Source organism: Streptomyces sp. WAC00040, from assembly GCF_056835925.1.
In genome coordinates this window covers 56,543-168,064 of record NZ_JAKQZE010000001.1, presented here as the reverse complement: position 1 = coordinate 168,064, position 111,522 = coordinate 56,543, and the positions used below count along the sequence as shown (strand labels likewise).

General features: G+C 71.5%; 106 protein-coding genes, 1 other RNA gene, 6 pseudogenes and 1 riboswitch (2 of these 114 only partly in view). Of the genes and pseudogenes, 49 read left to right on the top strand and 64 right to left on the bottom strand.

Annotation, left to right across the window (positions count from 1 at the left end; genetic code table 11):
• Positions 1-1,467 carry the 3' portion of a precorrin-2 C(20)-methyltransferase gene (locus MDN94_RS00810; protein ID WP_482726962.1) on the top strand. 66 nt of this gene lie to the left of the window's left edge, so the window shows 1,467 of its 1,533 coding nt (coding positions 67-1,533); its start codon lies off the left edge, out of view; its stop codon occupies positions 1,465-1,467.
• Here MDN94_RS00810 and MDN94_RS00805 read toward each other — a convergent pair.
• Positions 1,455-2,195 carry a cobalt-precorrin-6A reductase gene (locus MDN94_RS00805; protein WP_482724087.1) on the bottom strand — a complete coding sequence of 247 codons (741 nt, stop codon included), beginning with the start codon at positions 2,193-2,195 and terminating at the stop codon, positions 1,455-1,457. The genes MDN94_RS00810 and MDN94_RS00805 overlap by 13 nt on opposite strands.
• Before the next feature lie 12 nt (positions 2,196-2,207).
• Between MDN94_RS00805 and MDN94_RS00800 the strand changes: the two genes are divergently transcribed.
• Positions 2,208-3,317, top strand: coding sequence for a cobalt-precorrin-5B (C(1))-methyltransferase (locus tag MDN94_RS00800; RefSeq protein WP_482724086.1), 1,110 nt, complete (start codon positions 2,208-2,210; stop codon positions 3,315-3,317).
• 473 nt (positions 3,318-3,790) lie between these two features.
• On the opposite strand, the gene cobM is transcribed toward MDN94_RS00800, so the two are convergent.
• Both cobM and cbiE read right to left on the bottom strand, forming a co-directional pair.
• On the bottom strand, positions 3,791-4,540 hold the full coding sequence (gene cobM, locus MDN94_RS00795; RefSeq protein ID WP_364596653.1) for a precorrin-4 C(11)-methyltransferase: 750 nt from the start codon (positions 4,538-4,540) through the stop codon (positions 3,791-3,793).
• Positions 4,537-5,775 (bottom strand): precorrin-6y C5,15-methyltransferase (decarboxylating) subunit CbiE, encoded by a 1,239-nt coding sequence (gene cbiE / locus MDN94_RS00790; protein ID WP_482724085.1) that lies wholly within the window; start codon positions 5,773-5,775, stop codon positions 4,537-4,539. Before cbiE ends, cobM begins: the two co-directional genes overlap by 4 nt.
• A 149-nt stretch (positions 5,776-5,924) precedes the next feature.
• On the opposite strand from cbiE, the gene MDN94_RS00785 reads away from it, so the two are divergent.
• Complete coding sequence (locus MDN94_RS00785; RefSeq protein ID WP_453461810.1) at positions 5,925-6,182, top strand: DUF2277 domain-containing protein; 258 nt, start codon at positions 5,925-5,927, stop codon at positions 6,180-6,182.
• Here MDN94_RS00785 and MDN94_RS00780 read toward each other — a convergent pair.
• The 4 genes from MDN94_RS00780 to MDN94_RS00765 form a co-directional block, all read right to left on the bottom strand.
• Entirely contained in the window at positions 6,148-6,798 is a 651-nt protein-coding gene (locus tag MDN94_RS00780; protein ID WP_482724084.1) for a DedA family protein, read from the bottom strand. The two genes, MDN94_RS00785 and MDN94_RS00780, sit on opposite strands and share 35 nt — an antisense overlap.
• A 301-nt stretch (positions 6,799-7,099) precedes the next feature.
• Entirely contained in the window at positions 7,100-7,555 is a 456-nt protein-coding gene (locus tag MDN94_RS00775; protein WP_482726961.1) for a DoxX family protein, read from the bottom strand.
• A gap of 317 nt (positions 7,556-7,872) precedes the next feature.
• Positions 7,873-9,567: an alkaline phosphatase D family protein gene (locus MDN94_RS00770; protein ID WP_482724083.1), complete on the bottom strand. Its 1,695-nt coding sequence runs from the start codon at positions 9,565-9,567 to the stop codon at positions 7,873-7,875.
• 106 nt (positions 9,568-9,673) lie between these two features.
• Entirely contained in the window at positions 9,674-10,336 is a 663-nt protein-coding gene (locus tag MDN94_RS00765) for an HNH endonuclease family protein (RefSeq protein ID WP_482724082.1), read from the bottom strand.
• Between the two features lie 166 nt (positions 10,337-10,502).
• Between MDN94_RS00765 and MDN94_RS00760 the strand changes: the two genes are divergently transcribed.
• Both MDN94_RS00760 and MDN94_RS00755 read left to right on the top strand, forming a co-directional pair.
• Positions 10,503-11,264: an ABC transporter permease gene (locus MDN94_RS00760; protein ID WP_482724081.1), complete on the top strand. Its 762-nt coding sequence runs from the start codon at positions 10,503-10,505 to the stop codon at positions 11,262-11,264.
• Between the two features lie 306 nt (positions 11,265-11,570).
• The gene (locus MDN94_RS00755; protein ID WP_482724080.1) at positions 11,571-12,155 is read left to right on the top strand and encodes a TMEM165/GDT1 family protein; all 585 of its coding nucleotides are present in this window, start codon (positions 11,571-11,573) and stop codon (positions 12,153-12,155) included.
• Positions 12,156-12,164: 9 nt separating this feature from the next.
• Here the strand turns inward: MDN94_RS00755 and MDN94_RS00750 are convergent, their stop codons facing one another.
• Positions 12,165-12,818 carry an HAD-IA family hydrolase gene (locus MDN94_RS00750; RefSeq protein WP_482724079.1) on the bottom strand — a complete coding sequence of 218 codons (654 nt, stop codon included), beginning with the start codon at positions 12,816-12,818 and terminating at the stop codon, positions 12,165-12,167.
• 119 nt (positions 12,819-12,937) lie between these two features.
• A complete protein-coding gene (locus tag MDN94_RS00745) occupies positions 12,938-14,227 on the bottom strand; it encodes a peptidoglycan-binding domain-containing protein (protein ID WP_482724078.1) in 1,290 nt (429 codons plus the stop codon).
• Positions 14,228-14,383: 156 nt separating this feature from the next.
• Here MDN94_RS00745 and MDN94_RS00740 point away from each other — a divergent pair, with 156 nt between their 5' ends.
• Positions 14,384-16,450, top strand: a complete 2,067-nt coding sequence (locus tag MDN94_RS00740) for an MDR family MFS transporter (RefSeq protein ID WP_482724077.1) — start codon at positions 14,384-14,386, stop codon at positions 16,448-16,450.
• A gap of 113 nt (positions 16,451-16,563) precedes the next feature.
• Here MDN94_RS00740 and MDN94_RS00735 read toward each other — a convergent pair whose 3' ends face one another.
• Positions 16,564-17,043 carry a GNAT family N-acetyltransferase gene (locus tag MDN94_RS00735; protein WP_482724076.1) on the bottom strand — a complete coding sequence of 160 codons (480 nt, stop codon included), beginning with the start codon at positions 17,041-17,043 and terminating at the stop codon, positions 16,564-16,566.
• 117 nt (positions 17,044-17,160) lie between these two features.
• Between MDN94_RS00735 and MDN94_RS00730 the strand changes: the two genes are divergently transcribed.
• Entirely contained in the window at positions 17,161-17,802 is a 642-nt protein-coding gene (locus MDN94_RS00730; RefSeq protein ID WP_482724075.1) for a hypothetical protein, read from the top strand.
• A complete protein-coding gene (locus MDN94_RS00725) occupies positions 17,802-18,344 on the top strand; it encodes a hypothetical protein (RefSeq protein ID WP_482724074.1) in 543 nt (180 codons plus the stop codon). The genes MDN94_RS00730 and MDN94_RS00725 overlap by 1 nt, the downstream gene beginning before the upstream one ends.
• A 27-nt stretch (positions 18,345-18,371) precedes the next feature.
• On the opposite strand, the gene MDN94_RS00720 is transcribed toward MDN94_RS00725, so the two are convergent.
• The 3 genes from MDN94_RS00720 to MDN94_RS00710 form a co-directional block, all read right to left on the bottom strand.
• Positions 18,372-18,710, bottom strand: coding sequence for an antibiotic biosynthesis monooxygenase family protein (locus MDN94_RS00720; RefSeq protein ID WP_482724073.1), 339 nt, complete (start codon positions 18,708-18,710; stop codon positions 18,372-18,374).
• A 293-nt stretch (positions 18,711-19,003) separates the two neighbouring features.
• Positions 19,004-19,675: an O-methyltransferase gene (locus tag MDN94_RS00715; RefSeq protein ID WP_482724072.1), complete on the bottom strand. Its 672-nt coding sequence runs from the start codon at positions 19,673-19,675 to the stop codon at positions 19,004-19,006.
• Between the two features lie 16 nt (positions 19,676-19,691).
• Positions 19,692-20,807, bottom strand: coding sequence for a DUF2330 domain-containing protein (locus MDN94_RS00710; RefSeq protein WP_482724071.1), 1,116 nt, complete (start codon positions 20,805-20,807; stop codon positions 19,692-19,694).
• A 315-nt stretch (positions 20,808-21,122) separates the two neighbouring features.
• On the opposite strand from MDN94_RS00710, the gene MDN94_RS00705 reads away from it, so the two are divergent.
• Positions 21,123-23,147, top strand: a complete 2,025-nt coding sequence (locus MDN94_RS00705; RefSeq protein WP_482724070.1) for a bifunctional glycosyltransferase 87/phosphatase PAP2 family protein — start codon at positions 21,123-21,125, stop codon at positions 23,145-23,147.
• Between the two features lie 51 nt (positions 23,148-23,198).
• Here MDN94_RS00705 and MDN94_RS00700 read toward each other — a convergent pair whose 3' ends face one another.
• Entirely contained in the window at positions 23,199-23,618 is a 420-nt protein-coding gene (locus tag MDN94_RS00700; protein WP_482724069.1) for an ATP-binding protein, read from the bottom strand.
• Positions 23,619-23,707: 89 nt separating this feature from the next.
• On the opposite strand from MDN94_RS00700, the gene MDN94_RS00695 reads away from it, so the two are divergent.
• The 6 genes from MDN94_RS00695 to MDN94_RS00670 all read left to right on the top strand — a co-directional run bounded on the left by MDN94_RS00695 (position 23,708) and on the right by MDN94_RS00670 (position 28,399).
• Complete coding sequence (locus tag MDN94_RS00695; RefSeq protein WP_482724068.1) at positions 23,708-24,550, top strand: helix-turn-helix domain-containing protein; 843 nt, start codon at positions 23,708-23,710, stop codon at positions 24,548-24,550.
• Positions 24,525-24,794: a DUF397 domain-containing protein gene (locus MDN94_RS00690; protein WP_482724067.1), complete on the top strand. Its 270-nt coding sequence runs from the start codon at positions 24,525-24,527 to the stop codon at positions 24,792-24,794. The genes MDN94_RS00695 and MDN94_RS00690 overlap by 26 nt, the downstream gene beginning before the upstream one ends.
• Complete coding sequence (gene bla / locus MDN94_RS00685; protein ID WP_482724066.1) at positions 24,791-25,735, top strand: class A beta-lactamase; 945 nt, start codon at positions 24,791-24,793, stop codon at positions 25,733-25,735. The genes MDN94_RS00690 and bla overlap by 4 nt, the downstream gene beginning before the upstream one ends.
• 403 nt (positions 25,736-26,138) lie before the next feature.
• Entirely contained in the window at positions 26,139-26,666 is a 528-nt protein-coding gene (locus tag MDN94_RS00680) for a hypothetical protein (protein ID WP_482724065.1), read from the top strand.
• A 12-nt stretch (positions 26,667-26,678) separates the two neighbouring features.
• On the top strand, positions 26,679-27,704 hold the full coding sequence (locus MDN94_RS00675; protein ID WP_482724064.1) for a COG1470 family protein: 1,026 nt from the start codon (positions 26,679-26,681) through the stop codon (positions 27,702-27,704).
• 251 nt (positions 27,705-27,955) lie between these two features.
• The gene (locus tag MDN94_RS00670; RefSeq protein WP_482724063.1) at positions 27,956-28,399 is read left to right on the top strand and encodes a hypothetical protein; all 444 of its coding nucleotides are present in this window, start codon (positions 27,956-27,958) and stop codon (positions 28,397-28,399) included.
• Between the two features lie 134 nt (positions 28,400-28,533).
• Here MDN94_RS00670 and MDN94_RS00665 read toward each other — a convergent pair whose 3' ends face one another.
• From MDN94_RS00665 to MDN94_RS00655, 3 genes and pseudogenes are all read right to left on the bottom strand, one after another.
• Positions 28,534-29,682: an FG-GAP repeat domain-containing protein gene (locus MDN94_RS00665; RefSeq protein WP_482724062.1), complete on the bottom strand. Its 1,149-nt coding sequence runs from the start codon at positions 29,680-29,682 to the stop codon at positions 28,534-28,536.
• A gap of 749 nt (positions 29,683-30,431) precedes the next feature.
• Positions 30,432-30,704, bottom strand: a pseudogene (locus tag MDN94_RS00660) (steroid C27-monooxygenase); the annotation flags it as partial.
• Between the two features lie 188 nt (positions 30,705-30,892).
• Positions 30,893-33,271 (bottom strand): DNRLRE domain-containing protein, encoded by a 2,379-nt coding sequence (locus tag MDN94_RS00655; RefSeq protein WP_482724061.1) that lies wholly within the window; start codon positions 33,269-33,271, stop codon positions 30,893-30,895.
• 141 nt (positions 33,272-33,412) lie between these two features.
• Between MDN94_RS00655 and MDN94_RS00650 the strand changes: the two genes are divergently transcribed.
• Positions 33,413-33,898, top strand: coding sequence for an SMI1/KNR4 family protein (locus MDN94_RS00650; protein ID WP_482726960.1), 486 nt, complete (start codon positions 33,413-33,415; stop codon positions 33,896-33,898).
• 892 nt (positions 33,899-34,790) lie between these two features.
• On the opposite strand, the gene MDN94_RS00645 is transcribed toward MDN94_RS00650, so the two are convergent.
• Together MDN94_RS00645 and MDN94_RS00640 are read right to left on the bottom strand one after the other, a co-directional pair.
• Positions 34,791-35,036: a DUF7848 domain-containing protein gene (locus MDN94_RS00645; protein WP_482724060.1), complete on the bottom strand. Its 246-nt coding sequence runs from the start codon at positions 35,034-35,036 to the stop codon at positions 34,791-34,793.
• On the bottom strand, positions 35,024-35,275 hold the full coding sequence (locus MDN94_RS00640; RefSeq protein ID WP_482724059.1) for a hypothetical protein: 252 nt from the start codon (positions 35,273-35,275) through the stop codon (positions 35,024-35,026). The genes MDN94_RS00645 and MDN94_RS00640 overlap by 13 nt, the downstream gene beginning before the upstream one ends.
• Before the next feature lie 273 nt (positions 35,276-35,548).
• On the opposite strand from MDN94_RS00640, the gene MDN94_RS00635 reads away from it, so the two are divergent.
• The 3 genes from MDN94_RS00635 to MDN94_RS00625 all read left to right on the top strand — a co-directional run bounded on the left by MDN94_RS00635 (position 35,549) and on the right by MDN94_RS00625 (position 37,460).
• Positions 35,549-36,268 (top strand): XRE family transcriptional regulator, encoded by a 720-nt coding sequence (locus MDN94_RS00635; RefSeq protein ID WP_482726959.1) that lies wholly within the window; start codon positions 35,549-35,551, stop codon positions 36,266-36,268.
• A 2-nt stretch (positions 36,269-36,270) separates the two neighbouring features.
• Positions 36,271-36,741 carry an NUDIX domain-containing protein gene (locus tag MDN94_RS00630; RefSeq protein ID WP_482724058.1) on the top strand — a complete coding sequence of 157 codons (471 nt, stop codon included), beginning with the start codon at positions 36,271-36,273 and terminating at the stop codon, positions 36,739-36,741.
• A gap of 329 nt (positions 36,742-37,070) precedes the next feature.
• Positions 37,071-37,460 (top strand): hypothetical protein, encoded by a 390-nt coding sequence (locus MDN94_RS00625; protein WP_482724057.1) that lies wholly within the window; start codon positions 37,071-37,073, stop codon positions 37,458-37,460.
• 200 nt (positions 37,461-37,660) lie between these two features.
• Here the strand turns inward: MDN94_RS00625 and MDN94_RS00620 are convergent.
• The 3 genes and pseudogenes from MDN94_RS00620 to MDN94_RS00610 all read right to left on the bottom strand — a co-directional run.
• Positions 37,661-38,966, bottom strand: a pseudogene (locus tag MDN94_RS00620) (tyrosine-type recombinase/integrase).
• The gene (locus MDN94_RS00615; protein ID WP_482724056.1) at positions 38,966-39,190 is read right to left on the bottom strand and encodes a helix-turn-helix domain-containing protein; all 225 of its coding nucleotides are present in this window, start codon (positions 39,188-39,190) and stop codon (positions 38,966-38,968) included. The pseudogene MDN94_RS00620 and the gene MDN94_RS00615 overlap by 1 nt, the downstream one beginning before the upstream one ends.
• Positions 39,190-40,020 (bottom strand): annotated as a pseudogene (locus tag MDN94_RS00610) (replication initiator); the annotation flags it as partial. The gene MDN94_RS00615 and the pseudogene MDN94_RS00610, both read right to left, overlap by 1 nt.
• Positions 40,021-40,103: 83 nt before the next feature.
• Between MDN94_RS00610 and MDN94_RS00605 the strand changes: the two are divergent.
• Positions 40,104-40,319 (top strand): annotated as a pseudogene (locus MDN94_RS00605) (serine hydrolase); the annotation flags it as partial.
• A gap of 135 nt (positions 40,320-40,454) precedes the next feature.
• Here MDN94_RS00605 and MDN94_RS00600 read toward each other — a convergent pair.
• The 3 genes from MDN94_RS00600 to MDN94_RS00590 all read right to left on the bottom strand — a co-directional run bounded on the left by MDN94_RS00600 (position 40,455) and on the right by MDN94_RS00590 (position 45,549).
• The gene (locus tag MDN94_RS00600) at positions 40,455-43,679 is read right to left on the bottom strand and encodes an FG-GAP-like repeat-containing protein (protein ID WP_482724055.1); all 3,225 of its coding nucleotides are present in this window, start codon (positions 43,677-43,679) and stop codon (positions 40,455-40,457) included.
• Positions 43,680-43,883: 204 nt separating this feature from the next.
• Entirely contained in the window at positions 43,884-44,195 is a 312-nt protein-coding gene (locus tag MDN94_RS00595; protein ID WP_482724054.1) for a hypothetical protein, read from the bottom strand.
• Positions 44,196-44,286: 91 nt separating this feature from the next.
• On the bottom strand, positions 44,287-45,549 hold the full coding sequence (locus tag MDN94_RS00590) for a cytochrome P450 (RefSeq protein WP_482724053.1): 1,263 nt from the start codon (positions 45,547-45,549) through the stop codon (positions 44,287-44,289).
• Positions 45,550-45,878: 329 nt separating this feature from the next.
• Here MDN94_RS00590 and MDN94_RS00585 point away from each other — a divergent pair, with 329 nt between their 5' ends.
• A complete protein-coding gene (locus MDN94_RS00585) occupies positions 45,879-47,048 on the top strand; it encodes a steroid 3-ketoacyl-CoA thiolase (protein WP_482724052.1) in 1,170 nt (389 codons plus the stop codon).
• A gap of 103 nt (positions 47,049-47,151) precedes the next feature.
• Here MDN94_RS00585 and MDN94_RS00580 read toward each other — a convergent pair whose 3' ends face one another.
• From MDN94_RS00580 to MDN94_RS00555, 6 genes are all read right to left on the bottom strand, one after another.
• Positions 47,152-48,003, bottom strand: coding sequence for an ECF transporter S component (locus tag MDN94_RS00580; RefSeq protein ID WP_482724051.1), 852 nt, complete (start codon positions 48,001-48,003; stop codon positions 47,152-47,154).
• The gene (locus MDN94_RS00575) at positions 48,000-49,835 is read right to left on the bottom strand and encodes an ABC transporter ATP-binding protein (RefSeq protein ID WP_482724050.1); all 1,836 of its coding nucleotides are present in this window, start codon (positions 49,833-49,835) and stop codon (positions 48,000-48,002) included. Before MDN94_RS00575 ends, MDN94_RS00580 begins: the two co-directional genes overlap by 4 nt.
• A complete protein-coding gene (locus MDN94_RS00570; protein ID WP_482726958.1) occupies positions 49,832-50,956 on the bottom strand; it encodes an energy-coupling factor transporter transmembrane protein EcfT in 1,125 nt (374 codons plus the stop codon). The genes MDN94_RS00575 and MDN94_RS00570 overlap by 4 nt, the downstream gene beginning before the upstream one ends.
• 308 nt (positions 50,957-51,264) lie before the next feature.
• Entirely contained in the window at positions 51,265-51,927 is a 663-nt protein-coding gene (locus MDN94_RS00565) for an SCO2322 family protein (RefSeq protein WP_482724049.1), read from the bottom strand.
• Positions 51,927-53,162, bottom strand: coding sequence for an SCO2321 family membrane protein (locus MDN94_RS00560; protein ID WP_482724048.1), 1,236 nt, complete (start codon positions 53,160-53,162; stop codon positions 51,927-51,929). Before MDN94_RS00560 ends, MDN94_RS00565 begins: the two co-directional genes overlap by 1 nt.
• Positions 53,163-53,305: 143 nt before the next feature.
• A riboswitch (cobalamin riboswitch) is annotated at positions 53,306-53,378 on the bottom strand.
• 114 nt (positions 53,379-53,492) lie between these two features.
• Positions 53,493-54,554 (bottom strand): Strvi_7410 family MBL fold metallo-hydrolase, encoded by a 1,062-nt coding sequence (locus MDN94_RS00555; protein ID WP_482724047.1) that lies wholly within the window; start codon positions 54,552-54,554, stop codon positions 53,493-53,495.
• Between the two features lie 80 nt (positions 54,555-54,634).
• Here MDN94_RS00555 and MDN94_RS00550 point away from each other — a divergent pair, with 80 nt between their 5' ends.
• Together MDN94_RS00550 and MDN94_RS00545 are read left to right on the top strand one after the other, a co-directional pair.
• Positions 54,635-56,095, top strand: a complete 1,461-nt coding sequence (locus MDN94_RS00550) for an aldehyde dehydrogenase (RefSeq protein ID WP_482724046.1) — start codon at positions 54,635-54,637, stop codon at positions 56,093-56,095.
• Positions 56,095-56,328 carry a ferredoxin gene (locus MDN94_RS00545; protein WP_005318281.1) on the top strand — a complete coding sequence of 78 codons (234 nt, stop codon included), beginning with the start codon at positions 56,095-56,097 and terminating at the stop codon, positions 56,326-56,328. Before MDN94_RS00550 ends, MDN94_RS00545 begins: the two co-directional genes overlap by 1 nt.
• Before the next feature lie 27 nt (positions 56,329-56,355).
• Here the strand turns inward: MDN94_RS00545 and MDN94_RS00540 are convergent, their stop codons facing one another.
• Positions 56,356-57,012, bottom strand: a complete 657-nt coding sequence (locus tag MDN94_RS00540) for a TetR family transcriptional regulator (RefSeq protein ID WP_482724045.1) — start codon at positions 57,010-57,012, stop codon at positions 56,356-56,358.
• Between the two features lie 177 nt (positions 57,013-57,189).
• Here MDN94_RS00540 and MDN94_RS00535 point away from each other — a divergent pair, with 177 nt between their 5' ends.
• From MDN94_RS00535 to MDN94_RS00525, 3 genes are read left to right on the top strand one after another with little or no spacing between them, the layout of a single operon-like run.
• The gene (locus MDN94_RS00535) at positions 57,190-58,515 is read left to right on the top strand and encodes a glycosyltransferase family 4 protein (RefSeq protein ID WP_482724044.1); all 1,326 of its coding nucleotides are present in this window, start codon (positions 57,190-57,192) and stop codon (positions 58,513-58,515) included.
• Between the two features lie 52 nt (positions 58,516-58,567).
• Complete coding sequence (locus MDN94_RS00530) at positions 58,568-59,302, top strand: class I SAM-dependent methyltransferase (protein ID WP_482724043.1); 735 nt, start codon at positions 58,568-58,570, stop codon at positions 59,300-59,302.
• On the top strand, positions 59,299-60,378 hold the full coding sequence (locus tag MDN94_RS00525; protein ID WP_482724042.1) for a prenyltransferase/squalene oxidase repeat-containing protein: 1,080 nt from the start codon (positions 59,299-59,301) through the stop codon (positions 60,376-60,378). The genes MDN94_RS00530 and MDN94_RS00525 overlap by 4 nt, the downstream gene beginning before the upstream one ends.
• Positions 60,379-60,691: 313 nt before the next feature.
• On the opposite strand, the gene MDN94_RS00520 is transcribed toward MDN94_RS00525, so the two are convergent.
• The 5 genes from MDN94_RS00520 to MDN94_RS00500 all read right to left on the bottom strand — a co-directional run bounded on the left by MDN94_RS00520 (position 60,692) and on the right by MDN94_RS00500 (position 64,936).
• Complete coding sequence (locus tag MDN94_RS00520) at positions 60,692-60,982, bottom strand: hypothetical protein (RefSeq protein WP_482724041.1); 291 nt, start codon at positions 60,980-60,982, stop codon at positions 60,692-60,694.
• A gap of 141 nt (positions 60,983-61,123) precedes the next feature.
• Positions 61,124-62,134: an LLM class F420-dependent oxidoreductase gene (locus MDN94_RS00515; RefSeq protein WP_482724040.1), complete on the bottom strand. Its 1,011-nt coding sequence runs from the start codon at positions 62,132-62,134 to the stop codon at positions 61,124-61,126.
• 106 nt (positions 62,135-62,240) lie between these two features.
• Positions 62,241-63,071 (bottom strand): hypothetical protein, encoded by an 831-nt coding sequence (locus tag MDN94_RS00510; protein WP_482724039.1) that lies wholly within the window; start codon positions 63,069-63,071, stop codon positions 62,241-62,243.
• A gap of 151 nt (positions 63,072-63,222) precedes the next feature.
• The gene (locus MDN94_RS00505) at positions 63,223-64,179 is read right to left on the bottom strand and encodes an N-acetylmuramoyl-L-alanine amidase (protein ID WP_482724038.1); all 957 of its coding nucleotides are present in this window, start codon (positions 64,177-64,179) and stop codon (positions 63,223-63,225) included.
• A 103-nt stretch (positions 64,180-64,282) separates the two neighbouring features.
• Positions 64,283-64,936 carry a class I SAM-dependent methyltransferase gene (locus tag MDN94_RS00500; RefSeq protein WP_482724037.1) on the bottom strand — a complete coding sequence of 218 codons (654 nt, stop codon included), beginning with the start codon at positions 64,934-64,936 and terminating at the stop codon, positions 64,283-64,285.
• Positions 64,937-65,087: 151 nt separating this feature from the next.
• Here MDN94_RS00500 and MDN94_RS00495 point away from each other — a divergent pair.
• Positions 65,088-65,360 (top strand): annotated as a pseudogene (locus tag MDN94_RS00495) (helix-turn-helix domain-containing protein); the annotation flags it as partial.
• Positions 65,361-65,426: 66 nt separating this feature from the next.
• On the opposite strand, the gene MDN94_RS00490 reads toward MDN94_RS00495, so the two are convergent.
• Genes MDN94_RS00490 through MDN94_RS00470 form a run of 5 tightly spaced genes read right to left on the bottom strand, consistent with a single transcriptional unit; the run spans position 65,427 to position 72,620 of the window.
• The gene (locus MDN94_RS00490) at positions 65,427-68,345 is read right to left on the bottom strand and encodes a TIR-like protein FxsC (protein WP_482724036.1); all 2,919 of its coding nucleotides are present in this window, start codon (positions 68,343-68,345) and stop codon (positions 65,427-65,429) included.
• Positions 68,338-69,288: an AAA family ATPase gene (locus MDN94_RS00485; protein ID WP_482724035.1), complete on the bottom strand. Its 951-nt coding sequence runs from the start codon at positions 69,286-69,288 to the stop codon at positions 68,338-68,340. The genes MDN94_RS00490 and MDN94_RS00485 overlap by 8 nt, the downstream gene beginning before the upstream one ends.
• The gene (locus tag MDN94_RS00480) at positions 69,285-71,348 is read right to left on the bottom strand and encodes a vWA-MoxR associated conflict system protein (protein WP_482724034.1); all 2,064 of its coding nucleotides are present in this window, start codon (positions 71,346-71,348) and stop codon (positions 69,285-69,287) included. Before MDN94_RS00480 ends, MDN94_RS00485 begins: the two co-directional genes overlap by 4 nt.
• Positions 71,338-72,318: a lipase family protein gene (locus tag MDN94_RS00475; RefSeq protein WP_482724033.1), complete on the bottom strand. Its 981-nt coding sequence runs from the start codon at positions 72,316-72,318 to the stop codon at positions 71,338-71,340. Before MDN94_RS00475 ends, MDN94_RS00480 begins: the two co-directional genes overlap by 11 nt.
• 29 nt (positions 72,319-72,347) lie before the next feature.
• Complete coding sequence (locus tag MDN94_RS00470; protein ID WP_482724032.1) at positions 72,348-72,620, bottom strand: hypothetical protein; 273 nt, start codon at positions 72,618-72,620, stop codon at positions 72,348-72,350.
• A gap of 45 nt (positions 72,621-72,665) precedes the next feature.
• Between MDN94_RS00470 and MDN94_RS00465 the strand changes: the two genes are divergently transcribed.
• Positions 72,666-73,202, top strand: coding sequence for a VOC family protein (locus MDN94_RS00465; protein WP_482724031.1), 537 nt, complete (start codon positions 72,666-72,668; stop codon positions 73,200-73,202).
• Positions 73,195-73,998, top strand: a complete 804-nt coding sequence (locus MDN94_RS00460; protein WP_482724030.1) for a MerR family transcriptional regulator — start codon at positions 73,195-73,197, stop codon at positions 73,996-73,998. The genes MDN94_RS00465 and MDN94_RS00460 overlap by 8 nt, the downstream gene beginning before the upstream one ends.
• Before the next feature lie 116 nt (positions 73,999-74,114).
• Here MDN94_RS00460 and MDN94_RS00455 read toward each other — a convergent pair whose 3' ends face one another.
• Positions 74,115-74,567: a DUF6069 family protein gene (locus tag MDN94_RS00455; RefSeq protein ID WP_482724029.1), complete on the bottom strand. Its 453-nt coding sequence runs from the start codon at positions 74,565-74,567 to the stop codon at positions 74,115-74,117.
• Positions 74,568-74,874: 307 nt separating this feature from the next.
• Between MDN94_RS00455 and MDN94_RS00450 the strand changes: the two genes are divergently transcribed.
• The gene (locus tag MDN94_RS00450; protein ID WP_482724028.1) at positions 74,875-76,320 is read left to right on the top strand and encodes an MFS transporter; all 1,446 of its coding nucleotides are present in this window, start codon (positions 74,875-74,877) and stop codon (positions 76,318-76,320) included.
• Between the two features lie 28 nt (positions 76,321-76,348).
• Here MDN94_RS00450 and MDN94_RS00445 read toward each other — a convergent pair.
• Positions 76,349-76,625 (bottom strand): annotated as a pseudogene (locus MDN94_RS00445) (response regulator transcription factor); the annotation flags it as partial.
• A gap of 252 nt (positions 76,626-76,877) precedes the next feature.
• Here MDN94_RS00445 and MDN94_RS00440 point away from each other — a divergent pair.
• Genes MDN94_RS00440 through MDN94_RS00430 form a run of 3 tightly spaced genes read left to right on the top strand, consistent with a single transcriptional unit; the run spans position 76,878 to position 79,801 of the window.
• On the top strand, positions 76,878-77,732 hold the full coding sequence (locus tag MDN94_RS00440; RefSeq protein WP_482724027.1) for a MaoC/PaaZ C-terminal domain-containing protein: 855 nt from the start codon (positions 76,878-76,880) through the stop codon (positions 77,730-77,732).
• Positions 77,733-77,745: 13 nt separating this feature from the next.
• Entirely contained in the window at positions 77,746-78,822 is a 1,077-nt protein-coding gene (locus tag MDN94_RS00435; protein WP_482724026.1) for a Zn-dependent alcohol dehydrogenase, read from the top strand.
• Between the two features lie 13 nt (positions 78,823-78,835).
• Positions 78,836-79,801 carry a 3-oxoacyl-ACP reductase gene (locus tag MDN94_RS00430; RefSeq protein ID WP_482724025.1) on the top strand — a complete coding sequence of 322 codons (966 nt, stop codon included), beginning with the start codon at positions 78,836-78,838 and terminating at the stop codon, positions 79,799-79,801.
• A gap of 544 nt (positions 79,802-80,345) precedes the next feature.
• Here the strand turns inward: MDN94_RS00430 and MDN94_RS00425 are convergent.
• Positions 80,346-81,593, bottom strand: coding sequence for a hypothetical protein (locus tag MDN94_RS00425; RefSeq protein ID WP_482724024.1), 1,248 nt, complete (start codon positions 81,591-81,593; stop codon positions 80,346-80,348).
• A gap of 184 nt (positions 81,594-81,777) precedes the next feature.
• Between MDN94_RS00425 and MDN94_RS00420 the strand changes: the two genes are divergently transcribed.
• From MDN94_RS00420 to MDN94_RS00405, 4 genes are read left to right on the top strand one after another with little or no spacing between them, the layout of a single operon-like run.
• Positions 81,778-82,815 carry an ABC transporter substrate-binding protein gene (locus tag MDN94_RS00420; protein ID WP_482724023.1) on the top strand — a complete coding sequence of 346 codons (1,038 nt, stop codon included), beginning with the start codon at positions 81,778-81,780 and terminating at the stop codon, positions 82,813-82,815.
• 42 nt (positions 82,816-82,857) lie between these two features.
• Positions 82,858-83,697 carry a Nif3-like dinuclear metal center hexameric protein gene (locus MDN94_RS00415; RefSeq protein WP_482724022.1) on the top strand — a complete coding sequence of 280 codons (840 nt, stop codon included), beginning with the start codon at positions 82,858-82,860 and terminating at the stop codon, positions 83,695-83,697.
• Positions 83,694-84,437 (top strand): zinc ribbon domain-containing protein, encoded by a 744-nt coding sequence (locus MDN94_RS00410; protein ID WP_482726957.1) that lies wholly within the window; start codon positions 83,694-83,696, stop codon positions 84,435-84,437. The genes MDN94_RS00415 and MDN94_RS00410 overlap by 4 nt, the downstream gene beginning before the upstream one ends.
• A complete protein-coding gene (locus MDN94_RS00405; protein ID WP_482724021.1) occupies positions 84,437-85,708 on the top strand; it encodes a bifunctional RNase H/acid phosphatase in 1,272 nt (423 codons plus the stop codon). The genes MDN94_RS00410 and MDN94_RS00405 overlap by 1 nt, the downstream gene beginning before the upstream one ends.
• A 549-nt stretch (positions 85,709-86,257) precedes the next feature.
• On the opposite strand, the gene eda is transcribed toward MDN94_RS00405, so the two are convergent.
• Entirely contained in the window at positions 86,258-86,872 is a 615-nt protein-coding gene (eda, locus tag MDN94_RS00400) for a bifunctional 4-hydroxy-2-oxoglutarate aldolase/2-dehydro-3-deoxy-phosphogluconate aldolase (RefSeq protein ID WP_482724020.1), read from the bottom strand.
• Between the two features lie 60 nt (positions 86,873-86,932).
• Complete coding sequence (yaaA, locus tag MDN94_RS00395) at positions 86,933-87,739, bottom strand: peroxide stress protein YaaA (protein ID WP_482724019.1); 807 nt, start codon at positions 87,737-87,739, stop codon at positions 86,933-86,935.
• Between the two features lie 113 nt (positions 87,740-87,852).
• Between yaaA and MDN94_RS00390 the strand changes: the two genes are divergently transcribed.
• Entirely contained in the window at positions 87,853-89,292 is a 1,440-nt protein-coding gene (locus MDN94_RS00390) for an RNB domain-containing ribonuclease (protein WP_482724018.1), read from the top strand.
• On the opposite strand, the gene MDN94_RS00385 is transcribed toward MDN94_RS00390, so the two are convergent.
• Positions 89,279-90,109: a hypothetical protein gene (locus MDN94_RS00385; protein ID WP_482724017.1), complete on the bottom strand. Its 831-nt coding sequence runs from the start codon at positions 90,107-90,109 to the stop codon at positions 89,279-89,281. The two genes, MDN94_RS00390 and MDN94_RS00385, sit on opposite strands and share 14 nt — an antisense overlap.
• Positions 90,106-90,888 carry a MerR family transcriptional regulator gene (locus MDN94_RS00380; RefSeq protein ID WP_482724016.1) on the bottom strand — a complete coding sequence of 261 codons (783 nt, stop codon included), beginning with the start codon at positions 90,886-90,888 and terminating at the stop codon, positions 90,106-90,108. Before MDN94_RS00380 ends, MDN94_RS00385 begins: the two co-directional genes overlap by 4 nt.
• Positions 90,889-91,029: 141 nt before the next feature.
• Here MDN94_RS00380 and rnpB point away from each other — a divergent pair.
• An RNA gene (rnpB, locus tag MDN94_RS00375) (RNase P RNA component class A) lies at positions 91,030-91,432 on the top strand.
• Positions 91,433-91,691: 259 nt separating this feature from the next.
• Here the strand turns inward: rnpB and MDN94_RS00370 are convergent.
• The 8 genes from MDN94_RS00370 to MDN94_RS00335 all read right to left on the bottom strand — a co-directional run bounded on the left by MDN94_RS00370 (position 91,692) and on the right by MDN94_RS00335 (position 95,360).
• Positions 91,692-92,072, bottom strand: coding sequence for a Fic/DOC family protein (locus MDN94_RS00370; protein ID WP_482726956.1), 381 nt, complete (start codon positions 92,070-92,072; stop codon positions 91,692-91,694).
• Positions 92,039-92,260 (bottom strand): hypothetical protein, encoded by a 222-nt coding sequence (locus tag MDN94_RS00365; protein WP_482727114.1) that lies wholly within the window; start codon positions 92,258-92,260, stop codon positions 92,039-92,041. The genes MDN94_RS00370 and MDN94_RS00365 overlap by 34 nt, the downstream gene beginning before the upstream one ends.
• A complete protein-coding gene (locus tag MDN94_RS00360) occupies positions 92,257-92,607 on the bottom strand; it encodes an antitoxin VbhA family protein (RefSeq protein ID WP_307625421.1) in 351 nt (116 codons plus the stop codon). Before MDN94_RS00360 ends, MDN94_RS00365 begins: the two co-directional genes overlap by 4 nt.
• Positions 92,601-92,846, bottom strand: a complete 246-nt coding sequence (locus MDN94_RS00355) for a hypothetical protein (RefSeq protein ID WP_482724015.1) — start codon at positions 92,844-92,846, stop codon at positions 92,601-92,603. The genes MDN94_RS00360 and MDN94_RS00355 overlap by 7 nt, the downstream gene beginning before the upstream one ends.
• Before the next feature lie 182 nt (positions 92,847-93,028).
• The gene (locus tag MDN94_RS00350) at positions 93,029-93,445 is read right to left on the bottom strand and encodes a hypothetical protein (protein ID WP_482724014.1); all 417 of its coding nucleotides are present in this window, start codon (positions 93,443-93,445) and stop codon (positions 93,029-93,031) included.
• Positions 93,446-93,573: 128 nt separating this feature from the next.
• The gene (locus MDN94_RS00345; RefSeq protein WP_482724013.1) at positions 93,574-94,041 is read right to left on the bottom strand and encodes a DUF6083 domain-containing protein; all 468 of its coding nucleotides are present in this window, start codon (positions 94,039-94,041) and stop codon (positions 93,574-93,576) included.
• Between the two features lie 103 nt (positions 94,042-94,144).
• Positions 94,145-94,468 carry a MazG-like family protein gene (locus tag MDN94_RS00340; protein ID WP_482724012.1) on the bottom strand — a complete coding sequence of 108 codons (324 nt, stop codon included), beginning with the start codon at positions 94,466-94,468 and terminating at the stop codon, positions 94,145-94,147.
• 88 nt (positions 94,469-94,556) lie between these two features.
• Positions 94,557-95,360: an SDR family oxidoreductase gene (locus MDN94_RS00335; RefSeq protein WP_482724011.1), complete on the bottom strand. Its 804-nt coding sequence runs from the start codon at positions 95,358-95,360 to the stop codon at positions 94,557-94,559.
• Positions 95,361-95,493: 133 nt separating this feature from the next.
• Here MDN94_RS00335 and MDN94_RS00330 point away from each other — a divergent pair, with 133 nt between their 5' ends.
• Positions 95,494-97,122 (top strand): alkaline phosphatase D family protein, encoded by a 1,629-nt coding sequence (locus MDN94_RS00330; RefSeq protein WP_482724010.1) that lies wholly within the window; start codon positions 95,494-95,496, stop codon positions 97,120-97,122.
• Positions 97,123-97,235: 113 nt separating this feature from the next.
• On the opposite strand, the gene MDN94_RS00325 is transcribed toward MDN94_RS00330, so the two are convergent.
• The gene (locus tag MDN94_RS00325; protein ID WP_482724009.1) at positions 97,236-98,234 is read right to left on the bottom strand and encodes a Gfo/Idh/MocA family protein; all 999 of its coding nucleotides are present in this window, start codon (positions 98,232-98,234) and stop codon (positions 97,236-97,238) included.
• A 91-nt stretch (positions 98,235-98,325) separates the two neighbouring features.
• Between MDN94_RS00325 and MDN94_RS00320 the strand changes: the two genes are divergently transcribed.
• The 4 genes from MDN94_RS00320 (at position 98,326) to MDN94_RS00305 (ending at position 102,351) form a co-directional block, all read left to right on the top strand.
• Entirely contained in the window at positions 98,326-99,714 is a 1,389-nt protein-coding gene (locus MDN94_RS00320) for a Bcr/CflA family multidrug efflux MFS transporter (protein ID WP_482724008.1), read from the top strand.
• 87 nt (positions 99,715-99,801) lie between these two features.
• Complete coding sequence (locus MDN94_RS00315) at positions 99,802-100,812, top strand: small ribosomal subunit Rsm22 family protein (RefSeq protein ID WP_482724007.1); 1,011 nt, start codon at positions 99,802-99,804, stop codon at positions 100,810-100,812.
• Between the two features lie 39 nt (positions 100,813-100,851).
• Entirely contained in the window at positions 100,852-101,469 is a 618-nt protein-coding gene (locus MDN94_RS00310) for a TetR/AcrR family transcriptional regulator (RefSeq protein ID WP_482724006.1), read from the top strand.
• Between the two features lie 123 nt (positions 101,470-101,592).
• On the top strand, positions 101,593-102,351 hold the full coding sequence (locus MDN94_RS00305) for a bifunctional DNA primase/polymerase (protein ID WP_482724005.1): 759 nt from the start codon (positions 101,593-101,595) through the stop codon (positions 102,349-102,351).
• A gap of 273 nt (positions 102,352-102,624) precedes the next feature.
• Here MDN94_RS00305 and MDN94_RS00300 read toward each other — a convergent pair whose 3' ends face one another.
• On the bottom strand, positions 102,625-103,620 hold the full coding sequence (locus tag MDN94_RS00300) for an SCO2278 family lipoprotein (protein WP_482724004.1): 996 nt from the start codon (positions 103,618-103,620) through the stop codon (positions 102,625-102,627).
• A gap of 202 nt (positions 103,621-103,822) precedes the next feature.
• Here MDN94_RS00300 and MDN94_RS00295 point away from each other — a divergent pair, with 202 nt between their 5' ends.
• Positions 103,823-104,647, top strand: a complete 825-nt coding sequence (locus tag MDN94_RS00295) for a PhzF family phenazine biosynthesis protein (protein ID WP_482724003.1) — start codon at positions 103,823-103,825, stop codon at positions 104,645-104,647.
• Here MDN94_RS00295 and MDN94_RS00290 read toward each other — a convergent pair.
• Positions 104,637-105,299 carry a biliverdin-producing heme oxygenase gene (locus tag MDN94_RS00290; protein WP_482724002.1) on the bottom strand — a complete coding sequence of 221 codons (663 nt, stop codon included), beginning with the start codon at positions 105,297-105,299 and terminating at the stop codon, positions 104,637-104,639. The two genes, MDN94_RS00295 and MDN94_RS00290, sit on opposite strands and share 11 nt — an antisense overlap.
• A gap of 135 nt (positions 105,300-105,434) precedes the next feature.
• Entirely contained in the window at positions 105,435-106,292 is an 858-nt protein-coding gene (map, locus tag MDN94_RS00285; protein ID WP_482724001.1) for a type I methionyl aminopeptidase, read from the bottom strand.
• 58 nt (positions 106,293-106,350) lie between these two features.
• Between map and MDN94_RS00280 the strand changes: the two genes are divergently transcribed.
• Positions 106,351-106,578 carry a hypothetical protein gene (locus tag MDN94_RS00280; protein WP_482724000.1) on the top strand — a complete coding sequence of 76 codons (228 nt, stop codon included), beginning with the start codon at positions 106,351-106,353 and terminating at the stop codon, positions 106,576-106,578.
• Between the two features lie 163 nt (positions 106,579-106,741).
• Here the strand turns inward: MDN94_RS00280 and MDN94_RS00275 are convergent, their stop codons facing one another.
• On the bottom strand, positions 106,742-108,022 hold the full coding sequence (locus tag MDN94_RS00275) for an MFS transporter (protein WP_482723999.1): 1,281 nt from the start codon (positions 108,020-108,022) through the stop codon (positions 106,742-106,744).
• Between the two features lie 54 nt (positions 108,023-108,076).
• Complete coding sequence (locus MDN94_RS00270; RefSeq protein ID WP_482723998.1) at positions 108,077-108,697, bottom strand: hypothetical protein; 621 nt, start codon at positions 108,695-108,697, stop codon at positions 108,077-108,079.
• A gap of 94 nt (positions 108,698-108,791) precedes the next feature.
• Here MDN94_RS00270 and npdG point away from each other — a divergent pair, with 94 nt between their 5' ends.
• Entirely contained in the window at positions 108,792-109,511 is a 720-nt protein-coding gene (npdG, locus tag MDN94_RS00265) for an NADPH-dependent F420 reductase (RefSeq protein ID WP_482723997.1), read from the top strand.
• 125 nt (positions 109,512-109,636) lie between these two features.
• The gene (locus tag MDN94_RS00260; protein WP_453460289.1) at positions 109,637-109,825 is read left to right on the top strand and encodes a hypothetical protein; all 189 of its coding nucleotides are present in this window, start codon (positions 109,637-109,639) and stop codon (positions 109,823-109,825) included.
• Positions 109,826-109,829: 4 nt separating this feature from the next.
• On the opposite strand, the gene MDN94_RS00255 is transcribed toward MDN94_RS00260, so the two are convergent.
• Positions 109,830-110,630, bottom strand: coding sequence for a site-2 protease family protein (locus tag MDN94_RS00255; protein WP_441262699.1), 801 nt, complete (start codon positions 110,628-110,630; stop codon positions 109,830-109,832).
• A 350-nt stretch (positions 110,631-110,980) separates the two neighbouring features.
• Between MDN94_RS00255 and MDN94_RS00250 the strand changes: the two genes are divergently transcribed.
• Positions 110,981-111,522: the start of an ATP-binding protein gene (locus MDN94_RS00250; protein WP_482723996.1), read on the top strand. Its footprint extends 2,743 nt past the window's final position; 542 of the gene's 3,285 nt are visible here — the first part of the coding sequence; the start codon lies at positions 110,981-110,983; its stop codon lies beyond the right edge, outside the window.

Here is a 111,522-nt window from a genome sequence, read left to right as displayed (position 1 = left end):
GGCGTCGGGCTCGGCCCCGGCGACCCGGAGCTGATGACCCTTCGCGCCGCCCGCGTCATCGCGGAGGCCGACGTGATCGCGTACCACTGCGCCCGGCACGGGCGCTCCATCGCCCGGTCGATCGCGGCCCCGCATCTGCGCCCCGAGCACATCGAGGAGCGCCTGATGTACCCGATCACCGTCGAGACCACCGACCATCCAGGCGGTTACCGTGGCGCGCTCGACGACTTCTACGAGCAGGCCGCGGCCCGGCTCGCCGCGCATCTCGACGCCGGCCGCACGGTGGCCGTCCTCGCCGAGGGCGACCCGTTCTTCTACGGCTCGTACCAGCACATGCACAAGCGGCTCGCGCACCGCTATCCCACCGAGGTCATCCCCGGCGTCACCTCCATCAGCGCCGCGGCGGCCCGGTTGGGGACACCGTTGTGCGAGGCGGAGGAGGTGCTCACCGTCATCCCCGGCACGCTGCCGGAGGAGGAGCTGACCGCCCGGCTCGCGGCGACCGACTCGGCCGTCGTGATGAAACTCGGCCGGACCTTCCCCGCCGTGCGGAGCGCGATGGAGGCCTCCGGCCGGCTGGCGGAGGCCCGTTACGTCGAGCGGGCCACGATGAGCGGCGAACGCACCGGTCGACTGGCCGACATCGACCCCGAGTCGGTGCCCTACTTCTCCGTGGCCGTCGTGCCGAGCCGCATCGCGAACCCGCTCCCCGCGCCCGGCAGGGGCGAGGTCGTGGTCGTCGGCACCGGGCCGGCCGGGCCGCTGTGGCTCACACCCGAGACGAAGCGCGCCCTCGCCGACGCCGACGAACTCGTCGGCTACACCACCTACGTGGATCGGGTGCCGCGGCGGCCGGGGCAGATTCGGCACGGCTCCGACAACAAGGTCGAGTCGGAGCGCGCCGAGTTCGCGCTCGACCTGGCCCGGCGCGGGCGGCGGGTCGCCGTCGTCTCCGGCGGCGACCCCGGCGTCTTCGCCATGGCGACCGCCGTGCTGGAGGTGGCGTCCCAGGACGCGTACAAGGACGTCCCTGTACGGGTCCTCCCGGGCGTGACGGCCGCCAACGCCGCCGCCGCGAAGGCCGGAGCGCCGCTCGGCCACGACTATGCCGTGCTGTCCCTGTCCGACCGGCTCAAGCCGTGGGAGGTCATCGCGGAGCGCCTCGCCGCCGCGGCAGCCGCCGACCTGGTGCTCGCGCTGTACAACCCGGGGTCCCGCAGCCGCACCTGGCAGGTGGGCAAGGCGCGCGAGGTGCTCCTCGGGCACCGGGCGCCCGACACGCCCGTCGTGCTCGGCCGGGACATCGGCGGGCCGGAGGAGAGCGTACGGATCGTGCGGCTCGGTGAACTCGATCCGGCGCAGGTCGACATGCGCACGATCCTGCTGGTCGGGTCGTCGCAGACGCAGGTGGTCCGGCGCGGCGACGGCCACGAGATCGTGTGGACCCCGAGGCGCTATCCGGAGTAGGCCCGCAGCCAGTCGGCCGCCTCCTCGGGGTCGGCCGCGACCGGGACCCCCTCGGGGACGGGCGGGCGGCGCACGATCACCACGGGCACGCCCGCCTCCCGCGCGGCCGTCAGCTTCGGTGCCGTCGCCGCCCCGCCACTGTCCTTGGTGACGAGCACGTCGATGCGGTGGCGCCGCAGGAGTTCGCGTTCGCCGTCGAGGGTGAACGGCCCCCGGTCGAGCAGCACGTCCATCCGGGGCGGGCACGCTCCCTCGGGGGGATCGACGGACCGTACGAGGAACCACGCGTCGCGGATGTGCGCGAAGGAGGCAAGACCCATGCGGCCGGTCGTCAGGAACACCCGGCGGCCGAGCGCGGCGGCCCGGTCCGCGGCCTCGGCCAGGGAGTCGACAGGATGCCAGTCGTCGCCGTCGGCCGGGGCCCAGCCGGGGCGGCGCAGCGCCAGCAGGGGAACATGGGCCTCCGCGGCGGCCAGCGCCGCGTTGAAACTGATCGTTCCGGCGAAGGGATGGGTGGCGTCGATGACCGCGCCGACCTGGTGCTCGCGCAGCCACCGGGCCAGGCCCTCCGCCCCGCCGAAGCCGCCGACCCGGACCTCGCCGGGGGGCATCCTGGGAGTGGCGACCCGGCCGGCGAGGCTGCTGGTGACGCGGGCCGTGCCGTCGGCGTGCAGTCTCGTCGCGAGACGACGGCCCTCGGTCGTCCCACCGAGGATCAGTACATGCATCGGAGTCCATCCATGAGCGCGGCAACGGGCGGCGGGCGTGAGGCCCAACTCAAGCACACCGGTCTGCGGCCCGGCTGGACGACCGGGGCCTGTGCGACGGCCGCGACGACCGCCGCGTACACCGCGCTGCTGACGGGCGAGTTCCCCGACCCGGTGACGATCACGCTGCCCAAGGGGCAGACGCCGGCCTTCGCGCTGGCCGCGGAGTCCCTGTCCGGCGACCGTGCCATGGCGGGGATCGTCAAGGACGCCGGTGACGACCCGGACGTCACCCACGGCGCGCTGGTGAGGGCCACGGTGCGGCTGCTGCCGGCCGGGTCCGGGGTGGTCTTCCGCGCGGGCCCCGGCGTGGGGACGGTCACCCGTCCGGGGCTGCCGCTCGACGTCGGCGAGCCCGCGATCAATCCGGTGCCGCGGCAGATGATGCGCGAACACGTCGGCGTGGTCGCCGCGCGGCACGGCGGCGTCGGGGACGTGGAGATCACCGTTTCCGTCGACCACGGCGAGGAGATCGCCCGCTCCACGTGGAACCCCAGGCTCGGCATCCTGGGCGGTCTGTCGATCCTCGGCACGACCGGGATCGTGGTGCCGTACTCCTGTTCGGCGTGGATCGACTCCATCCGGCGCGGCGTGGACGTGGCACGGGCCGCGGGCCGCACCCATGTGGCCGGATGCACGGGCTCCACCTCGGAGAAGACCGTGGTGGAGCTGTACGGGCTGCCGGAGGAGGCGCTGCTCGACATGGGCGACTTCGCGGGAGCGGTACTGAAGTACGTGCGGCGTCATCCGGTCGATCGGCTCACTCTGTGCGGCGGGTTCGCCAAGCTCTCCAAGCTCGCGGCGGGCCATCTGGACCTGCACTCGGGCCGCTCCCAGGTCGACAAGGCGTTCCTGGCGGAGCTGGCTCGGCAGGGCGGCGCGGACGAGGCCCTGGCGGCGGAGGTCGCCGTGGCGAACACGGGCCTGGCGGCGCTCCAGATGTGCGCGGCGCAGGGCGTTCCGCTGGGCGACCTGGTGGCGGCGGCCGCGCGCGACCAGGCGCTCGGCGTGCTGCGGGGCGCGCCGGTCGCGGTGGACGTGGTGTGCATCGACCGCGCGGGCACGGTCGTGGGCCGCGCGTAGCCCTCGGGCAGGCGGCGCACCGGGCCACCCGGTCGGCACCGGGGTCGCCGACCGCGCCCCTTCCCGATTCCCGACCGGGTGGACCGCAGGCGGCTCCGGCCCGTCCCGGGGCCCCACGGTCGGCAGGCCGGAGGACGAGCTCGCGGCGCCCAGGAAGGCGGTACGGGCCCGGTGCGGTCGGGGCACCCGGCTCGTGCCCGGGCGTCGACCGAGCCCGGCTCCCGCCCGTCCGGGATTCCCCGGCCGGGACACCCCGAGAAGGCGGTACGGTCCGGCGCGGCCCGGGTCGGGAAGCGGGCCGCTGCCGCCGTCAGGCCGTCAAGGAGGCGAAACGCCCAGCGCAGCGGCACGCCACGTCACGCCCTCGCATCCGACCGGTCCACCACCCTCACCGCCTCGTTCGCGCGGCGCGCGTCCGGCCCAGGCCCGTGCCAGGGCCGCACCCCCGCTGGTGGCGTACCGCCGCGCCGGGGTCAGCAGACGTGGCGGTCGCGCTCGGCGGAGTACAGGTGGCTGTCGCGGAAGCCGGACGCGGCAAGGACACGGCCGACCAGGATCACCGCGGTGCGGGTCACGCCCGCCTCCTTCACCTGCGCGGCGATGTCCTCCAGCGTCCCGCGCAGCACCAGCTCGTCCGGGCGGCTCGCCATCGCCACCACGGCGGCAGGACAGTCGGCGCCGTAGTGGGGGAGGAGCTCGGAGACGATCCGGTCGACGTGGCGGGCGCCCAGGTGGAGGACGAGCAGCGCCCCGCTGCGGCCGAGGGTCGCCAGGTCCTCACCGTCCGGCATGGGGGTGGCCTGCTGGGCGACGCGGGTGAGGATCACCGTCTGGCCGACGGTCGGGACCGTCAGCTCCCGCTTCAGCGCAGCGGCCGCCGCGGCGAACGCGGGGACGCCCGGCACGACCTCGTACGGCACACCCGCCGCGTCCAGGCGCCGCATCTGCTCGGCGACCGCGCTGAAGACCGACGGGTCGCCCGAGTGGAGCCGGGCCACGTCGTGGCCCTCCTCGTGGGCGCGGACCAGCTCCGCGGTGATGGCGTCCAGGTCGAGCTGCGCCGTGTCGATCAGGCGGGCGTCCGGCGGGCAGTCGGCGAGGAGTTCACGCGGGACGAGCGAGCCGGCGTAGAGGCAGACACCGCACGACGCCAGGGTGCGCGCCCCGCGCACAGTGATCAGGTCGGCGGCGCCGGGGCCCGCACCGATGAAGTACACGGTCATGTCGGATCTCCTGCTTTGGTGACGGACCATTGGGTGACGGGCATGGCCTGGCGCCAGCCGGTGAAGCCGCCGACGGGCACGGCGTGGGAGACGGCGAGGCGGACGAGTTCGCCGCCGTGGCGCGCGTAGCGCTCGGCCAGCAGCGCCTCCGATTCGAGGGTGACCGTGTTGGCGACCAGTCGGCCGCCCCGCGGCAGCGCGTCCCAGCAGGCGTCCAGGAGGCCCGGTGCGGTGAGCCCGCCGCCGATGAACACCGCCGCGGGGACGGGGAGTCCGGCCAGCGCGTTTGGTGCGGCGCCGGTGACGACACGCAGGGCCGGCACGCCGAGGCTGTCCGCGTTACGGGCGATGCGCGCGGCCCGGACCGGGTCGCGTTCGACGGTGACGGCCCGGCAGGAGGGGTGCGTGCGCATCCACTCGATCGCGACGGAGCCGGAACCGCCGCCGATGTCCCACAGCAGTTCGCCCGGCGCGGGAGCGAGAGCGGCGACGGTCGCGGCGCGTACGTGACGTTTGGTGAGCTGCCCGTCGTGCTCGTACGCCTCGTCCGGCAGGCCCGGGGCGGCTGAGAGCCGCAACGCGCCCTCGTCGAGCCGGCATTCGAGGGCGATGACGTTCAGCGGGTCGCCGGGCGGCTCGGCCCAGTTCCCGGCGTGGCCGTCCACGCAGCGCTCGGCCGCAGCGCCGAGCTGTTCGAGGACCCGTATCCGGGTCCCGCCGAAGCCCCGGTCGCGCAGCAGCGCGGCCACCTCGGAGGGTGTGTCCGGTCCGGCGCTGAGCACCAGCAGCCGGCGGCCGTCGTGCAGCGCGGCGGACAACTGCCCGGCGGGACGGCCGACGAGGGTGACGACGGCGGTCTCCTCGACGGGCCAGCCCAGGCGGGCGCAGGCGTACGAGACGGACGAGGCGTGCGGGACGACGTGCAGCGCGTCCGGTCCGATCTCCTCGGCCAGCGCGCGGCCGATGCCGTAGAACATGGGGTCTCCGCTGGCCAGGACCGCGAGCCTGCGGCCCCGGTGGGCGGCGAGCAGCCCGGCGACGGCGGGCCGCAGGGGGCTCGGCCAGGTGACGCGCTCGGCCGTGCAGTCGGGGGGCAGCAGCTCCAACTGCCGTGCGCCGCCGATGACGACCTCCGCGTCCCGCAGCGCGTCCTGCGCCGTCCCGGGGAGTCCTGGCCAGCCGTCGGCGCCGATTCCGACGACGGTTACTGCTGGTGAGTGTGGAGCGGGGGTCACTGAGCGGTACCTCGTCGGTGGAACGGCAGGGGCGCAGCCGCACTCTACTGGCCGCGTGCGGCGGCGTCGGCGGGCCCCCGGGTTACCCGCGGTGTCACGGCGGGGGCGAAGGTCCGCACGCTGTCGGTGGTGCGCGGCACACTGGAGGCATGTGCCGCAGCATCAAGACACTCCGTCCGCCCGTCCTTCCGGAAGAGGCCACAGAGGAGGACATCCACGCCGCCGCCCTGCAGTACGTGCGCAAGGTCTCCGGCTTCCGGGCCCCGGCCGCGCACAACCGCGAGGTGTTCGACGAGGCCGTCGAGGAGATCGCGGAAGCGACCCGCAGACTTCTGGAGGGGCTCGAGATCCGCGGCTCCGGCGGTCATGCCGCTAAGCGGCAGGCTCAGGAGCCGGACGCCGCATGAAGTAGGCGGCGAGCGAGCCCGCGCCGAACAGGGCGAGCACGGACACCGCCGCGCCGATCCAGCTCGCGCCGAGCCACTGGCCGCCGAACCAGCCGAGCCCGACGGCGTAGCCGGCCCAGGCGATCCCGGCCAGGGCCGACCAGGGCAGGAACTCCTTCACCTCGCGGCGCGCCGCGCCGGCGCCCAGCGAGACCACGGAGCGGCCGGCCGGCGCGAAACGGGCGATGACGACGAGTGCGCCGCCGCCGTGTCCGAGCGCCACGCCGAGACGTTCCTGCGCTCTGGTCAGGCGGCGTGAGCGGGCGATGGCCCGGTCCAGCCGGTCCCCGCCGCGCCACGCGAGCCGGTAGGCGACCAGATCACCCAGTACGGACGCGGTCGCCGCGCACAGCACCAGGACCAGCAGCGAGGGGACCTCACGCGGTACCTGGCCCGCCGCGCCGGCGACGGCCGCGGCGCCGGGAGCGGCTGTGGAACCGGCAGCCGCGGCGGTGGCTGCCGTGATCACCAGCACTCCGCTGGGCAGCACGGGCAGGAACACGTCAAGAAGGACGGACAGGGCCACGACGGCGTAGATCCATGGGCTGCCGGTCAGCGACCCAATGCTCTCGAGCACCTTGACTCTCCCCGTTCCTGGCAGGGCCACGGTGTCGCGGGGGAGCGGCAGGCGGCCAGACAGCTGTACAGCGTACGCCTGGACTGCCGAGGACATCGACAAGGGGCGTTCCCCCGCCGGACACCGGGACGAAACCGTCCGTACGGGGCTCGTACGGGCCAGGGGCCTCCAGCAGGGGAACGGCCGCCGCCGGCAAGGTGCTTGAGGCGGTCTCACGGAACGAGGGGGCGAGGGCGCGGGGGTCAGGACGCCCGGCCCTTCCCGAAGGAAGGACCGGGCGATGCGTACACCTGCGGCAGGGTCAGGCGGCGGCGGTGGCCTGTTCCTCGCGGTGCTCCGCCGGGCGGGCGGCGCGTCGCGTCGCGAACAGCCGGTCCAGCGCCAGGGCGCCGGGGCCGGTGAAGACCAGCAGGAGGAACGCCCAGCAGAACATCGCCGACGCCTCACCGCCGTTCTGCAGCGGGAACAGTGACTCGGGCTGATGGACCTTGAAGTACGCGTACGCCATCGAGCCGGAGGCGATGAGGGCGGCGCTGCGGGTGCCGAGGCCGAGCAGGACCAGAGATCCGGCGACCAGCTGGATCACCGCCGCGTACCAGCCGGGCCAGGTGCCGACCGGGACGGTGCCGCCGCCCGCGGGCGCGCCGCCGAGGACGCCGAACAGTGAGGCGGCGCCGTGGCAGAGGAACAGCAGACCCACGACGGCACGGAACAGGCCGAGCGCATAGGGCTGCGCCTGTTCCAGGCGTGCGGGCAGGGGGGAGGTGCTCATGTGGGGGCTCCTTCGGTTTCGGGGACAGAACCGATGAGGGGGCCCCAGGTTAGGCAGCCCTAATCATTACTTGCAAGTTCAACATTATCTGGCAGGCTGCTTTTGGCCGAAGCTTCCCGTTCGGTGACGACCGCCGTCGGAGGACCCCAAGGGCGTGGGACCTGGCCTCCCTCGTGGCAGGCAGTGCCGTCCTCCGGTTTCGTGACACGGCAGGCTGAATACCGGGCGCTCGGCCGAGGGTGCCCTCGGCCGAGCCCGCGGTGGTTTGGCGGGAAAGCGGCGCTCCTCGAGCGGCGGGCCCGTCAGGAGCCGTCCGTCAGTGGGCGGTCGAGCACGGTCGCCAACCGCCCGCGGCCGTCGGCGCCCTCCGCATCCGCCCGGTCCAGCCGCAGCGACGCCCTCCGACCTCGCAGGGTCAGGGTCATCAGCTGATTGCCGAACCACGGCCCGCCCCTGCGCCCCCAGCGGACGGCAGGATCCCCGGTACGGCCGTGCCTGGTGAAGAGCCGGCCCAGCCGCCGTCCCGCTCGGCTCCAGCCGAACCGGAAGCCGATCCTCACCGCTTTGGGGACGGAGTTGTGCACGGGCGAACACGTCAGCTGGAGCACCCGCGCGTCCGGGGCGGCGACGGCGCCCGCGGCACCGGGACCGTCCGCCGGATCGCCGGGCCGTTCCGGCTCCGCCACGTACGCGTGATGGACGTCCCCCGAGAGCACGCACACGGTCGCCGGCGCGTCCGGGCCGCTGCCCACCTCGATGATCAGCCGGGTCAGCTCCTCGAACGATGAAGGGAACGCCGACCAGTGCTCCAGATCCGCGTGGCGGCGCACCCTCTCCCCGAAGCGCGCCCACCACGCCCCCCGCTCGCCGCGGCACAGTGCCGCGTTCCAGGTCTCCGCGTCGTGGATCAGGGGCGGAAGCAGCCAGGGCAGCGAGGTGCCGAGGAGGAGGTGGTCGTACGAGCCGCGTCCCTCCAGGGCCTGTTCGCGCAGCCAGGCGGCCTCGTCCGTGTCGAGCATGGACCTGCTCTGCTCGTCCAGGACGCGGGCGGCGCGGGTGTCGATCATCAGCAGCCGGGTCCGGCCGAAGTCCCGCCGGTAGCTCCAGCGCGCGACGGACGCGTCCCGGTCGGCCGCCTCCGCGAACTGCCGCAGCGCCTGTGTGCCGTCGGGCGCCGACCGCACCGCCTTGTAGAGCGGGTCGGCGGCCAGCTCGGCGGGGGAGAGATTGCCCAGGTGCTGGTACACCCAGTACGACATCAGCGCGCTGAGGATCCGCTCCCGCCACCACGGCGTCGCCCGCATCTCGGCCAGCCAGACCGTGCTGGTGTTCCAGTCGTCGATGACGTCGTGGTCGTCGAAGATCATGCAGCTGGGCACGGTGGAGAGCAGCCAGCGGACGTCGGGGTCACGCCACGATTCGTCGTACAGCCAGGTGTACTCCTCGTAGTCCGCCACTCCGGAGCCCGGCGGCACCTCGCGGTCGCGACCGGCCGACAGCCGCGCGCTGGTGGCCTCGGAGACCTCGTCCGCGTACACCTGGTCGCCGAGCAGCAGCAGGACGTCCGGGCGCTCCTCCTCGGCGGCGGAGGCCAGCTTGGCGGCGAGGGTGTCCAGGGCGTCGGGACCCACCGGGTCGCGGCCGCGGGCGGGGCGGGCGGCCCAGCGGCAGGAGCCGAAGGTGACCCGCACCGAGTCCGCGGGGACCTCCGGCGTGCGGATGGTGCTGGGCGGGTGGGAGGAGTCTGCGAGCGGCCAGACGCGTTCACCGTCGAGGAACACCTCGTAGGCGGTCGACGAGCCCGGTGTCAGGCCGGTCACGGTGACCAGGGCGTAGTGGTGCCCCGCGACCGTGAATGTGCGCGAAGTGCCGCCGCCGCCCTGCTCGCAGCGGACCTCCGCCGTGCAGGGGCGGCCGGTCTCGACCCAGACGGTCGCGGCGGTGCCCGTGTCCCAGTCGACGTGCCGCAGCAGCGGCCCAAGGCGAAGCCCGGTCATGTGATGCCCCTTCCGTCGCCCCGTACGGTACGGAACGACGGAGAGGGGCGGGCCGGTTCCGCGGACCCGTGGTGTGTCCTCGGCGCGGCCCTGTGCGGCGGCCGGGTCAGCAGCCGTTCAGGATGCTCTGCAGCGCGCTCTTCTCCGCAGAGTCGACCTTGAGGTTCCAGTAGTACTTCGTGTGCACCCACATCCGGGCGTACATGCAGCGGTACGAGGTGACCGGCGGCAGCCATTCGGCCGGGTCCTTGTCGCCCTTGGACTGGTTGACGTCGTCCGTGACGGCGATGAGCTGCGGGCGGGTCAGGTCGTTGGCGAACTGCTGGCGCTGGGACGTGGTCCAGCTGTTCGCGCCGGAACGCCACGCCTCCGCCAGCGGGACTATGTGGTCGATGTCGACGTCGGAGGCCGCGGACCAGGTGGCGCCGTCGTAGGGGGAGAACCAGCGGCCGCTCGTCGCCGCGCAGCTGGAGTCCTGCACCACGTTCGTGCCGTCCCGCTTGAGCACGACCTCGCGGGTGTTGCAGGTGCCCGACTGGGTGATCCAGTGCGGGAACAGATCACGGCTGTATCCGGTGGAGGAGCCCTCCGCGGACACGGTCAGCTGGCTGAGGTAGCTGCGGGCGGTGGTGGCGCTGACCGGGGTGGGCGGGGCGGCCTGCGCGGTGGGAGAGGTGGCCAGCAGGCCGGCCATGGCGAGGGCGGACGTGACGGCGAGCACGGCTGCGCGGCGGACGCCGCGGCTGCGACGCGCGTAGACACCTGACATGCGAACTCCTTCGAGGTGGGGGGAACTTGGCCGTTCGGGCGTGGCCATGTTCGCGGCGCCAGGTTTCTCGGGGGTGGGCGCCAGGTAACAGGGTGGCGACATGGGCACGTCACATCAAGGGTTCTGACGTGCCGACATGATCCTTGTGGCGTCGTAATGTTGCGGCGTGCTGCTGCCGGTCAACCTCACACTCGGGGCCGTACTGGCCGTCCTCCTGGTCGCCGCGGCGACCGTCGCGGCCGTCGCCCACCTCGGGCGTTCCCGCGACATCACCGTCGCGGGCGTGCGCGCGGCGGTCCAACTCGCCGTCGTCTCAATGGCGATCGGCTGGGTCGTCCGCTCCGTCCCGCTGCTGCTCGCCTTCCTCGTGGTGATGTACGCGGTCGCCGTCCGCACCGCCGGCCGGCGCATCACCGCCAACGGCACCTGGTGGTGGGCCGGTCTGCCGATCGCCGCGGGAGTGCTCCCCGTCGTGGCCGCGCTGCTCCTCACCGGACTGGTGCCGGTGAAGGGCATCACGCTGATCCCCGTGACCGGCATCCTCATCGGCGGCGCCCTGAGCGTGACGGCGGTCGCCGGCAGGCGGGCGCTGGACGAGCTCGAGCAGCGCCGCGGTGAGGTCGAGGCCGGACTCGCCCTCGGCCTGGCCGATCGCGACGCCCGCCTCGAGGTCGCCCGCGGGCCCGCGTCCGACGCGCTGCTCCCCGGCCTCGACCAGACCAGGACCGTGGGCCTCGTCACACTGCCCGGCGCCTTCGTCGGCATGCTGCTGGGTGGTGCCTCCCCCATGGAGGCGGGCGCGGTGCAGCTCTTCGTACTGGTCGCCCTGATGGCGGTCCAGGCGGTCGCGGTGGCCCTGGTGGTGGAACTGGTGGCGAGGGGACGCCTGCACCGCGACAGCGCACGGGGCCCGGACGCCCGGCCCTGACCCGGCACGGTCCCGGGCGCTTCCCGGAGCTGCCCGGCCGCGGCGGCGCTTCGCGTTCGTCCGGGGTCCTCGCGTACGCTGTTCAGCGCAGAAGGGGAGTAGCTCTTCGCCGGACCGTCGACATACTGCTGGGCCTCGTGCCCGGCCGGCGCCCGGAGGCGGCCCGTCATCGGCGGTCGCCAGCGAGACCTTCGGCCGCAGTGCCCATGTATCCATCCATGGCGCTGCCGTGCCGAAGCGACCCCTGAAACGCCTCAGGTCACTCTCGGCAGGGCCGCGCCGCGCCTACCGATTGAGGATTCATCCGTGATCAGCTTCACCGTCGTGGCGATCACGTTCGGCGTCGTCTTCCTCGCCGAACTGCCCGACAAGACCGCCCTGGCCGGTCTCGTGCTGGGCACCCGCTACCGCGCCTCGTACGTCTTCGCCGGTGTCGCGGCGGCCTTCGCCGTCCATGTCGCGCTCGCCATCGCCGCGGGCAGCGTGCTGACCCTGCTGCCGCACCGGCTGGTGCAGGCGGTGGTGGGTGTCCTCTTCCTCGCGGGTGCGCTGATGCTGCTGCTGAAGAAGGGCGACGACGAGGGGGAGACCGTCAAGGCACCCGCCGACCAGTCGTTCTGGAAGGTCTCGGGCGCGGGCTTCATGCTCATCCTCGTCGCCGAGTTCGGGGACCTCACCCAGATCATGACGGCCAACCTCGCCGCCCGTTACGACAACCCCGTCTCGGTCGGCATCGGCGCCGTGCTGGCGCTGTGGGCCGTCGCCGCCATCGGCATCCTGGGCGGCCGGACGCTGATGCGGTACGTGCCGCTGAAGCTGATCACCAAGGTCGCGGCGTGCCTGATGCTGGCCCTCGCCGGTTTCAGCCTCTTCGAGGCGATCACGGGATGAGCTGCCGGATCAGGCGGCGAGCAGCCCGATCGTGCCGTCGTCGTTCTTGGTGACCGTGAGGCGGGTGAGGTCCGGCACGTGGATGTCGGGCTTCATCGCCGCGGCGCGGGGACCCACACCGACGACCCGCATGCCCGCGGCGCGGGCCGCCGTGATGCCCGCCTCCGAGTCCTCGAACGCCACGCAGTCCTCAGGGGCGAAGCCCAGCTCGGCCGCGCCCTTCAGGAAGCCCTCCGGGTCCGGCTTGCTGGCGCCGACGCACTCGGCCGTCACACGGACCTGCGGCATCGGCAGCCCGGCCGCGTTCATCCGTGCCGTGGCCAGCGCGAGGTCGGCCGAGGTCACCAGCGCGTGCGGCAGGGCGGCGACGGCGGCCATGAAGGCCGGCGCGCCGGCGACCGGGACGACGCCGTCGGTGTCGGCGGTCTCCTGGGCGAGCAGCACGCGGTTGTCGGCGTGGTTCTGCTCCATGGGGCGGTCGGGCAGCAGGACGGCCATCGTGGCGTAGCCCTGGCGCCCGTGGACGGTCTTGAGCGCCTCCTCGGCGTCCAGCCCGTGCTCGATCGCCCAGGCCCGCCAGACCCGCTCCACCACCGCGTCCGAATTGACGATGGTGCCGTCCATGTCCAGCAGGAGGGCGCGGGCGGTCAGGACGGTCGTCATACGGACTCCAGAGCGCGGCGGAAGGAAAACAAGCGGCCTCGCCCGCCGGTCAGGGAATACGGGCGAAGCCACTTTGTTCCTTCACGATACAAAACCGGCCGGGGTAACGCCAATCCGTTTCAGGACGACCGCGTCTCGGCCTCCAGCGCCCGACGCGTGTGCGGGCCGTAGACGCCCAGGGGGTCGCCCTGGATGCCGCGGTCCCACTGGTAGACCTTCACGGCCTGCTCCACGTCCTCGTCGAAGCGGCCGTCCGCGTCGTCGTACGGATACAGCCACAGCTGCCTCAGCCGCTTCTGGAGGTCGACCACCGCCGCACCGCTGTCGCCGCGGCGCAGCGTCCCGCCGGCCGGCTTTCCTGACGGCTCCTCCGACACCGTGCCCGTCTCCTTGGCCGTCGAGGCCGGGGCGGACGGACTGGCCGGCCTGTCACCGGTGCTCGGGGTCGTGCGGGGCGCGGATCTCGACGGCGACGGCGACGGCGACGCCGACGCGGACGGTGAGGCCGAGGCCGACGGGGAGGAAGAGGCGGAGGCCGACGCGCTCGCTGAGACCGACTCCGAAGGTGCTTCCGACACCGCGCTGGCGGTCGGAGCGCTGGTGCTGGTGTCCGGCGGCAGCGCACGGTCCTGCTCCTCGCCGCCGGAGAACAGCCCTCCGGCGAACGCGGCCGTCCCCGCGACGGCGACGGCCGCCGCGCCCACGGCGAGCCCGGCGAACAGCCGCCGGCGCCGTGGCGGCCCGTCACCGCCCTGACCGTGACCGCTCCCTGCGGGGCCGCCGCCGACGGGCGCCAGTACGACGGTGTCGTCACTCCCACGGCGCGCGCCGCTGCCCCCGTCCGGCGAGAGCTCCTCCGGCGGCAGCGCCCCTCCGTACGCGGCGGCGCCGTGGTGCGTCACCGGCCGATGGTTGTCCCCGTCCGGACGGGCGGAGTTGTCCAGACCGTCCTGGTCCGGGACGTACTCCTGACCGCCGACGCCGGCAGTTGCCGCAGCCGGTTCCTGTATGGGCCTGGGCAGCGCCGTCGCCCCCTGCCCGGCCACGGCCCCGCCTTGGGCGAAGCCGTCGTGCGGGGGCGACGCATGGGCCTCCCCGCCGTGGGCGGAGCCCTCGTGCGTGACGTCTTCCTGCCCGCCCGGCGCGTGGCCCTCGTGCCCTGCCGGGGCCGGACGAACGGCGGTGTCGGGGTCGAGCGGGTCGGACGGGGCGAGGTGTGGCGTACCAAGGCCCTCCAGCGTCACGTACGGCCTGATGCGCAGCGGGTCGAAGTCCTCCGCCGCCGCGATGTCGGCCTCCCGTTCCGCGCGCAGAGCGGCCCCCGCCCGCTCGGCGCAGTCGCAGCCGGGTCCGGCGCTGTCGTCCGGGTTCCGCGGTCTGTCGCACTCCGGACATCTGTTTCCGGTCATTGCCGGTTCCCCTCCCCTTTGAATGCCGCCGATTATGCAACCGTCCCGTGCGACACCCAACGCCCCACCTGTCGCACCGCCCCCTCTCGGGAGGCCATAACCGGACAGACGCACCACGATGGGATGGAACAGCGCCACGGAACTGAGGAGATCGGTATGGCTCAGGAAGTGAGCAGCGCCCAAGTGGGGCCTGCCCCCGGCGAGGGGCACGACCGGCGAACCGTTCTGGTCGCCATCGGCGCGCTGCTCCTGGGCATGCTCCTGGCCGCCCTCGACCAGACGATCGTGGCCACCGCGCTGCCGACCATCGTCAGTGAACTGGGCGGCATGGACCACCTCTCCTGGGTGGTCACCGCCTACATGCTGGCCGCCACCGCCGCGACCCCCCTGTGGGGCAAGCTCGGTGACCAGTACGGGCGCAAGAAGCTCTTCCAGACCGCCATCGTCATCTTCCTCGTCGGCTCCGCCCTCTGCGGCATGTCCCAGAACATGCCGCAGCTCATCGCCTTCCGCGCGGTCCAGGGCCTCGGCGGCGGCGGGCTGATGGTGCTGTCGATGGCGATCGTCGGCGACCTCGTGTCACCCCGTGAACGGGGCAAGTACCAGGGCCTCTTCGGCGCGGTCTTCGGCGCGACGAGCGTCCTGGGGCCGCTGCTCGGCGGCTTCTTCACCGAACACCTCACCTGGCGCTGGGTCTTCTACATCAACCTGCCCATCGGCGTCGTCGCGCTGCTCGTCATCGCCGCCGTGCTGCACATCCCGGTGCGGCAGACCCGGCACACCATCGACTACCTGGGCACGTTCCTCATCGCCTCCGTCGCCACGTGTCTCGTCCTCGTCGCCTCCCTCGGCGGCACGACCTGGGCGTGGGGATCGGCGCGGATCATCGGCCTCGCCGTTCTCGGGGCAGTGCTCCTCGTCGTGTTCGTCGCCGTCGAACGCAAGGCGGCGGAACCCGTTCTGCCGCTGAGGCTGTTCCGGATCCGGACGTTCACCCTCGTCGCGGTCATCAGCTTCATCATCGGTTTCGCGATGTTCGGCGCGTTGACGTACCTGCCGACGTTACTCCAGGTCGTCCAGGGCATCTCACCGACCATGTCCGGTGTCCACATGCTGCCGATGGTGTTCGGCATGCTGATCACGTCCACGGCGTCGGGGCAGATCGTCAGCCGCACCGGCCGCTGGAAGGTCTTCCCGATCGTCGGCACCGCCGTGACGGCGCTGGGCCTCCTGCTCCTCCACCAGCTCGAGCAGACCAGCTCCACCTGGCGGATGAGTCTGTCCTTCTTCGTCTTCGGAGCCGGACTCGGCCTCGTCATGCAGGTCCTCGTCCTCGTCGTCCAGAACGCCGTGGGCTACGAGGACCTCGGTGTCGCGACGTCAGGTGCGACGTTCTTCCGTTCCATCGGCGCCTCGTTCGGCGTCGCGATCTTCGGCACGATCTTCACCAACCGGCTGGAGCACAAGCTCACCGAAGCCCTCGCGGGGCAGCAGGTGCCGCCGGGCGCCGGGCCCGCCGAGCTCGCCGCCGACCCCCGTGCCATCGCGGAACTCCCGGCCGACCTGCGCCCGTCGGTGCTCGGCGCGTACTCGACGGCCATCACGGACGTCTTCCTCTACGCCCTGCCGGTCGTCGCACTCGCCTTCCTCGTCGCCTGGTTCCTCAAAGAGGACAAGCTCCGCGCCTCGGTCACCGCTCCGGACCACAGCGAGACGCTGGCCTCCAACCCCGTCGAGCGGTCCTCGTACGACGAGGTCGCACGGGCCCTGTCGGTGCTCGGTTCCCGCGAAGGCAGGCGGCACATCTACGAGAAGATCACCGCACGGGCCGGTTACGACCTGCTGCCCGCCTCGAGCTGGCTCCTGCTGCGCATCAAGCGCCACGGCGTCGTCGAACCGGCCAGGCTCGCCGAGACCACCCCTGTCCCGCTGCGCGCGATCACGGAGGCGGCACGCGAGGTGGAGGGACGCGGCCTCGCCCGCCGGGAGGGCCTCGACCTGATGCTCACGGACAGCGGCGTGGAGGCCGCCGTACAACTGGCGCAGGCGCGCGAGGAGTCGCTCGCCGAGCTGCTCGGCGACTGGTGGGGACCCGAACGGCCGACCGACCTCGTCCAGCTGGTGCACGATCTGAACACGGAGCTGTGCGGCTCCGACGCCGAGCGGCCGCACAGCCCCGAGCAGCACCGCGACCACGAGTACCCGAGAAGCCACCCCGTCTGACGTCCCGTCGGGGCCGCACCGCCCGACCTCCCGCCGGTACCGCACTTCGTCCGTGTCCCTCCCGCGGGCCGCCGGTCAGAGGCCCTCGCCGCGCAACTCTCCACGGAGAGGCGTCAGAGGTCCTTGCCGTACCAGATCTCCATGTACGGACCGCTGCAGTACGCCGGTATCTCCGCGTAGCCGTGCCGCGTGTACAGCGCGCGGGCCTCCACCAGGTCGAGACGGGTGTTGAGGACCGTCCGACGGGCGCCGAGCGCGCGGGCCTCGTGCTCCAGCGACTCCATCAGCAGCGAAGCGCCTTTGCGGCCGCGGAAGTCGTGCCGCAGGAAGACCCGCGTGACTTCCGCCCGCTCCTGGTCGAGCATCAGCACCCCGCCGCAGGCCGCAGCCTCGCCGCCGTACCGGCCGACGAGGAACTGGCCCGTCGGCGGCGTCAGCAGCTCGACGCCGTCGCCGGTGAGCCCTTCGTCGACCTCTTCCACGGTGGCCGGCCGGCCCCAGTAACGGCTCGCCACATCGTGGTAGTACGCGCGCCGCAACGCGGTCGCGTCGGGGGAGTCGTACGGCTCCGGGGTCAGTGTCCACATGGTCATGGACGTTTCGTAGCCCGTTCGGTGGTTGTTTGGCCAATCAATTCCCGGTTACCCGGAGCCAGGAAAGCTCGCGAACAGCGAGCGTCCGCCCACGGGTCCCGACCCGGAAGGTGAGTCATGTCGACCCTGACCACAGTTCTGATCGTCGCCGCGGTGATCGTGGTCCTTCTGATCATCGCCGGCTCCCTCTACGCACGCCGCGGCGGGCACGCCGGCGGACGGCGGGCACTGCGAAGGCGGTTCGGCCCCGAGTACGAGAGGGTCGTCGCCCGCCACGACGGCGACACCAAGGCGGCCGACCGCGATCTGCACGACCGCGTCCAGCGTTACGGAGACCTCACGCCGCAGCCCCTCGCGCCCGGCGTGCGGGAGCAGTTCGACACCGCATGGGCCGCTGTGCAGGAACGCTTCGTCGATGACCCGCGCGGTGCCGTCGCGGACGCCGATCAGCTCCTGGGCCGGATCGCGGGCGACCGCGGCTTCCCGGCCTCCGGCCGCTACGAGGAGCAGCTCTCGGCGCTCTCCGTCCACCACCCGCGCCACGTAGAGGGCTACCGCAGGCTCCACCGCGCCGCCCGCAGCGGCACGGAGACGACTACGGAACAACTGCGCGAGGCGATGGTCGATGCCCGTGAGCTCTTCACCGACCTCATCGCCGATCGGGCCGTGGACCACGGCCGCCACCGGCCCGGCGCCCCCGACCGGTCTCACAGCCGCGGCCGCGGCCACATGCTGCGCCCGAAGGGGAGTGGCGTGTGATGCCGCACCCGAACCGTCAGGAATCCTCCAGGACTGCCGTCCCGCCCGGTACCGCCGGCGACGCGGGAGACATAGAAGCTTCCGCCGCGCCGGTCGGGCGGGACGGCAAGGACGACGTGCGCGCCACGGGCCTGCGGGCCGAGCGCGGCGCCGCCCACGGGTCCCGCCCCGGACCGGTGGACGAGCCGCTGAAACCGGTCCTCGACCCCGGCGGGGCCACCACCGGTGCCGGCACCCCGCTCACCGCGCCCGGGGCGGGCGACGCGGAGCCGCGCGCGGCCCGGCTCCTGCCCCAGGACGAATGCGAGCGGCTCGAGCACCGCTTGCACCAGGCGCTCACCGGCTTCGTCGACTCCCCGCGCCGCGCGGTCGAGGAGGCGGCAGACGTCCTCGAGGACGCCGGCGACCGGATCACCGCATCCCTGGCGGAGCACCGCCGGACACTGCGGCACTCCGCGGACGCCGGAGCGGACGACACGGAGCAACTGCGCCGTGCGCTCCAGGCGTACCGGGAGGTGACGGAACGGCTGTTGCGGATCTAGCGCGGCACGGATCCGGCAGGGCGTCGGCTAGGACTGCGTCTTGGGCGCGGCCTGCTGCACGACCTCGAACGACCACACGGTGGACCCGGTGGCGGCGGGCTTGGGACGCTCGCCGCCACCGCCTTGCGCGCCGCCGCCTTGGTGGGCGGCCTTCATCGGCCCCTCCATCCAGGCCTGGAACGAGGCCTCGTCACGCCAACGGGTGTACACCAGGTACTGGTCGGTCCCCTCGACGGGCCGCAGCAGCTCGAACCACTCGAACCCGTCGGAAGTCTCGACGGCGCCGGCACGGGAGGCGAACCGCTTCTCGAGGACGTCGCGCTGCTCGTCGGGGACGGTGAGGACGTTGATCTTCACGATGCTCATGCGGCCATCCTGCCGCACGGGGCGGTCTCCCCCACCCGCGCCTTCCCGCTGTACCGATGTGCGGCTCAGCCGCGTGGGGCTCCGCCCGGACCCGCCCCCGCGCTCCGCGCGACGTTTCCTGGGCTCGCCCCGGTCGGGAGGGGGCGGGGTGGGAAAGCCCCGCCCAGCGCGTCAAGCGCGCCCCGCCTCACGCAGCGGTCAAGCCCCGCGGCCCGCACGGGCGCAGCGGCATCACGCCCGTCCCGTGCCGGGCGGTCACGTCCGCCACGCCCGCGCAGCGCCGTCACGCGCCGTCACGCGACCACCCGCGCCACCAGCAGCCCGTCGTACCCCTTCACCCCCACCGTCTGCAGTGCCGTCGCGTCCAGCCTCGGCTCGCGGGCGACCAGGTCGAACATCTCGCGCGTGCCGAGGATCGACGGGTCCTCGCTCTTCGTGTCGATGACGCCGCCGCCACGCACCACGTTGTCCACGATGATCAGGCTGCCCGGGCGGGTCAGGCGCAGCGCCCACTCCACGTAGCGGGCGTTGTTGCGCTTGTCCGCGTCGATGAAGACCAGGTCGAAGGGGCCCGCGCCCGGTTCCGCCGCGATGCGCGGCAGGGTGTCGAGGGCCGCGCCCGTGCGGACCTCCGCGATCTTCGCCAGGCCGGCGCGGGCGATGTTCGCGCGGGCCACCTCCGCGTGGGCCGGGTCGTACTCGAGCGAGATCAGTCTGCCGTCCTCCGGCAGCGCCCGCGCCAGCCAGATCGTGCTGTAGCCGCCCAGCGTGCCGATCTCCAACGCTGTGCGCGCGCCCTGTGTCTGCGCCAGCAGATGGAGCAGTTTGCCTTGATTGGGGGCGACGTTGATCTCGGGGAGCCCCGCCGCCCCGCTCGCCGCGAGGGCCTCGGTGAGGGCCTCGTCCTCCGTCACGAGGAGATCACTGATGTAACCGTCCACGGCCTGCCATTGATCCTGAGTCATACCGTTCAACCTACTTTCACGCGGCCGTTCCCGGCGTCGGCGTGCGGCGGCTCGCCCGTACGCGCAGCAGCGACAGGGCCGCCACGGCGACGACTGCGGCCCCGCCGCCGACGGTCAGGAACCACACCGGCACACCGGCGACCGTCAGCAGGTCGTCGTCCCAGATCACCCGCCGAAAGGGTGTGTCCTGCGCGGTGGCCACGAGTTCGTGGTCGCCGTTGATCCGGCCGGGCTCGGGAAAGTGCTGGTCGAGTGCGGTGAGGAAGCGTTCCTTCCCGCCGGTGAGGCGGCCGACCGCGCCGCGCGGCTCGACCTTCCCGGCGAACGTCACCTCGGGTTCGGAGCCGCCGATGGTGCCGCGCGGTTCCATGCGGTGCGGCGCGAGTACGAACAGGCCGAGCGACTGGGCCGTCGTCGCGCGCCGGGACAGCCGCATCGGGTAGACGAGCTTCTCGCTGGCGAAGCTGAGCCGCAGCGGGTCGAGCGTGCCGTCGAGCGTCGTGCCCTTGGTGCTCGGCGCCAGCCGTACGGCCACGTACTCCCAGCCCGCGTCGACATACGGTTCGAGGTCCTTGTCGAGACCCTGGGGCAGTTCGAAGCCGTTGTCGGCGAGCCAGTCGCCGAGCGCGTCCGGGTCGGTCGCCGTCAGCCGGGCCACGTCGAAGTCACCGAGACGTTCCCGGCCGACGACGCCGACCCCTGGGGCGGCGGCGCCCGGCTGCGGTGCGCCGGCGCCCGCGCCGTCCGTTTCGTCGAAGGGCCAGTCCCCGCTCCGTGGCCAGAAGTAGTGGCGCGTACGGTGCACGGGCGCGGCGATCTCGACCAGTTCGTCGAAGAGGGCGCTGTCCGCGAGTTCGACGTCCGCCCGGCTCGGCACGGGCATGATCCACGCCGCTTCCGGCGCGTCCGAGTCGACCGTGAAGCGCATGACGATCTGCTCCGTACGGCCGTCCCAGTCGATCACCGACGACTCCCGGGCCACGGAGAACTCCGCGTTCCGGTCCACCACCATCGCGCCGCAGCCACAGGCGTAGGCCGGGCTGATCAGCGATCCGAGTTGCAGTGCGAGTACCGCCAGCAGCACCGTGACCAGGCGCGCGCGTACCCCGAATTCTTGTATGTTCCCCCGCATACCGTCTGTGACGGCACCATGAACATCATCGGTTCCGGCCCGGACGACTCTGTTCCGCAACGGTCCGGTGTGCCGGTCCACCAGCCCTGGTCCGGCGGAGGCCGGCGGCCCGGCGGCGATCGGGCGGCCGGCGTTATGGCCGAAAGGAATTCGGCCATAACGGGGCGACAGTCAGGCGAACAGACGGTTGCGTAGGTCTTCTCCAAGGGGTTGCGTAGGTCTTCTCCACGGGGCAGCGCGACGCTCTACGGACGCTCCGTGGACCCCGGAACAGCACACACCAGGCCGACAGAACGGTGGGAGGCTCGGCGCGACGTGGCGAACGCGGAACGCAGCGTGCGCGGTAGTGCGACGGCGGATTCGAAGGTCGGCGCGGCCCGGGCCGCGTTGTGGCTCTTCGCGGCCGTGCTCGCCGTACGGCAGACAGCGGCCGTCCTGACCAGCCCGCCCGGTGAGCGGCTCACCGACCTGGGGACGTGGATCGGCGAGAGCGGCGTACTGCGCCTCCCCGGCTCCCTCTACGACGAGGGCCGGTTCACCGGCACCCCGTTCGCCGGGCTGGTGCTCAAGCCGCTCGCCAGATCGGCGGAGCAGAGCCTCGGTGTCGCCTGGACGTTCGGCACGCTGCTGCTCGTGGTGCTCCTCGGCCTCGTCGCGGCGCGTGCCCTGCCGATCCCCGTCTCCCGCCGCAGCACCCTGCTGGCCGCGCCGGTCGCCATCAGCCTGCTGATGCTGTCGCTCCCTGTTCGCAACAGCTTCCACCTCGGCCAGACCAGCATCATCCCGGTGCTGCTCGTCCTTCTCGGCTGCCTCGCGGTGCACGGCGAGAGACCCGCGGGCCTTCTCATCGGCGTCGGCGCCGCCCTCCAGCCGACCGTCCTGCTCTTCCTACCCCTGCTGTGGTTCACCGGCCGCCGCCGGGCCGCGGTGGCCTCCGCCGGCACCTTCGCCGCCCTGTCCGCCCTCGCCTGGGCGGCGATGCCCGGCGACTCGTGGGCGTACTGGGTGCACCACGTCGCGGGCGCCGGTCTCGGCGAGAGCCCCGACAGCCTCGCCAACCAGTCCCTCCACGGTGCTCTGCTCCGCTTCGGCCTGGAGGGTCCGCTCGAGATCGCCGTGTATCTGCTCCTCGCGGCGGCGATCGTCCTCTTCGGTCTGCGGCGTGCCGTCCGCTACGCCGACGACGGCCAGTCGCTGCTCGCCGTCGCCCTCACCGGCTGCGTCGCCGTCGCCGTCTCGCCGACCGCCTGGCATCACCAGGTCCTGTGGGTGCTGCTCGCCGTCGTCGGCCGTGTCGGCCGGCGGGCCTGTGACCGGATGCTGTGGCCGGTCCTCGTCGTCCTCGCGGTCACCCTGCCCGGCGACATGCTGCTGCCCAACATCACGGTGCTCCACCCGGTACGGGACAACGCGCTCCTCGTCGCGGCGCTGGCCGCGGCGTGCGCCGTGCCGTTCCTGAGGCTCGACTCGCCGTACTTCCGCCGCCCCGTCCCGACCGAGTACGCCGCATCCGCCCCTGCCCGCTGGGCGCGCGTACCGCTGCTGCCGTTCTGGCGGCGGGTCCTCAGCCGCCCGAACCTCCTGCTGGAACTACTCGTCATCCGCGTCGGCTACTCGGTCTACTCGCACATCCGCGCCGCCGCGACCGGCAGCGTGCGCACGGCGGAGGAACACGCCCGGCAGATCCACGCCGCGGAGGGCGCGCTCGGCATCGACCTCGAGCACTGGGTCAACCGGGCCGTGGTGCGGACCGAGTGGCTCGAAGCCTTCTTCGACTTCTATTACACGTCGTTCCACTTCGCGGTCCCGCTCGCGATCCTCGGCGTCCTCTATGTCCGCCGGCCGTCCGACTACCGCTGGGCCCGCGCCTCGCTCGCCTTCGCGACGGTCCTCGCGCTCCTCGGCTTCTGGCTCTACCCGCTGGCCCCGCCGCGCCTCATGCCCGGCATGGGCTTCATCGACACCGTCCACGGCCCGCAGGACCTCGCCAATCCCGACTACGGTGCGATGACCGCCGTCACCAACCAGTACGCGGCGATGCCGTCGCTGCACTTCGGCTGGTCGCTGTGGTGCGGACTGGTCGTGCTGGTCCTCGCGCCGAGGCTGTGGATGAAGCTGCTGGCGCTGCTGCACCCGCTGTTCACGGTCTGCGCGATCGTCGCCACCGCCAACCACTGGGTGCTCGACGCAGCGGGCGGCGCGGCGGTGGTCGGAGCGGGCTTCGGCCTGACGTACGTACTCGCGGGTCGCAGGAAGCTGCTGGTCCCGGCGAGGTCCGTCCCGCCGGCGAGGTCGGCCGACGACGCCGACGACAAGGAGACGGCTGCCGCACGCGTGTGAACCCGGGGGCACGGGCCTCGGCCCCTGCCCCCGGGGTGTGGATCGCCGCGTTCAGTCATCGTCCGCCAGGTCGGCGGGTTCCGCCACTTGGGCGACCTCGAACCAGACCGTCTTGCCGGTTCCGCGCCGGTCGTCGACGCCCCACTTGTCGACGACGGCCTCCAGCAGCGCGAGCCCCCTGCCCGACTCGTCGTCGGCACCCGCCTGCTGCGGCACGGGCAACTGCATGCACCCGTCCGACACTTCGACCCGCACGCCCTGCGGCTGCCGCAGGATGAGCAACCCGCAGCGCCCGCCCGGCACATGGCGCACGACATTGGCCAACAGCTCGGTCACGGCCAGCTCGACGGCATCGGTCAGCTCCCGCAGCTTCCACAGGCTCAGACAGCAGCGGACGATCCGCCGGATGTGCCGGGCGGAGTGGGCGCCTGCGGTGAAGCGCATACCGTACTGAGGAATCTCTTCGTTCACGCTACGACCGTGGCCTGCGGTGACTACGCTCGGCCACCGAACGTACGCAACGTGCGGTGCAGTTGCCGCAGTTGAACGAGGGGTCCGCCATGCCCGACATCCGCCACCTCAACGCCCTCGACCCGGCCGCGTCACCGCTCGACTACTACGGCTACGAGCTGCGCAGACACCGCGAGACGGCGGGCCTGACGCAGAAGCAGCTCGGCGCGATCGTGAACTACACGGGCTCGCTGGTGGGGCAGGTGGAGACGGCGCGGAAGCTGCCGACGGCGGAGTTCAGCGAACGCGTCGACGCGGCGCTGGGCACCGGCGGGCTGCTGTCGCGGCTGCTGGGTCTGGTCCTGCGCAGTCAACTTCCGGCCTGGTTCCAGCAGGTGGCGGAGCTGGAGGCGCGGGCGACGGAGATCTGCACCTTCCACACGCACTTGGTGCACGGACTGTTGCAGACGCGGGGCTACGCTCGTGCGGTACTGGGGGCGATGGAGGTGGCCAACCTGGACGACCGCACGACGGTTCGTCTTGCGCGTCAGAGCATCTTTGAGAAGCAGGCGCCGCCTGTCCTGTGGGCAATCTTCGGCGAGGCCGCGCTTCGACAGGAGATCGGCGGCCGGGAGGTGATGCGGACTCAACTGCGGCACCTGTTGTCCTACACGGACGACCCGCGAGTGAACATCCAGGTGTTGCCGTTCAAGGCCGGTGTCCATGCCGGACTGCAAGGCTCATTCGACCTGTTCCGCTTCACGAGTGATCCGTCCATCCTTTACACCGAGGGTTACGCGGCCGGCCATCCGACGGCCAACCCGGAAACGGTCAAGGACTGTTCGCTCCGTTACGATCACCTGCAGGCCGCAGCCCTCTCCATCAAGGACTCGGCGCAGCTGATCCGGGACATCATGGAGGAGCGCTATGGGGAGCACGACGAAGTGGCGTAAGTCCACCTACAGCGGCGACCAGGGCGGCTCATGCGTCGAGTGCGCCCCCCTCGGCGGCGCCGCCTGGCGCAAGTCGAGCTACAGCAGCGACCAGGGCGGCGACTGCGTCGAGTGCGCCGACATCGCCCACGGTGTCGCCGTGCGGGATTCCAAGGACGTCCGCCGCCCCGCGCTCCACGTCTCCCGGGACGCCTTCGCCGCGTTCGTCGCGGCGGCGGCCAGGGGGGGCCTCCGGGCGTCATGACGTCCTCGGGACCGGCCGTCACACGCCGCGCCCTCCTCGGCGCGGCGGTGCTGTTACCCCTGGCCGGGTGCGCCAGGAGCAAGCCGGTCCCGGCTTCTTCGCCGCCGGCGGCCCCGTCCTCCTCCGCCTCCTCCTTTTCGCCTGCTCATCGGCACGACCGGCTGGTCGAGCTGGAGCGGACGTACGACGCCCGCCTCGGCATGTACGCCCTCGCCACCGGCAGCGGCGAGGTCATGGCCCACCGGGCCGACGAACGGTTCGCGTTCTGCTCCACGTTCAAGGGCCTCGCGGCAGCCGCGGTGCTGGACAGGAACCCGCTGTCCCACCTGGACACGCTCGTCAGGTACACCGAGGCGGACCTGCTGAAGAACGCGTCCATCACGCCGCGCCACGTCTCCACCGGTATGACGATCCGCCAGCTCTGCGACGCGGCCGTCCGCTACAGCGACGGCACCGCGGGCAACCTGCTGCTCCGCGACCTCGGCGGGCCGGCCGAGCTGACGGCGTACGCACGCGGCCTCGGCGGCGCGGTCACCCGCATGGACCGGATCGAGCCGCTGATCACGGAGGCCGCGCCGGGCGATCCCCGCGACACCACGTCCCCACGGGCGTTCGGCTCCGACTACCGCGAGATCGTGCTGGGCGACGCCCTGCCGCCCGCGAAACGCGCCTTCCTTCGCGACCTGCTGGAGCGCAACGCCACCGGTGCCGGCGCGGCGCGGGTCCGGGCGGGCGTGCCGAAGGGCTGGACCGTGGCCGACAAGACCGGGACGGGCTCCTACGGCACGCTCAACGACATCGCCGTCGTGTGGCCCCCGAAGTCGGCGCCGCTCGTCATCTCGATCATGTCCAGCAAGACCACGGAGGACGCCGCCTACGACCAGGCCCTCATCGCCGAGGCCGCAGCGTACGCGGTGGCAACGCTGGCTCCGCGGGGGTAGGCCGGACGCTCAGGGGTCTCCGGCAGAGCGGTTCTTCGGCGGAGACTCGCCGTCGCACTCCACCAAGTGGCGCTGTGCCGGGGAAGCCCTGTGGGCATCCACCCGTGACCCGCGACCGGAGTTCCGACCGGACAGTTGCGGGAAGCGGACGCTCCGACGTCCAGGCCACGTGCGCCGACCAGGAGCTCCCCGCCGTCAAGGGCGTCCCTGGCACCACGACCTGCAGGTCGGCGCCGGACCGCCGACCGGACCTGGGCCGGAGGTACCCGCCCGGGAGACGGCGGTGGGCTGTTCGGCCCCACTCCGTAGCACCATGGGGTGACTGCTGAAGCGCTTCTCGGGGATCGGAGGTGGTATGGCGGGGAAGAGTCCGACGAACCGATCACGCCAGCTCGGAGCAAATATGCGCTTTCGAAATGCCGCCGTTGCCGCTGTCGTGGCGTCCGGCGCTGTCATGCTGACGTCCGCGCCTGCGACGGCGGTCGACACTACTACCACGTTCACGGTGACGGCGACGACGGGCTTGACCGCCAGCGCGCCCGGCAGTAGCACTCTGTCCGACGCGGCTCCGGGTGGTCAGGCAACTGGGGCCCTGGGCACGGTGACGGTGAACGACCAGCGTTCCCAGCTGAGCACGACGTGGACTTCCACGGTGTCGCTGAGCACGCCCTTCACGACGGGTACCGGCACGGCCCCGGAGACGATTTCGGGTGCCAATGTGAACTATGCCCCCGGCGCAGCGACCGCCGAGACCAATCCGCCGCACACCGCCGGTACGGCGGGAAGTCTCGCCTCGGCCCGTACGGCGTTCTCCCGCACCAGCGGTGACGGCGCGAACTCAGTCAGCTGGAACCCGCAGCTGACCGTCACCGTGCCGGCGAGCAACGTGTCCGGTGCCTATTCCGGCGTCATCACCCACTCGGTGGCGTGAGCACCTGACGACGTGCAGAAACCATCGACGCTGTTCCGGATCCTGGGCGCGGCCCTGGCCGTGCTCATGGGCGCATCCCTTGTCTTGTCCGACTCGGCATCGGCCGCCCCCTCCGAGGATTCGGCCGATGCAGGGTTCATCGGCTTCCGTCTCCTCGAAGCTCCGGTGGTGCGACGGGACGATCCACGAGCGCTGCAGTACATCGTCGACCATCTGAAGCCGGGAACCACCATCCAACGGCGGTTCGAGGTGAGCAACGAGACCGGAGTCCCGCGTCGGGTGAGCCTGTATCCGGCTGGTGCCGAGATCGCCGAGAACAGGTTCACCTTCGCCGAGGGCCGGGCACCCAACGAACTGAGCGAATGGACCCGCGTCGACCCTCCGGTCCTGCGTCTGGCACCGCGGGAGAAGGCCGAGGCCCGTGTCACGATCAAGGTGCCGGAGACGGCGGCGCCGGGTGAGCGCTATGCGGTCGTGTGGGCGGAGAGCGGAACCCCGCCGGACGCCACTCACAACATCGGAAGCGTCACCCGCGTAGGCACGCGGGTGTATCTGGACATCGGCGACAGTGGAGAGTATGCCGACTTCAAGATCCACAAGCTCGTCACCCTGCGGAGCGAGGACGGCCGGCCGAGTGTCGTGGCCCATGTACGCAACACGGGCAGGCGGGCGCTGGATCTGAAGGGGAAGCTCTATCTCTCGCACGGCCCCGACGGGCTGGAGGCGGGCGGACATCCGGTGACCGAAGGCACGACGCTGCCTCCCGGGGGTGCGGGGACGGTTCGCGTCGACCTCGGCAGGCGTCTGCCCGCAGGTCCGTGGACAGCACGGCTGCACCTGGAAAGTGGACGGGTCAAGCGCAGCTTCACCAGCCGCTTGAGCTTCCCGGAGCCCGGTGGCACGGCCTTGGCGTGGCTGGGGGATCTTTCGGACCGTAAGTTCTGGTACGGCACGGCGGGTCTTGTGTCCACCGGGGTGGGCGCCGCCGGGGTCCTTTTCGTCCTGCGGCGCAGACGATCGGCGCAGAGCCGGCGATGAGCGGTGCCACGGCTGAAGGGGTGAACTGCCCTGACGGATCGCCGACACCGCGCGCATGACGCCCCCGGCCACCGGAGACGTGGTGACAATCGGTCCAATGATGGGGCTTTGAAGGGAGCAGGGTGGGAGTGCGATGCTCCTCGTGGCCCCGACTCGCGTTGCGGATCGGGGTCCAAGGCATGATGTGCGTGAGCTGCCTGGTGGGGCCTCCGGGAGGGGCCGCTGAGGCGGAAGCCAGGACAGTCGGCCGGGTGTTCGCGATTCCGCAGGCTCTGCTGGCCCCCTCGGTGACCGCGCCTGCCTCGGCGACCATGGGGGCGGCGCAGCCAGGGCAGACGATGACCGTGCAGCTCGGGCAGGTGCGTGTGGCCAACGGCGGTGCTCGCCGGTGGACCGCGACGGTGTCGGCAGGCAACTTCACCACCGGGAGCGGCACGGCGGGCGAGACGATTTCACGTTCAAGGCTCTCGTACTGGTCCGGCCCGATGGTCTCGTCATCGGGCACTGGCACCTGGACCCCAGGTCAGCCCACCTCGACCGACGCGGAGACCCTGGACGTCCCGCGCACGGCCTTCACCTATCTGGGCCAGATGAGCAGCACTGCGGTGGTCTGGCGGCCGACGCTGGTGATGTCGGTGCCTGCCTCCGCGGTGGCAGGTGCCTACACCGGCACGGTGACGCACTCGGTCGCCTGATGGCTGCCCCGTCATCCCTGGCCCGCGGGGGATTATGGGACAGGCCTCAGGGCCTCTCGTTCGGGCCAGGCCGGCTCGCGGGCCTGATCCGAACGAAAGACCCCGGCGCCGGATGGCTGTGGCGCCGTCCGCCTCTACGGCGTCGTGGTGTTGAGGAGCACCGATAGCGAGTCCTCGGTGTAACTGGCGGTTGTCACGTCAGGACGGGTGTCCTCGTTGAACTCCCCCACCGCCACGCCGAACGGTGCCTCGTCGACAGCGAAGGCCACCTTGGTGGCGAAGGTGCCGTTCCCGTTGCCCGGGAGTACCGAGACGGTGTTGTCGAAGCCGTCACCCGTCATGAGGTCGAGAGCCGAGTCACCGTCAAGGTCGGCGACGGCCAACGAGAACGGTCCGGAACCCGTGGTGTAGTCGACTTTGGTGTCCAATGTGCCGTCACCATTGCCCAGCAGAACCGACAAAGAGGCACTGTCCAGATTGGCAACCGCCACGTCTACGTTGCCATCGACGTCGAAGTCGCCCACCACGGCCTGATTCGGCAGGGGTCCCGTCGTGTAGTCGACTTTGGTGTCGAACGTCCCGTCCCCGTTACCCAGCAGCACCGATACGGTGTCGGAACCGAAGTTGGACACCACCAGGTCGACGTTGGCGTCCTCGTCGAAATCGGCTGTCGCCACACCGTACGGACTTGTCCCCGTTCCGTAGTCGACTTTGGTGTCGAACGTCCCGTCCCCATTGCCCAGCAGGATCGACACGGCTGCCCCGTCGGAGGCGGTGACGGCCAGGTCGGCGTTGCCGTCCTCGTCGAAATCGTTCGTGGCCAGCTTGTAGGGCCATGTGGCGGTGCCGTACGTGACCCTGGCGTCAAAGGTGCCGTCTCCGTTGCCCAGGAGGATGGACACCGTGTTGTCGAGGGTGTCGGCCGTCACCAGGTCGATGTCGCCGTCCTCGTTGAAGTCGCCGAGCTGGATTCCGTCGGGATAGTCACCGATGGCGTAGGCGACCTTGGCGTCGAAGGTGCCGTCTCCGTTGCCCAGCAGCACCGACAGCGTGTCGTCGTCCGAGTCGACCGTGGCTTGGTCGTCGAAGCCGTCCTCGTCGAAGTCGGCTACCAGAACGTCTGTGGGAGCACCCCCTGTTGCGTAGTCGACGTGGGTAGCGAAGTCCGGTGCGGCCGCCCATGCGGTGCCCTGCGCCGTGAACAGGGTCATGACCGCCACCAGGACCGCTACCAGGAAACCGCGGCCCCTCCAGCTTCTGACGGTCGGACGGTTCGGTGTCATGATGCCTCCTTTGTGTCTGGGTTTGTTTTTTTCCGAGCACGAGGGCCTGAAAATGTCAGACCATGACGTATGGCGACGCGAGAACCCCTCCCGGAAAGGACCTCGGGCAACGAGTTGCGGGAAAGAGCGAACTCATCGTGCAGAGGACACCCCGAGTGGGAAGAAACCGTCGCGGGGGATCGACAGCAGGTATCTGTCCGACCGGTTCACTCAGAGGAACAGCGTCCCCGTGAATGAATCCACTCACACCGTCCTGCGCCGCGGACGGACCGTCAATGACGAAGCGACCGTAGTTCCGCGTGATGTGAAGCGCGCATTATTTCGGAGGGGTCGCGAAGAACCCTCCGATTCGCTCCGGAGCCGCCCACGAGCCGGTGCATGACCAGGGGGGAATTCGAAAAAGGGCGCGCCCATCGAACAGGGCTCGCTCAAACCTTTTCCCTCGTACGGTAGTTCGGTAACCGTCGGCTCGGTTTCCGTACTGTTTCCGACGCCGTGGTCGCGTAGGGCAGGGCGGGGGCGGTACCGGCAGCAGTCGCGGACCGCCCTTGGGTCACCTGCTGGGACGACGGCTGTACCGGACGATGCTCTACTGGGCGCTGTCGGCGGTGCAGGGCGATGCCCGCCCGGCCTCCTCGTCGAGACCCGCACCTTCAGCTCACGAGTCGTCAACGTCCGCCACCGCGTGTCGCGCCGGACCTTGCTCCAGAAGGTGTCGACATGCTGGGTGGGTTGTCCGGGAAGGTCGCGGGCGGGTCCATGTTCAGCATGATCAGCTTCTGGACCTCGATCTGGTCACGGCTGATGGACTCGTTGAAGCGGATGACGGCCGTGTTGGTCCAGGAGGAGAAGAGCTCCGGGTGCGTGGAGACGTGCCGGACGTCCGCGTGCCGGGTGACGACCCAGTAGCCCTCGTCGTCGAAGCCGGAGATGCCGGCGGGCTGTTCGCACCACCAGACCGGCGCGGTGCGCCGCATCTCGGCGAACTCGGGATTTGGGACAGGGGCCTGGAGGAACGCTATGGGGGGGGCACGATGGAGTGGCGAAAGTCCACCTACAGCGGCGACCAGGGCGGCTCATGTGTCGAGTGAGCCCCCTCGGCGGCACCGCCTGGCAAAAATCTCGGCAACCGCACGAGTTCGATGTGCAGGTCAGGTGAACGGATCGGGGGACCGGCGATGTGCCGATCCCCCGCGTCATGGTTCCCTGCTCAGCCCAAGATCTTCAGAGCTGCCCAGCCGGCCTCGCCGGCAGTAATGCGGACGTCGTGAGTGGTGGACTTGCCCGGGTAGAAGTAGAGCAGCCCTTCCGTCGTGACAGCCCACAAGTCGGGAACGCCATCTCCAGTGGCGTCGGGCGTCCCGTGCAGCATGGGCATCATGGTTCTGCTCCAGCCGCCACTGCCGTACAGCTCGTCGGCACCGGTTCCGGAGTCGGCCGCCAGAGCCAGGGAATTCAGGTCGACGCCACCACCTGAAGCGGGCTTTCCATGGCGCAGGAGGAGCCCGCGACCTGCTTCTTCGCCGCGCCAGAGAAGGTCGGCGACACCGTCTCCTGATATGTCGGCGACATTGACAATGTCACGGGTGTCCCAGCTGCCGTTGGCGAGCAGCCGTGCTTCCGTGAAGGCGCCGCCGGTGTATCCGGTGAACGCCCAGAGTTGGATGCCGATCTTGGCGAAGGCGTCCGGTCGCCTGTCGCCTGTGATGTCCCCCACTACCTTGATCTGAGTGAGAGTCGCCGGGTCGGGTGCACCTTGGGGCATCTGGACCACCAGGCGTCGGCCGACGTCGAAGCCGCCGTATCCGTCGCCCGGGTAGAGGTAGAGCCTGCCGTCGGGCATACGGGCGAGAAGATCGTTGATGCCGTCGCCGGGGTACCAGTCCGTCGCGTGACTGATCAGTGCGGGCTTGCCGTCGGCTCCGACCCACAAGCCGTCCTCGACCAGGGTGTCGTTGCCGTGGGCTGCAGGCATGTGAATGTTGACGTCACCCTTGTCGCCGGCGTACTGCCGCAGGTTTCCGGCCCCGTCGACGGCGAGGAGATCGGGTTGCGCGTCACCGGTGAGATCACCGGGTGCGTCGCCGGTGTCTCGGGGAGAGACGTAGAACAGGAATTTGGTGGGGGTGGGTGAGGAGTTGCCTGCGGAGTCGTGGGCCTTCACGTAGAGGACGTTCAGTGCAGATGTCGGAGGCTTGAGGGTGACAGTGGCAGAGGCACCGGCGCTGACACTGACACTTTTGTCGTATGCCCCTGAGTTGAAGGAATAGCTGTAGCGCACCGTGTCCGTCGAGCCGTCCGGACTGAACGTGAAGGCTCCCGAAGTGCCGAACTTGGCTTCGCTCCAGTCCTTTCCGCTTCCGTCGTCCTCAGGGAACGTGGTGGAGGTCACCTTCGGTGAGTTGGGCGCAGTTGCGTCATAGACGAAGCCGCAGTTGACGACACCGGGTGGCGCGTAGGTGGAGGCTGCACCAGTGGAGTCGATGGCACGTACGGCCCAGAAGTATGTCTTCCCGTTGTAGAAATTGGTACTGGTTCCATCGGCGCCGTCCAGTGTGATGCTGGCGTTGCCCGTGGAGGTGTCGACCAGCCTGTTGCTGTCGTAGATCCGTGCACTGCTTCCGGACTGCCATACGGCGAAGTGGAGGTTCTCCAGATCACCATCAGGGTCGGAACTGTGTGCCGCGAAGGTCAGGTCGCTCTTGCCGACGGATGCGTACGGGCTCGTGGTGTCGCAGTCCGGACCCGGTTCCATCGTCAGTTTGGTGGGTTCAGCGGGCTTTCGGTTGTAGCTGATGATGATCTTGGGCGCGGACTCACCCTCTGCGGTGAACTTCTTCCAGGAGTACGAGGAAGTCTCGTTGGTGGCGTACAGGCCCATGGTGAAGCTCAACCACCCTCCGTCGGCGGCTTTTTGTGCAATGGACTTGGCGCTGACGTCGACATATGCGTCCGGGCACTGGGAGTTGTAGCCGTTCGCGAAGGAATCGGTCCAGATGTGGGTCTCTTTGGAGGGTTGCTGGTTCCAGGTGGTTGATGGAGAGATCCCCGCGGTGTGCCATACCTGCATCTCTCGGGGCTGGCACGACCAGGCGTAGGTCTCCCGCAGCCTGATGGTGGCGGAATTGACCGTCGCGCCTTTGAAACTGGTGGACCAGCCGAGGCGGAAGAAGGAGCGGGACAGGCCATTTGTGGTCGACTCGTAGCCGACGCGCGCCTCGGTCGTGCCGCTGTTGTAGTTGGCGCCGTCGTAGAAGCTGGAGGTGGGGTGCTTTTGGTAGACCGTGGTCCAGTTCTTGGTCTTGCCGGTGATGGACGGATCGATGAAGACCGGCCAAATGGTGTCTCTCGCGGTCAGCAGGGACCGGTCCGGAGTAACGAAGAGCTCCGCCGAAGAGCTGCCCTGCCCAGTGAGAACTTCACCGCGTTTCCGGCGCCGAGCTTCACGTTGACGTAAGCGCTGCCGGTCTGATCCGACCCCGTGAGGCGGCGGGCGAGCGGCGTCGTGCGGCGGCGGCCGGAACTCCCTACTCTGGTGTTGCCGGGCATGCGCCAGATGCGATGTGGCTGGGTCATGGGAAGCCGCCAACCTGGATCGATATGACTAAGCGGGTGAACAGTAGTCTTTCTGCCCAAGGGCAGCGCTGCCCGGTGGGGTGCAGTCCTAGGAGGTTCGTACTCGTAGATAACAGGGGTAGCGGTGTCTGATTGGTCGGCGCTTTTTGCAGAAATGGAAACGGCTAAGCGTAGGTTGGCGGTCAGCGACCGAGATGGGCTCTGGCGGCATGAGTCACGTCAGCCTCCGGCCGCATCGGAGCGGATCGCGGAGATCGCTACAGTGACACACTGTCCTGTGGACCCTGAGTATGCCGATTTCCTGCTGCATGCGGACGGTTGGCCGGCCATCTTGCAGGACATCGACCTGTTTGGGACGGCGGACTTCGGTAGTGTCGCTTACGCCGAGGCCGAGGAACTCGTGCGTGTGATCGAGGATGAGGTGCAGATTGAGCGAGGAGGGGATTTCTCCCGCCTGATTCCCATCGGTGCGTCACGAACGGACATCGACATCCTCGTCATGCCGTGTGCGAGTGGGTCGAATCGAACGGCGCCGGTTATCTGGCTTGCTGGCGGGGAAATCGAAAGATATCGAACCTTCTCGGATTTCTTCCGAGGGATGATCGCCGAGAATCTTGCTGAGGCTGACTCTTTGGCGTGAGTCTCCCAGAAGTCATCCTTTAGTCGCGATAGCAAATTTGAAGCCCCGCCGGGTGTGTCCTGGCGGGGCTTCTGCGTGGGGTGACGGCAGTAGTTGACGGCAACGTCAGTGGACGGTGGCTCCGCACGGCGGCGGGTCTGCGTCGTTGCCGCGGTTGACTCGTCGCTGACAGGTTCGAACAGCGCATGGAGCCGGTGTCCACGCGCGGTTGTGAGGAATTGGCAGGCTCCGTCGGCGGTGAGGGGGTCGAAGCGCCGGGGCCCCGTCACCGAGACCCAACACCTGCATGATCGCCTGGATGAGGGCAGGCGCCGACGTGCTGAAACCGATCGCACGCGGTGGAGCGGTGGGGCGCAGGGTGAGCTGTTCAGAGTTTCTTTACTTGATCTAAGGGCGTCCCGCTGACGCGGGCCGCCGCGCGCCGGCGGCCGGTGACCGCCGCCCGCTCCTGTCTGCCGCCCCGCGGGCGACGGCCGCCGACCACTCGGCGCGCAGAGCCCGGGAGCGTAAGCCGGACCGCCAATCGGAAGCCCCGGTCCCGACCGCTCAGCAGCAGACTGGCCGGGCACCTGAATGGCTGCCCGGCGGGATCGCGCCGTCCCGGACGCCCATGGTTGCTGCCTGGCTGGGGGCCGTGACGATGGAGATAACTGGGCTGATGCCGGTGCGGGGTTGAGCGAGACACACGTGGCGGGTAATCGGTCGGCGCGCCCGCCGTCGTGGCTGACTTTCTGCGGCTGAGGCCCGAACCGCATGGCCATGGGCACGGCACGCACGTAAGGGCCCGCCCCTGCCAGGGCTGACGAGGAGGGGGAGCCTCGATCGGCCGCGCCCGGCAGGGACGGGAGTCGGGTGGGTCAGCGCGGTGCGGCGCCTGGGCGAGCGAGGCGGGTCACGTCTGGCGCCAGGTCCGCCACGGGCGGGTGATGATCTCCCGGTAGGTGTGGTGGGACGGGTTCTGACCGCAATGCCGCAGCACCCAGTCCTGCGGTTCGGCGAAGTCCTCGCTCGTCGGCGAGGTCTCTCCGTCCACGGCGCACTGCATCGCGTACAGGACCGGCTCCGCATCCGGCTCGCGGTCGGGCTGGAGAGTCCAGGTCTCGTAGCGCAGGACCGAGCGAGGGGTCACCACCCCCACCGCCGGTTGGCCACGGCCACCTTCGCGCTCAGCTCCTCCGTCGGAGTCGGCGGACGAACGTCCTCGGGCGGCACGTCCCACTCCAGGCCACCGTGCGGTGGCCGAAGCTGCACGTACGGCCCCACATGCCCCATCACCACGCCCACCTTGCCGCTCCGCCGGTCGACCACCAGGCCGCCGACATCGGGCGAGACGGTGCGCCCGTCGGCATCAGGGGTGGGGGCCGTCATCGTGACCACCCCGGCAAGGCGGCGCGCGACCGGGCGTCCAGTCGCAGGGCGGGAACACATGGGGTGGCGCTCATTCGCACGGTGACGCTCCTCGGCCGCGTTGATGCGTGCCCCTGGGCCCGTCGGTGCCGCAGGGTCGGCACCGATCCTCACGCCGGTCACCGGGACGAAGGAACCTCCACCAAACCCCACTTCAGGACGTCCTGCACCGTGTAGAACGTCCCTAGTGCCGTCCTGAGACGAAAGGGGAGACTCGTGCCGAACGAGAGACTACGAGCCGTCATGGCAGCCGGAGGCTGGACGTACGCCGCACTCGCTCAGCAGGTCGAGGTCGACCCCAAGTCGGTCGAGCGCTGGGTGAACCTCGGGCGCACCCCACGCCGTGCCACAGCCCTGCAGGCGGCCAAGGCCCTGGGAGAAGACGTGCACGCACTCTGGCCGGCGCTCCGCCAGGCCCGCCCCGCCCGCGCCATCAGCCCTGAGTTGGTGGCGCTCTACGAGCAGCGGGCCGACCTCCCCGTCTCGGCGTTCACCGACCTGATGGCCCAGGCCCGGGAACGGATCGACATCCTCGTCTACGCGGCCGTCTTCCTCCACGAGGCGTACCCGCGGCTGAACGAACTCCTCTCCGAACGTGCCGCCGAAGGCTGCACCGTCCGCATCGCGATCGGGGACCCCGACAGCGACACCGTCCAAGCCCGCGGCCAGGAAGAGCGGTTCGGCCACGGCATCGAATCCCGCTGCCGCCTCGCGCTCATGCACTACAAGCCGCTCGCCAGCACCCCCGGCATCGAAGTCCGCACCCACGGCACCACGCTCTACAACTCCCTCTACCGCGCCGACGACCAGCAACTCGTCAACGCCCATGTCTGGGGCGTCAACGCGTACGCCGCCCCCGTATGGCATCTTCGCCGACACGAGACAGGCGGCATGTTCGACACCTATGCCGAGAGCTTCAACGCCGTGTGGACGACGGCAACCCCCGTACGAGAGGAAGGCTGACCGTGGCCCGCACCGAGTACTACGACGACCCGAACGCGCCCAAGCCGAACAGCATGGTCGTCGCCGCCTCCGCCGTCGTCACCGACGACCACGGGCGCATCCTCCTCCAGCGCCGCCGCGACAACGACCTATGGGCCCTGCCCGGCGGCGGCATGGACCTCACCGACTCCCTGCCCGGCACGGCCGTCCGCGAGGTCAAGGAAGAGACCGGCCTCGACGTAGAGATCACCGGCCTGGTCGGCACCTACACCGACCCGAAACACATCATCGCCTACACCGACGGCGAGGTCCGCCGCCAGTTCAACGTCTGCTTCACGGCCCGCATCACTGGCGGCCGGCTGGAGATTTCCGACGAGTCCACCGAGCTCCGGTTCGTGCCGCCGGACGAGATCGAACAGTTGCCGATGCACCACACCCAACGACTCAGGCTCCAGCACTTCCTGGAACAGCGCGAAAGGCCCTACTTGGGCTGAACCGCCTGACGGTAGTAGCGACGGCAACAACCCCGCACAACCACGGACACCCACGCACCTCAAACTCGGCCAGCGATGCAGCGGATCACACCATCAGTGGAATCGGCGGCAACACGGATGAATTGGGCCGGTACTTGGCTGGTCAGCGCGACTTGGGAATGACCCATGTCGACCGAAGGAATCCAGGAACAACTGCCAGGCGCGATGAGAGTAGAGTGGATTCAAGGGGTAGAGGCGTGACGATCGTCCAAAACTCCTACATGGTTCACGCTTATCATCAGTCGTTGGACGAGTTCAATAGCATCTTCAATTCGCTGGGGTGAGGCCGCATGTATAGGAGGGTTCGCCTCAGGCGTTCGGGTGAAAGCTACGTACTCAGCCTCGCTCCGGCCCAATTCGAACTGACCAGAAGGGTGCTCGTGGATCTTTATGGCGGCAGTCACTCTTCGGAGGTGGTGGCCGTCGTGGCGGGTGGCGCGTCGGCGGAACTTCTCGAACTGAGGGAGCGAGAAGCGGACTTCCGGTCGCGCTCGAACATTGAGGTGGCGTTGAGTCACTCCGACCTTCGGGCGTTGTATGGGGCCCTGGCGTTCGCCTTCTTGAATCGCTCGTCGGAAGAGGCGTTTCATAACAGGTACGGCTTCTACAGCGAGAATGTCCAGGCTGTGGGGTGGGCGATCTGTGCGGCTCTCCAAGAGGCAGGGAACTCGATGAAGTGATTCTTCCTCGGATTGAGGTGAATACTTGATCCGGGCTTACAATTCTAGAGGGTTTGCTCGTTTCGAGTCTGATCGCGTAACGGGTATGCCCCAGAGCTGAATTCCGAGTTCACTAGGATTTCAGCAGCAAATATGAAGCCCCGTCAGGCGAGCCCTGGCGGGGCTTCTGCATGGGGTGACGACAGTAGTTGACGGCAACGTCAGCGGACGATGGCTCCGCACAGCGGCGGGTCATCGCCGTCGTCGCGGGTCGACACGGCGTTGGCAGGCCCGTCCAGGGCGGTGCTCAGGGTGTCGATGGCGTTGCGCTGGAGGCGGAGCCGGACGTGGGCGTAGACGGTGGCGGTGACGCCGATGTGGGCGTGGCCGATGAGTTCCTTGATCACGACGAGTTCGACGCCTTGTTCCAGGAGCAGGGTGGCGGTGGAGTGTCTGAGGTCGTGGAAGCAGATGCGGCGGAGGCCGGCCTTGCGGAGGAGCCTGGTGAAGGTGCGCGTGAGGTTGGTCGGATCGATTGGCCCGCCCTGCGCGGTGGTGAACACGTGCCCGCTGTGCTGCCACGCGGTGCCCGCAGTTTCCCGCTCGCGCTGCTGCTCGCGGTGGAACTTCAGCGACTGGACGCAGCGGGCTGGGAGGGCGATGCGGCGCTCGGAGGCTCGCGTCTTGGTGGGCAGTGTGGTGAGCCCGCCTGCACTGCTGCGCTGAAGCGTTCGGCGGATGGCGGCGGTGCCTGCGTCGAGGTTGAGGTCTTCCCAGCGCAGTCCGAGGAGTTCGCCCTTGCGGAGTCCGGTGTGGAGAGCCAGTTCGAACAGGGCGTGCAGCCGGTGACCTTCCGCGGCTGTGAGGAGCTGGCGGGCTTCGTGGGCGGTGAGGGGTTCGAAGCGTTGGGGCCGAGGTGTGCCGGTGCGGACGTTGCGGGCGACGTTGCGCGGGATCTCCTCTTCGCGGACGGCGTGTTCCAGGGCGGACTTGAGTACGGAGTGGATGTAGGTGAGCGTCAGCGGGGAGAGCAGCTTGTGGCAGCACTGGCCGGCCGCGCAGCAGCGGGGCTCATCGCGGGCCTTATCGATGCCGCGGGTGCAGCACTGGCAGGTGGTGCGGAGCTGGTTGAGCCAGGTGCGGACGTCCTTGGCGGTGAGCTTGGTGAGCTTCTTCTTGCCCAGGCCGGGGATCAGGTACTGGTCGACGCAGGCGGTGTAGCGGGTGTGGGTGTTCTCGCGGAGGTGGTGGACGGCGACGTTCTCCAGCCAGTACGTCAGGTACGCGGCCAGGCTGCCCTGCGCGGAGGGGACGGGGAGGCCGCGGTTGCTGGCGGCGATCTTGTCGGTGAGCTTGGCCAGTGCTTCCTTGCGGGTGCTGCCGTAGACGCGGATGCGCTTGCGGGTGTTGCCGGGGGCGAGGACGTAGCCGGCGGCTTCCCAGAGTCCGTCTTTGCGCTGGTAGACGGTTCCGTCGACCGTTGGCGCGGATGCGGCGGGAGGGGCTGAGGTCGCAGGGCGTGGTCATCAGGCGGCTTCCTGGTCGAGGCGGGCGCGGATGAAGTCGGTGAGGGCGTGGGTGGGGATGCGGCGGGCGCGGCCGAGGGTGATCGAGGCGAGCTGGCCGGAGCGGAGCAGGTCGTAGACGGCGGAGCGGCCGAGCTGGAGGCGGGCCATCACCTGGGGGACCGTGAGCAGATCCAGCGCCGGTGCCGCCTCCGCACAGGGGACGGTGGTCGGGGGCGAGGCCATCAGCAGCCCCCTTCGGCTGCGAACTGCCGTTCCAGTTCCCTGCGGTGCCAGACGTGGGCGGCGAGGAGCGCGGCGCCGGGGCTGTATCCCGAGCCGAGGTAGTCCCACTGGCCGACGACCAGCGTGGTGGCCGGGTCGTGCTCGGGCAGGCCGGCGTGGGCGCGGGCCTGTGAGGTGCGCCAGGCGTGGCAGGCGTCGCGTAGCGCGCCCAGGGTGGTCGAGTAGGAGCGGGACTTGGTGGAGAAGTGGCCCCGGAAGCCGAGCATGTGCGCCCACTTCCAGAGCTTGAGGTGGGCGAACTCGGGCAGCCTGTCCAGCTCCCAGCAGGTGCGGATCATCTGCCGCACGTGCCGGGCGACGGCGAGCCGGGGCAGCGGCCGGGCCTGCCCGGTGCCGTCGCACGCGGTGCACGGGAGCGGGGTTCCGTGGGGGAGGACGGTGGCGCCGCGTCCCTGGCAGGGGCGGCAGAACAGGGCGCGGTCGAGGGTGCCGGAAGCGTTGGCGGACTTGGTGGCGTACTTCGCCACGTACGCGGCGACCGCCTGGTCGGTCAGTTCGGCGGCGGCGCCAAGAGCAGTGATTTCGCGCACGTCGAGCTGCTGGCCCCAGGTAAGTTCGCGTTCCCCGACCGCGTCGGAGCCGATGGAGATGCGGGCGCGCGGCGCGGCGGCCCTGATGGCGTCGGTGAGCATGGCGGAGGTGGCGTGGGCCGGCGGGGGTTGGGTGCTGCCGTCGGGGCCGTCGAGGCGGATGACGCCTTGGAAGTGGACCAGGCCGCGCTTCTGGTACTCGGCGACCTTGGCGAAGGACACCCGCAGCACAGCGCGGGAGCGAGGACGTATCCGGCGGCCTCCCAACGGCCGACACCACGTCTCCCCGGGCGTTCGCCACCGGCGCCGACGCGGCGCGGGTCCGGGCGGGCGTGCCGAAGGGCTGGACCGTGGCCGACAAGACCGGGACGGGCTCCTACGGCACGCTCAACGACATCGCCGTCGTGTGGCCCCCGAAGTCGGCGCCGCTCGTCATCTCGATCATGTCCAGCAAGACCACGGAGGACGCCGCCTACGACCAGGCCCTCATCGCCGAGGCCGCGGCGTACGCGGTGGCAACGCTGGCTCCGAAGGGGTAGAGCCCGCGGTGAGGACCATGCGGGCGCATCGACATGATGACGCCGCACGGCCGCTGGGCGCAGAGGCCACCCCCATGAAAGGAGTCAGCCGTCGGCGCACCGATCGCGCCGACGGCGAACTCCCCTCACTTGGCGTCAGAACAGGCCCTTGAATCCGCTCCAGCCACCGGTGCCGACCAGCACCCGGCCGCCGTACGTACCGGAGCCGGTGGAGGCGTACCGCCACAGCTTCCCGGCGGTGTCCCGAGCCAGCAGATCGGCGCGTCCGTCACCGGACAGGTCACCGGTCCCGACGAGAGCCGAGTAGACGCTCCACCCGCCGCCAACGCGCACCCGCGGGGTCACGCCACCGGTGGACGTCCCGTAGTACCGCCACAGCACACCGGCGGAGTCGACGCCGAGCAGGTCGCCACGCCCGTCCCCGTTCAGGTCCCCGGCGCCGGCGATCCGCTTGTACAGCTTCCAGTTGGTCCCGATCCGCACCCGTGACTTCAGCCGGTGATCGGCCGTACCGGCGTAGAAGTACATGTCACCGGTGGACGCCTGCCGGGCAATCAGATCCACGAATCCGTCGCCGTTGACATCGCCGGACGACGTCAGCTGGTCGTATTGCCCCCAGCCGGATCCGATCAGCGTGTAGGGCGACGAAGCGGTGACGATCTTCCCGCACCCGGGCCGGTACGCCCGCAGCTGGTCCCCGACCCGCGCCAGCACGTCCCCGCACCGGTCGCCGTTCACGTCCCCGAAGGGCACCAGCACGGAGTTGGCGGCGAACGGGTCACCGGATCCGGCGACACGGGAGGACAACCCGCCCGTACCCGTCCCCCGGTACAGCGACACGGCCCCGACGGAGTCGGTCACCAGCAGGTCACCGAACCCGTCGTCCCCGGCCATGTCCCGCCACACCGGGGCAGCACCGCGCACGGCCACGGTCCCGGAGGCCGCGAGGTCCACACCCTGTCCGTCGGCCGGCTTGACGGCCAGGCTCCATGTGTAGGCCCCGTTGACCACGAGCTTCCCGCTCGCGTCCTTCCAGTCCCACGACGGCGCGACCAGACCCCGGGCCTCGCCTCCGGTCAGGGTCCGCACGATCTTCCCGGTGGCCTTGTGCTTCAGCACCAGTGCCCAGGAGGCACCCGGCTTCGACAGCCACCACCGCGGCTTCCAGGCCCCGGCCTTGATGTCGGCGGCCGGGGTGTCGGCGTCGATGACGGCGATCCGGGAGGCGGGAACGCCGGACGGGACGATCCGCACCCGCCGGTCCTCGCCCGTGTAGGCGATGTGGCCGCCGAAGCGGTCCACCGTCCACCCGGACCGGCGTCCGGTCCGGTCCCCGAGCTCGGCGGCGGTGGCGACCACTCGCTGGGGCAGGTCCGCCTCCTTGCCGCTGGCCGGGAGGCCGCCTTGCAGGTCGACGAGAGTGAGGCCGGTCGCGGCAGAGCGGCGGACGAGGTAGCCGTCGCCGAGGAGCGTCGAATCGGCGCCGAGCCTCAGGGAGCTCTTCGTCTGGCGGTCGTAGACGCCGGCGCCCTTGAAGTCGTGCCAGTAGTTGCTGCACCGCCAGTACACCCAACGTCCCACGGCCTGGAGTCCGCTGGGGACGCAGCCCGGGTCGAAGGACTCGCCGGCCGCACCCGTGGACAGGTTCTTCGCAGCCACCTGGGTCGGCACGTCCGAGCCGGTGTTGTCCCACCTGCCGAGGGCGCTCCACAGTGTGTTGCCCCAGACGGAGGCCGCGACCGGCTCTCGCTTCAGGAGCACGCTCCCGGTGTCGGCGTTCTTGAAGTGGAGGACCGCCTGTTCACCGCCCGACGCCTGGTTCACGACACCGAACCGGCCGGAGAGGTCGATGAGTTGTGGGCTGCCGAGTCCGGAGGTCACCCTCGGACCCCAAGGAGCGGCGCCGTTCCGATAGAGCATGGTGACGTCCTGCTCGGTTCCGGCCCTGCGGCCGTGGTGACCGTCGCCGCTCGCGAACATGGTCACGCAGTAGCCGTTCTCGGCGTCGCCGCAGTCGCTGTCGCGGCCCTCCACGAGGCCGTCGACGGTCGAGTTCAGCTCCTCAGGGCGGCCGGAGGTCTTCAGCCAGGTACTCCGGTAGCCGCCGACGTAGGTGTGCGGCATGAAGAGCTTCGAGTCGTCGGCCGTGGTGAGAATGCCGCTGCCCAGCGAGATACCGGCCGGCTCGGCCTCCCGGTGCCCGATGTCCGCGAGGCGCTTGCGGGCGACGGTGCCGTCCGTGGCGGGCGTGAAGAGGTAGTACCCCCAGTCGAGGGCCCCGTAGGGGGTGCGCTCTTCCGCGCCTGCCACAAGGAGCGAGCCGTCGGGCGTGCGGTGCAGGGAGGTGGAGGCGACGGCCAGCAGGGATTTCCTGCTGCCCGTGGCGTCGCGCAGCAAGAGTTGGTTGCCCCGGTACTCGTTGTCGCCGGGGTTGGGCGGGGTCACGGTGACGAAGGCCTCGTCGAGGGGCCGGACGACGTCGTCGTTGGAGGCCACGTCCCGCAGGTCGAGGGTGGTCGGTTCAGCGTCCAGGTCGTCGCGGCGGTACACCTGCGCGGCGTCGCTGGACGGGGCGCCGAGGTGGAAGACGGTGTCCCGGTCGAAGGAGACGCTATCGCCGCGCGTGGAGAGTGCCTTGACGCTCCCGGTAGCGAGGTCGACGACCCACCAGCCCTGGGACATCGTGGTGTCTTCCCATTTGATGCCCCGGACGGCGACGGACCGCGCGTCGCCCTCGCTGATGGTGAGGCTCCATCCCTCCGGCAGGCCTTCCAGTTGCTGGTCCCGCACCTCGCCGTTCTCCAGGTGCAGGAGGTGCAGGCTCGTCACGGCCCTGTCGGTACCGGTCCGGGTGATGACGGTGTCGCCGTAGGTCGCGACGTACGTCTGGCCCTCCGGGATCGGGACGGTGGCCGCCGGTCCGCCGCCGGCTCGCTGCTGGAGCGTCACGTGCGGGGCCGGGGATTGCTTGTAGAGGGCGACGGTGTCGGATCCGTGGCCGAAGTCCGCCGGATACTTGTCGAAGCGGAAGTCGTCCACGTCGTAGGCGAGCGGCTCGGGCAGCCGATGGTCGAGGACGGTCGTCGCACCAGTGGCGTAGTCGATCCAGCGCAGGCGGTCGTCGCCCTCCTGTGCGGTGAGGAAGCCGGTCTCGCCGGCGTTCAGGACGATGGTGGCGCGGGGCACGAAGCGTGCGCCCGGGCTGATGACGACGGGATCGGCGGACGCGCCGGGTACCTCGGCGACGGCCGGCCCCGCGGTGGCGCCGCCCCCGGCGGTGACGGTGAGTGCGACGGTGAGAGCGGTACGGCCGAGCGCGCGCCGACGGCGCCCGGCCCGCTTGTTCAGCGGACGAATCACGAAAGAAGTCCCTCCCCAGGGCGCTCGGCGCAGAGGGGGCGTTCACAGAGTCGCCGCTCGTCCCTGCGCGAGCAGGGCGACAGTAGCAGGCGGGATCACCGCACACCTCGCGAAACTGCAGCTTGAACAACCCGGTGGGGAGTCGGCGGCCTCGGCAATGTCGTCGGGGATTGCCAAGGCACTGCAGGGCGCCAAGAGCTTCGGCTACCGCTGGTCCGACCGTCGATGTGCGCGCCGGACGAGCATGACTACGGTCGTCATGCCCAGGACGACGAACCCGAGCGCCCCAGCCACCCCGGCTTCGAACGGCGGGCCGGTGATCGGCACGACGAGGGTCTCACCGGATGTCGTTGTCACCTCACAACCCCGTCCAGTGATCGTGGTGCCGTTGAAGTCCGGATGCAGCTGTCCCTCCAGGCACTGTTTTGCCTGAAGGTTGGTCGCCGTCGCCCAAACGAACAGACCGCCGCAGAGCAGCATCCCGATAAGCAGGACTCTGCCGATCGGCAGTTTCATGGCAAGAACCTTTCCCGTCTGGGGGGCGACTGCAGCATACGGTTGCAAGGCCGACCAACCAGCAACCAGGTGAACCTTCCCGGTCACCGCACTAGCCGTGCGGGTCTGCGGCGCCCGTGGTGACCTGGAGTTCCTTGATTCCGTTCAGCCACGGCGAGCGCAGGCGGCGGGGGTCGCCTGCGAGGCGGAGGTCCGGGAGGGTGTCGGCTATCGCGTCGAAGATCAGGTTGATCTCCATGACCGCCAGGGACTTGCCCAGGCAGAAGTGCGGACCTCCGCCGCCGAAGCCGAGGTGGGGGTTGGGGTCGCGGGTGATGTCGAAGCGTTCCGGGTGGTCGAAGACCGCGGGGTCGTTGTTGGCGGAGGAGTAGAAGAGGCCGACGCGGTCGCCCTTCTTGATGCGGGCGCCGCCCAGGACGACGTCCTGGGTCGCGGTGCGCTGGAAGGAGACGACGGGCGTCGCCCAGCGCACGATCTCCTCCGCCGTCGTGTCGGGGCGCAGCCGCTTGTAGAGCTCCCACTGCTCCGGGTGGGTCAGGAAGGCGTGCATCCCGTGGCTGATCGCGTTGCGGGTGGTCTCGTTCCCGGCCACCGCCAGCAGGATGACGAAGAAGCCGAACTCGTCCGAGGACAGGTTGCCTTCGCCTTCGGCCGCGACGAGCCGGCTGACGATGTCCTCGGCCGGGCACTCCTTCCGCGCCGCCGCCAGGTTCATCGCGTACGAGACGATCTCCATCGCCGCCTCCGTGCCGACCTCCTCCGTGATGGCGTACTCGGGGTCGTCGTACGCGGCCATCTTGTTGGACCAGTCGAAGATCTTGGACCGGTCCTCCTGGGGGACGCCGATGAGTTCGGCGATGGCCTGGAGGGGGAGTTCCACGGCGATGTTCGTGACGAAGTCGAAGCTGCCGTCCGGCTTCGCGCCGCTCCGGGCCGTCTCGACGATCGAGCGCGCCCGCCGGCGCAGCGCGGCTTCCAGGGAGCGCACGGCGCGCGGGGTGAAGCCGCGCTGGACGATCTGGCGGACCCGGGTGTGCTCGGGCGGGTCCATGTTCAGCATGATCAGCTTCTGGACCTCGATCTGGTCACGGCTGATGGACTCGTTGAAGCGGATGACGGCCGTGTTGGTCCAGGAGGAGAAGAGCTCCGGGTGCGTGGAGACGTGCCGGACGTCCGCGTGCCGGGTGACGACCCAGTAGCCCTCGTCGTCGAAGCCGGAGATGCCGGCGGGCTGTTCGCACCACCAGACCGGCGCGGTGCGCCGCATCTCGGCGAACTCGGGATGGGGGACACGGGCCTGGAGGAGATCGGGGTCGGTGAAGTCGAACCCTGGGGGCAGGTGGGGGCAGGACATCGGCAGCTCCCGCTTCAGCTTCGGGTCGCGGCCTGACGGTCTGATGGGCCATCAGGAAGTGGCCGAAAGGTAGTAACGAGTTCTACAAGTAGCAAGGCTCACGGTAGGAACTGTTGCCTGCGGGGGGTGCAGTAAGAGGCGTGCAAGACCCTTGCGTACCGGCGGTAGCACTCATAAGACTTCTTGCAGAACTAGAACGCGTACCAGTTCGCCGTGTTCGCCGGTTCACCGGTTCGCGAAGTTCGAGAGTCCGGAGAGTCCACAGTTTCGAGAGTTCGGCCCTGAAGGGCGCCGGGACGCCCGGACGGCCGCGAGGAGAGGACGAGCTCATGGCCGCGGAACCCGTCATCGTCGAAGCCGTACGTACGCCCATCGGCAAGCGGGGAGGACTCCTCGCCAACCTCCATCCCGCCTACCTGCTGGGCGAGACCTACCGTGAACTCCTCGCGCGCACCGGCATCCACGCCGACTGCGTCGAGCAGATCGTCGGCGGCACGGTCACCCACGCCGGCGAGCAGTCCATGAACCCCGCGCGCACCGCCTGGCTCACCGTCGGCCTGCCCTACGAGACGGCGGCCACCACCGTCGACTGCCAGTGCGGCTCTTCCCAGCAGGCGAGCCACATGGTCGCCAACATGATCTCGGCCGGGGTCATCGACATCGGCATCAGCTGCGGCGTCGAGGCGATGTCGCGGGTGCCGCTCGGCAGCGGGTCCAAGCACGGCCCCGGGAAACCGTTCCCCGACGAGTGGAACGTCGACCTCCCCAACCAGTTCGAGGCCGCCGAGCGCATCGCCCGCCGCCGGGGACTGACGCGGGAGGACGTGGACCGCCTCGGACTGCTGTCCCAGCAGCGGGCCGCGACCGCGTGGAGCGAGGAGCGCTTCAAACGCGAGACGTACGCCGTGCAGGTACCGACCACGGAGCAGGAACAGGCCGCGGGACAAGGGATGTGGCGGCTCGTCGACCGGGACGAAGGACTGCGCGACACGTCGGCGGAGGCGCTCGCGGGTCTGAAACCGGTCATGCCGACCGCCGTCCACACGGCCGGCAACTCGTCACAGATCTCCGACGGCGCGGCCGCCCTCATGTGGGCGTCCAAGCGCATGGCGCGGGCGCTCAAGCTGAAGCCACGGGCCCGTATCGTCGCGCAGGCCCTCGTCGGCGCCGACCCTCACTACCACCTCGACGGCCCGATCGACGCGACCCGGGCGGTGCTGGGCAGGGCCGGCATGTCGCTCAAGGACATCGACGTCATCGAGATCAACGAGGCGTTCGCCTCTGTCGTGCTCAGCTGGGCGCAGGTGTTCGAGCAGGACCTCGACAAGGTCAACATCAACGGCGGTGGCATAGCCATCGGGCACCCGGTCGGTGCGACGGGCGCCCGGCTCATCACCACGGCGCTCCACGAACTGGAACGGCAGGACAAGGAGTTCGCGCTGATCGCCATGTGCGCGGGCGGCGCGCAGGCGACCGGCACGATCATCCAGCGGATCTGAGGGGTGCGCGGCGCGGGTCGCGGGGGGCGCCGGGTCCGGCGCCGCGGGCTGCCGGGGTCGGACTGCGGTACGGCTCCGGGGCCGTGCCCGAGCCCCCGTCGGCTCACGGGCGCGGGTCACCGCCCGGCGCCTCGAACGTGGCCCGCGCCTCGAACGCCGCCCGCCGTGTCGCCCGCCTCAGCGCCTTCAGCAGCGTCGCGCCGATGGTGAACGTCAGCACCACCGTCAACAGCGCACGGCCGAGGTCCCAGCCGAGGGACGTGGCCGCGCAGTACGCGAGGAAGCGGACCAGGTTCTCGTGCACCGGATCACCGGCGTGGAAAGAGATGCCGGACGACATGCCGCTGATGATCGTCCAGCCGTACAGGTTCATGACCGTGCCGTAAGCGAACGCCGCGAGCGCCCCGTACGCGGCGAGCATCAGCAGCTCCGCCCGTCCCCGCAGCCGCTCCGGGCCCGGCAGCAGGCCCGCGCCCATCGTGAACCAGCCCATGGACAGCATCTGGAACGGCATCCACGGCCCCACGCCCCCCGTCAGCAGCGCGGACGCGAACATGGTGACGGCGCCGAGCACGAACCCGAAACCGGGACCAAGGACCCGGCCGCTCAGGACCATCAGGAAGAACATCGGCTCCAGCCCGGCCGTCCCCGCCCCGAGCGGTCTCAGCGCCGCCCCGACCGCGGCCAGCACCCCGAGCATCGCCACCGCCTTCGCGTCCATGCCGCTGTCGGCGATCGTCGCGACGACGACGGCGACCAGGAGCGGGAGCAGCGCACCGAACAGCCACGGCGCGTCGCCGGAGTGCGCCGCGAGCCCCGAGTTCTCCCCGGCGAGCAGCGGCCAGCCGAAGAAGACCACGCCGATCGCGCTGATCAGGACGAGCGCGGCGACCGAGCGGGGGCCGAGGCGGACGGGACGGGTGACCCCCGGCGTGGGCGGGACGGGGGTGCTCACGGGGCTTCCTCCAGGGCCGCCTCGACCTGGGAGACGGTGAGCCACGGCTGCGGCGCGAGGATCTTGGCGACCTGCGGCGCGAAGGCGGGCGAGGAGACCACCACTTCGGCCGTCGGTCCGTCCGCGACCACTTCGCCGCCCGCCAGGATCACCACCCGGTGCGCCAGTTCGGCGGCCAGCTCCACGTCATGGGTCGCCAGGACGATCGCGTGCCCGTCCTCGGCGAGACCCTTCAGCACGGCCACCAGCCGGGCCTTCGCCGCGTAGTCCAGGCCACGGGTCGGCTCGTCGAGGAGCAGCAGCGCAGGGCGGCCGGTGAGCACGATCGCCAGCGCGAGCGCCAGACGCTGCCCCTCCGACAGGTCACGGGGGTGGGTCCCGTCGGGCACGCCCGGCAGCAGCTCGGTGACCAGTGCCAGGCAGGTGCCGGGGGCCGCGTCCGCGTCCGAGTCGGCGGCCGCGCATTCGGCGGCCACCGTGTCCGCGTAGAGCAGGTCGCGGGGCTCCTGCGGTACGAGCCCGACCTGCCGGATCAACTCGCGCGGGTCCGTGCGGTGGGGGGTGCGGCCGCCGACCGTGACCGTCCCCGTCGTCGGCTCGACCATGCCGACGAGGGCGTTGAGCAGCGTCGACTTGCCGGCACCGTTGCGGCCCATCAGGGCGACGGTCTCGCCGGGGGCGACGGCCAGGTCGACCCGCCGGAGTGCCTCGACGCGGGCGCGGCGGACGGCGAGGGCGGTGGTGGTGGCGACGAGGTGGGTGGCTTGCGATGCCGAAGCCGCGGGGGGTGGGGAGGTGCGGAGGAGGCGGGCGAGGAGGCGGTGCGCAGGGCCGCTGCGCGGGGCCTGTTCCCCACCCGTCCCCCTACGGCCTGGCGGCAGTGGGAGGACCCCCGCTTGCCGAAACCGGACTCCGCCCGGACCCGGTACCGCGCTTCGCACGGTGTCCTCAATCGCCGGACGGGCCCAATTTCGCGCGAAAGCAGCCTCCCCGGCGCCCGGGGGCAGCGCGACCGTACCCGCCAGGCGATCACGCAGCGCGCCCGCGCGGCGGCGGGCGTCGCGGACCGACAAGGGGATCGGGGACCAGCCCGCCAGGCGGGCCAGCGTCACCACCGGTGGGCGGACCGGCGAGTCGGCCATCACCGTGGCCGGATCGCCGACGACGGGCCCGGCCCCGCGCGCGGGCAGGAGCACCACCCGGTCCGCGTACTGGACGACCCGCTCCAGGCGGTGTTCCGCCATCAGCACCGTCGTGCCCAGGTCGTGGACGAGGCGTTGCAGCACCGCGAGGACCTCCTCCGCCGCCGCCGGGTCCAGCGCCGACGTCGGCTCGTCGAGCACGAGGACCTTCGGGTGCGTCGTCAGCACAGAGCCGATCGCGACACGCTGCTGCTGGCCGCCGGACAGCGTCGCGATGGGTCGGTCGCGCAACTCCACCAGACCCAGCAGGTCGAGCGTCTCCTCGACCCGCCGCCGCATCACGCCGGGGGCGAGGCCCAGCGACTCCATGCCGTACGCGAGTTCGTCCTCGACCGTGTCGGTGACGAAATGGGCGAGCGGGTCCTGACCCACCGTGCCGACCACGTCCGCGAGTTCGCGCGGTCTGTGGGTGCGGGTGTCCCGGCCGCAGACCGTGACCCGGCCGCGCAGCGTCCCGCCCGTGAAGTGCGGTACGAGCCCGGACACCGCGCCGAGCAGGGTCGACTTCCCCACGCCGGACGGGCCGACGAGCAGGACCAGTTCACCTTCCGGGACGGTGAGGTCGATGTTCTCCAGTGTCGGCGCGGCAGCGCCCTCGTACGTCACGGAGACGTTCTCGAAGCGGATCACCGGGACGACTCCTTGGCTCCTACGGGAACCGGCGCGACGAACGCCGGAAGCAGACCGATCAGCACGGACAGCGCGGGCCACAGCGGCAGTTCGGGCGGCGTCAGCGGTACGACGCCGGGGTGCAGCGCCTCGCTCCCCGGTACGGTCGCCGCCCGGATCATCAGCGCGGCGACGGCCGCGCCGGAACCGGCCACCAGCCAGGACCGCGCACCCCACCGGTCAGGTCGGTATCGGCTGCGGACCGAACGCCGGCCGCCCAGCCACAGGCCACCGGCCGCCGCTGCCAGCCCGCCGACCAGCAGCGGTACGCCGTAGCGTGCGCCCTCCGCGGCGAGCAGCCCGTACGATCCGGCGCACACCCCGAGCAGCCCGCCCATGGTGAGCGCCGTCGTGGTGTGCCGCACGGCGGGCGGCACCTGGGCGGTGCGGCCGTAACCGCGGGCGTCCATGGACGCGGCGACCGCGACGGACCGCTCCAGCGCGCCCTCCAGGACCGGCAGCCCGATCTGGGCGACGGCCCGCACCCCGCCGGTCGGGCGGCCCCGCAGGCGGCGGGCGGTGCGCAGCCTGAGGACGTCCGCGACCATGTTCGGCGCGAACGTCATCGCGACGACGACCGCGACGCCGGCCTCGTACAGCGCGCCCGGCAGCGACTTGAGGAGCCGTGCGGGGTTGGCGAGGGCGTTGGCGGCGCCGACGCAGATGAGCAGGGTCGCCAGTTTCGCGCCGTCGTACAGCGCGAACACGATCTGCTCGGCGAACACCCGCCCCCCGATCCGCACGCCGTCCGCCCAGCCGGGCATCGGCACCTCGGGGAGCGTGAACAGCACGTGCGTACCGGCGATGGGGGAGCCGAGGGCGACGGAGAAGAGGACGCGTACGCCGATGACGAGCAGCCCGAGCTTGACGAAGGCGCCGTAGGAGCGGGCCCACGGGGCGTCGGTACGGCGGGCGGCCACGACGTAGCCGGCGACGCCGACGAGCAGCCCGAGGAGGAGGGGGTTCGTCGTCCGCGAGGCGGCGACGGCCAGCCCGAGCGCCCACAGCCACCAGGCGCCGGCATGCAGGGCGTTGCTCCGACTCGCGACGGGGGCGCGGAGCCCGCGGAGCGCGTTGATCAGGGGGCGCGTTCCGTGGCCGGGGCCGTGTGGTGCGACGGCCCCGTGCGCTGCGGGCCGGTCCGGGGCCTGACCGGGCGCGAGGGGCGCGCCGGCCCGGCGGGGTGCGCCGGGGCGCCGGTCCGGGGCCCGTGCCTCGATCGCCGGCGGGGCTGGATCTGCCGGGTCGTTCGGTTGAGCGCGCGGCGTGGGAGCCGTGGGCGTGGTGGGGCCGTCGGGTGCGCCGGCCCCGTGCGGTGCGCCGGGGCGCCGGCCCGGGGCCCGTGCCTCGATCGCCGGCGGGGCTGGATCTGCCGGGTCGGGGCGGGCGGTCATCGGTTGGTGCGGCGGGAGCGCCACACCGCCGCTCCGGCCAGGGTCAGGACCGCCGCGATGCCCGCGTAAACGCCCACCGACGGGCCGTCGTCCCCGGTCGGTTCCTTCGTCGTGGCCACGGCCGTGCTCGAGCCGGTGCCGGGAGCCGGCGGGTCGGCCGGCAGGGCCTGGTCGCCGCAGCCGGAGGCCGGGTAGCCCGAGATCCCGCACAGCAGCGCCTCGCTGTTGTAGCGCAGCGGCTTCGCCACCTGCGCCAGTGCCTCTGCCGTCGTCGCCTCCGGGGCGACCCGCGCGCACGCCGTGCGCTGTGCGGGCGGCGTATCGCCCTGCGGGGCGTCCGACGCCGTGCCGAAGTCGATGACGAGGGCGAGCCGCTTCGTGCCGTCCTTCGCGGGCGTTCCCGCGCAGATCGCGGCGAAGTCGGGCGCCGTGCGCGGGGTCGCCGCGTCCCCGCTGTCCTCGCTGACGGAGAACCGGAAGCCGTGCACGGACCCGTCGGCCGGGCGGGCGGTCGCCGGGCCCTCCGTGGCGTACGTCCACTCGCCGCCGCTGCTCTTCCAGAACGACCAGTAGCGGTAGCCCGCGGCCTGTGCGGGAGCCGCGACGGCCACCGTGAGCAGGGCGCACAGGCCGAGAAGGGCGAGGAAGCGGGCGCGCATCAGCTCTGGTTCTTCCTGCGGCCGCTGATCAGGAATCCGACACCGACGGCCGCGACGAAGAACACGCCCACGATCCACCAGGTCGAGGAGGACGAGTCGGAGGAGTCGGAGGAGTCCTCGCTCTTCGCGGAGGCGGACGGCGAGGCGGCCGCCTGCGGGGCGGGACCGGTCGAGTTCAGGGCCGCGACCAGGTCCTGGCCGCCGAAGGCCTTCGGATCGGCGCCGGCCGCGCGGGCGGCGAAGATCAGCTGGGCGTAGGCGGCGGGGCCGTTCTGCTTCGCCCAGGCCGCCGAGTTCTGCTGGAGCCACGACAGCGGCTTCTTCACCTGCTCGGCAAGGCCCTGCGCGGACAGCGCGACGATCGCGTCGGCCGTGTTGCCGAAGTCCGGCGCGGGTGAGGAGTCGTCGGCGCCCGGCATCGGCGGGGTGTCGAAGTGGCCCTTCTTCGCCAGTCCGTTCGCGAGGTACGCCGCGCCGTTGTGCGCCGCGCCCTTGATGTCGGTGGCCTTCTCGCAGGCCGTGCCCTTGGCGTCCTCGGTGCCGGCGCCGGTCGCCGCCAGGCCCTTGCCGTGGGCTGCGAGCACGGCCGCCGCGGTGGAGTCGGCGACGATGCCGGGGGACGCGACCTGGTAGACGAACGCGCCGCCGTCCTCGCCGCCGCAGGGCTTCGCGAACGTCAGCAGCGCGTCGTAAGGGGTCTTGCCGCCCTTGGACTTCGCGGCGGCGGGCTGCTCGCCGGCCGCGGCGAGCGCGCCGATGACGACGGACGTCGAGTTGGCGTCGCTCGCGCCGCCCGGGTTGTAGCCCCAGCCGCCGTCCTCGTTCTGCACGGACTTCAGCCAGCCGACGGTCTTGTCGACCACGGAGTCCTGCCCGCCGAGCGCGGCGAGCGCCTGCACGGCGGCGGCACTGGCGTTGGTGTCGAGCGGCAGCTTCGCGTCGCAGTCCTTCGCGGTGTCGGCACGGTACGAGGGGAAGCCGCCGCCCGCACACTGCTGCCCGGTCAGGAAGGCGACCGCCGCGTCCGCGGGCCTCACGCCGGTGGTGTCCTGGGCGAGGAGGGCGAGCGACTGCCGCCACACACCGTCGTAGGTCGGGTCGCCCTTGCCGTAGAGACCGGCGGGCAGCTTTGCGGACGGGGCGGGGGAGGGGGCCGCGAAGGCGGCGGGTGCGGCGGACAGGCCGAGCACGGCGGAGGCGACGAGCGCGGCTGCGCCGCGGCGAACGGTGGTCATGGCGGGCGGTGCCTCTCCTGCGGTACTCCCGGCGGGATCCGGGCACGGGCACGCTCAGGCACCTGGGCTCCGGCTCCGTATGCCTCGACGGTGCCGGTCACCGGCGGGCTGCCGGTGACACGAGCCGGTCACGACCTCGTACGGGGCATTCCGACTTGCCACCACGGACGGCGGCTCACGGTTGCGGGTCAGCGCCGGATTTCCACCGGCTTCCCCCCGTACGGGCAATGATGACGACGGCGCCACTCTACCGGCCGGTCGCGTACCCGGACGTGGGGCGCCCGTCACACCGCTGTCCATCGGCCAGGCTCCCCGGACGTGGGGCGCCCGTCACACCGCCACGTACCGGGCCGGCTCCCCGCCCGCCGCGACCTCCGCGCGGCCGAGCTTCACCAGCCGCCGCAGATGCGCCTCCGCCTCGGACACGGCGATGTTGCGGGAGCCGTACGGGATCTGCTCCCAGGGTCTGTTCCACTCCATCCGCTCGGCGACCTGCCAGGCCGTGAGCGGCGTGGCCAGCAGTGTCAGCAGTCCGGTGAGCCGCTGCTCGTGGTGGGCGAGCAGTTCACGTACCCGGTCCCGGGCGCCGGTGAAGGCGTGCTGGTGGGCGGGGAGCACTTCGGCGGGGGCGAGCCGGCCGACGCGTTCCAGGGAGTCGAGGTAGTCGCCGAGGGGGTCGGTGACCGTGGCGTCGTCGGGGTCCTCGTAGAGGCCGATGTGCGGGGTGATGCCGGGCAGGAGGTGGTCACCGGAGAAGAGGCGGCCGTTGCCGGGACGGCCCGCCGGATGGGCTTCTTCGAGGTGGAGGCAGACATGGCCGGGAGTGTGGCCGGGCGTCCATACGGCCCGCAGTCTGCGGCCCGCCAGGTCGAGCAGTTCGCCGGGGACTATCTCCCGGTCCGGCAAGGCCGGGCGCAGGCCGGGCAGCCCGCCCCCGCCACCGGCGGCCCGTGCGGCTCTCAGGGGTGCGATGTGCGACTCGGGCGCCCCGGCGCGGGCGAGTTTGCCGGCGAGGTAGTCGAGCCACAGCCCCGGTTCCGCCTCCCGGGTGCGGCGCACGACGGTGGCGTCCGCGGCGTGCATCGCGATCCACGCCCCGGACACCTCGCGGACGCGGCCGGACAGCCCGTGGTGGTCGGGGTGGTGGTGGGTGACGACGACACCGTTGATCTCGGCGGGCGAGGTGCCGCAGGCGGCCAGCCCCGCAGAGAGCGTGTCCCAGGCCGTCGGGTCGTCCCAGCCGGTGTCGACGAGGACCGGCCCACGATCGGTGTCGAGGAGGTGCACCAGGGTGTGGCCGAGCGGGTTGTCAGGGATGGGGACGCGCAGCGAGCGGACGCCGCCGCCGTGGTCGGTCACATGCCCAGCCGCTGCCCCGTCCGTCGACGCCATGCCCATTGCCCCCTGTAACTGGAACTGATATCAGTTCTGAAACTGTGTCAGATAGTGCGCCCCGGCGGGAGGCAGCAGTCATGACCGAGCTCGTGGAACACGGAGAACTGTTCATCGGCGGCGAGTTGACGGCCCCCCTCGGCACGGAAGTGATCGAGGTGGTCTCCCCGCACACCGAACAGGTCCTCGGCCGCGTCCCGCACGCCTCACGCGCCGATGTGGACCGGGCGGTGGCCGCCGCGCGCCGGGCCTTCGACGAAGGGCCCTGGCCGCGCACCACGCTCGCGGAGCGGATCGAGGTCGTCGGCCGGATCAAGGACGCAGTCGCCGTACGGCACGAGGAGATCGCCCGGTCCATCAGCGCGCAGAACGGCTCCCCCTACTCGTGGAGCGTCCTCGCCCAGGCGCTCGGCGCGATGATGGTCTGGGACTCGGCGATCTCCGTCGCCCGGGACTTCACGCACGAGGAGCGGCGCAGCGGCGTCCTCGGCCCGATCCTGGTGCGGCGCGAGCCGGTGGGTGTCGTCGCGGCCGTCGTGCCGTGGAACGTCCCGCAGTTCACCGCCGCCGCCAAGCTCGGCCCCGCGCTGCTCGCGGGCTGCACCGTCGTCCTCAAGCCGTCGCCGGAGACGCCCCTCGACTCGTACATCCTCGGCGACATCGCGCGGGAGGCCGGACTGCCGGAGGGAGTCCTGTCGATCCTGCCCGCGGGCCGTGAGGTCAGCGAGTACCTGGTCGGGCACAAGGGCGTCGACAAGGTCTCCTTCACCGGCTCGGTCGAGGCCGGCCGCCGGGTCATGGAGGTCGCTTCGCGCAACCTCACCCGCGTCACCCTCGAACTCGGCGGCAAGTCGGCGGCCGTGATCCTGCCCGACGCCGACCTCGCCAGCGCGGTCGCCGGGATCGTCCCGGCCGCCTGGATGAACAACGGCCAGGCCTGCGTGGCCCAGACCCGCATCCTCGCGCCCCGCAGCCGCTACGACGAGATCGCGGAGGCCTTCGCCGCCGCGGCCTCCGCGCTCGTCGTCGGCGACCCCCTCGACCCGGCCACCCAGGTCGGCCCGCTGGTCGCCGAGCGCCAGCAGCGGCGTTCCCTGGACTACATACGCGTCGGGCAGGAGGAGGGCGCCAAGATCCTGTGCGGGGGCGGCCGTCCGGCCGGACGGGACCGCGGCTGGTACGTGGAGCCGACCCTCTTCGGCGGCGTCGACAACTCCATGCGGATCGCCCGCGAGGAGATCTTCGGCCCGGTGATCTGCCTGCTCCCGTACGGAGACGAGGACGAGGCCGCCGCGATCGCGAACGACTCCGACTACGGCCTCAGCGGCAGCGTGTGGACGGCCGACGTCGAGCACGGCATCGACTTCGCACGCCGGGTGCGGACCGGCACCTACAACGTCAACACCTTCAGTCTCGACATGCTCGGCCCCTTCGGCGGCTACAAGAACAGCGGCGTGGGCCGTGAGTTCGGTCCCGAGGGCTACGGCGAATTCCTCGAGCACAAGATGATCCACCTGCCCGCCGGACACGGGGGCCACTGATGGGGGACCGCTGGCGCGTCGAGGTGGACCGCACCCTGTGCATCGGCTCCGGCATGTGCGTCGGCCACGCCCCGGACAGCTTCGACCTCGACGCGGCACGCCAGTCGCACGCGCGGGCCACCACGGCCGACGCCGACGAGAAGCTCCTCGCCGCCGCCGAGAACTGCCCGGTGGAAGCCATCACGCTCACCGCGGCGGACAGCGGCGAGCCCGTCTTCCCGCCGGAGGAGTAGCCGCTGCGCCCGGAGTTCCGCAGGACCCTAGTCCGTGCCGCGCCGGTCCTTCGGCGCCGCACGGCCCGGCGCCGCGTCGGGAGACGTCAGGTCGATCAGCCGGCAGACCGTCTCGATGTCGATCTTCACCTGGGCGATCGAGGCGCGCCCCGACAGCCAGGTGATCAGCGCCGAGTGCCAGGTGTGCTCGATGACGCGGACGGCGGAGAGCTGCTCCGGCGTCGGGTGCTCGATCCCCATCGCGTCCAGGATGATCGCCGTCGTCTGCCGCGAGACGGTGTCCACCTCGGGGCTCACACTGCGGTCGGCGAAGGTCAGCGCCCGCACCATCGCGTCCGCGAGGTGCGGCTCGCGCTGGAGCGCCCGGAAGGCCCGCATCAGCGTCTCCGCGACCCGCTCGGAGGGGCTCTCCCCGCCCGGAGGGCGCTTGCGCAGCGTTGTGTGCATCTGCTGGAGCTGGTCCTGCATGGTCGCGACCAGCAGATGGATCTTGGAAGGGAAGTAGCGGTACAGCGTGCCGAGCGCGACGCTCGAGGACTCGGCGACCTCCCGCATCTGCACCGCGTCGAACCCGCCACGGCTCGCGAGCCGGGCGCTCGCATGCAGAATGCGGCGGCGACGCGCCTCCTGCCGTTCGGTGAGGGGCGGCGTCGCGGGCATCGTCGGCCTTCCTTGCGCTGTCATCGGTCCCCGTGTCCGTCCTTCGCCCGCCCGCCGTGGCGGGAATCACCTGATCCGCCGATCACACTCGCGCTACCGCCCGGTAGATTCGAAGTCCCTTGAACCATCAACTCTGAAACTTGTTCTAGATTAGCGCGACCGATTAGGCTCCGCCGAAACGCAGTGAGAAGGGGGCCCCGGGTGACCGCAGAGGCCATAGAGGCCGGCCCCCGGGCGGGCACGTCAGGCACGTCCGGCAGCGATGACAGCCCGCTGCGCATCGCCCTCCTGACGTACAAGGGGAACCCGTTCTGCGGCGGCCAGGGCGTCTACGTACGCCACCTGTCGCGGGAACTCGCCCGGCTCGGCCACCGCGTCGAGGTGATCGGCGCCCAGCCCTACCCGGTCCTCGACGAGGGCGTGCCGCTCACCGAGCTGCCCAGCCTCGACCTGTACCGCAGCCCCGACCCGTTCCGCACGCCCGGCCGCGGCGAGTACCGGGACTGGATCGACGCACTCGAGGTCGCCACCATGTGGACCGGGGGCTTCCCGGAGCCGCTGACGTTCTCGCTGCGCGCCCGCCGCCACCTGCTGGCCCGGCGCGGCGAGTTCGACGTCGTCCACGACAACCAGACCCTCGGCTACGGCCTCCTCGGCGACATCGGCGCCCCGCTGGTCACGACGATCCACCATCCGATCACCGTCGACCGGCAGCTGGACCTCGACGCCGCGGGGAGCTGGCAGCGCCGCGCGTCCGTGCGCCGCTGGTACGGCTTCACCCGCATGCAGAAGCGCGTCGCCCGCCGGCTGCCCTCCGTGCTCACCGTCTCCGGCTCCTCGCAGCAGGAGATCGTCGACCACCTCGGCGTACGGCGCGACCGCGTCCACGTCGTCCACATCGGCGCCGACACCGACCTCTTCTCGCCGGACGCCTCCGTCGCCGAGGTCCCCGGCCGGATCGTCACCACCTCCAGCGCCGACGTCCCCCTCAAGGGGCTCGTCCACCTCGTCGAGGCGCTCGCCAAGCTCCGCACCGAGAACCCGGACGCCCACCTCGTCGTCGTCGGCAAGCGCGCCGAGGACGGCCCGGTGGCGCAGCTCATCGAGCGCTACGGCCTCGAGGACGCCGTCCGGTTCGTCAAGGGCATCTCCGACGCGGAACTCGTCGACCTGGTGCGCAGCGCCCAGATCGCCTGCGTGCCGTCCTTGTACGAGGGCTTCTCCCTGCCCGCCGCGGAGGCCATGGCCACCGGCACACCGCTCGTCGCCACCACCGGCGGCGCGATCCCCGAGGTCGCCGGCCCCGACGGCGAGACCTGCCTGGCCGTGCCGCCCGGCGACGCGGAGGCCCTGGCCGCCGCCCTGCGCCGGCTCCTCGGCGATCCGGACCTGCGGGCCCGGCTCGGCGACGCCGGACGGGCCAGGGTGCTGGCCCGCTTCACCTGGAAGCAGGCCGCGATCGGCACCGCGGAACGCTACCGCGAGGCGATCGCCGCATCGTCCGCCGCTTCCGTACGCACCCACTGACCCCAGCCCCACCAGGAAGACCCGAGCTCCGCCCCCAGGAAGGCAGACCCCCGTGCTGACCGTCGACTTCTCCCGCTTTCCGCTCGCCCCGGGCGACCGAGTGCTCGATCTGGGCTGCGGCGCAGGCCGGCACGCGTTCGAGTGCTACCGGCGCGGAGCGCAGGTCGTTGCCCTCGACCAGAACGGCGAGGAGATCCGCGAGGTCGCCAAGTGGTTCGCCGCGATGAAGGAGGCCGGAGAGGCCCCCGCCGGCGCGACGGCCACGGCCATGGAGGGCGACGCCCTCAACCTGCCCTTCCCCGACGAGTCGTTCGACGTCGTCATCATCTCCGAGGTGATGGAGCACATCCCCGACGACAAGGGAGTGCTCGCCGAGATGGTCCGCGTCCTGCGGCCCGGCGGCCGCATCGCGGTCACCGTGCCGCGCTACGGCCCCGAGAAGGTCTGCTGGGCGCTCAGCGACGCCTACCACGAGGTCGAGGGCGGCCACATCCGCATCTACAAGGCCGACGAACTGCTCGCCAAGATGAAGCAGGCGGGCCTGCGGCCGTACGGCACCCACCACGCCCACGCGCTGCACTCGCCGTACTGGTGGCTCAAGTGCGCCTTCGGCGTCGACAACGACAAGGCGCTGCCGGTGAAGGCGTACCACAAGCTCCTCGTCTGGGACATCATGAAGAAGCCGCTGGCCACCCGCATCGCCGAGCAGGCGCTGAACCCGCTCATCGGCAAGAGCTTCGTGGCGTACGCGACCAAGCCGCACCTGCCCGTGGACGCTGCCAAGTGACGCTGCCAGGACGTACCGAACACCTTGTCCTGCCCGGGGTCCTGAGCGCCGAGGAGGCTGTGGAGACCGTCGCGGGGATCCTCGCCGTGCAGCGCCCCGACGGCGCGATCCCCTGGTTCCGCGGCCACCACCTCGACCCGTGGGACCACACCGAGGCCGCGATGGCGCTCGACGCGGCGGGCGAGCACGACGCCGCCGCCCGCGCCTACGAGTGGCTGGCCCGGCACCAGAACGACGACGGCTCCTGGTACGCCGCCTACCACGACGGTGACCCGGCCGCCGTCACGGACCACGGCCGCGAGAGCAACTTCTGCGCCTACATCGCGGTCGGCGTGTGGCACCACTACCTTGCCACCGGCGACGAGGGCTTCCTCGACCGGATGTGGCCGGTGGTGTACGCGGCCGTCGAGTTCGTCCTCGGGCTCCAGCAGCCCGGCGGCCAGATCGGCTGGAAGCGCGAGCCGGACGGGACGGCGGTCAATGACGCCCTGCTGACCGGCAGTTCCTCCATCCACCACGCGCTGCGCTGCGCGCTGGCCGTCGCGGAGGAACGCGAGGAACCCCAGCCCGACTGGGAACTCGCGGCCGGAGCGCTCGCCCACGCCGTCCGCCACCACCCCGAGCGGTTTCTCGACAAGGACCGCTACTCGATGGACTGGTACTACCCCGTTCTCGGCGGCGCGGTGACCGGCGACGAGGCCAAGGCCCGCATCGAGTCCCGCTGGGACGACTTCGTCGTGCCCGGCCTCGGCGTGCGGTGCGTCCTGCCGAACCCGTGGGTCACCGGCGGCGAGAGCTGCGAACTGGCGCTCGCGCTGTGGGCGGTGGGCGAGTCCGACCGTGCCCTGGAGATCCTCCAGTCCATCCAGCACCTTCGCGCGGAAGGCGGCCTGTACTGGACCGGCTACGTCTTCGAGGGCGAGCGCGCGATATGGCCCGAGGAACAGACGACATGGACGGCGGGGTCGCTGCTGCTCGCCGTGGCGGCGCTCGGTGGTGACGAGGCGACGACGGCGGTGTTCGGCGGGGAGCGCCTGCCGGTGGGGCTGGCGCCGGACTGCTGCGAGGTGGGCTGAGCGGGGGCATGGCCGCTGCGCGGGGCGTGTTTCCCTACCCGGCCCTTCCCGGAACCGGGCTCCGCCCGGACCCGTCACCGCGCTCCGCGCGATGTTTCGGGGGCTCCGCCCCCGTGCCTCAAACGCCGGCGAGGCTGATTTCGCGCAGCGAAATCAAGTCCGCCCGGGGGCACCTCCCACGGCCGCCAGGCCGTAGGGGAAGATCGAGGGCGCCGCGCGAAGCGCGGTACGCCGCCCGCAGGGCGGCACGGGGGCCGGGGCTTGCCCCGGTTTCGGGAAGGGGCGGGTAGGGGGACAGGCCCGCCGCAGGCGGTCAGCGGCGCCGCAGCGCACCCGCCGCGGCGTGGCCGATGAACAGGTAGACGATCGCCGCCAGCCCGTATCCCGCGACCACCCGCGCCCATTCCTTGTCGAAGGTGAACAGGTCGTGGGACCAGCCGGCCAGCCAACGGGCCGTCTCGCGGACGAACTCGACAAGGTCGTTGGCCCTGTTGGCGTCCAGAAGGTACATCAGGATCCACAGGCCGATGATGAAGGCCATGACGTCCGCTACGACGGCCACGACTCTCGCCGCTGTGGTGGTACTGCTCGTGCGTGTTGTCATGTTCAGCGTGTTGCCGCTTGCGCCTGTTTGAATCCTCCCCTCCCTGCGGGGAGGGAATCAGTGCCTCGCCGCGAGAGCGCGGGCGCGCCAGTCGAAGGACAAGGTGCCCTCCACGTCCGAACTCGGCGGCTGAGGCCGCCGCTACGTGTTCAGCTCGGCCAGCACCCGCAGCGTGTTCGGGTCCGGCGCCGTGACCAGCAGGTCCGTGACCGGTCCGGTCCGCCACAGTTCCAGCCGCTCCGCGATGCGTTCACGCGGTCCGACGAACGAGATCTCGTCCGCGAAGTCGTCGGGCACGGCGAGCACCGCCTCCTGTCTGCGGCCCGCCAGGAAGAGTTCCTGGATCCGGCGGGCCTCCGCCGCGAACCCCATCCGCGCCATCAGACCGGCGTGGAAGTTGCGGGTCGCGTGCCCCATGCCGCCGATGTAGAAGCCGAGCATCGCCTTCACGGGCAGCAGACCCTCGGCGACGTCGTCGCAGACCCGCGCCCGGGCCATCGGGGCGACCATGAAGCCCGCCGGGAGGTCGGCGAGGGACTCCGCGTAGACGTCCGTCCGCAGCGGGGACCAGTACAGGGGCAGCCACCCGTCCGCGATACGGGTCGTCTGCGCGATGTTCTTCGGCCCCTCCGCCCCCAGCAGTACGGGCAGGTCCGCGCGCAGCGGATGGGTGATGGGCCGCAGGGGCCTGCCCGTTCCGGTGCCGTCGTCGCCCGTGTACGGGTGGCGGTGGAAGCGCCCGGCCAGCTCCACCGGCCCCTCCCGGGCGAGGACCTGACGGATCACATCGACGTACTCGCGGGTCGCGGTGAGCGGGCTGCCGGGGAACGGGCGGCCGTACCACCCCTCCACCACCTGCGGTCCCGACAGGCCGAGCCCCAGCATCATCCGGCCGCCGGACAGGTGATCGAGGGTCAGCGCGTGCATCGCGGTCGCCGTCGGGGTGCGTGCGGCCATCTGCGCAACGGCGGTTCCCAGCCGGATGCGGGACGTGTGGGCCGCGATCCAGGTGAGTGGGGTGAACGCGTCCGACCCCCATGCCTCCGCCGTCCACACGGAGTCGTAGCCGAGGCGTTCGGCCTCGCGGGCCAGTTCGAGCTGTCCGGGGTCGGGGCCGCGGCCCCAGTAGCCGAGGGCGAGTCCGAGTCGCATGACGGTCCGTCCTTCCCCCGCCCGGGCCGCGTTCTGACGGGGCGTCAGAATAAGGCAACGGCCCCCCGCCCGGAAGGGCGAGGGGCCGCGCTGTGTGCGAGAGGGATCAGCCGCGCTGGATGCCCGAGGTGTCCTGGAGAACACCACGACGGCCGTCCTGCGTCTGGGCCACGAGACCCGGACCGCGCTGTTCCACCGCCAGGTACCAGGTGCCGGGCGCCAGTTCGGCGATCGGCGTCGGCGAACCGTCCTCGCCGTACAGCGGACGGGCCACCGGCACGGCGAACCAGAACGGGGTGAAGTCCGACGGGGCGCCGCCCTGGGAGGCGTCGGCCGGGCCCGCGGCGGCGGGCTGGGCGGCGGCCTGCGGCTGCCCGCCCTGCGCGCCGTAGGGCTGCGGCTGACCCGGCTGGCCACCGTACGACGGCTGACCGGCACCGGCGCCCGGGTAGCCGTAACCACCCTGCGGCTGGGGCTGCATGCCGTACTGCGGCTGGACGGCCGCCGGACGCGGGGCACCGACGAGCGGGGCCTTGAGGGCCGGGACCAGCGGAGTGGCGACGGCGCCGCCGGCCAGGGCGATGGTGCCCAACAGGCCGAGGATGGCGCCGGCGCCCGCGCTGTTCATGTCGATGATCGTCCAGAACATCGTCCAGAGCGCGAAGATGGTGAGGGCGACGCCGAACTGGCCGAGGTCGAGACCCGCGACCTTGCGGCCCGGCATGCCGCGGCTGAGGATCAGCAGCGCGGCGCCGATGATGCCGCCGATGTAGATGGACATCACCGTGCTCAAGGAGTCCCAGGCGTTGAAAGTGGGGCCACAGTCGCCACCGCCGGGGCATTCGTAGCTGGTGAAGCTGAGGAACGAGGCGATGAACAGCACCACCGCTGCTCCGATCACCACGCCGTCGCCTCGAGTGAGGGAGCGGATGTTCACGTAAAAATCCTTTGTCGTCGTCTCATCATCGGGGCGGTCTTCGCTGCCGCCTGTGCGGGCGGTGTGCGCGGACGCGGAGCTCGGGGGTGACTCCCCATCGTAGAGGTGAATCTATCGTCTGCCGGTTCCGGGCGTCCGCCCGGTATCGCACTCACCGTTGTAGGTAGCTGCTGATGCCGTCCGCCATTCCCTGGGCCGCCTTCTGCCGCCAGCTCGGGCTGGTGAGCAGAGCGACGTCCTCAGGATCCCGCATATTGCCGCATTCGATGAAGACTTTGGGCACGGTCGAAAGGTTCAGTCCGCCCAGATCTTTGCGCACGTCGAGGCCGGTTCCGTCGCCCACGTAATTGGACGGGGAGCTTCCGGTGGCGCGGAGGAACCGGCCGGCGATGCGTTCGCCGAGTTCGCGCGAGGGGCCCACGATCTTCGAGGTGTCGGCGGCGCCCGCCTTGACCCGATCGGGGAGGATCACGTGGAATCCGCGGTTGCCGACGGCCGACCCGTCCGCGTGGACCGAGATGACCGCATCGGCCCCCGCTTCGTTGCCGAATCGTGCCCGTTCGTCGATGCACGGACCGAACGGACGATCGCCGTCCTGGGTGAATTCGACCTGTGCGCCCTGCTCTTCGAGGAGTGTGCGCAGACGTCGTGAAACATCGAGGGTGAAATCGGCTTCACGGTAACCGTCGGAGGTCGCCGTGCCTGTCGTGTCGCATTCCTTGCGGTTGGTTCCGATGTCCACCTGGCGGTTGATCTCGCGGGTGTGCGAGAAGTTCCCGGGATTGTGCCCCGGGTCCACCACGACGACCTTCCCCGCGAGGGGACCGGCCTTCCTGGAAGGGGAGGGCGCGGGGGACGAGGCGGGCGGCGCGACGGTCCTCGAACCGGACGGGGCCGCTGACGGCGACGGGGCCTTGGAGCCACCCGGTTTGCCCGCGGAGGTCGCGGACCCGGCCGGGCCGCTGCCGCCCCCGGAGCCGTCGGCCTGCCACACCAGCCATCCGCCCGCACCGCCCACCACGAGCGCCGCGCCGGCGACGACGGCGACGAGGCCGCGCCGGGAGGGACGCGGCCGGGGATCACGGTGCTGGTTCTCGTCGTACGACACGGTCGCGATGCTAGCGGGCGGTGGGTCCGGTGGTCGGCCTGGTCGAGGGTGTCGCACCCGACCGGCCCCTGTACGGCGTGCGGCCCCGGTCCGGGGGCGGCTGTCAGATGCCCGGGCCCGTGCGGCGCAGGACGCGCAGCGAGTCCGTGGCCGAGACCTCGGTGAACGCGCCCGACGCCAAGGCGCGGAGGTAGATGCGGTACGGGGCCTGGCCGGTCCACTCGTCCACCGGGTCGGGGAAGACGTCGTGGATCACCAGCAGCCCGCCCTCCGCGACATGCGGTGCCCAGCCCTCGTAGTCGTTGGTCGCGTGCTCGTCGGTGTGGCCGCCGTCGATGAAGACGAGCCCCGCCTTGCCGCCCCACACCTTCGCCACCTGCGGCGACCGGCCGACGACCGCGACGACATGCTCCTCGAGACCGGCCTTGTGCAGCGTGCGGCGGAACGTGGGCAGCGTGTCCATGAGGCCGACCTCGGGGTCCACCGTCTCCGGGTCGTGGTAGTCCCAGCCGGGCTGCTGCTCCTCGCTGCCCCGGTGGTGGTCCACGGTCACGGCGACCGTGCCGGCCTCCCGTGCCGCGTCCGCCAGCAGGATCGTCGAGCGCCCGCAGTACGTCCCCACCTCCAGCAGCGGCAGCCCGAGCGCACCGGCGTCGGCGGCGGCGGCGTACAGGGCGAGGCCCTCACCCACGGGCATGAAGCCCTTGGCGGCCTCGAAGGCGGCAAGGATCTCCGGCTTGGGAGCGGCGGGCGCCATGGGTCCTCCTGGACGGGGTCGTACGGATCAGGCCATCGTGCCCTACGCGCCGGTAGGTACCGCGTTCGAGGTGTCCTGCGTGATTCACCTCACCCGGATACGCAGGGGTGCTTACGGTCGCGGGAGCCACAACGAACCGGGGGCCGACGCGATGGTCCACATGCGCAGCCTCGACCCCGGCGCATCGCCGCTGGACCACTACGGCGCGGCACTGCGCCGCCGCAGAGAGGCAACCGGCCTGAACCAGGCCCAGTTGGGCTCGTGCGTCTTCGTCACGGGCTCGCTGGTCGGCCGGATCGAGACGGTGAAGAAGGCCCCCACCCGGGACTTCGGCGAACGGGTCGACGCGGCGCTGGGCACGGACGGCGTGTTCTCCCGGCTGGTGGGGCCGGTGCTCCGGAGCCAACTGCCTCACTGGTTCCAGGCATCGCCGCCTTCGCGGCATTCGCCGACGCCGCCGGGGCCGGGCGTTTTTGACGGCTCCTGCGCGTCATGGTCCATCCGCCGGATCCCTGAGGAGGGGTCGAGGGGCTTCAGGAGGCGACTGTGCGTGCCGGTGGTAGGCGGAGTAGACGTCCCTGACCACAGCCGGGACGACCCGGCCCAGGGCCTTGAGGTTGAGCACGCTGCTCTTGGACGTGGTCGACAGGGGTGACTCGTTGCCGTGCAACAGCGCGGGAATGGTTCGCGCCAACTCCTCGGAGAGGTCATGCCCTGCCCTTGTGGATTGAGGGTCGGTGGGGTTCCAGGGGATCACCACCTTGACATCCGGCCGGTGCATGCCGTTGAGCGCGATGAGTTGCTCACGCAACTGAGGCACCCGCACGGCCCACGGGTCGACCAGCACGATCAGCGGGCCCTGAGAAGGGGCACGTTCCCCGAGACCTGCGAGCACCTCTTCGAACGGCACGGTGTCCACCTGCCGGTTGGAGACGAAGACAAGGGACGCCACGAGATAGGCCAGCGCCCGCTTGGACAGCGGGCGGAAGGGGTTCCAGGCGTCCCGTGTCGCCCCGTAGTAGTAGGGCGAGCGCCCTTCGGGCAGTTCCGTGGCAGTGGGCGCCGCCACCGCGAGTCGCAGATTGCCCGGGAGGCCCCCGGGCGCTCCGAAGGCACTGGGTGTGTTGCGGTAGTCCACGGGGCTACCGGGGGGCAGCTGGACGCTGTCGGCGACAATGACGATCCGTTTCGCCAGCTCGTAGACGGCCCTCTCATACTCCTCGGCGAACACCCGGAGCTTGATCAGCCCGTACAGGCCGTCGGTGGCATAGCGGTCGCCGAAGGCCCGGTGGTCGATCTGAAGGCGCTGTGCCGGTCCGGGAAGCTGTTCGGGAGGTATCGGCACCCACAGGGCGGGCACGACGGCCTGGACCGGCCTGTCGCTCCTTGCCTGGTGGTAGACCGACCGCTCGGCGAAGGCGTACCACTCCTTGCCGCACATCTCGCTGGCGAAGTAGCGAGGAGAGAAGAGCGGCACGAACGATCGGCAGGTGGCGAGGACCTCTCCCAGTCGCTCCGACCACCCCTCGCCCGACCTGATCTCCCGGTCCATGAAGCCCGCGGGGGCGCCGGCCGGCAGATCGGTCATGGCCATCACATGGCCACACAGATCACGGAAGAGACGCTCGACCCACATGTCGGGGTCAGGGCCTCCCTCCGCGTACCGGGGGGTATGGGCGTAACTGAGGAAGAAGTATGGGCGGTGGTCCCGCCTGTCGCCCCCGGCCCGGGTATCGCGGAGTCGTGGGCGACCCGCCCGGGGGGCAGGTGCCGGTGGCGTCACCGGCGACGCAGGGGGCGACAGGTGCTCCATGGCATCCGTGGCGTCCTCGGGCTCTGCCGCCGACGTGGCCGGACCGTCGCCGGTCATACCCAGAGCGTCCAGTGTGCGGGCCGAGAGGTCGGCGAAAGGGGCCGCTTCCGAGGAGATCGCGGCCCGACCCCCGGCAGCGGGAACCAACGCCGCGAAGTGCCCGGCGGCGGAGGTGTGGGCAGCGATGAAACGGCTCACCGCGTCCCGGGTACGCCGTGCGTCGCGGGCGCCGAGCCGTGCGGTCAGCCGTTCGCGTACGCCGTCCCTGAACCGCAGGACGGGGCCGCTGCCCCCCGCTGGTCCATCGCTGATCGAGAAGAGGCCGCTGACCACGACCTCGGCGACATCGGCCGACGTCGCCTCGGGCACGAGTTCCTGCCTGATCAGGTGGATCAGCGCGGTGTTCAGGCCGGGATAGGGCGAACACAGAACAGCGAGGCGCAGGGCCGGGGACGACGCACTGTGGAGGAACGCCTCGACGAGCTGTCCGCCGTCCGGCGGGCCGTACCGTGAAGCCGGTGGCCGCGGAATGATGTCCGGCTCCGGGACAAGCACCGCTTGGCATCCTGCCGGATCCCCGCGCATGAGCATGCGCGTCCACCGTGCGACCGAGTGAGGCGACAGAGCCACCACCGGGACAGGTACCCATGTGTTCCGCCGACCCCGGTTCGTGTCCGGCAGGGCGTCCAGCAACGGCGGCACCAGATAGCGCAACCGCACGTTGGGCGAGCCGGCCGCGGGCGCTGGGGAGACCTTGACGGCCGGGAGGTCGAGCCCCGACTGCCGCCAGATCTGCGGCGGCAGAGGGTTGAGCAGCACCGTGGGCCTGACCGCGGAGCTGCGCCGCAGGAGGCCCCACACCGCGTCGCTGCCCGCTACGCAGTCGGAGACGACCAACAGGAGCCGCCGGGTGTGCGCGGTGGTGGTCGACGCACCGTCCCGCCGACGCCCGGGAGGAAGTTTCTCGGTGACGGGCTGCTCACCTTCCTTGCCGGGACCGATGCCGGCTGTGCGCAACGTACGGAAGACACCCGACGTGGCGAGCACCTTGAGCAGCTCGTCGACGGTGGCGTCCCACACAGCCATCGTGGGCGACCGGTCGACCACGACCGTCAGGTCGAACCAGCGTTCCGGGGCGGGCCTGAACGCGGGAACGAGCTCACCGCTCCTCGCGTAGTCGGAGACGGTGGCATCGACGTCGAGCTGCTGGCTGCGACCGTTTCGCCATGGACGGCCCAACGGCCTGAGAGCAGAGGCGAGCTGCCTTGCGTCCGGAAGCGCGGAGGCTCTGGGCACTGTCACCTCGCGTGCCGCGAGTGTGGCCCCTTCCCCGTCCTCCTCCGCCTGGTACACCGGGCGGCCCTCGCCGTCCCAGTGGGGCAGCCGTTCACGGAGGTCGTCGGTCGTGGCCGGGTCCGTGCCGCTGCCGCTGCCGCCGCCCGGGGCCGCCGCCGCCCGTCCCGGCATGCGGGCGGACAGCCACAGCAGCTCGGCCAGCGACACCGCGTCCAGGTCCTCGCCCGTACCGCTCAGAGCTCCGATGACCGCTGTCAGCGCGTCGGATCCAGCGGCCGGTTTGCCGTCCTGGTCAGGCACTTGAGAGATCCTTCATGAGAAGGCCGATGAGCCGGCTGTTCTCCTGGGGCGAGCCGGTGGTGCCCTTGAGCAGGTGGAGTGTGCCGAGCAACTGGTCGACGGCGACGTTCTCACCGGAGGCGACACGGCGTACGAAGTCATCGATCAACTCAGCCTCGGGCCCCGAGTCGCCGACGTCCAACTGGAGGTGGCCCCGGACAACGGCGCGCATCAGGGCGGCTGTCGGCTTCGGCATGGTGAAACGCACACAGCGGCGCAGGAACGCCGCGGGGAGGTCCTGCTCCCCGTTGCTCGTCATCACGATGAACGGGAATTCGGTGCACTGCACATGGCCCCTTCGCACGAGGTGGCGGGCATCGGTGTTCCACATGCGCACCTGAGCCTCCTCCTGGGCCTCCCGCAGAAGCTCCGTGATGTGGAACTCCCCGCGCTCCAGGACATCCAGCAGGTCACCCGGGAGGTCGAGATCGGCCTTGTCGATCTCGTCGATGAGCAGGGCCCGGGGGCGCGATGACGGAAGCAACGCGGTCCCCAACTGTCCGAGGGTGAGAAAGTCCGCGACGTCGTCCGCAGCGGCGACCTGGCCGGCTCTCGCCTTCTCCTGCTCGAGCCGGTGGGCATGGATGCGGCCCAGGGCGTCATAGCGGTACAGCGCGTCCGCGAGGGTGCTCCGCGAGGTGATGTGCCAGCGCAGCACGGGCCCGAGCGCGAGCTCGGCAGCCACCTGTTCGATGACGGTGGACTTGCCCGTGCCGGGGCCGCCGGTGATCAGCAGCGGTCGCCGCAGCGCGAGGGCGGCGTTCACGGCGTCGGTCAGACCTTGCGGGGGACGGAAGACCTCGGCCGGTGACGGCGTAGGAAAGGTGCGCCATGGCGGAGGAGTCGGCAGAGCCGCGTCCGCCCGCGTGATCCCGTCGCCTCGGTAGTAGTCGTCCCACATCATGCAGTCCCCTCGTCGGCAGCCGGAGCCGGTGGCGGTGTCGAACGGAAGTGCCGGCAGAAGCGCAGCCAGTCCTGGTCGTCCCAGACGGCCCGGAGGTCGGCCAGGTCACCGGCCTCCTCCCCGCGCCAGCGGTTGCGATAGGCGCGGGTGAGCACTCCCGGCATGGCCCACCAGCTCGCTTCGAGACAGCCGTGGCGTTCCTTCGGGAACCCGCCCGCGGTGTGCGGCCACAGCAGAACGGGGGTGTACGCGAGCAGCGTCTCCATGAGCCGCGCATCGGTGCCGGGGTGCTGGGTGAGGCCGATTCCCCGCGTGTAGCGACCGTTGCGCAGTTGGCTGCGCAGCGTCTGCGGATCGGCGAGCTCCTCGTGGGCCAGCCAGTCGACCGGGGCGCCGTCGCCGCATTCGGAGATCGTCTCCCAGCGCTCGGCGAGGGTGCCTTCGATGCTGCGCAGCACAGCGTCAGGGTTGAGTCGGTTGCTCCAGTGCAGCCGGACGTCGAAGCGGACACCGAGAAGAAGCGCGGCACCCGCCTCCTCGGGCCGCCATTCGAGCAGCAGGCTGCTGGGAATGGCGATGTCCAGCCGTTTCAAGGGCAGTTTCAGTGTTCGCGCGTGTTCGTCGGCCCACAGCACCGCCCTCTCGACGGCGTCCTCCGCGCCTCGTCTGTCGGCGCTCTCGTTGGTGAACTGCTCGTGCTCCAGCAGCGCCCCGTCCATCAAGAGCCAGGCATCGAGCGTCTCTGGCCACTCTCCGGCGAGGGAGGCGTGAAGGCTCACGACCAGACTCATCCGCTGACCGTCCGTGCGGGTAGCGGCGTGCCGGCGCGCATCGTTGACCAGCGCCGGCGCCTCGATCCGCTGTCCCCAGTCCTCCAGGGCGGGGTCGTCGAGGCTCATTCCGCAGACCTGGCCGAGCAGCGCGACGAAGCGCGCGATCGAGCGCAGGCCGTCGGTCTCGGACTCGGGGTGGTTGAAGGCGAGTTCGTCGATGATGCCGACGTCTGTGATGGACACGCTCGCACCCGGCACCCGTCGGTCGGCGGCGAGCATGGTGTGCAGGGCGTGCCGCATGGCCTCGGTGGTGAGCTTGCCGCCGATCCAGCCGCGGATGAACGTCACGGTGTGAATGGCGATGATCGCCCCGTCGAGTGCGCGTACCGCGCGGTCCCTCTCTTCCGACGGGGCGCGGCCGAGTATGTCCTTCCGGCATTGAAGGACCGACTGCAGACTTGCACCGGGAGTCGGAACGGGCACCGGGGGGTCGACCCGGCCGAGCGACTCGGTGAGTTCCTCGTGGGCGAGCGGTCCCGTGAGACCGCCCAGGAGGGCCATGCGGGCGCTCGCGTTACGGGCGATCCACAGCGGCTCGGACGCCGCCCCGGCATAGTCGAAAGCGGTGATGTTCTGCCCGACGAGTTCCCTGCGTAAGGCGTGGCCCAGGTCCGCCAGGGTCAGTTTTCTGCCCGCCGTGAGCAGGCCCCTCCTCAGGAGGGTGGTCAGGCCACGGGAGAAGGCCAGGTCGACAGCGGCCTGACTGAGCGAGGAACCCATCAGGAGGGACAGCCGGCTCTGCCCCAGCCGTGTACCGGCGGTGAGGTCCTGCGCCGCCGGGAGGGCGCCGGCCGCGTGACAGGTGTCGATGATGCCGAGGACGCCCGGGATCCCCGGGTGGTCGAGGGCCCGCGTCAGGAGTTCGCTCACGTTCACCGAACCGTGCCTGACGTCCTCGACCGAGTCGGCCCCCATGAAGTGGAGCGTCGCCGCCTGGCCGGGTACGAAGCCGTGCCCGAGGAACGCCAGAACCAGTACCGCCCCGTGTTCGGCCGCGTACGCCGCAGCCGTGTGTACCGTTGCAGTGATTTCGGCGCTGGTGAGACCGTCACCGGTGACAAGCGCGCTGCTGCCCGGGGGAAGGCCGGGGCGGCAGGCTCCGACCGAGGCGTCGGACAGTACGGCGAACAGGTCGGCGGCGGCTTCTTCCAAGCGCGTCAGGCGCTCCATGGAGGCGCTCTGCGGTGCGACGACGAGCACATGCCGCATGGTTGTTCTACTGCGCATCTGCCGTTCCGCGCGGCAGGGTCGCGGTTTCGGCCAGTGCCTCGGCGACCGGCCCGGCAACGCTCGCCCGGGCCAGGTACGTCTCCGCGGAGTGGACCCACACGCCGTCGGAATCCACCCGGCGGCTCTCCGGCAGCACGCCCGCGGAGTTCGCGGCCATGTCCCTTTCCAGATGAGGGCGGACGGCGAAGATGTCGTCACGGTCCCAGTAGTTCCTCCATCGGAGCACTCCTTCGGGCACCCGGGGAGGCTGAGGGGCAAGCCGCGGCCATACGACGGACCGCATGGCGATCGGTGAACCGAGGGTGACGAACAGAGGTGTGGCCGAAGGCAGTTCGTGCAGCGCTTCCAAGGTGACGATCGAACCCAGCGAGTGCGCGACCACCACCGCCGGTCCCTCGCCGATGGCTGCCAGGACGCGCGCGCGGATGCGGTGGTCGAGACCGGAACCCGCCGCATCCGCTTCGCCACGGGCCAGGTATCTGGCCACCTGGCCGAGTTCGCGGACCATCAGCTTGGGAGTGATCCACTGGGCGGCAGCACCCCACGGCTTGAGAGCGAGCACCGTGGTCGCCACGTTGAGCGCCCGCCGCACCACGTCGAGACTGCCCTGGCTCTGGTCTCTCGGCTGCGCCTGTGCCCGCGCGCCCGCCAGGAGACGGCGGCCGGCTTCTCCGTCCTCCTCGGCGATCAGCCCGTCGACCCAGGCGAGGAGGAGATCCGAGAGGATCTCGGCCTCGGCCTCCCCGGGCCCCACATCGCCTTCGCCCTGCGCCTGGCTGCGGCGGAAGAGATCGTCGTAGTGCGCGAAAACGCACTCGACACCGCCGTCGGCGGACAGCGAGCCGGCGAGGGCCGAATGTCCGGCGGCGCGCATGCCGGAGGCCAGTGCCGTCGTCCAGGCCGCCAACTCACGGACAGGGTCTCGGGGGCGGCCTATCCCGTGGATGAAGACGAGTCGTGGTCGCATGAGCCGCTCTCCCCGTGTCGACTGCGTGCTCAGCAGGCTAGCAACGAGCCGTCAGCTCCGGCAGGTGATCGCACAGGCGGCGCGCACGCCGCCGCCGTACCGCCGCGCCGCAGAGCCGTACCGAACCACGCCTCGGCGAGCGACTGCGGGCGTGCTCGCGTCCTGGACGGCAACTCCCCAATGGACCACGGCAGGTCGCTGTACACGTGCAGCAGTGTGTACGCCATCAGCACAGCCGGGTCGAAGTCGCGGCCGTACGCCTTGAGGAGCCGGCGCAGCGTCGGAACAGGGCGCGTTGTCACGGACCGGCTTGACCCTCACGTCGCGTGAGGCTGGAGGGTGGGCCCATGAGCGACTACTACAACGCGTTCGAGATCAGTCCCGTGCCCGCTCCCGGCCCGGACGCGGTTTCGCCGGAGCCGTTCCGCGGCATCTACGGAATGCCGGCGTTCGTGACGATCCCCACGAGTGATCTGGCGGAGTCGGTGGATTTCTGGGTCCGGGGCCTCGGGTTCTTCGAGCTGTTCAGCATCCCCGGCAGGCTCGTGCATCTGCGCCGGTGGGCGTTCCAGGACGTACTCCTCGTCCCGGCGGAGAGCGTGCCGGAGCAGGCGCCGGCGATCAGCGTCAGTTTCGCGTGCGTGCTCAGCCAGGTCGATTCCCTGGTCGAGGCCTGTCGTGCTTTGCGCCCGGACTCGGTCGACGGTCCACGGGACACTCCCTGGAACACCCGCGATGTGGCGGTGACCACCCCCGAGAACGCACGGATCGTCTTCACCGCGGCCAAGCCCTTCGATCCGGACAGTCAGGAGGCGCGGAACCTGGCAGCCGTCGGGATCACTCCACCGGGTGCCGCTCGCGGCGACAATGAGGACCATGTCTGATGCCCCTGACGCCGAGGGCCTGACCGTCGGTCAGGCCTCGGCGCGTCTCGGCGTGACGGTCCGCGCCCTGCACCACTGGGACGACATCGGTCTGGCGCGACCGTCGCTGCGCACGGCCGCCGGATACCGGCTCTACACCGCCGGTGATCTGGAACGCCTGCACCGCATCGTCGTCTACCGTGAGCTCGGTCTCGGCCTGGACAGGATTCGCGCCGTCCTGGACGACTCGACCGCAGACGTGCCCGACGCCTTGCGCGCGCAGCGCAAACAGGTCACCGAACGGATCGACCGCCTCCAGCAGCTCGGCGCCGGACTGGATCGGATGATCGACGCCCACGAGCGCGGCCTGCTGCTGACCGCCGAGCAGCAGGCCGCGATCCTCGGCCCCCGGTGGAACCCGGACTGGCCCGTCCAGGCCCGTCAGCGCTACGGAGCCACGACGCAATGGCAGCAGTACGCCGAACGCTCGGCCGCTCGCGGGCCGGAAGAGTGGCGGACCGTCGCCGACGCCGTTGCCGACCTCGACCGCGCCCTCGGGGATGCGATGGACGCCGGCGTCGAACCCGGTAGCCCGGAAGCGAATCAACTCGTCGAGCGGCACCGCGAAGTCTTTGATTCGTACTTTCCCCTCACCAGGCGGATGCAGGTCTGTCTCGCCCGCATGTATGAGGCCGATCCGGGATTCGCCGCCCACTACGACGGCATCCGCGCCGGCCTGGCCGCGTGGTTCCGTCGCATCGTCGATGCCGCCGCGCGCGCCCACGGCATCGACCCCGACACCGCGACCTGGCAGTGAAGCCCGCGTCCGGAACCCTGCCGCTTCCCGCACCGCCTCAGGCCCGCAGTCCTGGCGGCTGTTCCTGCCCGAGCCGCTCCGGCGGGCCCGGCCCCGAAGCGCGACGGTCCCTCCGGTCAGGAGGACCCGTCAGCCACGGCTCCCGGCGGCGGCGTCCTGTCGTCCCTGCGGCGACCGAGCCCGGGGATCAGCACGGCTCCCACGACGACGTGCATCAGGCCGAGCCACAGGCGGGTGGAGGTGCTGATGGCGGGGTCCGTCAGCGGCAGGCACGACAGGGCAAGCACCAGCACGGCCGCCACGACCCAGATCGTCCGGCCCCGCCGCGGTGCGAACCGGTCCAGGAGACCGCGCAGACCCCAGCCCGCCAGTGCGGACAGGACGCCGGCGATCAGAATCTGCGGGGCGCCGAGATCCACCGCGCCCCGCGGCGTGACCACCTCCAGCCTCGCGCCGAGCAGCGGGTCGGCCACCAGCCATACCAGCAGTGGAGCCATGGCCGCGGCCACCACGACCGGGACCGCCGCCGACCGCTCACGCCGGACGGGAACCTCAGGAGCGATGGTCATCGCACTTCCTCCTCCTCATTGGGCAGTAGCGTCACGTCCAACAGCACTTCCACGAGACGACGGGGATCAATCGGCCCACCGCAGCCGCCGCCCGTGGGCCGGTGCCCGGTGGTCCGCACAGCACCCACCACGGCACCCGTCCGGCCGAGGCCGGCCGTGACCACCCGGGCGCCCGCGCACACCCGCCCCGGAAATGCCCTCACCGCCACCACGGACGCAAAGCCCTACCAGGTCCCTGGTCCTGGTCCCATGCCGCATGAGCCGTACATCGAAATCAGGATGTACGGACCGCCCTGTCGCTGCGACCATGACAGGCATGCCCCAAGCTCCCTCGAACGCGCAGCAGTCGCTCGCCCCCGCGCCCACCACGCCCTCGCCCCGTACCTGGGCGGTGGTCCTCGCCGCGTGCGCCGGTGCGTTCCTCGTCGTGCTGGACGTGTCCGTGGTGAACGTGGCGCTGCCGTCGATGCGTGCCGACCTGGGACTGTCGGCGACGGGGCTGCAATGGGTGCTCAACGCCTACTCGATCGCGTTCGCCGGGTTCATGCTCCTCGGCGGGCGGGCGGCGGACATATACGGCCGCAAGCGGATGTTCATCGTCGGGCTGAGCCTGTTCACCGCGGCGTCCGTAGCGGGCGGCCTCGCCCAGGAGGGCTGGCAGTTGCTCGCCGCACGGGCGGTGCAGGGGCTCGGCGCGGCCGTCCTCGCGCCGGCGACCCTGACCATCATCACCTCCGCCGTGCCGCCGGGCCCGGCCCGGACCCGCGCGATCGCCACCTGGGCGGCCGTCGGAGCCGCGGGCGGCGCGGCGGGCGGGTTCGTCGGCGGGGTACTGACCGACCTGCTGTCCTGGCGTTGGGTGCTGCTCATCAACGTCCCCGTCGGCATGGTGGTGCTGGCCGCCGCCGTCCTGTGGCTGACGGAGAGCCGCACCGGCGGCAGCCGCCGGCTCGATCTGCCCGGCGCGGTCCTGGTGACGGGCGGCCTGGCCGCCGTCGCGTACGGCATCGTGCAGACGGAGGAGTCCGGCTGGGGCGCCGGCGGGACGCTGCTGCCGCTCCTCGGCGGGCTCGCGCTGCTCGGCCTGTTCCTGGCGGTGGAGGCCAGGGCGAAGGCGCCGCTCATGCCGCTGAAGCTGTTCCGCTCGAGAGCCGTGTCGGCTGCCAACGTGGCCATGCTGGTGACCGGTTCCGCGTCCTTCGCGATGTGGTTCTTCATGACGGTCTACGCCCAGAACGTCCTCGGCTACACCCCGCTGGAGGCCGGCCTCGCCCTCGTCCCCAGCTCCGTCAGCGTCATCGTCGGCTCGAAACTGGCGCCGTCGCTGATGGCCAGAGGCGGCGCGCGCAACGTCGCCGTCTTCGGCACACTGATCGCCGCGACGGGATTCGGATGGCAGTCCACGATGACCGCCGACGGCACGTTCCTCACGGCGATCGCCGGCCCGGGCATCCTGATGATGGCGGGCATCGGCCTGGCCGCCACACCGCTCGCCGCCCTCGCCACCTCCGGCGCGGACCCCGACGACGCGGGCCTCGTCTCCGGCCTCATCAACACCTCGCGCACGATGGGCGGCGCGCTCGGCCTGTCGATCCTGTCCACCGTCGCCGCCGCACGCTCCGGCGGCGCCACCGGACCGGAGGACCTGACGGCCGGTTACGCGCTGGCCTTCCGTACAGGGACGGGTGTGCTCCTCGCGGGCGCGGTGCTCATGCTGCTGTGGCTGCCGCGGCCCGCGGCGGACCGGGCGTGAGAACGGTGGGGCGGGCCGGGTGCGGTCGTCAGAGCCGGCCCTGCTGCCGGGCCGCCCGCACGGCCTCCATCCGGTTGCGGGTGCCCGTCTTGCCGATCGCCGACGACAGGTAGTTCCGTACGGTCGACTCGGACAGGTGCAGGCTCGGCCGCGATGTCGGCGACCGTCGCCCCGTCCACCGACGCGGCGAGAGCGTCCCGTTCCCTGGCCGTCAGCGGGTTCGCACCGGCGCCGAGCGCCGCCGCGGCCGGCGCCGGATCGACGACCGTCTCGCCGGTCAGCACCCGCCGGATCACCCGGGCCAGTCCGGCCCGCCCGGCAGAGCCGTATGTACGGACCCGGCGCTGACAAATGACCTGGGTGTACGCGGCGGCCACAAGAGAACTGACGTTGCGTCAGCAGTCTTCACAACCTCCCGAGGTCGCGCTATACATAGGGCCATCGGCCTAGAACGCGTTCTAGAACGGCTCGCCTGGCCGGTCCCGTACGACCTCGGTGCGGCCGACGGTGCGGACGGCCGTGCCGAGGTCTTCCCCTCACCGAGGAGCAGCAGCCCCATGCCCATCGACGCAGCCAGGGCCGTCGCCGCGGAGCCCCGCTCCACCACCGTCGCCTGGGACCACAAGGACATCCAGCTGTACCACCTCGGCGTGGGCGCCGGCCGTCCCGCCACCGACCCCGACGAACTGCGCTACACCCTCGAGTCCCGGCTCCACGTGCTGCCGAGCTTCGCCGCCGTCGCGGGTGCGGGCAAGGGCGTCGTCGGCGGCCTTGATCTCCCCGGGCTCGACATCCGGCTCGCGTCCGTGCTCCACGGCGGCCAGCGCATCGAGCTGCACCGCCCGATCCCCGTCACCGGCACGGCCACCTCCACCTCACGCATCGCCGCCGTGTACGACAAGGGGAAGGCCGCGGTCCTCGTCCTGCGTACCGAGGCGGCCGACGACGACGGGCCGCTGTGGACCAGCGACGCCCAGCTCTTCGTGCGCGGCGAGGGCGGCTTCGGCGGGGAACGCGGCCCGTCCGAGCGCCTCGACCTTCCGGGCCGGGCCCCCGACCGGACCGTGGAGCGGCACATCCGCGAGGACCAGGCCCTGCTCTACCGGCTCTCCGGCGACCTCAACCCCCTGCACGCCGACCCCGACTTCGCCAAGCTCGCCGGCTTCGACCGGCCGATCCTGCACGGCCTGTGCACGTACGGCACCACCCTCAAGGCCGTCGTCGACACCCTGCTCGACGGGGACGTCACCCGCGTCCGCTCGTACCGCACCCGCTTCGCGGGCGTCGTCTTCCCCGGCGAGACCCTCCGCATCCGGATGTGGGACCTGACCGGCCGGGTCCAGGTCGCGGTGACGGCCGCCGGCCGGGACGACGCCCCCGTCCTCGCCGACACCCTCGTAGAAACCGTGTGAAGGGAGCCGCACCATGCGCGCAGCCGTAGTGCACGAGATCGGCCAGGACAAACTCGAAGTCCTCGACGACGTCGAGGCGGTGGGCTTCGGCCCCGGCAAGGTACGGATCCGGATCAGGGCCACCGGCCTGTGCCACTCCGACATCTCCGCCATGAACGGTGTGCTGCCGCAGCCCGCCCCCTTCGTGCCCGGCCACGAGGGCGCCGGCGAGATCCTCGACGTCGGCGACGGGGTCGGCGGACTCGGCGCCGGCGACCGGGTCCTCATGTGCTGGCTGCCCGCCTGCGGAGCCTGCCCCTCCTGCAAGCGGGGGCAGAGCCATCTGTGCCTGGCCGGGTTCATGAACGCCGGCACGCCCAACTTCCGCCGCCCCGGCGGAGACGTCTTCGGCTTCGCCGGCACCGGCACCTTCACCGAGGAGGTCGTCGTCGACGCGGGCTGCGCGGTGCCGATCCCCGACGACGTGCCCTTCGACATCGCCGCCCTCATCGGCTGCGGCGTCACGACCGGACTCGGAGCGGCCATCAACACGGCAAAGGTGGAAGCCGGATCCTCGGTCGCCGTCATCGGCTGCGGCGGCGTCGGCATCTCCGCCGTCCAGGGCGCGAAACTGCGGGGCGCCGCACAGATCGTCGCCGTCGATCCCGTCGCGTCCAGGCGTGAGGCGGCCCTGCGGTTCGGTGCGACGGAAGCGGTGGAGCCGGAGGCGCTCGGCGACGCCAAACAGCGGATCACCGCGGGGGAGGGCTTCGACTACGTCTTCGAGGTCGTCGGGAAGTCGGCGACGGCCCGCACGGCCTACGAGACGACCCGGCGCGGCGGGACGCTGTGCATCGTCGGCGCCGGCGCGATGGACGACCATCTGCGCTTCAACATGTTCGAGCTGTTCTTCGACGAGAAGCGCATCGTCCCGTCCATGTACGGCGGCGGTGACGTGCTCCGTTCCTACGAAAGGGCCATCGAGCTCTGGCGGGCCGGCCGGATCGACCTGGCGGGTCTCATCACCCACCGGGTGCCGCTCGCCGGGATCAACGACGCGGTGGCGCAGATGCGCAGCGGCGAGGCCCTGCGCACGTGCATCGAGATCTGAGGGGACGGGACGCATGTCACTCCCCCTCGAAGGTCTGAGCGCGATCGTCACCGGCGCGGGCCGCGGACTAGGACGAGCAGAGGCGCTGGAACTGGGGCGGCTGGGCGCGGCTGTCGTCGTCAACGACTACGGTCCGCAGGGACGGGACGGAACGGCCGGCGGATCCTCGGCCGGATCGGCAGCTCGATCGGTCGCCGAGTCGGTCGCCGACGAGATCCGCGCGGCGGGCGGCCGGGCCGTGGCCCACCTGGGCGACATCGCCGACTTCCGCACGGCCCGGGCCCTGGTCGACCTCGCCGTCCGCGAGTACGGAAAGCTGGACATCCTCGTCAACAACGCGGGCATCCTGCGCGACCGGATGGTCTTCTCGATGAGCGAGGACGAATGGGACGCGGTCATCCGGGTCCACCTCAAGGGCCACTTCAACACCACGCGATTCGCGGCCGCGCACTGGAGAGAACGCGCCAAGGCGGCGGAGGACGGCCAGGTGTACGGACGCATCGTCAACACCTCCTCCGAGGCGTTCCTCGCCGGCTCGGCGGGCCAGCCCAACTACGCGGCCGCCAAAGGCGGCATCGTCGGCCTGACGACCTCGACGGCGCACGCCCTCGCAAAGTACGGCGTCACGGCCAACGTCATCTGCCCCCGGGCGAGGACCCGTATGACCGAGGACGTCTTCGCGGGCTTCGCGGAAGCGGAACCGGGCGGCTTCGACGCCCTTTCGCCGGAGCATGTCGCACCGCTGGTCGGCTACCTCGCCTCACCGGCGGCGGCCGTCGTCAACGGTCAACTGCTGGTCGTGCACGGCGGGATGGTGGCGGTGGTGGAACGCCCCCGGGTGGCCGCGAAGTTCGACGCGTCGCTGTCGAAGGGCCCGACGTTCAGTTTCGAGGAACTGGCGGGCGTCCTGACGCCGTACTTCGGGACGAGGCCCCGGGGCTTCGCGGCCGGGGAGGTGCTGGGGCTGAGGCGGGGGTGACGGTGGGGGTGCGGCCGCTGGGCGGGGCGTGTTCCCCTACCGCCCCTTCCCGCTGTACCGATTGTGCTCCGCCGCGTGGCGGGGCAGGCCCCGGACCCCGTACGGCCTTCGGTCGTGCCCTTGATCGCCGGGCGGGCCGGCGGTGCCTGGCAACTTCGGCCTCGCCGGCGATCGAGGCGCGGGGGTGCGGGGCGGAGCCGGTTCCGGGAGCGCCTGGCTGTAGGGGGGAGGGCAGGGGAACAAGCCTGCCGCAGGCGCCCGGTTACGCCGCGTCGCCCCCCGACGGCCTCCGATGCCGCCCCCGCCCCGGCGCCGACGACTCGTCCTTCGCCGCCGCACCGCCCCGGTGCCTACCGGCACCCGTACCCGGACTGCCGCCGGCTTCGCCCCGTCCCGTCGCCGCGGTCTGCGGGCGCGCCTGGGTCGTGTCGGTTCGGGCTTCTGACATGTGGGAAGTCACCCCGTAGAGAATCGCTGCTTACACGTGTCGCAGGCCCCCCGGCCACCGGCCGGAACCGTGGCCCGGTCGCCCCGGCCCGTGAGTCTAACCAGGGGCGCCGCGCCCGGTGAGCGGCGCCTGCTGCAACGGAACGGGCCTGCACACAACAGGACCGTCTGAGCCCTCGCACGGTTCCCCACCTGCGGCTTCCGCTTGTGCCGGTTCTGTGGCCGCCATATGACCGAAGGTTTCTGCAGAGATGCCGAGGGCTTCCGGAACCTCCGTACGGACCACCCCGCACGGCATCGACTCGGTCGCACACGGCAGTTGCAGCACGCCCTCCCGGCTCCAGGTCCCGGCGCCCGCCAACCACCCCTCCGGAGCGGCGAGTTGGATCATCCGGCGGGCCGCGGGTCGCCACAGGCCCACCCAGCTGCCGGCCGCGCCGTCGATCCGCAGTGCCACCGCGCAGCTCTCCGGCATCAGGACCTGCCCGGGCTGCACCGCGAACGGTGTCACCAGCGCGTCCGGCAGCCGCAGGCTCCGGGGGAAACGCACCGGCCGGGTGCTGCCCAGCACGCCCCAGCCGAGCCGGTCCTGCCCGGGCCCGGGCGCGTTCGAACGGATCAGCAGGAGACCGCTGTCGGCGTCCGCGAGGAGCAGCCGGTCGTCGCTCTCGTCCGTGATCTGGAGCAGCGGCGTCACCTCGCCGCCGCGCGCCAGGTCGACCACGACCGTCTTGACGGGACCGCCGTCCGCCCGCCTGCGGTCCAGCGCGAGCAGCCGTCCCGCGCGGTCCAGCCAGGCGCCGCCCGAGCAGTGCCCCGCCACCTCCGCGACGTGCTCGGGGCCGTGGGCGCCGCCCGTCACCAGCCAGATGCCGGTGGAGTGCGCGTACGGCACGAGGGCGTACGCGAGGACCCCGTCCGGCGACGGCGGCAGCAGTGTCAACTCCTCGGCGGGGACGGCCCCGAGGGGCAGTTCGCCGGTCGCCGGACCGGTCGGGTACAGCAGGGAGAAGGTGTGCCGCTCCGCGACCCGGCGGCTGATCAGAACCCGGCCGTCGGAGAGCGGCAGCACCTGTGCGTCGCGCTCCTCCGGCTGGTCGAGCGGCAGCGGAACGGCGTACGGCTCAAGGCCGTCGAGGGTCCAGCGCTCGGGGAACAGTGCCTCGCCCGTCCCCGCCAGGCGGGCTCCGTACGTGCCGTCCGCGGTGATCGTGATCGCCGGGGACACCGCACCGCGAGGGACCTCCGCGTCGCTCGTGGTCCGCGCGCCGTCCGAACCGTCCGTACCGTCCGTACTCGCCACCGCCCCGTCTGCCGCGGCGGTCTCGATGGCACAGGCTGTCATCGATGCGTCACCTCCGGACTCCGAAGCTAGGTTTCGTACTTCCTGCCGAACAGCACGAGAGGGGTCTCTTCACACATAAGGGTGGCCATGCCCTGATTCGCCTGAGATTGAGGGGGCGGTTGTGCTCCCAGGCTCGACCGTGCTTAAGGTAAGGCCCACCTAAGTACCGGATCAGGAGCACGTCATGTCCCTACGCCGCCGTGGCACAGCCGCCGCAGTCGCCCTCGCAGCCGCTCTCTCCCTCGCCGCCTGCGGCGCCGACGGCGGTGCGGACAAGGACGCGGGCGCCAAGGCGGACGACGGTGGCAAGAAGGCCGTGGCCCAGGGCGGCAAGGACTTCGGCGACGCGGCCGCCAAGACAGCGGCGATGGGCACGGACGCCGAGGCCGGCGAGTTCCCCCGCACCATCACCCACGCCCTCGGCAAGACCGAGATCAAGGCAGCGCCCAAGCGGGTCGTCGTCCTCGACGTCGGCGAGCTGGACAACGTCGCCTCCCTCGGCATCCAGCCCGTCGGCTACGCGCCCACCGAGGGCGACGACGGCATCCCCGACTACCTGAGGAAGGCGGCCGGCAGCCCCAAGAGCGTCGGCACCATCAACAGCCTCAACCTCGAGGCCATCGCCGCGCTCAAGCCGGACCTGATCCTCGGCAGCCAGCTGCGCGCCGGCGACAAGTACAAGGAGCTGTCGCAGATCGCGCCGACGGTCTTCTCCATCCGCCCGGGCTTCACCTGGAAGGAGAACTACCTCCTCAACGCGGCGGCGCTCGACAGGACCGCGGAGGCGAAGGGCAAGCTCGGCGAGTACGAGAAGAAGGCGAAGCAGCTCGGCACCGACCTCGGCGAGAACAAGCCGACGGTCACCATGCTCCGTTACATGCCGGGCAAGATCCGCCTCTACGCGAAGGCGTCCTTCATCGGCACGATCCTCGACGACGCCGGCGTCCCGCGGCCGAAGAACCAGCAGATCAACGACCTCGCCGCCGAGATCAGCCCGGAGAAGATGGACGAGGCCGACGCCGACTGGATCTTCACCGGCGTCTACGGCGACCCGTCGAAGACCAACCGCGACACCGCCGAGTCCAACCCGCTCTGGAAGGACCTGAAGGCCGTGAAGGCCGGGCAGGCCAAGGACGTTCCCGACGAGACCTGGTACCTGGGTCTCGGCGTCACCGCCGCCGGCGAGGTCCTCGACGACCTGCGCGGCTTCCTCGTCAAGTAGGGCACGGCCGCGGAGGCGGGCGGGGCAGGTAGCCTTTGCTGCGTGCCCCGTCTGTCTGAAGTCATCTCCGCGCTCGACGCCCTCTGGCCCCCGGAGCGGGCCGAACAGTGGGACGCCGTCGGTACCGTCTGCGGAGACCCCGACGCCGAGGTCCTCCGGGTGCTGTTCGCCGTCGACCCCGTCCAGGACGTCGTCGAAGAGGCGCGGCGGCTCGGCGCCGACCTGCTCGTCACCCACCACCCGCTCTATCTGCGCGGCACGACGACGGTCGCGGCCGGTCACTTCAAGGGCCGGGTCGTGCACACGCTGATCAAGAACGACATCGCCCTGCACGTCGCGCACACCAACGCGGACACCGCGGACCCCGGCGTCTCCGACGCCCTCGCCGGCGCGCTGGACCTGCGCGTCGTACGGCCCCTGGTGCCCGACGCCTCGGACCCGAACGGCCGTCGCGGCCTCGGCCGGGTGTGCGAGCTGGACCATCCGGAGACGCTGCGCGAGTTCGCGGCCCGCGCCGCGAAGCGCCTGCCGGCCACCGCGCAGGGCATCCGCCTCGCCGGTGACCCCGACGCGACGATCCGCACCGTCGCGGTGAGCGGCGGCTCCGGCGACAGCCTCTTCGACCACGTGCGCGCCGCCGGCGTGGACGCCTTCCTCACCGCCGACCTGCGCCACCACCCGGCGTCCGAAGCCACCCAGCACTCGCCGCTCGGCCTGGTCGACGCCGCTCACTGGGCGACCGAATGGCCCTGGTGCGAACAGGCCGCCGCGCAGCTCGACGCGATTTCCGACCGGAACGGCTGGGACCTGCGGGTCCACGTCTCCACGACGGTCACCGACCCCTGGTCCTCCCACCACGATTCCTCTGGAGCCCCCAACTGAACGCCGCGCCCGCCGACCAGATCCGACTTCTCGACGTCCAGTCCCTCGACCGGCGCCTGTCGCAGCTCGAGCACAAGCGCCGGTCGCTGCCCGAGCACGCCGAGATCGAGTCGCTCACCAAGGACCTCACGCAGCTGCGTGATCTGCTCGTCGCCGCGCAGACCGAGGAGAGCGACACCGCCCGCGAGCAGACCAAGGCGGAGCAGGACGTCGACCAGGTGCGCCAGCGCGCCACCCGCGACCAGCAGCGGCTCGACTCCGGCGCGATCACCTCGCCCAAGGACCTGGAGAACCTGCAGCGGGAGATCGTCTCCCTCGCCAAGCGCCAGGGCGACCTGGAGGACATCGTCCTCGAGGTCATGGAGCGCCGTGAGTCCGTGCAGGAGCGTGTCGCCGAACTGACCGAGCGGGTCTCCTCCGTGCAGGCCAAGGTCGACGCCGCCACCGCCCGCAGGGACGCCGCCGAGCAGGAACTCGACAGCGAGGCCGCATCCGTCACCAAGGAGCGCGAGGTCGTCGCCGGCTCCGTCCCCGCCGACCTGATGAAGCTGTACGAGAAGCTCCGTGCCCAGCAGGGCGGCGTGGGCGCGGCCCGGCTGTTCCAGCGCCGCTGCGAGGGATGCCAGCTCGAGCTGAACATCACCGAGCTGAACGAGGTCCGCGCCGCCGCGCCCGACACGGTCCTGCGCTGCGAGAACTGCCGCCGCATCCTCGTCCGCACGTCCGAATCGGGGCTGTAGTGCCCGTACCGCGCGAGTTCGTCGTCGAGGCCGACGGCGGCTCACGAGGCAACCCGGGCCCCGCCGGCTACGGCGCGGTCGTCCTCGACCCGGTCTCCGGCGAGACGCTCGCCGAGGCCGCGGAGTACATCGGCGTGGCGACCAACAACGTGGCCGAGTACAAGGGCCTCGTCGCCGGTCTCAAGGCGGCCCACGCCCTGGACCCGGAGGCGCTCGTCCGCGTACGGATGGACTCCAAGTTGGTCGTCGAGCAGATGTCGGGCCGCTGGAAGATCAAGCACCCCGACATGAAGCCGCTGGCCGCGGAGGCCGCACGCGTCTTCCCGCCCGCGCGGGTCACCTACGAGTGGATCCCGCGCGAGCGCAACAAGCAGGCCGACCGGCTCGCCAACGAGGCGATGGACGCGGGCCGGCAGGGCAGGCAGTGGGAGCCGTCGCGCTCCACCGCGGCCCTTGACGCACGCGACGCGGAAGCGGCGCGCGTGGTGGGCGACGCGGCGGCAGGCGCGGCCAAGGCACGGGCGGCGCTCGTCCGTACCGGGGGCGCGGCCGCTGCCGCCGCTCCCGTCGTCTCCGACGCGGTCGCGGGGGCGGAGCTGCCGGCGACGCCGGCCGCCCCCTCCGCCGGGTGGGGCGCCCCGGACATGGGCCTGCCCGCCACGTTCGTCCTGCTCCGCCACGGCGAGACGGTGCTCACCCCCGAGAAGCGCTTCTCCGGCAGCGGTGGCAGCGACCCGGTGCTCTCCGCCGTCGGCCGCCGCCAGGCGGAAGCCGTCGCCGCGGCGATGGCCGGGCGCGGCACGATCCAGGCGATCGTCAGCTCCCCGCTGCGGCGCTGCCGTGAGACGGCCGACGCCGTCGCGGCGAAGCTGGGCCTCGGCGTGAGCATCGAGGAAGGCCTGCGCGAGACCGACTTCGCGGCGTGGGAGGGTCTGACCTACGCGGAAGTGCGGGAGCGCTACCCCGACGACCTCGAAGCGTGGCTCGCCTCCCCGAAGGCGGCGCCGACGGGCGGCGGCGAAAGCTTCGCGACGGTGGCGAGGCGGGTGGCCGCGACGCGCGACAAGCTCCTCGCCGTGCACCAGGGCCGCACCGTTCTCCTCGTCACCCACGTGACCCCGGTCAAGACCCTGGTCCGCCTGGCCCTCGGCGCCCCGCCGGAGTCGCTGTTCCGGATGGAACTGTCGGCGGCGTCGCTGTCGGCGGTGGCCTACTACGCGGACGGCAACGCGTCGCTGCGGCTGCTGAACGACACGTCGCACTTGCGGTGACGGCGGGGCGCAGCCGCTGCGCGGTGGCTGTCCCCGACCCTCCCCTTCCCGCTGTACCGAGGTGCGGCTCCGCCGCACCTCGGCAAGGCAGGCCCCGGACCCCGTACCGCCCTGCGGGCGGCGTGTCGTGCTTCGCGCGGTGCCCTCCATCTCCCCCTGCGGCCCGGCGGCCGTGCGAGGTGCTCCCAGGCCGCGGGGATCCGGGGGCAGAGCCCCGAAACACCGCGCAGCGCGGTGCCGGGCCCGGGCGGAGCCCGGTTTCGGGAAGGGGCCAAGACCGTACGGTCCCGATGGCGGCGACCCGCCGACCGGGGCGCCGCCTCCCGCAGGCGACTCCCGCGAAATTGGGCCGTGTGCGTCCTGTCACCGCCGACCCGCCCGCCGTCGGGCCCCCTGCGCTCACGGAAGGGGGACAGGGGTGAGCCCGCCACCGGGTTGTCCGTGGCCGGGGGTGTGCCTCCCGTGCGAAGCGCGGTGGTCACACGTCCGGCCGAGGCCGGTCGCCGCCGGGCGCGGTGGAGGGGGTGGGGAGCGGCCGTGCACGACGGGCTATCCCAGCCCCGCCGCCTCCCGCGCCAGGGACTCGACCCGGCCCCAGTCCCCCGACGTCACCGCGTCCGGCGGGAGCATCCATGTGCCGCCGACGCACGCCACATTGGGGAGTGCGAGATACGACGGTGCCGAAGTGAGCGACACCCCGCCCGTGGGGCAGAAGCGGGCCTGGGGGAGCGGCCCGGCGAGGGACTTGAGGTAGGGCGTGCCGCCCGCCGCCTCCGCGGGGAAGAACTTCATGTCCGTCACCCCGCGTTCCAGCAGCGCCACGACCTCCGACGTCGTGGACACACCGGGCAGGTACGGCACGCCGGACGCCTTCATCGCGTCCAGCAGGGTGTCCGTCCAGCCGGGGCTGACGAGGAAGCGCGCTCCGGCCGCCACCGCGGAGGAGACGCCGGCCGGTGAGATCACCGTGCCGGCGCCGACGACGGCGTCGGGCACCTCCGCCGCGATCGCGCGGATCGCGTCGAGCGCGGCCGGTGTCCGCAGCGTCACCTCGATCGCCGGCAGGCCGCCCCCGACGAGGGCACGCGCGAGCGGTACGGCAGTGGCGGCGTCGTCGACGACGACGACCGGGATCACGGGGGCGAGGCCGAGCACGGAGGTCATGCGCCCCATACTGCCCAGCCCGAGCATCACACGCAACGGGCGTTGCGTATCGTGCAACGCCTAGTGGATCTCGGAGACCACCACGTCGAGCGCCCACGCCTTCCCCGGCTTGCCGGGAGGTTCCGCCTCGACCACGTGTCCGAGGTCCCGCAGCGCCTCCACCAGCGCGGCCGGCGATCCGGGCGCCGCCCCGGCCTCCAGCAGGCTGCGGACGATCCGGCCCTTCGTCGCCTTGTTGAAGTGGCTGACCACGGACCGCGTCTGCACCCCGGTCGATTCGTCGATCCGGGAGTGCAGCACCCGTACCGTCGCCGTACGGCTCGCGACCTCGCCCTTCGGCTTCCACGCCGCCGCGTACGCCGACGACCGCAGATCGAGCACCAGCCCGCCGCCGGCCTCCTCGGGGAGTACGGACTCCATCGGGCCCCGCCAGTACGCCCCGAGCGCCCCGAGGCCCGGCAGCTTCACGCCCATCGAGCAGCGGTACGGCGGGATGCGGTCGCCGATCCGGACCGCGCCCCACAGCCCGGAGAACACCAGCAGCGACTGCCGGGCCCGTCGGCGCGCGGACGCGTCGAGCGTGGCGAGGTCCAGCGCGTCGTACAGGACGCCGGTGTAGATCTCACCGGCCGGCCGGGTCCCCGCCGTCCGCAGTGCCACGTTCTTCGCGATCTCGCCGCGCAGGCCTTCGCTCAGGCCGAGGACCTGCTGCGCCTTCGTACCGTCGGCGACGCACAGCTCGACCAGCTCGTCGAGCACCGCCGCCCGTGCCTCCGCGAGCCCCGGAAGGGACAGCGACTCCGGCTTCAACGGAGCCCCGCGGCCGGAATCGGCCTTGCCCTCCGACGGCGGCAACAGCACAAGCACGGCAGGTCTCCTTCGTACGGACACGGGGTGGGGTTGCGGCCCCGCGCCAGAGTACAAAGGCAGCCCCGCCCCGCCGAAATGCCACCACCCCAGCCGCGACCTACGCTCGGTCCATGCCCCGCCGCCACATGAAAGCGACCGGCGCAGCCGAGGCCCCGCTGCGCGCCGCCCTGCGTGAGCTGCGCACGACGCTCGACGTGCCGGGGGACTTTCCGGAGGCGGTCCTCGCCGAGGCCGCGACCGCTGTCACGACCCCGCGGCTGCCCGCAGAGGACGCCACGGACATCCCCTTGTTCACCATCGACCCGCCCGGTTCCGTCGACCTCGACCAGGCGATGCACCTCGCCCGCCGCGACGGGGGCTATCGCGTCCACTACGCGATCGCCGACGTCGCCGCCTTCGTCACGCCCGGCTCGGCGCTGGACGCGGAGGCCCACCGGAGGGTGCAGACGCTGTACTTCCCCGACGGGAAGGTCCCCCTCCATCCGCCCGGTCTCTCCGAGGGGGCCGCCAGCCTGCTGCCCGGCCAGAGCGCCCCCGCGCTGCTGTGGCGGATCGACCTCGACGCGGAGGGGCGCACCGTCGGCACCGACGTGCGCCGGGCGCTCGTGCGCAGCCGGGCCAGGCTGGACTACGAAGGAGCGCAGCGGCTGATCGACACCGGCAGGGCGGAGGAACCGCTGGCCCTGCTCAAGGACATCGGCACCCTGCGCGAGGCGCTCGAGGTCGAACGCGGCGGGATCTCCTTGAACGTCCCCGAGCAGGAGGTCACCGAGCGGGACGGCGGGTACGTCCTCGAGTACCGCGCACCGCGCCCCGCCGACGGCTGGAACGCGCAGATCTCCCTGCTCACCGGCATGGCCGCCGCCGGCCTCATGACCGCGTCGGGCACGGGCATCCTGCGCACCCTGCCGACCGCCCCCGACGGGGCCGTGGCGCGGCTGCGCCGCTCGGCGAAGGCGCTGCGCGTCGACTGGCCCCACCACGTCTCGTACGCCGAACTCGTGCGCTCCCTCGACCCGCGCGAGCCCCGCAGCGCCGCCTTCCTCCAGGAGTGCACGACGCTGCTTCGCGGCGCCGGGTACACGGCGTTCACCAGTGGGGTCCTCCCGGTGCCGGCCGTCCACGCGGCGGTCGCCGCCGAGTACACGCACTGCACCGCGCCGCTGCGCCGGCTCGTCGACCGTTACGCGGGCGAGCTGTGCCTGGCCGCCGTCGCGGGGCAGGAGCCGCCGGGGTGGGTGACCGCCGCCCTGGAGACCCTCCCCAAGGAGATGGCCGAGGGCGGCCGGCGCGGCAACACCGTCGAACGCGAGTGCCTCGACATCGTCGAAGCGATCGTGCTGCGGGACCGGATCGGCGACACGTTCGACGCGGTCGTCGTCGACGTGGAGGAGAACGACCCGGCGGCCGGCACCGTCCACCTCGAGGACCCGGCCGTGGTGGCACGCGTCGAAGGCGGCGCTGGCGCGCTGCCGCTGGGGGAGCGGCTGAGGGTGCGGCTCACCGAGGCCGACCCGGGGCGGGCGAAGGTGCGGTTCACGCCGGCGTGACCGGCGCCGTCGCCGGGCGCTGCCCGCCCACCGCCTCCCGCAGGGCCTTCGCGAACGCCCTGGCGTCGTCGGCGTGGACGCGGACCGTCCGGACGGGCCGCTCCCGTCCCAGCAGGCCGGTGTACGTCACCGGCTCGGACAGTTCCAGCGTCACCGACGTCTGCCCGGCGATCTTCAGGTCGAGGATCTCGTCCTGCTTCTCGTGCGTGAAGATCAGCTCGTACCGTACGGACGCGATCCGCTCCAGCGGTATCCGCAGATCCACATGGCCGGCCTGACGGAGCCGCAGCGTGTCCGCCGACAGGACGTGCGGGCGGGCGACGGCAGCGGCGTGGACGCCCAGCATGAACACGATGGTGTAGACGTCCACGACGAGCAGCACCGCATGCACGGTGGGCCAGTTCCGGAACAGCACCGCCATGACGACCGTCTCGACGGCGCAGACGAAGGTGGAGCCGTACATGAGTGCGGCCTGGTCCCGGGCATGCCCGTAAGCGCGGTCGTCCGGTCCGACGCCGTCGCGACGCCGCGCGACCCACAGGACCAGGCTGTACATCAGCCGCAGTTCATGGCCGACGAGACGCAGCACCGGCAGCGGCACGAGTTCGGCCAGCGCTTTTTGCCGGGTCAGGCCACCCCTGCGCAGCCGCAGATAGGCGAACACCTCCGCGGCGAGCAGCAGCACGACGGCCACCTCCGCGACGGCGACGACGAGGGCGGGGATCCGCACACCACCCACGAGGCACACAGCCACCAGCAGCTCTGCGGGCAGTACGGCGTAGGCCATGCCCCGCAGGGCGCTGAGCAGCCGGTTCACCGGACACGCTCCATGGCCAGCCGCAGGGCACGCTCAACGACGGCGGCCTGCGCGGACGAGAAGTCCGCGAGGAACGCGTCCAGGAACCCCGCCGGAGGCGGGCCGTCCGGGCCGGGCCGCGGCACCATCTCGTCGGGCAGCATGTCCGCGAGGCCCCGGGCCGCCCGCTCCACCCGCGGGTCGGCCGGGTCGGCGTCCGCGAGCGCGTCCAGCTCCGCGTACAGCGCGTACGCCCGCTCCATGGCGCCCGGCGTCCCGGTCATCCGGCGCATCGCCCCCATCAGCCGCTCCCGCTCCTCGGTGGGCGCCATCGTGTCCAGCAGCGCCAGCAGTTCACGGTCCTTGGCGGCGATCGCCGGCTCGGGCCCGGGCAGCGCCGCGGACGCGCGTGCCATGTCGTCGAACAGCTCCGCCAGCAGCGGCGACACCGGACCCTCGGCGGGCAGCCGCCCCTCCCGCGCCTGCTCGAGCAGCGGGGCCAGCCGCGCCCGCCGCTCATGGATCAGCGCCTCCTGCCGCCCGAGGTCGGCGTCCAGTTCCTCCAGCACTTCGACGAGGTCCCGGCCCGCGTCCTCCGCGAGCACGTCGCGCACCTCGTCGAGCCCGAGCCCCAGCTCGGTGAGCCGCCGGATCCGCGCGAGCAGCACGGCGTCGCGGACGGTGTACTCCCGGTACCCGTTGGGCAGCCGGACGGGCTCGGGCAGCAACCCCAGATGGTGGTAGTGCCGGACGGCCCGCGCGGTCACACCGACCATCGCGGCGATCTCTCCGATTCGCATGGCTTCAGTAGAAACGTTGACGCCGTGACAAGGTCAAGCGCCGCCGGTGGGCCGCGAGGGGCTCGCCCGGAGCCGTTCCGTCCCGCCCGGACGGCGGCCGGTTTCCCGCGGCCGGGCAGGTAGCATGGTCACCACGGCAGACGAGCCGGGCGGACGGCCGCGTGGGGATCAGCAGTGATCCTCCCGAGGAACGTCCGGGCTCCACAGGGCAGGGTGGTGGCTAACGGCCACCCGGGGTGACCCGCGGGACAGTGCCACAGAAAACAGACCGCCGGGGACCTCGGTCCTCGGTAAGGGTGAAACGGTGGTGTAAGAGACCACCAGCGCCTGAGGTGACTCAGGCGGCTAGGTAAACCCCACCTGGAGCAAGGTCAAGAGGGACCGCCGCAAGGTGGTCCTGCGCGGACGCATCAGGGCTGCCCGCCCGAGTCCGCGGGTAGACCGCACGAGGCCGGCGGCAACGCCGGTCCTAGATGGATGGCCGTCGCCCCGACGACCGCGAGGTCCCGGGGCACAGAACCCGGCGTACAGCCCGACTCGTCTGCCGCTAGCTGCGGCTTTGCTTTGGAACGGGCCTCTGAACTGAGCTGCCCGACTTGCCCGAGGGCCGTCTCCTGGGTGGCTGCGGACGATGTCTACGGCCGCGACGGAGCCTTCCGCGACTTCCTCGGGACGCGCCGACTGCCGTACGCGGTCACCATGCAGGTCGGCTGGAGGAACGCCGCACGAGGTGCAGCTCCCAGTGGCTGTTCCCAAGGGGCGACGCCCTGTTCCGGGCTTCCTTCCCAGCCGGAGTACGGGCGTCAACTCGTGGTGACCAGCTCGTCGAGTAACTGCTCCAACAGATTGTTGTCACCGAGGAAGCTCTTCACTGCTGCGTCCTCGTTGCGTTGAGGGTCCATGCCCGACCAGTTCAGGGCATATCCCGCGTCGGCGCTCAGCTGGGACAGGAACGCCCGCTGGGCACGGCCGTTGCCCTCGCGGAACGGGTGGAGGACGTTCAGGTCGCCGTACAACGTGGCCAATTGGATGACGAATTCCTGCCGAGGGAGACTCCGCAGCCGGCCGGATGAGGCGAGACGGCCGAATACCTCGCCGGCGTAGGGCACCAGGTTTCTCGCCGGACAGAAGGGTGTGCGCTTGGCGATGTTCACAGTGCGTAACTCGCCTGCCCACGGATAGATGTCGCCGAAGATCGCGGCATGGAACGCTTGGAAATGGCCGAGGTCGTACGCGCCGGGTAGGGGGCGCTCGGCGAGCATGACGAGGCGCGCCCGGTGATGTCCGCCTCTGCTGCCGCGAGCAGTTGATGGTCGGTGATGCCGAGCTTGTTGCGCAGCACGCCGTTGGGCATGGCGTACGGATCGTTCACCCTGCCCGCCGCTCCGAAGTCTGTCGGTGGCGGGCGATCGCGCGGGCGACCAGGGTATCCGCGTCGACGTCGCCCTTGACGTACGCCTCGGTATCGCGGTCGGAGGCCTCGGAGGCGTGGAGCCCTTCGGCCTCGATGGAGCCGGTGGCCGAGGCGACGGCCGCACGTCGTGCCGCCCGGCCGCTCAGCGCCTCGAAGGCTTCAACGGACAGGAGGACGCCCTGGGGCTTGCGGTGGGCGCCGATCAGGACCGGGTCGGCATCCGCGCCGGACTCCGACAGGTCAGCCAGGATCCGCGACAGTCCCGCGCGCGCGTCGCTGACGGTCACGACCTCAGGGATCACCATCTTGTCACCGTACCCGTATAGAGGCTTGATTCTGTACAGATTCTAGTACGGATTCCGGTGAGTGTCTCGTCCGACAACGGGCCGGTGGCGCCACAGGGGGCGGGCAGGTGCCGAATCGAGCCGAGATCGCGAGGTTCTCGCCGATGTCGGCGCGGGTTGAACCGGACTACCGGCAGATCGCGCCGGTTGAGTTCGGTGATCTCCATGTCGGCGGTGATGTCGTCCGGCTCGGTGGCCACCAGAACCTGCCTCTCCGAGAGCGACGAAGCCCCCGTATGGACCGCTCCGGCGCGGGGCGCGCGTTTGCGCAGGTCATAGCGTTGTGGTAGCCCTCCCCGGCGTACAGCCCGACTCGTCTGCCCCTGTCTGCGTGTTGTACCTGAAAGGGCCTCCGACCACCGTCGGAGGCCCTTTCAGGTGATCAGGCCTGGGTCGATGCGCTGCACTGCCAGTCGCCGTAGCGCACTCCGTCCTTGCTGCGGACGATGCAGACCCGCACCGTGTCGTTCTCGGTCAGGTCGTAGTTGCACGTCGTGATGCCGGTGCCCGGCTGGCCGATGCTGGTCGTGTCGTAGCAGCCGGTCCGGTGGTCGCGCCAGCCCCACGCGTCGATGTTGATCTTCTGCCAGCGCTCGATCTTGGCCTGCACCGAGTAGCCGTCGGCGGACGTGTCCTTCACGTAGAGCCAGTCACCGTCGGGGTAGAACGTCGCCGTGCCCCAGGACTTGCTGACACTCACGTTGAGGCCGCTCGCGGAGGCGGAACCTGCCATGCCGACGACGAGGGCACCGCTCGCGAGGAGGGCCATGCCGGCTGTTGCCGCCTTGCTGCGCGTCATGAAGTGTTCCCTTTCCGAAGACATATGTTCGATGAGCGTCCAGATCAAACCGCTGTCGACCAACAGGTGTCAACCAGGTTTCTGGCAGGGCGAGTTGACGGACCGAGCGAGGACTGTCCGGTCATCCGTCACACGCCCTGCCGGGCGTTCCGCCGCCACACCGCGTGCAACGCCGGTGAGTGCGCGGGCGCCGGGCGGGCCGGGCAGACGTCGACGTGGCTGACCCGGCAGGTGCCCAAGGGGGCGGCCGATCGCAGCTGGACCGCTGTGCCGTCACCGGCGATGCGCCAGCGGTGGCCGACGGGGACCGTGGTGACCGCGAGGGCGCCGGGCTCGATGAGTATCCATCGGCCGTGCACCGTGCGGTGCCGCTCCGCGCTGCTCCCGCACTCGCGGCAGGCCGCGGAGCCCGGCGCGGCGGCGGCCGTGCGGGTCGCGAACGTCAGCGCGTCGCCCGTGGCCGTCAGGATGTCGCCCAGCAGGACGGGATCGCGGCCGGACCGCGTGGGGTGCTCGCACCGTGCGCACAACGCGGTGCGGCGGTCGGCGTCCCAGCGGGCGCCGGGGCCGTCACAGGCAGCGCATCGAAAGCCCAACTCCGGCCCCCCGCAGCTCCGTTACAGCGCGATGCTTCCTTCCCCACTCGGGAGTCTTCCGAGAGTGACGGCTTCGAAACCATGTGTACGGGCGCGGTGCGGCTCAGGTCTCCAGGGAGCGGGACGCCACGAGGTCGAGATGTGACGCGAAGACCTCCGCCGCGTCCGGGGTGAGCGTGCGCAGGGCCACCATGGCCGTGATGATCACGTCGCACAGTTCGGCCTCGACGTCCTGCCAGTTGTGCGTCGTGCCCTTGCGCGGGTTCTGGCCCTTCGCGCCGATGACTGCCTGCGCGACCTCGCCCACCTCCTCGGAGAGCTTCAGTACGCGCAGCAGGACCTCCTGCTCCGGCGGGTACTTGCTGTTCTCGTGCAGCCAGTCGTGCAGGCGGCCGATCGTCTCCCAGCCGGTGTCCGTGTGCTCCATGACCGCAGAGTGCCATGGTGGGGACGGCCGGCGGAGCCGAACGAGGGAGGCACCGGGCCCCCACCTCCTCGGGGCGTGGGGCGTCCCGTCAGCCCCGTCCGATGAACGGCATGTTCGTCGCCATCACCGTCACGAACTGCACGTTCGCCTCCAGCGGCAGCTCAGCCATGTGCCGTACTGTCCGGGCCACGTCGGCCGCGTCCATCACCGGCTCCGGCGCCAGCCTGCCGTCGGCCTGGAGGACGCCCGTCTGCATGGCACCCGTCATCTCGGTCGCCGCGTTGCCGATGTCGATCTGGCCGCAGGCGATCGAGTATCGACGGCCGTCCAGTGAAAGGGACTTCGTCAGACCGGTCAGCGCGTGCTTGGTCGCGGTGTACGGCGCCGAGTCGGGGCGCGGCGCGTGCGCGGAGACGGAGCCGTTGTTGATGATCCGGCCGCCCTGCGGGTCCTGCTCCTTCATCTGCCGGAACGCCGCCTGCGCGCACAGGAACGCGCCGTTCAGGTTCGTGTCGACGACCTTGCGCCAGGCGGAGAACTCCAGGTCCTCGAAGCGGATGCCGCCGGGCCCGAACGTGCCGGCGTTGTTGAAGAGCAGGTCGAGCCGCCCGTAGCGCTCACGGACCGTGGCGAAGAGGGCCGCCACCGCGTCGGGTTCGGTCACGTCCGTCGGTACGCAGAGCACGTCCGCGTCCGACCGGACGCCACGGATCAGTGCCGCGGTCTCCTCCAGCGACTCGTGACGCCGACCGGCGAGCGCCAGTGCCCACTTCGGGCGAACAGCCGAACCGGAGGCCGTGTCCTGTCCTGCTCGTGCCAGTTCCAGCGCCACGCTCCGGCCGATGCCGGAGCCCGCACCTGTCACCACCGCGATTCTCGCTACAGCGTTCATGCTTGCGCAGCGTACGCGCATGCGTCGTACACGGATCTCATCCGACCGCCATGCGCATGTTGTGTCCCCGACAACGCGGATTCGTCGGCTCCGGCTGCAATGCGACTGACAACAGCCGCAAGGGGAGGGCCACATGACATCCGCGCACACGACCCACTCGCCCGAACTCCAAGCTGCCGCCCGGTACTTCGGGCGACGTACCTTCCTCACCGCCACGTCCGCCGCCGCGGCGCTCGCGTTCGCGGTGAACCTGCCCGGCACCGCGCACGCCACTACGGTCAACGGCCGGAAGATCACCGAGAACCCCTTCACGCTCGGCGTGGCGTCCGGTGACCCCCTGCCCGCGTCCGTCGTGCTGTGGACCCGCCTCGCGCCCAGGCCGTACGAGCCGGGCAGCGGCATGCCCGACGCCAGGGTCCAGGTCCAGTGGGAGGTCGCCCACGACGCGGCGTTCACCCGGATCGCCAAGCGGGGCAGCGTCACCGCCTTCCCCGAGTTCAACCACAGCGTCCACGTCGAGGCCGCCGGCCTGGAGGCGGACCGGATCTACCACTACCGCTTCCGCACCGGCACGTGGATCAGCCCCGCCGGCCGCACCCGCACCGCGCCCGCTCCCGGCGCCGTCCTCGGCCGGCTGAAGCTCGCGGCCGTGTCCTGCCAGGCTTACCACGACGGCTACTTCACCGCGTACCGGCACCTCGCGGACGAGGACCTCGACGTCGTCTTCCACCTCGGCGACTACCTCTACGAGTACGCCGTGAACTCGGCGGGCGGCGCCCGCAACTACACCGACCGCGTCCTGCCGGCCCACTTCAACCGTGAGACGGTCACCCTGGAGGACTACCGGATGCGGTACGGGCTCTACAAGTCCGACCCCGACCTCCGGGCCGCCCACGCCGCACACCCCTTCGTCGTCACCTGGGACGACCACGAGACGGAGAACAACTACGCCGACGAGACACCCGAGAACGGCGTACCGCCACAGGAGTTCCTGCTGCGCCGGGCCTCTGCCTACCGGGCGTACTGGGAGAACCAGCCGCTGCGCGCGCCGCAGCAGCCGGCCGGACCGGACATGCAGCTCTACCGCCGGCTGCACTTCGGGCAGCTGGCCCAGTTCGACGTGCTGGACACCCGCCAGTACCGCTCGGACCAGGCGTACGGCGACCGGGCGCACGTCTCGGGACCCGAGTCGGAGGACCCGTCGCGCACGATGACCGGCGCGCAGCAGGAGCGTTGGCTGATCGACGGCTGGCGTGCGTCCACCGCCGTCTGGAACGTCGTGCCCCAGCAGGTCAACTTCTCCCGGCGCAGCCTGGACCTGACCGACGACCCCAAGCTCAGCATGGACGCGTGGGACGGCTACCCCGCCTCGCGCGACCGGGTCCTGGACGGCGCGAAGTCCGCCGGTGTGGAGAACCTGATGGTCCTCACCGGCGACGTGCACGTCGCCTACGCCTACGACATCAAGCGTGACTACGAGACACCCGGCGCGGAGATCGTCGGCACCGAGATCGTGGCCACGTCGATCTCCAGCGGCAAGGACGGCGCCGACAAGCCGGCCACCTGGGAGACGTACACCACGGCGAACCCGCACATGAAGCTCTACAACGGACGCCGCGGCTATGTGACGGTCACCCTCGAGGACCAGCAGGCGCGTGCCGACTTCCGCACGGTGGCGGCCGTGACGACGCCGGGCGCGCCCGTCACCACGACCGCGTCGTTCGTGACGCAGGCAGGGAACCCGGGGCTCCAGCAGGTCTGACCTGGCGTCGGGCGCCTTGCGGCCGGCCGTCCGGCACGTCGTGCGACGTGCCGGAAGGCGGGCCGGTCCCCACTGTCCCGGCCCTCGCCGGAGTCAGGCCCTGGTGCGTGCCGTCATCCGCCGTGGCGTTCGCCCGGGAAGCGGACGCCGATGAGCTCACGCACCGTGTCGAGCGTCCGCATCACGGCGAGCGTGCCTTCGAGCGGGACGAGGGGCGACTCCTTCTCGCCCGCCCGCACGGCACGCATCACCTCGGCCGCCTCGTGCTGCAGCGAGTCCCGGCGGCCGTCGAAGAGGAACTCCTCCGGCTCCTTGCCGTCGCGGTGCAGGACGAAGCGCTCGGGGAAGAAGAACCCGTCCGGGACGTCGATCCGGCCGGTCGTCCCTGTCACGGACGCCGTGACCGGGGTGCCGGCCGTGATCGAGCAGGAGAGCAGAGCCGTCGCGCCCTTGTCCGGCCAGCCGAGCAGCATCCCGGTGTTGAGGTCCACACCCTCCGGGGACAACAGCGCGTCCGCCTGCACCCGCTCCGGTTCGCCGAGCAGCAGCAGCGCGAACGCGACCGGGTAGACGCCGAGATCGAGCAGCGCGCCGCCGCCGAGCGCGGGGTCCCGCAGCCGGTGGTCCGGGGCGAACGGGCCCGCGATCCCGAAGTCGGCGTGCACGGTACGGACGTCACCGATCGCGCCCTCGCGGACCAGTTCGGCGATGCGGCGGACGGCCGGGTGGCAGTACATCCACATGGCCTCCATGAGGAAGGTGCCGTGGAGGCGGGCGAGTTCGACGAGTTCCGCCGCCTCGGCCGCGTTCAGGGTGAACGGCTTCTCGCACAGAACCGGCTTCCCGGCCGCCAGGCAGAGCCCGGCGGCGGCCCGGTGCGCGGAGTGCGGCGTCGCGACGTACACGACATCGATGTCCTCGTCGGCGGCGAGCGAGGCCCAGTCCCCGTACGCCCGCGCGATGCCGAAACGGTCGGCGAAGGTCTTGGCGGACGCCTCGGTGCGGGACGCCACCGCCACGACCTCGGCGTCGGGCATGGCCGCCAGATCCTCCACGAACCTCGCGGCCATGCCGCCGGTCGCCAGGACGCCCCACCGCACGGTGTCGCTCATCACTCGTCCACCCCTGTTCACGCCGAAAACGTCTTGGTCAGCCCGGACGAGCTGAGAGCATAGATGTTGAAAATAGGATTAGGAGCTGTAGATGCCGGAGAGCGGCCAGAGCAAACAAGGACGAACCACGCATCCCGGACCGGCATCCACGCCCCCGGTCTCCGCCGCGGTCCCCGCGCCGCGGGACGGTGCAACGGCCGCAGCCGCTGCCCCGGTCACCGCAGCTGTCACCGGCTCCGTCACCGGTCCGGCCGCCGCCGGTGTCGCCGCCGCCCGCCGGGCAGGGCTCCTTGTCACACTGGTCCTCGGCGGCCTCACCGCGCTGCCGCCGCTGTCCATGGACATGTACCTCCCGGCGCTGCCCGCGGTCACCGACTCGCTGCACGCCCCCGCGGCGACCGTCCAGCTCACCCTCACCGCCTGCCTCGCCGGCATGGCCCTCGGCCAGCTCGTCGTCGGCCCCATGAGCGACAAGTGGGGACGCCGGCGCCCGCTGCTCGTCGGCATGCTCGTCTACGTGATCGCCACCGCGATGTGCGCCTTCGCGCCGACCGCCGAACTGCTCATCGGCTTCCGGCTGTTGCAGGGCCTCGCGGGCGCGGCCGGCATCGTCATCGCCCGCGCGGTGGTGCGCGACGTCTATGACGGCGTGGAGATGGCCCGGTTCTTCTCCACCCTGATGCTCATCTCCGGCGTCGCACCCATCATCGCGCCGCTCATCGGCGGCCAGGTGCTGCGGGTCACCGACTGGCGCGGCATCTTCGTCGTGCTCACCGCCGTCGGCGTCCTGCTCACACTCGTGGTCGTCAGATGGCTCGACGAGACGCTGCCGGTGGAGAAGCGGCACAGCGGCGGAGTGGGCCAGGCGCTGCGCACCATGCGCGGGCTGCTCGCCGACCGGATCTTCACCGGCTACATGCTCACCGGCGGGCTCGCCTTCGCCGCGCTCTTCGCGTACATCGCGGCTTCGCCGTTCGTCGTGCAGGAGATCTACGGCGCTTCGCCGCAGACGTTCAGCCTGCTCTTCGGCCTCAACTCGATCGGCCTGATCTCGGTCGGCCAGATCAACGGCCGACTCCTCGTCGGCCGGGTCAGCCTCGACAAGGTCCTCGGCTTCGGCCTGGCCGTGATCACGCTCTCGGCGGCCGCGCTGCTGCTGATGACTTCCGGCGTCTTCGGCGAGGTGGGGCTGTTCCCGATCGCGGCGGGCCTGTTCGTCCTGATGTCCGCGATGGGGCTGGCGTTGCCCAACACCAACGCGCTGGCACTGCTGCGCACCCCGCACGCGGCGGGCTCGGCGTCGGCACTGATCGGTACGGCGTCGTTCCTCGTCGGCGCGGTCGCCTCGCCGCTGGTCGGCATCGCGGGCGAGTCGACTGCCGTACCGATGGCCGTCGTGCAGGTGGTGTGCGGGGTGGGATCGATGCTGTGCTTCTTGCTGCTGTGCAGGCCGTGGAGGGGGAAGGCGGGGGTGGTCTGAGTGGGACCGGGCGGGCGGCCCCGGCCCGCCCGCCCGGGTCCCCGCCGGCACGTCGGGCGGGCCGCCCGCCCCGCGTAGACTCTTCCGGTGAACGCCGCCCCCGCCCCCACCGCCGAGACCCTGCGAAGCGCCCTCGCCGGGCTGCTGGACGGGCTGCCGCCCACGCAGGCCGCGCGGGCCGTCGAGCGGCTGATCGCGAACTATCGGGGGAACACTCCCACCGGTTCGCCCATCCTGCGGGACCGGAGCGATGTCGTCGCCTACGCCGCGTACCGGATGCCCGCCACCTTCGAGGCGGTGCGGGCCGCGCTCGAAGCGCTGCGGGCCGCGGCGCCCGGCTGGGTGCCGGGCACGCACACCGACATCGGCGGCGGGACCGGCGCCGCGAGCTGGGCGGTCGCCGACGCGTGGGAGGAGGCGGCGCCGAGCACAACGGTCCTCGACTGGGCCGAGCCCGCGCTCGCGCTCGGCCGGGAGTTGGCCCGCGCCTCGCAGGTGCCCTCCCTCCAGGCCGCCCAATGGCAGCGCTCGCGGATCAGCTCGGCGCTCCGCATCGAGAGCACTGATCTCGTCACGGTGTCGTACGTCCTCAACGAGCTCGACCCCGCCGCCCGTGCCGCCGTCGTCACGGAGTCCGCGCGCGCGGCCGGCGCAGGCGCCGTCGTCGTCGTCGAGCCCGGCACCCCCGACGGTTACGAGCGGATCATCGAGGCCCGCGACGCCCTGATCGCCGCAGGGATGCACATCGCCGCCCCCTGCCCCCACAGCGTCGCCTGCCCCATAGAGCCGGGCTCCGACTGGTGCCACTTCGCCGCCCGCGTCTCCCGTTCGTCGCTGCACCGCCAAGTGAAGGGCGGTTCGCTGGCGTACGAGGACGAGAAGTTCAGCTACGTGGCCGCCACCCGCTTCCCCGTGGAACCGGCGACCGCCCGGGTCACCCGCAAGCCGCAGATCCGCAAGGGCATGGTGCTGCTCGACCTCTGCACCAGGGACGACGGGCTGCGCCGGGACACGGTGACCAAGCGCCACGGCGCGCTCTACAAGGACGCCAGGGACGCCGAATGGGGCGACGCCTGGCCGCTCCGCACACAAGAGTGAGACGAGACGTCTCGGTTCATCGCTGCTAGATTGGCTGCCATGACCGAGATGAAGGCACCCGACTCCGCCCGCCGGAGCGAACGCTCCCGGCGCGCGATCTACGACGCTGCCCTCGCCCTCGTCGGTGAGATCGGCTACCCGAAGACCACCATCGAAGGCATCGCCGCCCGCGCCGGTGTCGGCAAGCAGACGATCTACCGCTGGTGGCCCTCGAAGGCCGCCGTGCTCCTCGAGGCGTTCCTCGACATGGCGGACCAGGCGGCGGAGGCGGCCGGGCCCGGCGGCTATGAGATTCCCGACACCGGGGACATCGAGGCCGACCTCCGCACCGTCCTGCGCGCCACCGTCGACGAGATGAACACCCCCGTCTACGACGCCCCCGCCCGCGCGCTCACCGCAGAGGGCGTGGTCAACGCGGAGGTCGGCGCCCAGTTCGTCGAAAGATTGCTCGAGCCGCAGCTCCAGCTCTACGTCACGCGGCTGCGCGCCGCGCAGGAGGCGGGCCAGGTGCGGTCCGGGATCGATCTGCGCGTCGCCCTCGAGCTCTTCACCGGGCCGCTCGCCCACCGCTGGCTGCTGCGCACCCTGCCCCTGACCCACGAGTACGCCGACCAGATCGTGGACTGTGCCGTGAACGGTCTCGCGCCCCGCGACTGATCCCGTGCGCCCCCGGGACGACGACGTGCCCCACCCCGGTTGAGAACTGTGGCCACCCGGGGAGCAGGATGGTGGGACCATGGCAGGGTCCGCGTGGGGCGAGCGTGAGGTGTGAGGGGATAGATGGGCGACGGTATCGGCCGCTACCGCGGCACGGAGGGCAGGCCTTCCCGGGAGAGCAGGCTGGCGCAGTGGCTGCGCCGCCGCAGCGGGAACACCGACGCGGAGGACTCGCAGCGCGAGGACCTGCTGCTGGCCGCCGCCGCCGCCGGACTGCCGCTCGCGCCCGCCGCCCACCCGATCGGCTACCGCTGCTCCTGTGAGCGCATCGGCTGTCCGACACCCGCCACCCATCCGGTCTCGTTCGCCTGGCAGACCCAGTCGACGACCGACAGGGCGCAGATCCAGCGCTGGGCGCAGGGGCAGCCGGAGGCGAACTTCATCACCGCCACCGGCATGGTGCACGACGTGCTCGACGTCCCCCTCGAGGCCGGCCGGGGCGCGCTCGCCCGGCTGCTCGAGCGGGGCATCGACGTCGGCCCGGTCGCCGAGGTCGGCGAGGACCGGATGCTGTTCTTCACCGCCACCCGGGGCACCCCGGAGGACGAGGACGAATGGTGGCCCTGCGCCCTGGACTGCCACCCGGAGACGATGGACGAGCACCCCGGCCTGCGCTGGCACTGCCGCGGCAGCTACGTTCTCGTACCGCCCGCCCGTCTCCCCGGCGACGGTGACCTGGCGGTCGCCTGGGTCCGCGGCCCGGAGCATCCGCTGCCGGACCCGCTGACCCTGCTGGAGACGCTGACGGACGCCTGCGCGAAGTACGCGGGCGAGAACGAGGACATCGACCACCACGCGGCAGCCTGGCCCCTCGGCCGCTGAGCCCGGGTTTCGCGCCAGGTCGCGGCCCGGCGTGCCACGGCGCACGGCGGACCCGTCCGCGAGTCGGCCACCGGTACGCGGACCGGTACGCCCGGGGCTAGCCCCGGCCACCGTCTCGCGTGAGCGGTAGGCCCGGTCGCCCCCCGGCCACCGTCCGGCTGAGCGGCACGCCCGCGAGCCGGCAGACACCGGCAGGGGGAGCGGCGAGCCTCGGCGACCACCCACCGTTGAACGGTGAATTCCGGCGCACCCGCCCCTGAACGGCGAGTCCCGTTACGAGCCCTCCGCCGCGACCAGCCCCGTCAGACGGCCCACGACGTCCACCGCTTGGCCGGGCTCGCCACCGTTGCCCGGCGGGACGAGGACCACCTGGCTGGAGACCCGCTCCTTGGTGATCGTGGTTCTCACCTCGCCGGTCAGCAGTGCCTTGACGTCCGGCACCACCTTCAGCCGTACGCCCTTCGCGGCCGTCTGGCGTTCGAAGTTGCGGACCGAGAAGAAGACGAAGGCGTCGCCGTCGCGGGTCATCAGGCCCAGGGGCCCGAAGGCGCCGGTGTCCAGCGGCTGGTCGAGGTACTGGGTGTTCACGCCCGGCACGTTCGCGTTCTTCCTGCGGTCCTCGCGCCAGACAGAGGTGTGGGGGCCGGGCTTGAAGTGGTCCGGCTTCCCGTTCTGCATGTAGGAGGCGTACTCCTCGCTCAGGTTGCGGGGCGCGACCGCCGTCGCCGCGCTGTCCGGGGCGACGGGCTCCGCGTAACCGTCCTTGTCCGTCCTGAAGGCGGGGATCTGCTGGGGGAGCATGATCGTCAGGTAGGCGGCCTTCCATCCTTCGTCCGCGCCCGCGCGCACGAAGACCAGGACCCAGCGGTTGTCCGCAGCGCTGTCGTCCCGGTCGCGGTTGGAGTCGGTGTCCGCGACGAACCAGCGCGGCCAGCCGGCCTTCTTGGGGATGGTGAACTTCGCGTCGGTCAGCTCCAGCGGCACATGACTCGGGTTGCCGCCCGGGAAGTTGACCTGGCGGGCCTTGAGGCCGGCCTGGTTGATCGCACCGAGCGCACCGGTGACATGAGCCGCGTCCAACGCCGGATCATAGGCCTTGTCGGCCTTGTTGTACGCCTCCGTGAACGCCGCGAGAGCCTTCGCCGCCTCGTCCTTCGTCGCCGAAGGGACGACTGCCAGTTCCCCGTGCACCGTCACACACGCGCTCGCCGTCAGGGACAGTACCGCCGTCGCCGCGAGACCCGTCGCCGCCCGACCCAGCCTTCTCATCGGTTGCCTTCTGCTCCTCGACCCCCATGGACCGTCCGAACCCTACCGGGGCCCGTGGCAGGCCCGACGCCGGGACCGGATACAGCGCCCACACCGTGACCTCGCCGACGGCCGGGCCGACCGGAGGCCGAACACCCCCCGGTCCTCGCCGTCCGCCGCCGTGGGACCGCCCGTTGGCGAACGGGGATGCTTGAATGCCTGCGTGAACGAACTCGACGCGCTCGGCGTACCCGAGGTTCTCGACGTCCTCCACGTCTTCTGTGGCGGTGACGGGCGGCACGGAAACGCCCTCGGCGTGGTGCGTGACGCCCGTCGCCACCCGGACCGCGGCTCCCGGCAGGCGCTCGCCGCCCAACTGGGCTTCAGCGAGATGGTGTTCGTGGACGACCCGGAGCGCGGGGCCGTCGACATCTACACGCCCGCGCAGCGCCTGACCTTCGCCGGGCATCCGCTCGTCGGCGTCGCCTGGCTGCTGGACCTCCAGGCCGTACGCCCGCCGGCGGGCGAGGTATGGGTGCGCGACGACGGCGAGTTCACCTGGATCACGGCCCGTGCCGAATGGGCGCCGCCGCGGCGGCTCGAGCAGTACGCGTCGCCCGCCGAGGTCGACGCACTGCCCGTTCCGCCGCCCGGCGAGGGCAGGCTGTACGCGTGGGCCTGGGAGGACGAGGCGGCCGGCCGGGTGAGGGCGCGCGCGTTCGGGCCGCGCGGCGACCTCGCCGTGGAGGACGAGGCCACGGGCGCGGCGGCGCTGCTGCTGACGGACCGGCTCGGCCGGGCGCTGAACATCACTCAGGGCCGGGGATCGCAGATCCTGACCGCCCCCGGCCCTGACGGCATCGTGGAGATCGGCGGACGCGTACGCCTCGCGGCACCCGCTCCGGTGTCCGCGCCCACGGCCGGCTCCGCGCCCATGCCCCGGCCCGCCGAGGGGCGCCCGACCGCGCCCGCCACGCGGATGACCCTTCAGCGCAGCGAACGGGCCCGGCTGCCGCACGCGGTGACCATGCCGGAGGTCACGCGCTGAGCGGGAACTCCCGCTCGAGGTCACGGAGGATGGCCACGTTGTGGTCGAACGCGACGCGGCACTCCTCGATCATGCGCTGCTTCTCCAGGTCGTCGGCCCGGACCGCGTCCAGCAGCTCGCGGTAACCGCGCTTGAACGCGGCCGGGTTGGCGATCTGCTCGAAGACGTAGAACCGGACGCCGTCGCCCTTCCGGTCGAAGCCCCAGGTCTTCTCCGCCACGTCGCGCAGCACCTGGCCGCCGGAGAGGTCGCCCAGATAACGGGTGTAGTGGTGCGCCACATAACCCGCGGGCCAGGTCCGCGCGCACTCCTCGATCCGGGCCGCGTAGGCGGCCGTCGACGCCAGCGGTACGAGCTCCTCGGGCCGGACGCCCCCACCCCGCAGATGCCCGAGGTCGCGCTCCAGCTCCGCGGTGCGCATCAGCTCGGGCCGGATGAAGGGGCCCGCGACCGGGTCGTCCTTCAACGTCTCGGACGCGCCTTCCAGTGCCCGGTAGACGAACCACAGCTCCTCGGTGTACCGCGTGTACGCCTCGACACCCAGCCGGCCGCCGAGCAGGTCGTCCATGAAGGACGACATCTGCACGGTCGTGTGGCGCTCGTGCGAAGCGAGACGGATCTGCGTCGAGAAGGGCGTGCCGGTTGCTTCCAAGGCGGGCCTCCAGGGACCGAAGAGGTCGGGAACGAACGGCAGCGGCTGTTGCCACCACCGATCCTGATACTTAGGCTTACCTAAGTCAACGGGTTCCCGACGACCTGTCGGTAAAGACGTTACCCACCTCACGAGTCAGGGCAACGTAAGAATTTCCGCCCCGGTGTCCGTCACCACCAGCGTGTGTTCGAACTGCGCGGTGCGCTTGCGGTCCTTCGTCACGACCGTCCAGCCGTCGTCCCACATGTCGTACTCGTACGTCCCCAGCGTGAGCATCGGCTCGATGGTGAACGTCATGCCCGGCTGGATCACGGTGGTCGCGTGCGCCGCGTCGTAGTGCGGGATGATCAGTCCGGAGTGGAACGACGAGTTGATGCCGTGCCCCGTGAAGTCGCGGACGACGCCGTAACCGAAGCGCTTGGCGTACGACTCGATCACCCGGCCGATGACATTGACCTGGCGGCCCGGCCGGACCGCCTTGATCGCGCGGTTCAGCGACTCCCGGGTGCGCTCGACGAGCAGCCGCGACTCCTCGTCGACGTCACCGCAGAGGTAGGTGGCGTTGTTGTCGCCGTGCACACCGTTGATGTACGCCGTGACGTCCAGGTTCACGATGTCGCCGTCCCGCAGCACCGTGGAGTCCGGGATGCCGTGGCAGATGACCTCGTTGATCGAGGCGCACAGCGACTTCGGGAAGCCGCGGTAGCCGAGCGTGGACGGGTACGCTCCGTGGTCGCACATGAATTCGTGCGCGACCCGGTCCAGTTCGTCGGTGGTCACCCCCGGCGCGATGTGCTTGGCGGCCTCCTCCATCGCCTGCGCGGCGATGCGGCCCGCGATGCGCATCCGCTCGATGGTGTCCGCGTCCTGGACCTCCGGCCCGGAGTACGGGGTCGGCGCGGGTTTCCCGACATACTCGGGACGCCGGATGTTGCCGGGTACGGATCGGGTGGGAGAGAGCTCCCCTGGTACGAGCAGCGACTGGCCAGACATGGCAGCGAGTCTAACCAGGCCCGCTGGGGCAGCATGGCCTCAGAGGAAGGAGCCGACGATGGCCCTGTTCAAGAAGCGCACGGTGGGCAAGCCGGGCGAGTGGTACTACTGCCTCCAGCACAAGAAGGTCGAGGAAGGCCCCGAGTGTCCCGCGAAGGACCGCTTCGGCCCGTACCCGTCCCGCGTGGAGGCGACGCAGGCGATGGAGACGGCGCGGGAACGGAATCTCGAATGGGAGAACGACCCCCGCTGGCACGACGGGGCGGCCCGGCCGTCCGAGGACTAGGGGGCGGGGCCGCCGGGCGGGGCTTCCCTCCCTCCCCCTACGGCCTGGCGGCAGCCGCCGGGGCGTAGGGGGAAGCCTGCGGGCACCGCGCGAAGCGCGGTAAGGGGTCCGGGGCTTGCCCGGTTCGCGAAGGGGAGGGTAGGGGAAACGCCCGCCGCAGGCGTCACGCACCCGCACCCGCCGCCCGTCGCGCCACCGCGTCCTCGTCCGTCGCCGCGTCGTACGTGACCAGCTTCGGCAGCACCGCCGCCAGCAGCCCCACCGACACCAGACACACCACCCCGCCGCTCCAGATCGCCGGACGCGTGCCCGTCCAGCCCGCCGTCGCGCCGGCGCGGACCTGGCCGAGCTGCGGGCCGACGCTGTAGGAGAGGACCTCGATGCCCGCGAGGCGGCCCCGGAGGGACTCGGGGATCGTCTGGTTCCAGATGGTCGAGCGGCCGAGGCCGCTCAGCATGTCCCCGGCGCCCGCGAAGGCCAGGCACAGCAGTACCAGCCACACGTTCGAGAACCATCCCGCCGCGGCCACCGCCAGCCCCCACCCCGCCGCGCCGAAGACCACGAAGAGGCCGTGGCGGCGTACCCGTGACGTCCAGCCGCTGGTGAGGCTGAGCAGCACGGAGCCGACCGACCCCGCCGCGTACATGAGGCCGAGGGCCCACTCCGCGTCCAGGTCGTCCGCCAGGAACGGGAAGATCGTGTTCGGGAAGGCGAACACCATCGCGGCCAGGTCGATGGCGTACGTGCCCAGCAGCACCGGCCGCGACCACGCGTACCGCGCGCCCTCCGCGATGCCCCGCAAGGAAGGCCTTTGCGCGTCGTGCGCCGGCGGTGCCGGGTCCAGGCGCAGGCACAGCAGCACGGAGGCGGCGAAGCCGATGACGGTGAGCCCGTACGCCGGCGCGTGACCGGCGTAGGCGACGACGACGCCCGCCACCGCCGGACCGGCGATCGCGCCCGCCTGCCAGCGGACGGCGTTGAGCGCCGCGGCCGCCGTGAGCTGGTCGTGCGGCACGATCCGGGCGATCAGCGAGTCCAGGGCCGGGCGCTGCAGCCCGGAACAGGCCGACACGCCCGCCGCCACCAGGTACAGGGGCCAGAGCATCGGCTCGGGAAGCGCGGCGTTCACGAGCAGGATCATGGCCAGCAGACCGAGACCGGCCTCGGTGCCGAGGATCATCCTGCGCCGGTCGACGGCGTCCGCGAGGGCACCGCCGTAGAGGCCGAAGACGATGAGCGGGACCAGTTCGACCGCGCCCATCGCACCCACGGCGAGCGGGGAGCCGGTCAGGTCCTTGATCTGCAGCGGCAGCGCGATCATCGCCATGAAGCTCGCGAAGTAGGTGACCAGCCCCTGAATCCACAGAAGCCGGAACCCGCGGGACGACCGCAACGGGGAGAGGTCGGGCAGCACTGCCGCGAGCAGGGAGGGCTTGGAGGTCACGGGGGGCCATGCTCGGTCCGCTGATGGCCCCGGGCAACCGATTTTCCCCCGGTGTCACCAGCGCGGAGGGGGCGGTGCCGTCAGCTGGTCCGCGAGACGCGACAGCCGGTCCCTGAAGCGCGACCGGCCGCGCGGCGCCGGCACGCAGTTCTCGCCGGCCGCCGCGCTCACCAGGTGCTGCACCGTGTCGATGTCGATCTCGGCCGCCCCGTCCACGTGGTCAGGGCCCGGAACCGGCAGCGCCTCGTGCGCGAGGCTCCGCACCTCGTGATCGCCGCCGTCGAGGGCCAGGACCGTCGCCCCGGCCCGACGCGCGTCGTGGACCCGTTCCAGCAGGCCCTGGTCGGGCGCGGCGGGGGCCACCAGCAGCAGGGTCTCGCCGCGGCGGGCCGCCTCCAGCCTGCCCAGCCCGACGGCCAGATGCGCCGGGTCCCCGGCGCCCACCCGGTGCCGCACGAGCGTCGGGGCGAGCTCCGGCTGTCCCGACCATGCCGCCTCGTCGACGAGGTGGGCGGCCATGTGCCACGGCTCGTACTGCCGCGTCCCCACCAGCAGCAGACCGCCGCCGTGCGGCACCACGGAGGAGCGCAGCGCCCCGGCGAACCGGCGGGCCGCGGCGGGCCATTGGGTCCCGGCGAGGACTTCGCGCAACAGCGCGACGCGTACGGCGTCCATGGACCGGCATCCTGCACCGCGCCGCCGCCCGGCGCGGCACTGTCGGGCACGGCTCACCCGATCGGGAGGCCGTACCGCGAAGTAAGGTCGGGCCATGACTACTAGTGGTACTGAAAGTCCGGGCTCCGCGGCCAAGACGCCGGCCAGGGACCCCTGGGACCTCCCTGACGTCTCCGGCCTCGTCGTCGGCGTCCTCGGCGGCACCGGCGACCAGGGCCGGGGACTGGCCTACCGGCTGGCCAGGGCCGGCCAGAAGGTGATCATCGGTTCCCGTTCCGTGGAGCGCGCCGAGGCCGCCGCACGGGAACTGGGCCTCGGCGTCGAGGGCGCCGACAACGCGGAGTGCGCGCGGCGCAGCGACGTGGTGATCGTGGCCGTGCCGTGGGACGGGCACGCCAAGACGCTGGAGACGCTGCAGAAGGAGCTCGCCGGCAAGCTCGTCGTCGACTGCGTCAACCCGCTCGGCTTCGACAAGAAGGGCGCGTACGCGCTCAAGCCGGAGGAGGGCAGCGCCGCCGAGCAGGCGGCCGTCCTGCTGCCCGACTCGCGGGTGACGGCGGCGTTCCACCATCTGTCCGCCGTGCTGCTGCAGGACGAGTCGATCGAGGAGATCGACACCGATGTGATGGTGCTGGGCGAGGTCCGCGCCGACACCGACATCGTGCAGGCGCTGGCCGCCCGTATCCCTGGCATGCGGGGCGTCTTCGCCGGCCGCCTGCGCAACGCCCATCAGGTCGAGTCGCTGGTCGCCAACCTGATCTCGGTCAACCGCCGTTACAAGGCACACGCGGGGCTGCGCGTCACCGACGTGTAGGGCCGTCGGCGGCGGCGCGTTCTCGCCGGGCGGGGGCGCGCACGGGGGAGACGGGCGGGCAGGGGGGCGCATGGGGGACACTGGAGGGCCGAACCGCCCGCAGGACCCGACAGGAGCCGTACCCCATGCCCCGCCTCGCTCTCTACTCCCTCGCCGTCTGCGCCCTCGCCGTCGTCGCGGCGGTGATCTCCTTCGTGCAGGGCATGTGGCTCGGAGTCGTGTGGGTGCTGCTCGCGGGCCTCGCGTCGAACATGGCCTGGTACTACCTGCGTCGGGCGAAGGCGGAGCGGGCCGCCGGGTCCGGCTCCGCCTGACGCGTCAGGCGCGGACGGCGCAGAACTCGTCCTGGCCCTTCCAGAACTCGAACAGGTCCCGGCCGCAGTGGACGCCGAGCTCGTCCACCCCGAGGGCCTGCATGATCCCGTAGACGGCGTCGAAGAACATGCCGTTGACCTCGGGGATGAAGAGGACGACGAAGACGATGATCAACCCGAACGGGGCGATCGGCTCGACCTGCCTGCGCACCTTGTACGACAGCCAGGGCTCGATCACGCCGTAGCCGTCCAGGCCCGGGACCGGCAGGAAGTTCAGGAGCGCGGCAGTGACCTGGAGCATCGCGAGGAACGCCAGCGCGAAGCGGAACGCGACCGGGACGCCGTCCAGGGCGCCGAGCCAGAACGGGGCGGTGCACACGGCGGCGAACAGCACGTTCGTCAGCGGTCCCGCGGCCGAGATCAGGCTGTGCTTCCAGCGGCCGCTGATGCGGTTCCGCTCGATGAAGACCGCTCCGCCGGGCAGACCGATACCGCCCATGATCACGAAGATGACGGGCAGCACGATGCTCAGCAGGGCGTGCGTGTACTTCAGCGGGTTCAGCGTCAGATAGCCCTTGGCGCCGATGGAGATGTCGCCGCCGTGGAGCGCGGTACGGGCGTGCGCGTACTCGTGCAGGCACAGCGAGACGATCCAGGCGGAGACCACGAAGAGGAAGACGGCCAGCCCCGGGCTGGCCGCGAAGTCCGTCCACACCGCCCAGCCGGTGACCGCCATCACCGCGGCGATCCCGAGGAACACGGGACTGATGGCGCTGTCGCTGCGGCGCCTGGCGGCGGTGGTCATGAACGCGGCTCCTGGGGTGCGGCGGGGGATGCGGGGCGGGTGTGCGGAGTAGACCGCACCGGCGCCACGGGGTCAAACGCCCCAGTGCCGTTCCCGGTTCCTGCTCCTGCCCGAGGGGGTGCCGACTACACCGGTACGCGGGCGGCGCCACCGGCACGTCGGCGGGTACGCGGGCGGCGCTACCGGCGCGGGTGGCCCCGGCCCGGCGGCAGGTGCGTGGTCGGCCCAGTGACCGGACACGGCCGCACGCGGGTGGCACCCGGCGCGGACCTCGCCGGGTGCGCGGCGATCTTGAAGCGGGTGGCACGGGCGCCGGCGTCGGTGCGTGGGGGTGAGGGGACAATGGGCCGGTGCGCTACCTCCTGCTCGGCACCACACAGGCCGTCCGCGACGACGGCACGCCCGTCCCGCCCGGCGGCGTCCGGCTTCGTGCGCTGCTGACGGCGCTTGCTCTCCGGGCCGGGCGGACGGTCCCCGGGAACGTGCTGGTCGACGAGGTGTGGGACTGCGACCCGCCGGCGGATCCGGCCGGCGCGCTGCAGGCGCTCGTCGGCCGGCTGCGCCGCGCCCTCGGGCCGGGGGCGGTCGCCCTGGCCGACGGCGGATACCGGCTGTGCGCCACCCCCGACGACGTGGACCTCCACCGGTTCGACCGGCTCACCGGCGAGGGCACCCGGGCGCTGGACGACGGCGACGCGGCCGCGGCGGCGGCCCTTCTCGACGACGCCCTCGCGCTGTGGCGGGGACCGGTGCTGGCCGATCTGCCGGACCGCAAAGCGGCCGAGGCGCGGTGGGAGGCACGCAGGCTGGACGCCCGCCGCGCGCGGATCGCCGCGGCGCTCTGCCTCGGTGGCGCCGAGGCCGCGGTCCCGGAGCTGCTGGCCCTGTGCGA

What these genes read in the sequence shown, in the direction of transcription:
- MDN94_RS00805 (WP_482724087.1), bottom strand. Translation starts at nt 2,195, where the DNA reads ATGCATGTACTGATCCTCGGTGGGACGACCGAGGGCCGTCGTCTCGCG.
- MDN94_RS00800 (WP_482724086.1), top strand. Translation starts at nt 2,208, where the DNA reads ATGAGCGCGGCAACGGGCGGCGGGCGTGAGGCCCAACTCAAGCACACC.
- cobM (WP_364596653.1), bottom strand. Translation starts at nt 4,540, where the DNA reads ATGACCGTGTACTTCATCGGTGCGGGCCCCGGCGCCGCCGACCTGATC.
- MDN94_RS00785 (WP_453461810.1), top strand. Translation starts at nt 5,925, where the DNA reads ATGTGCCGCAGCATCAAGACACTCCGTCCGCCCGTCCTTCCGGAAGAG.
- MDN94_RS00770 (WP_482724083.1), bottom strand. Translation starts at nt 9,567, where the DNA reads ATGACCGGGCTTCGCCTTGGGCCGCTGCTGCGGCACGTCGACTGGGAC.
- MDN94_RS00765 (WP_482724082.1), bottom strand. Translation starts at nt 10,336, where the DNA reads ATGTCAGGTGTCTACGCGCGTCGCAGCCGCGGCGTCCGCCGCGCAGCC.
- MDN94_RS00750 (WP_482724079.1), bottom strand. Translation starts at nt 12,818, where the DNA reads ATGACGACCGTCCTGACCGCCCGCGCCCTCCTGCTGGACATGGACGGC.
- MDN94_RS00745 (WP_482724078.1), bottom strand. Translation starts at nt 14,227, where the DNA reads ATGACCGGAAACAGATGTCCGGAGTGCGACAGACCGCGGAACCCGGAC.
- MDN94_RS00740 (WP_482724077.1), top strand. Translation starts at nt 14,384, where the DNA reads ATGGCTCAGGAAGTGAGCAGCGCCCAAGTGGGGCCTGCCCCCGGCGAG.
- MDN94_RS00735 (WP_482724076.1), bottom strand. Translation starts at nt 17,043, where the DNA reads ATGACCATGTGGACACTGACCCCGGAGCCGTACGACTCCCCCGACGCG.
- MDN94_RS00730 (WP_482724075.1), top strand. Translation starts at nt 17,161, where the DNA reads ATGTCGACCCTGACCACAGTTCTGATCGTCGCCGCGGTGATCGTGGTC.
- MDN94_RS00725 (WP_482724074.1), top strand. Translation starts at nt 17,802, where the DNA reads ATGCCGCACCCGAACCGTCAGGAATCCTCCAGGACTGCCGTCCCGCCC.
- MDN94_RS00720 (WP_482724073.1), bottom strand. Translation starts at nt 18,710, where the DNA reads ATGAGCATCGTGAAGATCAACGTCCTCACCGTCCCCGACGAGCAGCGC.
- MDN94_RS00715 (WP_482724072.1), bottom strand. Translation starts at nt 19,675, where the DNA reads ATGACTCAGGATCAATGGCAGGCCGTGGACGGTTACATCAGTGATCTC.
- MDN94_RS00710 (WP_482724071.1), bottom strand. Translation starts at nt 20,807, where the DNA reads ATGCGGGGGAACATACAAGAATTCGGGGTACGCGCGCGCCTGGTCACG.
- MDN94_RS00695 (WP_482724068.1), top strand. Translation starts at nt 23,708, where the DNA reads ATGCCCGACATCCGCCACCTCAACGCCCTCGACCCGGCCGCGTCACCG.
- MDN94_RS00690 (WP_482724067.1), top strand. Translation starts at nt 24,525, where the DNA reads ATGGGGAGCACGACGAAGTGGCGTAAGTCCACCTACAGCGGCGACCAG.
- bla (WP_482724066.1), top strand. Translation starts at nt 24,791, where the DNA reads ATGACGTCCTCGGGACCGGCCGTCACACGCCGCGCCCTCCTCGGCGCG.
- MDN94_RS00680 (WP_482724065.1), top strand. Translation starts at nt 26,139, where the DNA reads ATGCGCTTTCGAAATGCCGCCGTTGCCGCTGTCGTGGCGTCCGGCGCT.
- MDN94_RS00665 (WP_482724062.1), bottom strand. Translation starts at nt 29,682, where the DNA reads ATGACACCGAACCGTCCGACCGTCAGAAGCTGGAGGGGCCGCGGTTTC.
- MDN94_RS00650 (WP_482726960.1), top strand. Translation starts at nt 33,413, where the DNA reads ATGGAAACGGCTAAGCGTAGGTTGGCGGTCAGCGACCGAGATGGGCTC.
- MDN94_RS00635 (WP_482726959.1), top strand. Translation starts at nt 35,549, where the DNA reads ATGGCAGCCGGAGGCTGGACGTACGCCGCACTCGCTCAGCAGGTCGAG.
- MDN94_RS00625 (WP_482724057.1), top strand. Translation starts at nt 37,071, where the DNA reads ATGTATAGGAGGGTTCGCCTCAGGCGTTCGGGTGAAAGCTACGTACTC.
- MDN94_RS00615 (WP_482724056.1), bottom strand. Translation starts at nt 39,190, where the DNA reads ATGGCCTCGCCCCCGACCACCGTCCCCTGTGCGGAGGCGGCACCGGCG.
- MDN94_RS00595 (WP_482724054.1), bottom strand. Translation starts at nt 44,195, where the DNA reads ATGAAACTGCCGATCGGCAGAGTCCTGCTTATCGGGATGCTGCTCTGC.
- MDN94_RS00590 (WP_482724053.1), bottom strand. Translation starts at nt 45,549, where the DNA reads ATGTCCTGCCCCCACCTGCCCCCAGGGTTCGACTTCACCGACCCCGAT.
- MDN94_RS00585 (WP_482724052.1), top strand. Translation starts at nt 45,879, where the DNA reads ATGGCCGCGGAACCCGTCATCGTCGAAGCCGTACGTACGCCCATCGGC.
- MDN94_RS00565 (WP_482724049.1), bottom strand. Translation starts at nt 51,927, where the DNA reads ATGCGCGCCCGCTTCCTCGCCCTTCTCGGCCTGTGCGCCCTGCTCACG.
- MDN94_RS00560 (WP_482724048.1), bottom strand. Translation starts at nt 53,162, where the DNA reads ATGACCACCGTTCGCCGCGGCGCAGCCGCGCTCGTCGCCTCCGCCGTG.
- MDN94_RS00555 (WP_482724047.1), bottom strand. Translation starts at nt 54,554, where the DNA reads ATGGCGTCGACGGACGGGGCAGCGGCTGGGCATGTGACCGACCACGGC.
- MDN94_RS00550 (WP_482724046.1), top strand. Translation starts at nt 54,635, where the DNA reads ATGACCGAGCTCGTGGAACACGGAGAACTGTTCATCGGCGGCGAGTTG.
- MDN94_RS00545 (WP_005318281.1), top strand. Translation starts at nt 56,095, where the DNA reads ATGGGGGACCGCTGGCGCGTCGAGGTGGACCGCACCCTGTGCATCGGC.
- MDN94_RS00540 (WP_482724045.1), bottom strand. Translation starts at nt 57,012, where the DNA reads ATGACAGCGCAAGGAAGGCCGACGATGCCCGCGACGCCGCCCCTCACC.
- MDN94_RS00520 (WP_482724041.1), bottom strand. Translation starts at nt 60,982, where the DNA reads ATGACAACACGCACGAGCAGTACCACCACAGCGGCGAGAGTCGTGGCC.
- MDN94_RS00515 (WP_482724040.1), bottom strand. Translation starts at nt 62,134, where the DNA reads ATGCGACTCGGACTCGCCCTCGGCTACTGGGGCCGCGGCCCCGACCCC.
- MDN94_RS00500 (WP_482724037.1), bottom strand. Translation starts at nt 64,936, where the DNA reads ATGGCGCCCGCCGCTCCCAAGCCGGAGATCCTTGCCGCCTTCGAGGCC.
- MDN94_RS00485 (WP_482724035.1), bottom strand. Translation starts at nt 69,288, where the DNA reads ATGATGTGGGACGACTACTACCGAGGCGACGGGATCACGCGGGCGGAC.
- MDN94_RS00480 (WP_482724034.1), bottom strand. Translation starts at nt 71,348, where the DNA reads ATGCGCAGTAGAACAACCATGCGGCATGTGCTCGTCGTCGCACCGCAG.
- MDN94_RS00475 (WP_482724033.1), bottom strand. Translation starts at nt 72,318, where the DNA reads ATGCGACCACGACTCGTCTTCATCCACGGGATAGGCCGCCCCCGAGAC.
- MDN94_RS00465 (WP_482724031.1), top strand. Translation starts at nt 72,666, where the DNA reads ATGAGCGACTACTACAACGCGTTCGAGATCAGTCCCGTGCCCGCTCCC.
- MDN94_RS00460 (WP_482724030.1), top strand. Translation starts at nt 73,195, where the DNA reads ATGTCTGATGCCCCTGACGCCGAGGGCCTGACCGTCGGTCAGGCCTCG.
- MDN94_RS00455 (WP_482724029.1), bottom strand. Translation starts at nt 74,567, where the DNA reads ATGACCATCGCTCCTGAGGTTCCCGTCCGGCGTGAGCGGTCGGCGGCG.
- MDN94_RS00450 (WP_482724028.1), top strand. Translation starts at nt 74,875, where the DNA reads ATGACAGGCATGCCCCAAGCTCCCTCGAACGCGCAGCAGTCGCTCGCC.
- MDN94_RS00440 (WP_482724027.1), top strand. Translation starts at nt 76,878, where the DNA reads ATGCCCATCGACGCAGCCAGGGCCGTCGCCGCGGAGCCCCGCTCCACC.
- MDN94_RS00435 (WP_482724026.1), top strand. Translation starts at nt 77,746, where the DNA reads ATGCGCGCAGCCGTAGTGCACGAGATCGGCCAGGACAAACTCGAAGTC.
- MDN94_RS00430 (WP_482724025.1), top strand. Translation starts at nt 78,836, where the DNA reads ATGTCACTCCCCCTCGAAGGTCTGAGCGCGATCGTCACCGGCGCGGGC.
- MDN94_RS00425 (WP_482724024.1), bottom strand. Translation starts at nt 81,593, where the DNA reads ATGACAGCCTGTGCCATCGAGACCGCCGCGGCAGACGGGGCGGTGGCG.
- MDN94_RS00420 (WP_482724023.1), top strand. Translation starts at nt 81,778, where the DNA reads ATGTCCCTACGCCGCCGTGGCACAGCCGCCGCAGTCGCCCTCGCAGCC.
- eda (WP_482724020.1), bottom strand. Translation starts at nt 86,872, where the DNA reads ATGACCTCCGTGCTCGGCCTCGCCCCCGTGATCCCGGTCGTCGTCGTC.
- MDN94_RS00390 (WP_482724018.1), top strand. Translation starts at nt 87,853, where the DNA reads ATGCCCCGCCGCCACATGAAAGCGACCGGCGCAGCCGAGGCCCCGCTG.
- MDN94_RS00380 (WP_482724016.1), bottom strand. Translation starts at nt 90,888, where the DNA reads ATGCGAATCGGAGAGATCGCCGCGATGGTCGGTGTGACCGCGCGGGCC.
- MDN94_RS00360 (WP_307625421.1), bottom strand. Translation starts at nt 92,607, where the DNA reads ATGGTGATCCCTGAGGTCGTGACCGTCAGCGACGCGCGCGCGGGACTG.
- MDN94_RS00350 (WP_482724014.1), bottom strand. Translation starts at nt 93,445, where the DNA reads ATGACGCGCAGCAAGGCGGCAACAGCCGGCATGGCCCTCCTCGCGAGC.
- MDN94_RS00340 (WP_482724012.1), bottom strand. Translation starts at nt 94,468, where the DNA reads ATGGAGCACACGGACACCGGCTGGGAGACGATCGGCCGCCTGCACGAC.
- MDN94_RS00335 (WP_482724011.1), bottom strand. Translation starts at nt 95,360, where the DNA reads ATGAACGCTGTAGCGAGAATCGCGGTGGTGACAGGTGCGGGCTCCGGC.
- MDN94_RS00330 (WP_482724010.1), top strand. Translation starts at nt 95,494, where the DNA reads ATGACATCCGCGCACACGACCCACTCGCCCGAACTCCAAGCTGCCGCC.
- MDN94_RS00325 (WP_482724009.1), bottom strand. Translation starts at nt 98,234, where the DNA reads ATGAGCGACACCGTGCGGTGGGGCGTCCTGGCGACCGGCGGCATGGCC.
- MDN94_RS00320 (WP_482724008.1), top strand. Translation starts at nt 98,326, where the DNA reads ATGCCGGAGAGCGGCCAGAGCAAACAAGGACGAACCACGCATCCCGGA.
- MDN94_RS00310 (WP_482724006.1), top strand. Translation starts at nt 100,852, where the DNA reads ATGACCGAGATGAAGGCACCCGACTCCGCCCGCCGGAGCGAACGCTCC.
- MDN94_RS00305 (WP_482724005.1), top strand. Translation starts at nt 101,593, where the DNA reads ATGGGCGACGGTATCGGCCGCTACCGCGGCACGGAGGGCAGGCCTTCC.
- MDN94_RS00300 (WP_482724004.1), bottom strand. Translation starts at nt 103,620, where the DNA reads ATGAGAAGGCTGGGTCGGGCGGCGACGGGTCTCGCGGCGACGGCGGTA.
- map (WP_482724001.1), bottom strand. Translation starts at nt 106,292, where the DNA reads ATGTCTGGCCAGTCGCTGCTCGTACCAGGGGAGCTCTCTCCCACCCGA.
- MDN94_RS00280 (WP_482724000.1), top strand. Translation starts at nt 106,351, where the DNA reads ATGGCCCTGTTCAAGAAGCGCACGGTGGGCAAGCCGGGCGAGTGGTAC.
- MDN94_RS00270 (WP_482723998.1), bottom strand. Translation starts at nt 108,697, where the DNA reads ATGGACGCCGTACGCGTCGCGCTGTTGCGCGAAGTCCTCGCCGGGACC.
- npdG (WP_482723997.1), top strand. Translation starts at nt 108,792, where the DNA reads ATGACTACTAGTGGTACTGAAAGTCCGGGCTCCGCGGCCAAGACGCCG.
- MDN94_RS00260 (WP_453460289.1), top strand. Translation starts at nt 109,637, where the DNA reads ATGCCCCGCCTCGCTCTCTACTCCCTCGCCGTCTGCGCCCTCGCCGTC.
- MDN94_RS00255 (WP_441262699.1), bottom strand. Translation starts at nt 110,630, where the DNA reads ATGACCACCGCCGCCAGGCGCCGCAGCGACAGCGCCATCAGTCCCGTG.